This is a genomic window from Microbacterium sp. NPDC077184, from assembly GCF_040687055.1.
Taxonomy (GTDB): Bacteria; Actinomycetota; Actinomycetes; order Actinomycetales; family Microbacteriaceae; genus Microbacterium.
The window spans coordinates 111,953-226,375 of the sequence record NZ_JBFBMM010000006.1 but is presented as its reverse complement, the minus strand read 5'-3'; the positions used below and the strand labels follow the sequence as shown (position 1 = coordinate 226,375).

Sequence of the window (114,423 nt, the reverse complement as noted above, 5' to 3'; positions counted from 1 at the left end):
TCTCCCGCACGGTGAGCTCGGCGTCCAGGATCGACGCCTGGAACACCACACCGATCGCCTGCCGCGCGCGTCGGGACTCCGACCGCACGTCATGTCCCGCCACGACGACGGAGCCGCGGTCGAACGGCTTCAGCGTGGTCAGACACGCGATGGTCGTCGACTTTCCCGCTCCGTTGCTGCCGAGGAAGGCGAAGACCTCGCCCGCCCCGACGCTGAAGGAGATGTCGTCGACGGCGCGGACAGCGCGGTAGCTCTTGCTCAGCCCTTCGACGCGAATCGCCATGTACCCCTCCCGCGGGTCGGATCGAGTCTGGCACACCCCGCGGAGACCGGGCGCCTCCGCGTCAGCTCTCCAGGAAGCGCACCTTCCGCGGCGACGTGAGCTCGTCCAGTGCGGCGCGTGCCGCGGTACCGACGACGGCCCCGCTGAACCCGCGGCGTGCGAGCTGTCCCATGAGGCGGCGAAGCGCGGCGTCTCGTTCGACGTTCTGCAGCGACCGCGCTTTCGTGCGTGCGAACTCCTGCGCGCGCTCGAGCTCGTCGTCCTCGTCGAGAACCGTCATCGCCTCGTCGACCACGTCGCGCGGAAGACCACGGGCGGTCATCGCCTGGCTGATTGCGCGACGGCCCTGCTTCTTTCGATCCAGACCGACGTGCAGGATCTGCTCTGCCAGACGCATGTCGTCGAGATAGCCGCGCGCGACGCACACGTCCATGATCCGGTCGATCGCGTCCTCCGCGATCTCCTGTTCCGACAGGAACCCGCGTGCCTCGCGGCAGGAGAGCTGTCGCGTACGGAGCCGCTTGATCAACGCCCGCTCGGCGGTTTCCACCGCTTCGTCCTCCGCCCGTTCGAGGGGATCCACGACCCAGGCAGGGTGCCACGACGGGGTCTCCTGCGCGACGGCGACATCGTCCGCGGTCCGTTCGCGGTGTCCGAAGAGCGGGATCAGCGGTGCCAGGTCGGCGGATTCCGCCGCCGACCCGGCACCGCTGTGAGGTTGTTCCGTCATCGGACCCTCGCGACCGTCACGTGGGCGTGCGTCACGCGGGACGACGCGCGGCGAGTTCGTCGGAGACCGGCCCGTCCGTCCGCGCACCGCCGATTCCGAGCTTGTCCTTGATCTTCGCCTCGATGTCGGCGGCCGTCTCCGGGTTCTTGAGAAGGAAGTTGCGGGCGTTCTCCTTGCCCTGCCCCAACTGCTCCCCGTCGTACGTGTACCAGGCACCGGACTTCTTGACGATCGCATGCTCGACACCGAAGTCGATCAGGCTTCCCTCGCGCGAGATCCCGACGCCGTACAGGATGTCGAATTCCGCCTGCTTGAAGGGCGGCGCCATCTTGTTCTTCACGACCTTCACGCGCGTGCGGTTTCCCACCGCATCCGTGCCGTCCTTCAGCGTCTCGATGCGACGGATGTCGAGGCGGACAGAGGCGTAGAACTTCAGCGCCTTGCCACCGGCGGTGGTCTCGGGAGAGCCGAAGAAGACACCGATCTTCTCACGCAGCTGGTTGATGAAGATCATCGTGGTGTTGGTCTGGTTCAGACCACCGGTCAGCTTTCGCAACGCCTGCGACATCAGACGCGCCTGCAGACCGACGTGCGAGTCGCCCATCTCGCCTTCGATCTCGGCCTTGGGCACGAGCGCCGCGACGGAGTCGATGACGACGAGATCGATCGCTCCTGATCGGACGAGCATGTCGGCGATCTCGAGGGCCTGCTCACCGGTGTCCGGCTGGGAGACGAGAAGCGCGTCGATGTCGACGCCCAGCTTCTGGGCATAGTCGGGGTCGAGGGCGTGCTCGGCGTCGATGAAGGCGGCGATCCCGCCGGCGCGCTGGACGTTGGCGATCGCGTGGAGGGTCAGCGTCGTCTTACCGGAGGATTCCGGGCCGTAGATCTCGATGATGCGGCCGCGCGGGAGCCCGCCGATGCCGAGGGCGACATCCAGCGCGATCGATCCGGTCGGCACCACTTCGACCGGAGCACGCTCGTCGCTGCCCAGTCGCATGACCGAGCCCTTTCCGAACTGCCGGTCGATCTGGGCGAGGGCCGATTCAAGGGCCTTCTCGCGGTCAACGGGTGAGGGCATGACGTGCTCCTTCTGCTGGTGATCCGTCGCCTGTAGGCTGTCGCGCCCCCTCCCGACGGGAGGGATGCTGCGACAAGGCGGGGGTGTCCTTCGACGCTGTCCACGCTAGGGAGGGGTTCCGACATCCATCGCCGGCTCCGCTCGTTCGGTGGACAGACGGTCCCACGACACCCGCTGTGGAGGAGCATACGCCGACATCGAACACTTCTTCGATGACACGCCGGGAAACGGCGTTCGAACTCAGCGCTTCGGTTCGCGTCGCCCCACGCCGTGACGCCGTGCGTCGGGGACGTCCGCCTCGGCGCACAGCGCGAGCCACACAGCGCGCGGCGGTTCCCCGACCTTCAAGGCCTCCCGCGCGGTCATCTGCCACGGCGGCAGGATGAGGTCGTCGACGAGGACGCGCCCCTGCGGACCGAATTCGTCGTCGACCGCACGATCGAACTCGCTGCGACGCACGGAGGATCGTTCGGTTCAGCGGAGCGAGAGTTCGGCGTCGACCGAGGCGACGAGGTCGTCGGGAACGACGTCGGGGAAGGTCTGGAGACCCTCCAGCACCGAGATGCGGTCGCCCACCTGACGCATGATCGCCGAGATCGGCACATCGAGGGCTTCGGCGACCGCGGCGAGGATCTCGCTGGATGCTTCCTTCTGACCGCGCTCGACCTCGCTGAGGTATCCGAGCGCGACGCTCGCACGGCTGGCGACCTGACGAAGGGTGCGGCCCTTCTGCTGACGGAGATCGCGAAGGACTTCGCCGATCTCTTGACGTACCAGGATCATTTCGGGCCCCCTCCTCACTGCTGACTCCGCCGCCGTCCGGGTGGACAACGGTACATCACGAACGATGCCAATCTAATCCCCCGGGACTGGGGAATGGGTGGGAATCGCGGAATGTAACGCGTGCGCAACACGGCTATTCCCACGGATCCCGAGTCGCCGCCTCCGCGGCGAGGACGACGGCGGAGCGGACGGTCTCCGCGCGGATCTCCTCCCGCGTCCCGCCGAGGGCCAGGCGTCGGCGGACGATGCCGGCCGGGGTCGCCACGCTGACGTGGACCGTGCCGACGGGCTGCCCATCCTGAGGATCGGGACCGGCCACTCCCGTGGTCGCGATCCCGACCTCTGCGGCGAAGAGACGCCGCACCCCCTCGGCCATCTGGTCGGCGACAGCCGGGTCCACGGCGCCGACACGAGCCGTCAGCGCCGGGTCGACGCCGAGGACGGACACCTTGCAGTCCGTCGCATAGGCGACGACGCCACCCCGCACGGTGGCGGAGGCGCCCGGGACGGCGGTCAGCTCCGCGCAGACGAGTCCGCCCGTGAGGGACTCCGCGCACGCCACCGACCATCCGCGTCTTCTCAGCGCGGCGAGGAGCTCGGCGGCATCCGTCACGGTCAGCGGGTACGGCGACGTGCCCCGCGCACCTCGGTCACGATGTAGTCGATGCCGCTGGCGATCGTGAGGACGACCGCCGCCGCCATCGTGATGCCGTTGAGCCAGAAGATCCACTCGCCCACGATCGTCCACAGCGGGAGGAGCGCCAGGGAGAGCGCGACGGCCTGCGCCATCGTCTTCAGCTTGCCCATCCACGCCGCGGCGAGGACGTGGTCGCTGACGACGATGAACCGGTAGACCGTGATGCCGATCTCGCGGACCAGGACGACGATGGTGATCCACCAGGGGAGCTCTCCGAGGATCGACAGCCCCACGAACGCCGCGCCCGTCAACACCTTGTCGGCGATCGGATCGAGCAGCTTACCGAGATCCGTGACGATCTCGTACCGACGCGCGAGGTAGCCGTCGAGGCCGTCGGTCGCGATGGCGACGATGAACAGGATCGCAGCCCACCACCGCAGCGGCCCCGCGTCGCCGCCGTCCGCCAGCAGCATCCAGACGAACACCGGCGCACAGAGGATCCGCACGACGGTGATCACGTTCGGGAGCTGACGGGGTATGGTCACGCGCCGAGCCTATCGTCCGCGCCGCGCGCGGATCAGTCCCTGCCCGTGAGGCTCCATGCGTCCTCCGACCCCTCGTCCCCTTCGACCACCGGGATGCCGTCGTACTGCGCGTCGACCGCGTCCGGCCCGTAGGGGTCCGCGTCCGCGTCCGCGGGCACGTCGTCACCGCGAAGTCGGGCCAGCACCGACGGAAGCTGCTCGCCGGTGACGAGCACATCGCGGGCCTTGGAGCCCTCGGACGGACCGACGATCTCGCGGGATTCGAGCAGATCCATGAGGCGCCCGGCCTTGGCGAACCCGACCCGCAGCTTCCGCTGCAGCATCGAAGTCGAACCGAACTGCGTGGAGACGACGAGCTCGGCCGCCGCGAGGAGGAGCTCGAGATCGTCGCCGATGTCGGCGTCGATCTCCTTCTTCTCCGCTGCCGCCTGGACGTCGGCGCGGTACTCGGGGCGGGCCTGGGCCGTGACGTGGGCGACGACCGCCTCGATCTCCTTCTCGCTGACCCAGGCACCCTGGACGCGCAGCGCCTTGGACGTCCCCATCGGCAGGAAGAGGCCGTCGCCCTGCCCGATCAGACGGTCGGCGCCCGGCTGGTCGAGGATGACGCGGGAGTCGGTGACGCTGGTCACGGCGAAGGCGAGGCGCGAGGGAACGTTGGCCTTGATGAGTCCCGTCACCACGTCGACCGAGGGTCGCTGGGTGGCCAGGACCAGGTGGATGCCGCTCGCCCGGGCGAGCTGGGTGATGCGGACGATCGAGTCTTCGACGTCGCGCGGCGCGACCATCATCAGGTCGGCGAGCTCGTCGACGACGACGAGGAGGTACGGGTAGGGCTTCAGGACCCGCTCGCTCCCCGGCGGGAGGTTGACCTCGCCCGCCACGACCGCCTTGTTGAAGTCGTCGATGTGGCGGAACCCGAACGACGCGAGGTCGTCGTACCGCATGTCCATCTCCTTCACGACCCACTGGAGCGCCTCGGCGGCCTTCTTGGGGTTCGTGATGATCGGCGTGATGAGGTGCGGGACACCGGCGTAGGAGGTCAGTTCCACGCGCTTCGGGTCGATGAGGACCATGCGCACGTCGGCGGGCTTGGCGCGCATCAGCAGGCTCGTGATCATCGAGTTCACGAAGCTCGACTTGCCGGACCCGGTCGAGCCCGCCACGAGCAGGTGGGGCATCTTGGCGAGGTTGGCCACGATGTACCCGCCGCCGACGTCCTTGCCCACCCCGATCGTCATCGGGTGCATGGACTGCGTGGCAGCCTGCGACCGGAGCACGTCGCCGAGGGTCACGATCTCGCGGTCGGAGTTCGGGATCTCCACGCCGATGGCGCTCTTGCCCGGAATCGGGGCGAGGATGCGGACCTCGTTCGAGGCCACGGCGTAGGCGATGTTGTTCGTCAGCGCCGTGATGCGCTCGACCTTCACCCCGTGGCCGACTTCGATCTCGTACTGGGTGACGGTCGGACCGCGCGAGAAGCCCGTGACCCGCGCGTCGACCTGGAACTGCTCGAAGACGTTGGTGATGGCCCGCACGACGGCGTCGTTGGCCTCGGAGCGCGCCTTATGGGGCGTGCCCGCGGCCAGCGCGACGACCGAGGGGAGCCGGTAGGACGCGCCGCCGACGGGTTCGTCCTGCGTCGCGATGCCGTCGAGCCCGGGAAGCTCGCCGTCCTCCGCGGCTTCCGAGGCGGCGTCGTCGCGGAGCCCGGTCGCCGAGCGCTGCGCCGCGCGGGATGCACCGGCCATCACCGCCGGATCGATGACCTCGGTGACGGCGTCGGCGGAGGCGGCGGGAAGAGGCGGCACCGGCGGGGTGATGGCCTGCTCGAATCCGCCCTCACTGCCTCCGGGGTGCAGCAGAGCCGTCAGGTCGTGGGTGCCGAGGCCCTCGTCCGGATCCTTCTCGCGGCCGGTGCGGTTACGACGCCACCACGGCACAGAGGGATCGGCGTCCTCGTCGGTCTCGTCGTCGGCCGCGGACCGCGCGGAACGCCGGCGCTCCGCATCCTCTTCGGGGTCCGCGCCGAACATCCAGGCGTACAGCTCCCCCAGCCGTCGACCGATGCGGTTCGGCGGGGTCTTGGTGATGATCAGGAGGCTGAGCGTCGCGAGGATGCCGAGCACGATGTAGGCGCCCACGTCCGTGAGCACGATCGCCAGCGGTTCGGCGATCATCCAGCCGAAGAGACCGCCCGCCTCGCTGAGGGCGGGCAACCCCGCGCTCGGCTGGGGACGACCGCCGGCGACATGGCAGAATCCCGCGACGGCGAGGACGAACAGACCGAATCCGATCCCGATGCGCCCGTTGTCGTGCACCGAGGACGGATGCCGGAACATCCACCCGGCGAGGAGGAAGAGGAGGACCGGGAGGATGAACGCCTCGCGCCCGACGAGGGCGCCGACCGAGTAGGCGCTGATGAGGCGCGCAGCCTCGGTGCCGATGAGGAACCACTCGACCACGGCGCCGAGCACGGCGAGGAGGACCAGCAGCAGCGGGAACCCGTCACGGCGCTGGTCCTTCTCGAGCGTCTCGGGCCCGAAGGCGCGGAAGAGCCCGCCCACCGCGTGCGCGACACCGAGCCAGGCGCGAACGGCGAGTGGGGGACGATCGACGTCGTCGACGTAGCGCTTCGGCGCCGGCTCGGGCTTCGAAGCGCGCGAGGACGAGGAGCGGGAGGAGGCGCGTCCTCTCGTGGGCGCGGCGGAGCTCTTGGGCATCCCCCCACGGTAAGCCGCCGCGTCGACAACGGCGGGCAACCACGCGGCGCTTCGCGCGGGTCAGCGCAGGCGCTTGACCATCGTGTCCCGGCCGAGACCGCTCTGAGTGACCGCGAAGCCTTCGCTGCGGTAGAGGGTGACGGCGAAGTTGTCCCGCTCGACGCTGAGGCTCAACCGGGCGTATCCCTGCGCGCGGGCGGTCTCGCAGAGGCGCTGCAGCAGCGCTCGCCCGACGCCGTGGGCGCGCCAGATGGGCCGGACCCCGATGATGAGCTCCGGCACCCCGGTGCCGACCCACCCGAATCCCGGCTCGCTGCGCGGAAGCATCCGATACCAGGCGGCTCCGATCGCTTGGCCGCGGAGATCCTCCGCGACGAAGCCGGTGTCGCCCGGCCGCATCCAGCCGGTGAGGTAGCGGCTGTGCTCCGCAGACGAGATGACCTCATGCCGCGGCCGCGCTCCGCCGCCGCGCCAGTTCGCGGCCTCCACGACCATGTCGCCGAGGAATCCGCCGTCCGCCTGCACGGCGGGGCGGATGCGGAAGCTCTCGGCCATGGCGTGATCCCCCGGAGCTCAGGCCTCGATCACGAGGGGCACGATCATGGGCCGCCGGCGCAGGCTCTGGTTGACCCAGCGGCCGATGGTGCGACGGACGACCTGGGAGAGCGCGTGGCTGTCGCGCACTCCCGACTGCGCCGCCTCGGCGAGCGCCGCGGCGATCTTCGGCTTGACGCTGTCGAAGACCTTGTCGTCCTCGGCGAAGCCGCGCGCGTGGATCTCGGGCCCCGACACGACCTTGCCGGTGGCGGCGTCCACCACCACGATGACGGAGATGAATCCCTCCTCGCCGAGGATCCGGCGATCCTTGAGGTCGGCGTCCGTGATCTCTCCCACGGTGGACCCGTCGACGTAGACGAATCCGATGTCGAGCTGACCGACCACCTGCGCGTGACCGTCCTTGAGGTCCACGACCGTGCCGTTCTCGGCGAGGATCGTCCGCTCGGCCGGGATGCCGGTGTCCTGGGCGAGCCGCGCGTTGGCCATCAGATGCCGGTACTCGCCGTGGACGGGAAGGACGTTGCGGGGCTTGAGGATGTTGTAGCAGTAGAGCAGCTCCCCCGCCGCGGCGTGGCCGGAGACGTGCACCTTGGCGTTGCCCTTGTGCACGACGTTCGCCCCGAGCTTGGTGAGGCCGTCGATGACGCGGTAGATCGCGTTCTCGTTGCCGGGGATCTGGCTGGAGGCGAGGATGACGGTGTCACCCGGACCGGGTTCGATCTCATGATCCAGGTTCGCCATCCGCGACAGCACCGCCATCGGCTCGCCCTGCGAGCCGGTGGACATGTACACGATCCTGTCGTCGGGGAGGTCGCGCGCCTTCTTGTAATCGATGAGCACACCCTCGGGGACGCTGAGGTAGCCGAGGTCGGCCGCGATCCCCATGTTCCGGACCATGCTGCGCCCGAGGAGCGCCACGCGGCGGCCGTGGGCGTGAGCGGCGTCGAGGACCTGCTGGACGCGGTGGACGTGGCTGGAGAAGCTCGCCACGATGACGCGGCGCGGAGCGCGGGCGATCACCTGCTCGAGGACGGGACCGATCTCGCGCTCGAGCGGGGTGAAGCCCGGCACGTCGGCGTTGGTCGAGTCGACGAGGAAGAGGTCGACCCCCTCCTCGCCGAGGCGTGAGAAGGCGCGGAGATCCGTCAGGCGGCCGTCCAGCGGCAGCTGATCCATCTTGAAGTCGCCGGTGGCCAGGACCACGCCCGCGGGGGTGCGGACGGCGACGGCGAGCGCATCGGGGATCGAGTGGTTCACCGCGATGAACTCGAGCTCGAAGGGCCCGAGCTGCTCGATCTGCCCCTCCCGCACCGTGAGGCTGTAGGGCCGGACGCGGTGCTCTTTCAGCTTGGCCTCGGTGAGGGCGAGCGTGAGACCGGAGCCGACGATGGGGATGTCGTTCTTGATCTTCAACAGGTACGGGACGGCACCGATGTGGTCCTCGTGGCCGTGGGTCAGGACGACCCCGACGACGTCGTCCAACCGGTGCCGGATGGGCTCGAAGTCGGGGAGGATCAGGTCGACCCCGGGCTGGTGCTCCTCCGGGAACAGCACGCCGCAGTCGATGATGAGCAGCTTCCCGGCGTACTCGAAGACGGTCATGTTCCGGCCGACTTCGCCGAGGCCGCCGAGCGGGAACACCCGCAGGGTACCCTCGGCGAGCGCGGGCGGGTCGTAGACGGTGGTGGGCATGCGTTCGCCTCCTCGGGATGCCGCAGCATCCCCTCATTCACTCCGCGTCCGCCGGCGCGGAGGCTTTCATCTGGTGGTGCCCGACACCCTGGGGAGGGCGCCGCCGGCGGCGGCGTTGCGGTCGGGACGGAAGTTGGAGAAGTCGACCCCGGGGACGTCGCGGACGAGGGCGAGCTCGTCCTCGATGACGGCGGCCTCCCATTCCTCGGGTCCGACCAGGGGCAGGCGCACGCGGGGACTCCCGATGCGGCCGAGACCGTGGAGGATGTACTTCGCCGACACGGTGCCGGGCACGTGGGTCATGACCGCGCGCACCAGGGGCTCGAGTCCGCGATGCGCGGCGGTGGCCGCCTGCAGGTCGCCCCGGTTCACCGCGTCGACGATCTCGCGGTACGGCTGCGGAGCGATGTTCGCCGTCACGCCGATGAGGCCGGCCGCCCCGATCGACAGGTGCGGCAGCACGTTGGCGTCATCGCCGGAGAAGTACATCAGGTCGGTCTGGTTCAGCACGCGGCTGACCTCGCTGAAATCGCCCTTGGCATCCTTGATGGCGAGGATGTTGGGGTGCTTGGCCAGACGCAGGATCGTCTCGTAGCGGATGGGGACGCCGGTGCGACCGGGGATGTCGTAGAGGATGACCGGGAGGTCGGTGGCGTCGGCCACGAGACGGAAGTGGGTCAGGATCCCCGCCTGCGTCGGCTTGTTGTAGTAGGGCGTGACGATCATGATGCCGTCGGCTCCGGCGCGCTCGCTGGCCTTGTAGAGCTCGATGGCGTGGGCGGTCTCGTTCGAACCGCCGCCGGTGATGATCGCGGCCCGTCCCGCCGCGACGTCCTTGCCCACCTCGACGAGGCGCAGCTTCTCGGCATCCGTCAGTGTCGAGGTCTCACCCGTGGTGCCGGTGACGACGATGCCGTCGGCGCCGGCGCTGATGACGTCGTCGATGTGCTTCTCGACCGCGGGCCAGTCGACCTCGCCGTCGGCGGTCATCGGGGTGACCAGCGCGACGAGCACCTGTCCGAAGGGGTTGCCCGAATGCGTCATGCTCTCAGGGTATCGGGGTTCACCCGGCCCGCACGTCCCTCTCAGCGACCCTGCTCCCCGACGCGGGCCGCGATCGTCGGCGGGACGACCCGCGTCAGCGCGACCAGAAGCCGGTATCGCAGGGACGGGATGCTGACCGCCCGCCCGCGCGCGGCGTCGCGCAACGACGCGTCGACGACGAACGGGGCGTTCAGCCACAGTCCCGCGGGAACGCCCTCGGCCCCCGTCTCCAGCCCCATGCGGCGATGGAAGTTTGTGTGCGTGAACCCCGGGCACACCGCCGTGACGGTGACCCCGCGCGGGGTGTATCTCGCGTTCGCCCAGCGACTGAAGCTGACGAGCCACCCCTTGGCGGCGCCGTAGGTGGACCGCGGGATGAAGGCGGCGACCGAGGCGATGTTGAGGATGCGCCCCCGCCCGCGCGCGCACATGCCCTCGAGAGCGGCGTGCATCAGACGCATCGGAACCTCCACGTGCAGGGCCAGGTGGGCGGCCTCCGCCTCGATGTCGTTCCGCTCGAAGTCCAGGGGAAGACCGAACCCCGCGTTGTTGACGAGCACCTCGACGGGCGCCTCCGTCCCACGCAGGCGGTCCTCGACCGCCGCGCGCGCTCCCGCGTCGAGGAGGTCCGCGACGATGACCTCGACATGGACCCCGGACCGGGATCGGATGTCGGCCGCGAGCGCGTCGAGGGCGGCACCGTCGCGCGCGACGAGCACGACGTCGGCGCCGCGCGCCGCCAGCCGCCGGGCGTATTCGGCGCCCAGGCCCGAGCTCGCGCCGGTGATCAGTGCGGTCGGCATGTCAGCCCTCCCGTCGCAGGGTCAGGAAGCGGTAGCGGATTCCGCCCGACGAGGTGTGCCAGCCGGTGTCGGGGTCGGTGGCGACCGGCACCCACCCCGTCCGCTCGGGTGCCCGGGTGTCTCCGGTCACGGCGAGGTCGAGCTCGGTGACCTCGAGCAGATCGGCCCGCGCGATCGTGTCCCGGTACAACCGCCCCCCGCCGATGATCCAGACGAGATCAGACCCCGGCGCGGACGCCGCCGCGGTGAGCGCCGCATCGATCGACGAGACGACGGTGGCACCTTCGGCCGAGAACGCCCGGTCGCGGGTCAGGACGATGTTCGTCCGCGAGGGAAGGGGACGGAAGCGCTCCGGGAAGGACTCCCACGTGCGACGGCCCATGACGACGGGATGTCCGGTGGTCAGCCGGCGGAACCGGGCGAGATCCTCCGGGACGTGCCACGGCATCCCTCCTGCGTCGCCGATGACCCGGTCGTGCGCCTCCGCCCAGATCAGTCCCAGGCGCGGCCGCGGGGCGGACGGGTCGCTCACACGGCCACCGCACCGCGGATCGCCGGGTGGTGCCGGTAGCCCTCCACGACGAAGTCCTCGTAGCGGTAGTCGAGGATCGACGCGGGACGTCGGTCCAGGCGCAGCGTCGGCAGCGGATACGCCTCGCGGCTCAACTGCTCGCGCACCTGCGCGCGATGGTTGTCGTAGATGTGGCAGTCCCCGCCCGTCCAGACGAAGTCGCCGACCTCGAGGTCGGCCTGCTGGGCGATCATCGTGGTGAGCAGCGCATAGGAGGCGATGTTGAAGGGGACCCCGAGGAACATGTCCGCGCTGCGCTGGTACAGCTGACACGACAGCTTCCCGTCTGCGACGGCGAACTGGAACAGGGCGTGACAGGGCGCCAGCGCCATGTCGGGGATGTCGGCGGGGTTCCACGCCGACACCACCAGCCGGCGCGAGTCCGGATCGGCGCGGATCTTCTCGACGACGTCGGTGATCTGGTCGATCGATCCCCCGTCGCGGGTGGGCCACGAGCGCCACTGCACACCGTAGACGGGGCCCAGCTCGCCGTCGGCGTCCGCCCATTCGTCCCAGATCGTCACTCCGGCATCCTGCAGCCAACGGACGTTCGATTCCCCGCGGAGGAACCAGAGGAGCTCGTACGCGATCGAGCGGAAGTGCACGCGCTTGGTCGTGATGAGCGGGAAGCCCCGGGACAGGTCGAAACGGATCTGACGACCGAACACGCTGGTGGTGCCCGTCCCCGTCCGGTCGTCCTTGTGCGTGCCGTTGTCGAGGACGTCACGGAGGAGATCTTCATAGGGCGTCGGAATCGGCGTGGTCACATCGGTCACGATACCCCGGCGTCATCTCCCGCCACAGACGCCGGGACCCTCTCGAGCCGGGATACGATCTCCTGTCGTGGACACCCTCAGTGCGCTCATCGGTCTCGTCGTCCTGGTCGGGGCGACGGCGGGCATCGGCGTCTACGTCCAGCGGCGTCCGAAGCGCATCCAGCGGGACGTGTCGCACGAGGTCGTCGACCCTCGGCGCCTCGGCGCGGAGTCGCTCGGCGAATCCGCGACCCTGCTGCAGTTCTCCACCGAGATGTGCACGCGCTGCCCGGGTGTGCACCGGATGCTGGCCCAGACCGCCGCGGCCCACCCCGGCGTCCTCCACCTCGATGTCGACCTGACGCATCGGCCCGACATCGCGCGCCACTTCCACGTCCTGCAGACGCCGACGACATTGGTCCTGGACCGTGACGGCGTGATCCGCACCCGTCTCGGCGGCGTCCCCGGCCGCGACGTGCTCGATCTCGAGCTGACGCGTCTGACCGGAGCGACGACCCATGCCTGAGCGCTCGCCGGGGCACGGGATCGACCCGCGGGGTCCGCGCGTCGCCGCGGGGATCACCTCGCTCCTCCTCCTCGTGGACGTCTTCCTCGCGCTGACGGGACTCGCCTCGTCGACCGCGCTGGCCGTAGCGGGTGTGTCCGAGCGGGCGCAGGATCCGGCGTTCCTGCTCCTCGGCGGCATCGCCCTCCTCTTCCTGTGGGGCGTGGTCTCGCCGCGCACCGCTCCCTGGGGCGTCCTCTTCCGCTCGGTGATCGCGCCGCGCCTGTCGCCGCCGACGGAGCGGGAGGATCCGCGGCCTCCCCGGTTCGCCCAGGGCGTCGGTCTCGTCGTGAGTCTCATCGGTCTCCTCCTGCAGCTCGCCGGGGTTCCATGGGGCCTCACCGTCGCCGCTGCGGCCGCGTTCGTCGCCGCTTTCCTGAACGCCGTCTTCGGGCTGTGCCTGGGATGTCAGACGTATCTGGTCCTCCAGCGCACCGGCATTGTGGGACGATCGCGGCCCCGCCTTCCCTGATTCCCCGTCGGCGCGCAAGCCCGCCCACCGGGACGACCGCGACGTTAGGCTGACCGCACGACGCCCGATCCGCGGGCGCACAGAACAGGGAGGTCGCCATGACCGTCACCAGCGAAGCCACCACGTCATGGAAGGGCACGCTCGCCGAAGGCTCCGGCGAGGTCTCCTTCGTCTCGTCCGGATTGGGCGCCTATCCGGTCAACTGGAAGGCGCGCAGTGAGGGCTCCACGTCCGTCACCACGCCCGAGGAGCTCATCGCCGCGGCCCACGCGTCCTGCTTCTCGATGGCCCTCTCCCACGCCCTCGGCCAGAACGGCACCCCGCCGGAGTCGATCGAGACCACCGCGTCGGTGACCTTCGTTCCGGGCACCGGGATCTCCGGCAGCCACCTGAACGTCAACGCCGTGGTCCCCGGGCTCTCCGCGGAGGACTTCGACCGGATCGCCGAGGACGCGAAGTCCGGGTGCCCCGTCTCCCAGGCGCTCGCCGGGATCGAGATCACCCTCGAGGCAACGCTTGCCTGAGGACCGCCCGCTCTCCCACGTGGTCGTGGCCGGGGCTTCGGGACTGATCGGCCGGGCACTGCGCACCGCCCTGATCGCCCGTGGGGTCCGGGTGACCTCCCTCGTGCGGCGACCCGCTTCGGGCGCCGATGAGGTGTCCTGGCTCGTCGACGACGACTCCCTCGATCCCGATGTCCTCGCCGGTGCCGACGCCGTCATCGGCCTCAACGGCGCCAGCATCGGCCGCTTCCCCTGGACGCCGCGGTACAAGAACACCCTCCTGTTCTCCCGGGTCACGCCGACGCGGGCGATCGCGGGTGCCGTGAAGGCCCTCGGCGACGATGCGCCGGCCTTCGTCAGCGCCTCCGCCGTCGGGTACTACGGTTCCGCCCCCGGGGTGCGTCTGGAAGAGTCCTCCCCCCGGGGCGAGACCTTCCTCGCGGACGTCTGCGGCGAGTGGGAGTCGGCCGCGCAGAGCGCCGGTCCCCGCGCACGGGTCGCCCTGCTGCGCACCGCCCCCGTCGTCCATCGTGACGGTGTGCTCAAGCCCCTGATGCTGCTCACGCGGTTCGGACTCGGCGGCCCGATCGGGCGGGGCACCCAGGCGTGGCCGTGGATATCGCTGGACGATGAGATCGGAGCGATCCTCCACGTCCTCGACGCGCAGCTGAGCGGTCCCGTCAACCTCACTGGTCCGACGCGGGCCACCGCGAACGACCTGGGATTCGCCCTCGCCGTGCGGATGAATCGCCCGTTCGTGCTCCGCGCACCGGAGTGGGCGCTGCGTCTGGGACTGGGGCGGGACGCCACGGAGGCGCTCCTGACCTGCGACGCGGACGTCGCGCCCGCGGTTCTGTCGGACTCCGGCTACCGCTTCACCCATCCCACGGTGGAAGAGGCGGTCGCGGCCGCGGTCGGCTGATCAGGCGCGACGGTCGCCCCGCTCGAGCCGGATCGCTGCGCGGACTGCCTCGCGTGCGCGACGGCGATCGCCCGCGGCGTCGTAGGCGAGGCCGAGTCGGTACCAGGCGCGCCAGTCGTCCGGATGCGCGGTGACGTCGTCGCGGAACTGCGGGAACAGTTCCTCGCCCTCGCTGCGCACGATACGGCCGCTCGGCCGCACGGAGACGGTGGCGTCGGGCAGGCCGTCCTCGTCCTCCAGTCGGCGGCCGAGGCGCTGCGCCCGCACGCCGAACCAGAGTTCCCGGCCGAGCGCCCACACCGCCATGAGCGGGAGCACGACGAGCGCGACGCCCATGGCGACGCCCACCGGATCGCCACTGGCGAGGAAGATGACCGCGCGCTGGCCGACCAGCACGATGTACAGCCCCAAGGCGATGGCCATCACGGCCACGCCGATGCGAGCGCTCATGCTCCTGTGGCGCGGGCGACCTGACCGGGGGCGCCGCCGTCATCGACGCCGCCGTCGCCGCCGTCCGACGTGGGGCGACGGATGCCGATGTCGATGAGGCTGTCCAGGCCCACCGTCACTCCCCGTAAGTCCCGGATGGCGCTCAACGCGAGTCGGATGCCGGGGCCGTAGGCCTGAGCGGGGTCGACAGTGTCGTGGACGATCGACAGGGCCTCCCCGGGGCCGGACAGGATCGTCTCCTGACGGGCCACGACGCCCGGACGCCGGAGCGAATGCACCGGGACACTCGCGACCCGCTGACCGCGGGCGCGCTGGTCGACGTGCGGCGCGACCACCGGTCCGACCTCGCGACGGGCGGCTGCGATGAGTTCCGCCGTTCTCACCGCGGTGCCGCTGGGCGAGTCGATCTTGGTCTCGCGGTGCGCTTCGATGATCTCCACCGAGGGGAAGAACGGAGCCGCCGCCGCTGCCAGCGCCGATCCGAGCACGGACCCCAGCGAGAAGTTGGGGACGAAGAGCGCCCCGATCCCGGCCGACTGGATCGCCGGACGTACCAGGCCGATCCGCTCGGCGGACCATCCCGAGGTGCCGACGATGACGTCGATCCCCCGCTCGGCCGAGGCGCGCACGACGTCGATGGACACCGCCGGCACCGATGCGTCGATCACGAGGTCGGCCCCATCGAGATCGTCCAGGGGGGACCGGGAGGTCAGCACCGCCGAGATCTCGTAGTCCTTCTCCGCGTCGAGGACATCGCAGATGATGCGTCCGAGTTTGCCGGTGCCGCCCACGATGGCCACGCGCGTCGTCATGCGCTCCATCCTAGGCGCGGCTCAGAAGGCGTACGGCTCGGGGAGGCCGGTGCGCATCTCCACCGGCAGGTGCGCGGTGTCGTTGTGGGACAGCACTGTCCACGGGCGTCCCTGCTTCTGAGCGAGCACCGTCAGGCCGCAGTGGGCCTGATTGAGCGTCATCCATCGCCACTCGGGCGCTTGGAGGACCTCTCGCACGAACCACGCGATGACGAAGTTGTGGGTGATCAGCAGTTCGTGCACGTCCTCGGTACGGCGCACGAGGAAGGCGCTGACCGCGTCGTCCATCTGCGCGCGTCCGGCCTCGACCTCCGCCTCGGTGATGGATCCGAAGAACGGCTCGAACACCGCGGGCGTCTCGGGGGTCATCCCCGTCGGGATGCAGTCGAACAGCAGAGCGGACGGCTGCGGAGACACCGACGGCATGCGTTCGGCGACGGCATCCGCGGTCTGACTGGCGCGCATGAGCGGCGAGTGCCACACGGCGTCGAACGGGACTCCCGACAGGCGGTCGGCGAGGAGCGAGGCCTGACGGCGGCCGCGCGGAGAAAGAGGTCCGTCGATGAGTCCGTGCTCGGCGTCCTGGTGTTCGCCGTGCCGCACGAGGTAGATGTAGTGCGTCACGCTGCTCACTTCGTCGGGGATCCGGTGCCCGCGGGCACGTCTTCCCACCCTATGTCAGAGCGCGCGGATGCCGCACACCCCGGCCCCGCTACTGCGAGGCTCGTCCGATCTCTGCGAGCTGGGACCGGCTCAGTCGCACCCCGACACCCTGCACCAGCTCCTCGACATGGGCCGGGGCGTAGGCGTTGACGATCGGCGCCGTCACCAGTCTCTGGGACAGCAGCCACGCCACCGCCACCGCGGCATCGGGGACACCGAGTTCGACTCCGACCTCGTCGAGCGCGCGCAGCGTGCGCGAACCGCGCCGGTTCAGGTGCGCGGCCATCTGCGCGCCGCGCACCGACAGGCCGGTACGGACACGGGAGCGGTGGCGCCCCGAGAGGAAGCCGTGCTCCAGTGCATGGCTCGGAGTGACCGCCATCCCCTGGGCACCGGCGACGAGGCGGAGATCGGCGTCGAACTCGTGGCGGCGGAGCACGTTGAACGGTACGTCCAGGACGGTCAGACGCGGGTAGCCGGCCGACGAGAGGATGCGCGCCTCGACCAGCTGGGCGGCCGTGTAGCCGGCTGCCCCGATGGCCCGCACCTTTCCGGAGTCCACCAGCCATTCGACGGTCGCGAGGGTGTCCTCGAGCGCTGTCGCCGAGTCGGTCATCGCGTCGAGGGTGAGCACGTCGATGCGATCGGTGTCCAGACGCACGAGCGAGGCTTCCACGGCACGGACGAGACTGACCGGCCCGAGACCCGGGTTGTCGGGGTGCCCTCCGACCTTGACGGTGAGGACGATGTGGTCGCGCACGCCGCGCGAGTGCAGCCACTGGCCGATGATGTGCTCGCTGCGACCGGCAGAGTACGCATCCGATGTGTGCACGGCGTTCCCGCCGCGCAGGAGGTATGCATCGAGGATGTCGTGGCTCGATTCCAGATCGACGTTCCAGCCGAACTCGGCCCCGCCGAGGATGAGCGGGAAGACCGACAGTCCGCTCTCACCGAGGGCCGCCCGGACGGCGGATCCCACCGGCGGCCCCTGCACGGGGATCGGCGCGGACGGGTGCGAGGCCACGGCATCGGCCGATGCGCGCAGGTCGGGCTCCGTATGCGATTGCGTGTGCACTCGCTGCCACCCCCTCACGACGAGCCGCGACAGGTGCGCAGATACCGTGTCCGCAGCCCCCCGGCGCGTTCTTCGAGAGTAGGCCAGCCGTGCGACATCGGTGACCATTGCGGCAGACAGTCCGTGAACATCGCATAACGGTTCGGTCACGGCCACACGCACGGCGCCCGCCCCGCGCGAGCGGGACGGGCGCCGTACAGAGCAGGATCAGGCCTCTGCGGGGGCCTCCGCGCCGTCGGCGGCGGCCTCTTCGACCACCGGCTCGAGGGACAGCTTGCCGCGGTCGTCGATCTTGGTGATACGCACGAGCAGCTTCTGTCCGACACCGAGCACGTCTTCGACGTTCTCGACGCGCTTGCCGCCGGCGAGCTTGCGGACCTCGCTGACGTGCAGCAGACCGTCCTTGCCGGGCAGGAGCGAGATGAACGCGCCGAAGGTCGCGATCTTCACCACGGTTCCCAGGAACTGCTCGCCGACCTCGGGGTTGGTCGGGTTGGCGATGGCGTTGACCTGCGCACGGGCCGACTCCGCGGCGGGCCCGTCGGTGGCGCCGATGTAGACGGTGCCGTCCTCTTCGATCGAGATCTGCGCACCGGTCTCGTCCTGGATCGCGTTGATCGTCTTGCCCTTGGGGCCGATCAGCTCGCCGATCTTGTCGACGGGGATCTGCACGCTGATGACGCGGGGGGCCGTCGGCGCCATCTCGTCGGGTCCGTCGATCGCGGCGTTGAGGACGTCGAGGATCGTCATCCGGGCGTCCTTCGCCTGCGTCAGCGCCGCAGCCAGAACACTCGAGGGGATGCCGTCGAGCTTGGTGTCCAGCTGGATCGCCGTGACGAACTCGCTGGTGCCGGCAACCTTGAAGTCCATGTCCCCGAGGGCGTCTTCGGCACCGAGGATGTCGGTCAGCGCGGCGTAGCGCGTCTGTCCGTCGACCTCGTCGGTGACCAGACCCATCGCGATACCGGCCACGGGCGCGCGCAGCGGCACGCCGGAGTTCAGGAGCGACAGGGTGGACGCGCACACCGAGCCCATCGAGGTCGAGCCGTTCGACCCGAGGGCCTCGGAGACCTGGCGGATGGCGTACGGGAACTCCTCGCGGCTGGGCAGCACCGGCACGAGCGCGCGCTCGGCGAGGAAGCCGTGCCCGATCTCGCGACGCTTGGGGCTGCCCACGCGGCCGGTCTCACCGGTCGAGTAGGGCGGGAAGTTGTAGTGGTGCATGTACCGCTTGCTGGTCGTAGGCGACAGCGAGTCGATCTGCTGCTCCATCTTCAGCATGTTCAGCGTCGTGACCCCGAGGATCTGGGTCTCGCCGCGCTGGAAGATCGCGGAACCGTGCACGCGCGGGATCACCTGGACCTCGGCATCCAGCGGACGGATGTCGGCGAGACCGCGTCCGTCCATGCGGACGCCCTCGGAGAGGATGCGGCCGCGGACGATGGTCTTCGTCACCGACTTGTAGGCGGCGTTGAACTCGAGGGTCGCCACCGCCGGCAGCTCACCGGCCTCGACGGCGGCGAGAAGCTCGGCCTTGACGCGCTCCTTGACCTCGTCGTCGGCGTTCTGGCGCTCGACCTTGTCGGCGATCTGGTAGACCGGCACCAGCGCGTCGTAGGCGCGGTGGGCGACGAAGTCGTAGGTCTGCTGCGAGTACGGAAGGAAGACCGGGAACTCCTTGATCTCCTTCGCGGCGGCGCTCGCGACCGAGTTCTGAGCTTCCACGAGCTGCTTGATGAACGGCTTCGCGGCCTCCAGACCCTGCGCGACGACCTCTTCGCTCGGCTTGGTGGCGCCGGCCTTGATGAGGTCCCAGCTGTGCTCGGTGGCCTCGGCCTCGACCATCATGATGGCCACTTCACCGTCGGGCAGCACCCGGCCGGCGACGATCAGGTCGAACACCGCCTCCTGCAGCTGCTCGGCCTTGGGGAAGGCGATCCACTGATCCTCGGCGCCGCCCTGGCCCGGGATGAGCGCGAGACGGACTCCGGCGATGGGGCCGGAGAACGGCAGGCCCGAGATCTGGGTCGACAGGGATGCCGCGTTGATGGCGAGGGCGTCGTAGAACTCGCCCGGCGCGATCGAGAGCACCGTGACGACGATCTGCACCTCGTTGCGCAGACCCTCGACGAACGAGGGGCGCAGCGGGCGATCGATCAGACGGCAGACCAGGATCGCCTCCGTGGAGGGGCGACCCTCACGACGGAAGAACGAGCCGGGGATCTTGCCGGCGGCGTAGGAGCGCTCTTCGACATCCACCGTCAGCGGGAAGAAGTCGAAGCCCTCCCGCGGGTGCTTGCCCGCGCTGGTGGCGGACAGCAGCATCGTCTCTTCGTCGATGTAGGCCGCGACGGCGCCCTGCGCCTGCTGAGCCAGACGTCCGGTCTCGAACCGGACCGTACGGGTTCCGAAGCGCCCGTTGTCGAGGACTGCTTCGGCGAAAGTGATTTCCGGACCTTCCAAGAGGTCCCTCCTTCTTTGTTTAGACTCGCACGCGCGTTTCGCGCGCGAGATCGTGCGAAGGAGCAGGAACAGGCAGATCTCGGCGTGCGGGTCTCCCCCGCTGACTCGCCAGCGCTGGCCACCAGTAGAAATCCACCCGGCGCAGATGCGACGAGGAGACCACCACAGGGGACCAGCTTCCTGCCGGCCTGCTCCGTGAGCTCATATGGAATTGAGCGGCCGCCGGAGCGACCGGAGTCAGCGTACCAGGACGGACCTGACCGCGCCGTGCACGTCACCCGGAGTGCGTCGCCGCCGCCCGGCCGCGGCCCCCGACGAGGACGTAGTCGTCGTGCTTGGCGCGGACGCCGTCCCCCGCCGTACGCCCGCGCATGCGCCGCCAGACCCATGGGAGGGCGTGTACCATCATCCACGCCCCGGCTGTCGGAGGGTCGACGGCCTCGTGCAGGGCCGCGTCCAGCTCCCCCAGGGCCTCGGCATCGGGCACGCCGAGGACATCCGCGGCGCGATAGGCGAGGAAGCGGTGTCCCCGGGAGCGGAGGTGCACACGGTCGTCCGCCCACATGGCGGGGTCTCCGATCTCCGGGAGCGCCTCGAGATCCAGCAGCATCGCTCCCGTCTCGGCGGCGATGCTGCGCAGCTCCGAGGCGAACACCGCGAATCGCCGTCCGAAGATGCGCGCCGCCCGGCGCCGGGGCAGGAACGGAGTGACCAGGAGCACGTCGGCGCCCGACGCCCGCAACGTCTCCACGGATGCACGCAGCTCCCGGGCGAGGCGTACCGGATCCGCCGCGTGCCCCACGAGGTCGTTCGCGCCCATGAACACCGACACGAGGTCGGGACGAAGCGCCAGAGCACGAGGGACCTGGTCCGCGGCGAGGTCGCGGACGCGCCGACTGCGGACCGCCAGATTCGCGTACCTCAGTCCGGCTCCGTCGTCGCCGGCATGGGCGAGGAGCTGAGCGAGCCGGTCGGCCCACCCCCGGTAGCGGCCCCGCGGTTCCCGAGAGCTGTCGCACAGCCCCTCGGTCAGAGAGTCGCCGAGGGCGATGTAGCGGCGCCACGGCAACGGGGAGCGCACTGCGGAGCGGACCACGGGGGACGGCGCCGCGGGACGTGTGCCCGCTCGGCGCAGGAGCGCATCGTCGATCGGGCGGAGCGCCTGCGCGTCCCGGTAGTGCCCGAGGAGTTCCCCGACACGCGCCGCCCACGATCGTGATCGCACCGACTCCCTGGCGGCGAGGGCGAAGGCGCGACGCTTGCCGGCGTCACCGACCAGGTCCACGACCCGCGCGCGCAGATCGCCGAGGTCGCCCGGCCGATACAGCCATCCGTCGACGCTCGAGCGCACGAGGTCGACGGGCCCGCCGGTGCCGGTGGCAACGACCGGAACACCGGACGCGAGGGCTTCCTGGATCGTCTGGCCGAAGGTCTCGCTCTCTCCGGGGTGCACGAAGACGTCGAACGCCGCGAGGGTGCGCGCCAGCTCCTCTCCGGCGAGGTGCCCGGTGAACACCGCCGACGGCATCGCCCGCTCGAGAGCGGATCGCGACGGACCGTCGCCGACGACCACGACGCGCGCTCCAGGGAGGTCGCAGAGGACGCGGAGATCCTCGACCTGCTTCTCGGGTGCGAGGCGGCCGACGTAGCCGATCACGAGGTCGCCGCCCGCCAGGCGCGCGCGCACGCGCTCGTCGCGCCGATGCGGGGCGAAGAGGTCCGCATCGACGCCCCTCCCCCAGTGTCGAAGACGGTCGACGCCGAGGCCCTCGAGCTGCCGGAGCGACGCGGTGGAGGGCGCGAGTGTCAGAGTCGCCCGTCGGTGCAGACGCGCGGTGTGCTGTTCCACGAGGGAGGTCGCGTGCGGAAGTCCGTAGCGGCGGGCGTAGGCGACGACATCCGTCTGATAGATCGCGACCGTCGGCACGCGCAGGGCATCGGCGGCGGCGACACCCTGCCATCCGAGCACGAACGGCGAAGCGAGGTGGACCACGTCCGGCTCGAAAGCGCGGAGGATGGTCGCCAGACGCGCCGCCCGGGCGAACACCACGCGCACCTGCGGGTACCCGGGGAGCGGCACCGACCGCAGCAGTGCCGTCCGGGCCCCGTACAGCGGAGCCCCGGGCGGGTCGCCCGCGCCGACTTCGTCGGAGCGCGGCGCGATGACGAGGGTGTCGTGCCCGGCGTCGGACAGATGCCGCAGGACGTGGAGCACCGAACCGGTGACGCCGTTCATGTGCGGCAGGAAGGACTCGGCAAGGAGCGCGACTCTCACGCCTCCAGCGTGGCCGCATCGCACCGCCCCGGGTGAGCGTTCTCCGTGGGTTTCGCCGACTGTTCATCCTCTGCTCGCCCCGACGACACCCCACCTCGAGGACCTCGCGCTCGACGGGGCGGCGTTTCGGTCGTAACGGTCTCTCGCGCGGTCGTCCCCGGGTGTGATCGGATGGAAGGGACTCGCGACGACGCGCGGAGGGGATGACGATGACCGACCGTGCATTCGCGCGCGGCAGTGCCGCCTCCCGCGTCTTCGCGATCGTGATGATCGCCGTCATCGCCGTCGCCGGGCTGACCGTCGGCGCGCTCCTTTGGGAGGCTCAGCGCGCTGCGCGATCCGAGGCGGAGCGCGTCACCGCCGCCATCGCCTATACCCTGTCCGTCAATCCCATGGTGGTGGGCGCGGTCGCCGACGACGATCCCGCACGCGCGACGGAGACCCTGCAGCCGGTCGCGGTCGGCGTCGTGGAGAGCACCCCGGCGGACTTCGTCACGGTCATGGACGTGGGCGGGATCCGGATCACCCACCGTGATCCGACGCAGATCGGTCGGCCCTACATCGGGACCATCCCGACGTCGGACTCTCCCCTCACCGAGGAGTTCGCCGGAACCCTCGGTCCCTCGGTGCGCACGATCGCGCCGATCCGCACGTCCGGTGACATCGTGGGCTGGGTAGCGGTCGGGGTGACCGTCGGGTCGATCGGCGAGGCCGTCCTTCCCCGGGTCCTCGTGGCCGGCGGGATCGCTGCAGGGCTCGTCGCCGCGGGTCTCGGGGGAGCCGCGCTCGCCCGCCGCGCGACTCGGCGGGTCGCCGGCGACCTTCCGGCGCGAGCCGTGCGGGACACCCTCGCCGCCGCCGCGTCGATGCGCACCCTCGGGGAAGCGCTCCGCGCGCAGACTCACGAGCACGGCAACCGCATGCACACCGCCGTCGCCCTCCTGGAGCTCGGCAGGACGGAAGAGGCCGTCAGCCTGCTCACCGCGTCCGCCCGGCAGAGTCAGATGCTCGTGGACGATGTCGCCGCGCGCATCGACGGCGATCCGACGGTGGGCGCGCTGCTCCTCGGCAAGGCCTCGCAGGCTCAGGAACGTGGCATCCGATGGACGGCCGAGATCGCACCCGATGCCCCGCGATCGCTCCTCACCCCGGTCGACCAGGTCGCGCTCGTCGGCAACCTGGTCGACAATGCGCTGGACGCCGCGGCGGCGGGGCCGGAGCCGCGATGGGTTTCGCTCACGATGGCGCGCACCAGCGAGGACGAGCTCCTCCTCACCGTTGCCGACTCCGGCACCGGTGTCTCGCCGCACCTCCGGCAGCGCATCTTCGAGCGCGGCTTCTCCACCAAACCCGCCGGCGAGACCGGACGCGGCTTCGGCCTCGCACTCGTCCGCGCCGTCGTGGACGATGTCGGAGGATCGCTCGTGCTGGCCGAGGGCGCCCCGACGACCTTCCGCGTCGTCCTGCCGACGGAGGCCCCGCGATGATCCGCGTACTGCTGGTCGACGACGAGACCCTGACGCTGGAGCTGCATCGCGGATACATCGACCGCATCGAAGGGTTCGAGGTCGTCGCCGAATGCTCCGGAGCGCGCGCGGCCGTCGCCGCGGTGCTCGAGGAGGCACCGGGGGCCCGCGTCGACCTCATCCTCCTGGACATGACGATGCCGGACGGCTCCGGCCTGGACGTCCTGCGCCACCTCCGCGCCCACGGGGCGGAGGTCGACGTCATCGCCATCACGTCGGTGCGCGACGCGGACGTCGTTCGCCAGGCGATCAGCCTGGGGGCGACGCACTACCTCGTCAAGCCGTTCACCTTTGCGGCGCTCCACGAACGCCTCGAGCAGTACCGCCTCTTCCACCGGCGGGCGACGGATGCCGCGGGGCCCGCGACACAGGCCGAGATCGATGCGCTGCTCGGTGCGTCGCGCCCGGTGGCCGCGGTCACCCTCCCCAAAGGTCTCTCTGCGACCACGCTCGCCCGCGTCCGCGACGACGTGCGCGGACACGACGGGGCATGGTCATCGGCGACCGAGATCGCCGAGAGGCTGGGCATGTCGCGGGTCGCCGCACGACGGTATCTCGAGCACCTGGTCGAGGCCGGCCGCATCGAACGGGGTGCGCGGTACGGCACTCCGGGCAGACCGGAGTCGGAGTACCGCTGGCGCCGCTGAACGACGGGACCCGTCAGGAGCCGGTCCCTCCCCCGAGCAGGTCCGCGAAGGACCGTCCCTCGCCGAGATAGTGGGCGGGATCGAACGGATCCGCTACGGTCGCGGGCGCCCGACCGACGATCGCGTCGGCGAGCTCTCGCGCGCCCCGGTCGATGCGGTCGCCGAGCGGACTCACCGTGTCGGCATCCGCTCCCCAGTCGCTCGACGCCGCGAACACGCCCGTCGACACGGGCTCGGCATGCAGATAGGCGAACAGCGGCCGGATGGCGTAGTCGATGGCGAGCGAGTGCCGCGGCGTGCCTGCGTTCGCGCCCAGAAGGACAGGCTTCCCGGTGAGCGAGGTGGGCTCGAGGACGTCGATGAAGGACTTGAACAGTCCCGAGTAGCTCGTGGAGAAGATGGGCGTCACGGCGATGAGGGCGTCGGCTGCCACGACACGTGCGATGACGGCCGAGAGCGCCGGTGGAGCGAAACCCGTCAGAAGGTTGTCGGTGATCTCGTGCGCGAGATCGCGCAGCTCGATCACGTCGACCTCCGCCTCCACGCCGCGCTCCGCGAGCGCCGTCACCGTCGCCGCCGACAGGCGGTCGGCGAGCAGCCGGGTCGAGGACGGGCTGGAGAGTCCGGCGGAGACCACCGCGATCCGACGCGTCATCTCAGGCTCCCTTCCGCATCGCCGCGGCGCCGAACGCCGATCCGCCCGCGGTCTGCCGCGAGGCTCCGTCACGATAGGGGGAACCTGCCGTGAGGTTGTCCCCGCGGTTGCCGGCGGGAACAGCCTCGCGCGGAGCCGCGTCGCCGTAGGCGCGCGCGACCAGTCCCGCGTGCGTCGGCGCGTCCGGCACCTCGACCGGACGGTCCTTCGCCAGTTCGCGCCGGAGGACGGGGACCACCTCGTCCCCGAGGATGTCCAGCTGCTCCAGCACGGTCTTCAGCGGAAGCCCCGCGTGATCGATGAGGAACATCTGACGCTGGTAGTCGCCGAACGTCTCCCGCATGCCGGCGTAGCGATCGATGATCTGCTGCGGCGATCCGACGGTCAGCGGGGTCATCTCGCTGAAGTCCTCCAGGCTCGGCCCGTGCCCGTAGACGGGGGCGTTGTCGAAGTAGGGCCGGAACTCCCGGACGGCGTCCTGAGAGTTCTTCGCCATGAACACCTGACCACCCAGACCCACGATCGCCTGCTCGGGGGTGCCGTGGCCGTAGTGCGCGAAACGCTGGCGGTAGAGCGAGATCAGGCGCTGGTAGTGCTCCTTCGGCCAGAAGATGTTGTTGGCGAAGAAGCCGTCGCCGTAGTAGGCGGCCTGCTCGGCGATCTCGGGGGTGCGGATCGACCCGTGCCACACGAACGGCGGGACGCCGTCGAGGGGTCGGGGGGTCGAGGTGAACCCCTGGAGAGGCGTGCGGAACTGTCCTTCCCAGTCCACGACGTCCTCCCGCCACAGGCGGTGGAGCAGATCGTAGTTCTCGATCGCGAGCGCGAGGCCCTGACGGATGTCCTTCCCGAACCAGGGATAGACGGGTCCGGTGTTGCCCCGCCCGAGGATCAGATCGGTGCGGCCGCCGGACACGTGCTGGAGCATCGCGTAGTCCTCGGCGATCTTGACCGGATCGTTCGTCGTGATCAGCGTCGTCGCCGTCGACAGCAGAAGTCGCTCGGTCTGACCGGCGATGTACGCGAGCGTCGTGGTCGGCGAGGACGACCAGAACGGGGGGTTGTGGTGCTCGCCGAGCGCGAAGACGTCGAGCCCCACCGCTTCGGCGTGCCGGGCCACGGTGATGGTGTTGCGGATCTTCTCCGCTTCGCTGGGCGTGCGTCCGTCGGTGGGGTCTTCGGTGATGTCGCTCACCGTGAAGATGCCGAACTGCATCGCGGGCCACGGGGTGGTGTCGTTCACGATCTCTCCGCTCTGGGTCCTCGGGATCCTCCGAGGCCAATCTATGCAAATGAATGCATCCCCTGCAACGCCGACGCTCTCAGAGTATTCCCGGAGGTCCGCCAGGAGTAACGTGGCGGCGTCATGAGCGAAACCACGCCACCCCGGAAGACGCGAACGCCCTTCTGGGACAACGCGCGATTCGCGGCGATCATCCTCGTCGTCGCGGGTCACGCGATCCAGCGCCTCACCTACGACTCGGATGCCGCGTACGCGGTGTATCTGGCGATCTACGCCTTCCACATGCCCGCGTTCGCGATCATGGCCGGGTACTTCTCCAAGTCCGGGGCCCCGACGTCCCGACAGATGGCGCGCGTGCTCACCGACATCGTGATCCCCTACGTGATCTTCGAGACCGTCTGGTCCCTGCTGTCGTGGGTGATCGACGGCAACCCGGGAATCGACGTCACCCAGCCGTCGTGGACGCTCTGGTTCCTCCTCGCGCTGGCGATCTTCCGCGTCGCACTCCCCTACCTGGCCCTCCTCCGGTGGCCGCTGCTGTGGACGGTCGCGATCTCCGTCGGCGCGGGGTACCTCACCCACGTCGATGCGACCTTCTCGCTGTCGCGCGCGCTGGGCCTCCTCCCCTTCTTCACGCTGGGATGGTGGCTACACGAGCACGACATCGTCGAACGGCATCGGCTCCTCCGCCCGCGCCCGTGGCCGCTCGTCGTGTCCGCCGCGGCGATCCTCCTCGGCGCCCTGGCGATCGCGTGGCTCTTCTCGGACACCTGGCGCGATGTCGGCCTCGGCACGTGGATGTTCTATCGCGACGACTACTCCAGCCTCGGCGTCGCCGCATGGTGGGCGGGCGGCATCCGCCTGCTGCTGATCGCGGTCGCCCTCGTGCTGAGCGCCGCGTTCTTCGTCCTCATCCCCCGCGGACAGAAGCGCTGGACGACCCTCGGCCAATACACGATGTACGTCTATCTCCTGCATACCTTCGTCCTCTATCCGTTCCGCGAGACCGGCGTCCTCCGGGACGCGCGCCCGGACTGGGTCTGGCTTCCCGCGGTGCTGCTGGCATCGGTGGCCATCGCGGTGGTCCTGTCGTCCGGGGCCGTCCGTCGCGTCTTCCGGCCGCTGGTCGAACCGCGTCCGGCCTGGCTCTTCGCCGACCCCACGCTCGCCGGACGCGAAGGGCGCCGCACCGACCCGACGGGCGCCCGCCGGCCCGAGCGGTAACGCGAGGCAACACGCTCCGACCGCGGGCGGCCTTGGGCGTATCGTCGGGGGATGTCCGAGCTGTCCCTGCCGATCCTCGACCTGTCCGACCTCGACGCCGGCGCGGAGAACGCCGCACGCTTCCGCGCCGAGCTCCGCCGCGCCGCGCACGAGGTCGGCTTCTTCTACCTCACCGGAACCGGTATCCCATCGCAGCTCGAGGCGGATCTCCTGCGGGTCTCCCGCGCCTTCTTCGCCCTGCCGGAAGCGGACAAGCTCGCGATCGAGAACATCCGCAGTCCGCACTTCCGGGGCTACACCCGCGTCGGCGGCGAGCGCACCCAGGGACGGGTCGACTGGCGCGAGCAGATCGACGTCGGACCCGAGCTCCCCGCCATCGAGGATCCGACCGCGCCCGATCACGCCCGACTCGTCGGACCGAACCTGTGGCCGCCGGCACAGCCCGAGCTGCGCGTCGTCCTCGACGAGTGGCAGCGGCATCTCATCACGGTCTCCCGACGACTTCTCGGCGCGTGGGCACAGGCGCTCGGCGCCCCCGAGACGTTCTTCGACGCGTCCTTCGCCGAGCCCGCGACCCTGCTGAAGGTCGTGCGCTACCCCGGGACCACGGCGCCGGAGCCGCAGCAGGGTGTCGGAGCGCACAAGGATGCCGGCGTCCTCACCCTGCTCTGGGTGGAGCCGGGCCGCGGTGGACTGCAGGTCGAGAAGGCGGGGACCTGGGTGGACGCACCGCCGGTCGAGGGCGCCTTCGTGGTGAACATCGGCGAGATGCTGGAGTACGCCACGCAGGGGTATCTGGTGGCGACGAACCACCGGGTCGTCTCCCCGCGGTTCCCGGAGGATCGCATCTCGGTGCCGTTCTTCTTCAACCCCGCCCTCGACGCCCGCCTGCCGCTCATCGAGCTCCCGAAGGACCTCGCCGCGGCGGCACGCGGCGTCACGCAGGACCCCGCGAACCCGATCCACGCGGTCTTCGGCGACAACGCCCTGAAGTCACGACTGCGTGCGCATCCCGACGTCGCCGAGATCCACCACGCCGATCTCCTTGCCCGGCGTCGCGCGGACGACATCGCCTGAACGGCGACGCTCGGGCGGTGAGACCTCCGGGAACGACGAAGGCCGCCCCACACCTGGGGCGGCCTTCCAAGAAAGTTTTGCGCGATTGAACGCTGGTGCGTGCTCCGCGTCAGACGCGGTGCTCGACCTCCGGTCGCGTCAGCGACGCAGACCCAGGCGCTCGATCAGCGAGCGGTAGCGCTCGATGTCGATGTCCTGGAGGTAGCCGAGCAGACGACGGCGCTGGCCCACGAGCAGGAACAGCCCACGACGCGAGTGGTGGTCGTGCTTGTGCTGCTTCAGGTGCTCGGTCAGGTCCTTGATGCGCTGCGACAGCATCGCGACCTGCACCTCGGGGGATCCGGTGTCACCGGGGTGCGTCGCGTACTCTTCGATGATCGCCTTCTTGACATCTGCTTCAAGTGCCATAGATTCGATCCCCTCTCTGCTTGTTGCGCGGCGCCCGACGCAGGATGCGTGAGCTCTCTTTCTCCGCGGCCGATCCAACGGCAACTGCACGAGTCTACCAGGTGCCGCACGCGGGCGATGTCGCGGGGCGGCGCTAGAGTCGGGCGGTGACCGCCGATGCCCCCGCCCGCGACCTCGCGCGGGGTTCCCGCGCCTCCATCGCGATCCAGTTCATCCTCTGCGGGACCATCTGGGGATCGAGCTTCCTGTTCATGAAGATCGCACTCACCGGGATGTCGCCGGGACAGGTCGCGTGGTCCCGCCTGGTCCTGGGCGCCCTGACCCTCGGCGTCTTCGTCGCGCTGCGTCGCGATCGACTCCCCCGCAGCCTCGCGGTCTGGGGTCACATGACGGTCCTGGCGGTGTCGTTCTGTGTCGCACCGTTCCTCCTCTTCTCGTGGGCGCAGCAGTACGTCACGAGCGGACTCGCCAGTATCTTCAACGCGACCACGCCGATCATGACGGCGATCATGGCGTGGGCCGTGTTCCGCGTCGAGCGCCTCGGCGCCACGCAGATCCTCGGCATCCTCCTCGGGATCGCCGGCGTCGCCGTCATCATCGGACCGGGAGCCGCCGAGGGAGAGGGGCTCGTGCCCTCCTTCGCGATCCTCGGCGCGACCGCGTGCTACGGGTTCAGCCTGGCGTACATGCGGCGCTTCGTCTCCGCCTCGGGCATGACGGCGCTGACGTTCTCGTTCCTGAACATCGGGATCGCGGCGGCGATCATGATCGTCCTCACACCCGTGGTGGCCCTCTCCCCCCTGCAACCGGACGTCCCGGTCCTCATCAGCGCCCTCCTGCTCGGCTGCCTCGGCACCGGAATCGCCTACATCTGGAACCAGAACACCGTCCGCGCGTGGGGGCCGACGCGAGCCTCGACGGTCACCTACATCACCCCGGTCGTCGGGGTCGCCCTCGGCATCCTGATCCTCGGCGAACCGCTCCACTGGAACGAACCCGCCGGGGCCGTGATCGTCTTCCTCGGCATCCTCCTCGCACAGGACCGCCTGAGACGACGCCCGAGGACGACGGAGGGGGCGTCAGCCGCAGCCGCCGCCCCCTCCGCTCCGGGTGTCACGCCTGGTGAGCGCCCTGAAGGTCGAGCTCGATCGTGACGTCCTTGCCCACGAGGACACCGCCGGTCTCCAGCGCGGCATTCCACGTCAGGCCGAACTCCTCGCGGTTGATGACCGTCTTCGCGGTCGCACCGGCCTTGTAGTTGCCCCACGGGTCGGAGCCGAAGCCGCCGAAGTCGACGTCGAAGGTGACGGGCTTGGTGGTGCCGCGGATGGTCAGGTCGCCGTCGACGAGGAAGTCGCCGTTCTCGATGCGCACACCGGTGGATACGAAGTCGATGGCGGGGTGGTTCTCCACGTCGAAGAACTCGGCGGAGCGGAGGTGCTCATCACGCCCGGCGTCCTTCGTCGTGAGGGAGGCGGCGTCCACCTGAGCGGTGAGCGTGGCCTCGAGAGGGTTCTCGGGGGCGGTGAGGGTCGCGCGCTTGATGTCGAAGGCGCCGCGCACCTTGGAGATCATCATGTGGCGGACGACGAAGCTGACCTCGCTGTGCGCGGGGTCGAGCTCCCAGACGCCGGGACGGTAGCCGGGGATATCGGTGGCAGTGGTGGTCATAGAGGTCAATCCTTCAGGTCAGGCCGCTCGGCGGCGGTTCGATCTCCCCAACCGGGGCATCCCACGATTCTATTCCCATGAATGAATCGAACCTGACCGGAACGTGAACGGGCGGGACCGGGTGCACCCCGATCCCGCCCGTTCTCCGTCGGTCTGTCAGCCGACGGCGACGAGGTCGATGATGAAGATGAGGGTCTTGCCGCCGAGGAAGTGGCCGCCGCCGGTGCCGTAGGCGAGGTGCGGCGGGATGACCAGCTCGCGGCGACCGCCCACCTTCATGCCGGGGATGCCGTCCTGCCAGCCCTGGATCAGGCCGCGCAGCGGGAACTGGATGGTCTCGCCGCGGTTCCAGGAGGAGTCGAACTCCTCGCCGGAGGCGTACTCGACTCCGACGTAGTGGACGGTGACGTTGTCGCCGGGCTTCGCCTCGGCGCCGTCACCCGTGATGATGTCGCGGATGACGAGGTCGGCCGGTGCGGGTCCGGTGGGGGCGTCGATCTCGGGCTTGGTGCGGTCGTCAGTCATTCCTCCATCCAAGCACGTGCCACGGGACCCTTGACAGCGACGGCGCGCATTCGGCATCCTGAGGGAAGACCAACTCAGCGCTCGGGAGTCACGCAGGCATCGCCGCGGCACCGGGCGCTGAGTCTTTCCCGGAGCATCCTTCCCCGACGGATCAGGGTGCGAACAGGGCCGCGCGGGCCGCCGCAGTCTTCACCAGCAGTTCCTGCTCGTCGTGGGCAGCGTACGGGTCGCGACCGGTGATCGCGCGCTGCCGCGCTGCCGCGAGGCGGGTCGCGTCGGCGATGAACGCGCGCATGACGGCCGTCCGGTCGCCGCGCAGCGTCCGCGCCCACGCCATCCCCGCCCTCCGCCCGGGCGAGGTCGCGAGCATCTCGACCTCCTGCGGCGTGAACCAGCCCGCCGCCGCGTACTCGCCGAGGCGGGTGCGCGTGAGCCGGGCCTCCTCGCGGCGCAGCATCAGCACGCCCAGGACGAACACGACGAACAGGGGCACCTGCAGGACGACGTAGAGGGCGAAGAAATCGCCGAAGACCGCCGAGCCGTTCCACAGCGCGTGCAGGGCGATCGCGCCGGCGAGCCCGAGAAGCCAGGGGCCGAGGGCCGCCCCGAAGGACGCTCCGCGCCGCGCGGCGAGACCGAGGGCGAAACCGATGAGGCACGTGAACATCACGTGCGCGAAGGGCGACAGGATGCCGCGGACGAAGAAGGTCGCCGTGACGGTCTCGGCGCCGCCCTCGAGGAAGCTCACCGCGAAGTACTGGATGTTCTCGGTGAAGGCGAAGCCGGCACCGATCAGGGCGCCGTAGACGATGCCGTCCACGGGACCGTCGAACGCGCGCCGGGCGGTCGCGAACAGCAGGAGGAGCCCCAGACCCTTCCCCACCTCCTCGACGATCGGCGCCTGGACCACGGACTGGAGAGCCTCACGGAGCGGAGTGTCGGCGGGGCCGAAGAGGGTGGTGATCCCGAGATCGACGGCGAGCGCGATGCCCACAGCGGCGACCGCGCCCCACGCGACGGCGAACACGACCAGACCGCGCGGTTCCGGCTCCCACCGGTCCACCAGCCGGACCGCGACGAGCACCAGCGCGAGCGGCACGAGAGCCAGGACCATCCCGAGGAGCGACGCCCCCGCCCCGAGGAAGGTCAAGAAGTATCCGACGAGCCCGACCGTGACGAAGGCGAGGATGCCGACCGCCCAGATCGGCGCCGAACGTCCCTTCCGTGCGGGCACCGGAACCACGGCGTCGGTGACCACGGTCGAGGGGATCGCGGCGGCGCTCGCGTGCGGCGGCTGGGCCAGGGCAGAGGGGAACGGCGGCGGCGTCAGCGACGGTCTCCCGGGAGCGGGACCGGACGGATTCGTCATGGCTGACAGCCTACGGTCCGCGTTCGGCGGATCATGATCACAAAGACCACAACGCTCCCCCGCCCCACCCGCCCGCTAGGTTGGGAGGATGCGCTTCGCCCACGTCATCCCCCCGGGCTCGGAGTCAGCGCAGCTCGTCATCGCCGAGGGCGACGAGGCGATCTTCGTGTCCGAGCTGTTCGACGGCGCGCCCGGCGTGCTGGAAGATCTGATCGCCGGCGGGCAGGAGCTGCTCGACCGCGTGCGGGATGCGGCCGGGCGTGCGCCTCGGCATCCGCTGGCGGGGATGCCCTTCGCCTCCGCCGTGCTCGCGCCGCCGGTCATCCTCGCGGTGGGCCTCAACTACGCCGCGCACTCGAGCGAGCTGGGCCTGAAGACCGATTCCACCCCGACCGTCTTCGTGCTGTGGCCGAATTCCCTCGCTGCCCACCAGACCACCACCGCGTGGCCGCGCTCGTTGAGCGAAGCGGTCGACTACGAAGCCGAGCTCGGCGTGATCATCGGAAAGCCCGCGAAGGACGTCTCACCCGAGGACGCCCTCGACCACGTGTGGGGCTACACCGTCGTCAACGACATCACCGCGCGTGACATCCAGTATTCCGAAGCGCAGTGGTCGCGCTGCAAGTCCTTCGACGGGTTCACCCCGACCGGACCGTTCGTGGTCACCGCCGATGAGATCCCCGACCCGCAGAGGCTACACATCTGGACGGTCCTCGACGGCCGGACCCTGCAGGACGCCTCCACCGATCAGATGGTCCGTCCCGTCGCCACCCTGATCTCGCATCTGTCGTCGTCGGCGACGCTCCTGCCGGGAACCCTCATCTCCACCGGAAGCCCGGGGGGCGCCGGGTACTCCCGCGATCCTCAGGTGTTCCTCCGCGATCGCTCCACGGTCACCGTGGGCATCGACGGCATCGGGGCGCTGACCACGCACTGCCGCATCCTCGATTGAGGAGCGGCGCGGACAGCGCCCCGACGAGGACCGCTCAGCTGAGGATCTGGTCGCAGTCGACCATGACCCCGTTGATCTCGTAGACGCCGCCGCCGAGCTGCTGGCACTGGCGGACGACTTCTTCGGTCGCCTGCATGAGCGTCGGGAAGATCACGGCGAAGAACACGATCGCCGCGATGACCCCCACGACCAGCAGAATCGAGCTGATGATGATCGCGGCGACGGCCCAGGGGTTCTTCGCGCCGGCCTTGCGGCTCTGGATCAGCGCCACGATGCCGAGGATCAGTGCGATGACCTGCATGAAGAACGACAGGACGAAAGCGACGATCCCGAGGGTCTTGCCGGGAACGGGACCGGCCGCCGGACCCGACGGAGCGGCAGGCGGCGCGGCGGAGTAGGCGGGCGGCGGGGTGTGGTCCGCGGGGTTCTGGGGATCGGTCATGGGGTTCCTCTCACTCGGATTCTGCCTGACCGTATCGGCTGCGCACCGGCGCTGCAATCTCGCGCTCCCGCACCCCCCTCACGCCCCGGTGTCGTCGCCGTCGATGTCGCCGGCGGCGATGACGGGGATGGCCGCGGTGACCGCCTCGAGACCCGACAGTCGCGCCGGGGAGAGCTGCTTCGTGACGTCCTCGCGCGACATCAGCCCTGCCTCCACCACGAGATCGGCGACGTTGTGCCCGGTGAGCAGCGCCGTCTTGGCGAGGGCGGCCGCCGCGGCGTATCCGATGTGCGGCGTGAGCGCGGTGATGACCCCGACGGAGGACCCGACCATCGCGCCCAGACGCTCGCGGTTGACGGTGATGCCGTCGACGCAGTTCACCCGCAGCGTGTGCATCCCGCGCCGCATCCAGGTGATCGACTGGAAGATCGAGTGGGCGATGACGGGCTCGAACGCGTTGAGCTGGAGCTGACCGCCCTCCACCGCCATCGTGACGGTGAGGTCGGCGCCGGCGACGGCGAACGCGACCTGGTTCACGACCTCGGGGATGACGGGATTGACTTTCCCGGGCATGATGCTCGAACCCGCTTGGCGGGCGGGCAGGTTGATCTCGCCCAGACCCGCCTGCGGTCCGGAGGACAACAGCCGCAGGTCGTTGCAGATCTTGGACAGCTTGATCGCGTTGCGCTTGAGCGTCGAGGAGAACGACATGAAGGCGCCGGTGTCGCTCGTCGACTCCACGAGGTCGGTCGCCAGCTCGAGGTCGAGTCCGGAGATCTCCCGCAGATGACGCAGCACCGCCGCCCCGTAGTCGGGGTGCGTCGTGATGCCGGTTCCGATCGCCGTGGCACCCATGTTGATCTCGTACAGCAGGTACGCGTTCTCCGTGAGGCGCTTGTGGTCCTCCCCGAGCGTCGTGGCGAAGCCGTGGAACTCCTGCCCGAGGGTCATGGGCACGGCATCCTGCAGCTGGGTGCGCCCGACCTTCAGCACATCGTGGAACTCCACGGCCTTCGCCAGGAACGCCTTCCGCAGGAGATCGAGCTCCTCCATCAGCGTCAGCAGATCCAGGCTCAGGCCGACCTTGATCGCGGTCGGGTAGACGTCGTTGGTCGACTGGCTGCGGTTGGTGTCGTCGATCGGCGACAGGAACGCGTAGTCGCCCTTCTCGCGCCCGGCGAGTTCGAGGGCGATGTTGGTGATCACCTCGTTGGCGTTCATGTTGGTCGAGGTTCCGGCCCCGCCCTGGATCACCCCGACGACGAACTGGTCGTGGAACCGTCCCTCGATCACCAGCTGGGCGGCCCGGTCGATGAGGTCGGCCTTCTCGGCATCCAGGACGCCGATCTCCCTGTTGGCGCGCGCGGAGGCCTGCTTGACCATCGCCAGACCGCAGACGAGATCCTTGTAGACGGAGATCGGTCTCTTGGAGATCGGGAAGTTCTCCAGCGCGCGGGCGGTGTGGATGCCCCAGTACGCGTCGGCGGGGATCTCCAGGGATCCCAGGGAGTCGGTCTCGGTACGTGTGCGCGTCATCGCGTCCAGGGCCATGTGTGCAGTCCTCGTGGGTTGGTCACGGCGGTGTGAAGGGATGCCCCGACCCTACCCGCGTCACTCCACCGACACCCTGTACACCATGGCGTTCTCGAGACGCGAACTGTACACCGCGTCAGGTCAGCCGCGCTTCCGCGAGAACTCCTCCAGGCGCTCCTCCGGCGACATCCGCGCCATCCGTGCGACCCATTCCGCCGAGAAGAAGTCCGCGGACGGCGCGTCCACGACCGGGACCACCGAATGGGTGATGGTGTCCTCCCAGACGTGGACGAGCTGGAACGACTGACCGGCGTCCATGCCGTTGACCTCGACGGCGGGGCGGGAGATGTCCATCGTGTAGCAGCTGGCGGCGGCCACGCTCACCGGGATCCCCGCGAACGTCCCCGTGGTGGCGTAGTGCAGATGCCCGCCGAGGATCGCCCGGACATCACTCCCCCGCAGCACCTCGGCGAGACGGGTCTGCTCACGGAGCTCCAGGATGTCGAAGAGCGGAACGTGCGAGGGCAGGGGTGGGTGGTGGAGTGCGACGACCGTCCCGTGCGGCGCCGGAGTGGACAGCACGCCGGCCAGCCACTCCAGCTGAGCGGCGTCGAGCTCGCCGTGATGCCACCCGGGGACGCTGGTGTCGAGGGCCACCAGGCGCAGGCCGTTCAGGTCCCATACCCCCGTCAACGGCTCCTCCGTCGGGGCGGCGTCGAACAGCCCCCACCGCATCGCCGCGCGCTCGTCGTGGTTGCCCGCCACCCACACCACCGGAGCGCCCAGACGCTCCGCGACCGGCTCGACCACTGCGCGCAGGGCCCGATAGGCCTCGGGCTCGCCGAGGTCCGTGAGGTCTCCCGTGAAGACGAGCGCATCGGGTGCCAGCCCGGTCCGCTCGAGCGCCTCGAGCATGCGATCCAGATTCGCCGCCGTGTCGAAACGCCCCCCGAGGGGCGGGTTGCCCGCCAGAAGGTGGGTGTCGCTGAGGTGCACGAGGGTGTACCGGGGCGCGGCGTACTGACCGAACTGCGGGAGGGCGGCATCCATGCCCTCAGCCTGACACGACCCTCCCGCATCGACGAAGCACGGGTCGGGACCGCCGTGGCCGGGTGGAGCGCCGCTAGCGTGGACGGGTGAGTTCACACGACACCCTCCCGGCATCCGCCCCCGCTCCCGAACCCCGCCCCACGATCCGCAGCCATCACGGCGACGACGTCGAGGATCGCTACGAGTGGCTGCGCGCGAAGGACGACGCCGATGTCCTCGCGCACCTGGAGGCCGAGAACGCCTACACCGACGCGCGGACGGCGCACCTCGCGGATCTGCGGGAGCGGATCTTCACCGAGATCAAGGAGCGGACGCTCGAGACCGACCTCTCGGTACCGGTCCGCCGAGGGCAGTGGTGGTACTACTCCCGCACCGTGGAGGGGAGCCAGTACGGCATCCACTGCCGGGCACCGCTCGCCGCTCCCGAGGATTGGACCCCGCCGCGGCTGGACGCCGACACCGAGGTGCCGGGCGAGCAGATCCTGCTCGACGGCAACGTCGAGGCCGAGGGGCACGATTTCTTCTCACTGGGGAGCTTCGAGGTGTCGACCGACGGCACGCGCCTCCTCTACGGCGTGGACGTCGAGGGCGACGAGCGCTACACGCTGCGCGTCCGCGATCTCGTCACCGGGGAGAACCTGCCCGACGTCATCCCCGACACCTTCGCCGGAGCGACCTTCTCCCCCGACGGCGCGTTCATCGTCTACACGACCGTCGACGACGCGTGGCGCCCGGACACCGTGTGGCTGCACGAGATCGGCACGGCCGTCGACGCCGATCAGAAGCTCTTCCACGAGCCCGACGAACGGTACTGGGTCGGTGCCGGCTTCACCCGGAGCGACCGTTACCTGGTGATCGGGCTCGGATCCTCGATCACGTCGGAGGAGTGGATCCTGGATGCGGACGATCTGCGGGGCGAGCCCCGCGTGGTCTGGCCGCGCCGGGAGGGCGTGGAGTACGACAGCGAGCACGCGGTCGTCGACGGCGAGGACGTCCTGTTCATCCTGCACAACGACGACGCCCTGGACTTCGAGCTCGTCCGGGTGAGCGCCGAGGACCCGGCCGGCGCCCGCACCGTCGTCGTCCCCCACCTCCCGGGCCGACGCCTGCTCGGCCTCTCGACGTTCCGCGACTGGGGCGTCCTGGGCTACCGCCGCGAGGGGCTCGCGCGCCTCGGCCTGCTCGGCTACGCCGACGGCACCGTGGAGGAGATCGGCTTCGACGAGCCGCTCTACACCGTCGGTGGGAGCGGCAACCCGGAGTGGGCTCCCCCGGTCCTGCGGATCGGGTTCGGCTCGTTCGTCACTCCCGGCACGGTGTACGACCTCGACATCGCCACCGGTGAGCGGCACCTGCGTAAGCGCCAGCCGGTGCTCGGCGGGTACGACCCCGCCGACTACGCGCAGGCGCGTGTGTGGGCCCCGGCATCCGACGGCACCCGCATCCCGGTCTCCCTGGTGTGGAAGACCTCGTTCGGCGAGGCGGGAAGCGCACCCCGTGCCATGCACCTCTACGGCTACGGCTCCTACGAGCACTCGATCGACCCGGGCTTCTCGGTGTCGCGGCTGTCCGAGCTCGACCGCGGTGTGATCTTCGCAGTCGCGCATGTCCGCGGCGGCGGTGAGATGGGACGCCAGTGGTACGAGGACGGCAAGCTCCTCGCGAAGCGGAACACCTTCACCGACTTCGTCGACTGCGCCCGGCACCTGGTGGATTCCGGCTACACGACGCCGGAGACCCTCGTCGCGGAGGGCGGGTCGGCCGGCGGACTGCTCATGGGCGCGGTGGCGAACCTCGCCCCCGACCTGTTCGCCGGCATCCTCGCGGGTGTCCCTTTCGTGGATGCGCTGACGACCATTCTCGACCCCTCATTGCCGCTGACGGTCATCGAGTGGGACGAGTGGGGCGACCCCCTTCACGACCCGGACGTGTACGCCTACATGAAGTCGTACACCCCCTACGAGAACGTCCGCGAAGGCGTCCGCTACCCGCGGGTCCTCGCGGTCACCTCGCTCAACGACACGCGCGTCCTCTACGTCGAGCCGGCGAAATGGGTGGCACGTCTGCGCGAGGTGGGCGCGGATGCGCTCTTGAAGTGCGAGATGGTCGCCGGTCACGGCGGCGTCAGCGGCCGGTACAACAGCTGGCAGGAGCGCGCGTACGAGATCGCCTGGCTCCTGGACGTCGTCGGCGCCGCCTGACGGCGGCTTCACGTGGCACTCGTGGCCGCCTCACGTACGATGAGGCGGCCACGAAAGCCACATGAAGACCTGTTGCCGGGTCAGCCGAAGAGGGCAGCGGCCTCTTCATAGCGGTAGAGGGGCACGGAGTTCAGCTCGCCGAGCGCGTCGGCGAACGGCACGCGGACGATGTCGGTGCCGCGCAGCGCCACCATCTGCCCCCACGCCTCCTGCACGATCGCGTCGGCGGTGTGCAGGCCCAGGCGGGTGGCCAGGACCCGGTCGAAGCCCGACGGCGAGCCGCCGCGCTGGATGTGGCCGAGCACCGTGGCCCGGGTCTCGATGCCGGTGATCCGTTCGATCTCGGGGGCGAGGATCTCGCTGATGCCACCGAGGCGCGGGCGGTTGAACGCGTCCAGTCCCTTGTCGCTGTAGGCCTCGTCCATGTCCTTGAGCTTGAAGCCCTCCGACACCACGACCAGCGGCGCACGGCCGCGGTCGTGCGCCCGGGTGACCTGCTGGGTGATCTCCTCGATCGACAACGGCACCTCGGGGATGCAGATGACATGGGCGCCGGCGGCGATGCCGGCGTGCAGGGCGATCCAGCCGACGTGGCGCCCCATGACCTCGGCGACCATGCAGCGCTGGTGCGAATCGCCGGTCGTGCGGAGTCGGTCCATCGCGTCGGTGGCGATGTTGACCGCGGTGTCGAATCCGAACGAGTAGTCCGTGGCGCGCAGGTCGTTGTCGATCGTCTTCGGCACGCCGATGACGTTGATGCCGTCACCGGCGAGCCGGTTCGCCGCGGCGAGGGTGCCCTCGCCGCCGATCGCGACGATGCCGTCCAGGCGGTGGCCGTACATCGTCTTGGCGATGTTCTCGGCACCCCCGCGAGGGCCCTCGTAGGGGTTGGTGCGGCTGGTGCCGAGGATCGTCCCACCGATCTTGGACAGACCCTTCACCTCGTGCCGGGTCAGCGGGAAGAAATCGCCATCCACCACTCCGCGCCATCCGTCACGGATGCCGACGAACTCCAGGTCGTAGGTGGTCGTGCCCTTGAGCACGGCGCCGCGGATGACCGCGTTGAGTCCGGGGCAGTCACCGCCGCTGGTCAGGATGCCGATCTTCATTGCTGTGGTCCTCGCTGTCGGGAAATCGGGTCGGCCACGCTGCCTCACCCGACATTAGCGTCCGCGCGAGCGCGGTGCTACACGGCGGGCCGGAGGCCGGGACCGGGCGCGTGTCAGCCGCCGAGCGCCTGCCGCAGCAGGTGCATCAGCGCCGACAGCTGGACCGAATCGCTCGACTGCGGATCGACGGCGTCCCCGTCGAGAGCGCGTTGGGCGAGTCCCTGCTTGGAGTCGATGAGCTCGGCGATCTTCGTGTCGATCGTGTGCGCGGCGATGATCCGCCATGCCGTGACCGGCTCTTCCTGACCGATGCGGTGCACGCGGTCGATCGCCTGCGTCTGCTCAGCGGCCGTCCACGACAGCTCGGCGAGGACGACGTTCGACGAGGCCTGCATGTTCACCCCGACGCCCGCGGCCGTCAGTGAACAGACCGCCACCCCGACCTCGGGATCGTCGTTGAAGGCGTCGATCGCTTCCTGACGGGCCGCACTGGACTGGTCACCTCGAAGCGACACCGTCCGCAGACCCGCCGCGGCGAAATGCGCTTCCGCGGCATCCATGACGTCGATGTGCTTGGCGAAGAACACGACCTTGCCGACCGAGCGCTGCAGCTGCAGCGCGTAGTCCGCGGCGAGCACCGCCTTGGCCTGACCGATCTTCCGCACCATCGTGAAGACGTTGTCGCCCCCGGTGCCGGCGGCCTTGGACTCCTCGAGCTCGTTGTGCGCGACCAGGCGCACGATGTCGTCGTCGACCTCTCCGGGCGCCAGGCCCCGGTCGCCGCGCGCGTCGATGATCCGGCGGTACTTCGCCGCGAGTCGTGCACCCAGTTCGCGCTCGGCGGCGCGGATCGAGCGGCCGAAGTCGTCGTCGAGCTGCACGGGGAGGTCGGCGATGAGCTTGTCCGGGAGATCGGCGGCGACATCCTTCTTCTTGCGCCGTACGATGCCCATCGAGATCACCGCGTCGCGCGCCTCGGGGTAGAACGCCTTGTCGGCGGGGGTGAGGCCGGTGGCGTCGAGCTTGTCCATCAACAGCGGCCCCGGCTTCTCGCCGTTCGTCCAGCCGAGGAACCGCCAGATCGCGTCGAAATCCTCGACGTCGTTGATCAGCGGCGTACCCGTGAGGGCGAGGAGGAGGGGGTTGCCGGTCTGCTCACGGATGCGGCCCGCCAGCGCGAGCACGTTCCGCGAGCGCTGCGAGGTGAGGTTCTTGATGAAGTGCGCCTCGTCGACGACCATGCCCTTCAGACCCAGCGCGCTGAGCCACGACAGGTGCCGATCGAGGATCTCGTAGTTGACGATGAAGACGTCCGCGAAGGCGTCGATGTTCTCACCGTCGCCCTGGATCACCGTCGCGCGACGCTGCGGCGTCCATCGCTCGACCTCGCGCGCCCAGTTCATCTTCACGACGTTCGGCACGACCACCAGCAGCGGGTACGCGTCGGCGACGGATGCCGCGAGGACCGACTCGGCGGTCTTGCCGAGCCCGGGCTCATCGGCGAGGAGGAAAGAGCGATGCCCTTCGCGGACCGCCTCCAGGAAGCGCGACTGGTGGGGCATGATCTGCAGGCCCCGCGGCGAGAGCCGGTCGAACTCCGGAACGGGAGGGAGCTCCATCGACGCAGCCGCGCCGCCGGCGCCCGTCTCGAAGGCCTTGTAGAGCGGCCCCATCAGCTCCCACCCGTCCAGACGCCGTCGGGCGGTGGAGGCGGGGGCGCGGGCGGTGAGATCGGGGGCGAGGAACGGGTTGGCCATCTGCCGCGCCTCGACCTGCGGCGGGATGACCTGCCGCTCGGCAAGGGCCGCGGGGACGACGGCGGCCGCGGCGGGCGCGGCGTCGGTGATGATCAGCTCGTCCGGCGGCAACTCCGCCCCGGATTCCAGCAGCCAGTCCCGCCGCATCCTGCGGGCGACCGGCGACGTGGCCTGATCCACCTCGAGCAATTGGATGAGCGAGGTGTCGCGCGCGGCGGTCTTGGCAAGGATGGTTGCCACGCCGTCCAAGCGCTTGAGCAGCTCGGCGCGGGTGGCGTCGCTCGCCTCGGTGTCGGCCTTGACCCGCGCCCGCTCCTCGCGGACGAGGAAGGCGATGACCTGGAACTTCACGCGGTTGGTCGGTCCGAGCTTGCCGCGCTGGGCCTTGGCCTCGACCTCGCGCACCTTGCGGGCGAGGATCGGGATGATCGGCGACTCGTCGTCCCGACGGGCGGACGAGGGCCTGCGCCGTCGCGAAGAGGACGTCTGGGTGGGCGCCGTGGTCGGCATGCTCCTCCTGAGCGTGGATGCCGGAGAACCCGGCGTTGTCCGATCGATGATCGGCCTGGCAGCGTGCGTCCCGCGGGCGGCGCGGACGCCGTCGCGAACGCGGGAGGGGGTGTGTCGCCGGATGCCGCGGGCCCGCGCTTGGCGCGGTGCGGCGTCGCGTGGCAGCCCCCGGCGTAGAGTCTAGCGGACGCGACCCGTCCTCATCCCCACAGCTGCGCGGCGATGTCGGCGGAGTACCCCTCGGGGAGGACGTCGATCCAGCTGGTGGCGACCCACAGCCCGTCGGCGAAGAGGTGATCCTCGCCGCTGACGTACTCGACGTCGTCGAGGGTGATCCCCCGGCGCTCGATGCGGCACAGATCGGCGTCGCCGATGCTCTCGCAGCCGATCGCCGACTCGGCCATGACGGCGCGCGCGGCATCCGCCTGCGCCGGCTCGATCGACGCGACGGTCGTGGCGATGCCCGGCCCTTCGGCACCGCCCCACGTGCACCGCAGCACCGGGATGCCGGAGGCGAGGAGCTCCGCCAACTGGGCGTTCTGCGAGGACAGCATCGTCACCACGGGGTCGTTCGCCGGCGGCACGGCCGCCTCGAGCGATGCGCGCATCCCCTCGGAGTAGAGCGCTGCGCACTCTCCGGGAAGCGCCGCGGCGGGTGCGGTCTCCGTCGGCTCGGCGGTCGGCTCTGAGGTCTCCGCAGGAGGGGCGACGGATGCGGTCGGAGTGGGGGCGGGCGTGGCGGTGGCGCCGACCGGCTCCGGCTGGCACCCGGTGAGGACGGCGAGCAGGACGCCGGCCGCGATCAGCACGGGCGCGGCGCGGCGCCGACGACGGACCTGGATCATGAGACCTCCGAACACTCCGGAGGCGAGCCTACGTCCCGGAGCGCGTCGGCCCGCGGCGACGCCCCGCGTCAGCGGGAAAGCGCGACGCCCTCCTGCCAGTCCGAGAGGGTGAAGGGATCGTCGGTGATGATGCCGTCGACCCCGAGCGCGGTGACCTCGTCCCAGTCGCGATCGGTGTTGAGGGTGTAGACGACGATCCGGATGCCGGCATCGTGCAGCTCGTCGACGACGGCGGGCTGCTCGACGACCGCGGCCCGGTCCACGATCAGGGCTCGGACCCCCGCCTCGGCCGCAGCACGGGCCGCGTCATCCGGCAGACGGCGGAGGATCAGCATCCGGTGGACGGTGTCGGACTGCGCGGCGACGTGGGCGAGCGCGGTCGCGTCGAAGCTCGCCGTCGCGACGCGGTGCTCGAGGGCGCGGTCGCGGATCGCGCCGAGCACCCGCGTCACCCCCGCTTGGTCCCACTCCCCCTTCAGCTCGAGGAGCGCGCGGACGTCGGTTCCGACGAGGACGTCGAGGAACTCCTCGAGCGTCGGGACGCGGGCGCCGACGAACTCCGGCGCGTACCAGGATCCGGCGTCGAGGGAGCGCACCTCGGCGAGGTCGAGCGCGTCGAGCCGGCCGCTGCCGTCGGTCGTGCGGTCCACCGTGGCGTCGTGGAGGAGGACGGGATGCCCGTCGGCGGTGCGTCCGACGTCGACCTCGACGTAGGAGAACCCGGCATCCAGGGCGATCCGGACCGCCTCGAGGGTGTTCTCCGGCGCGACAGCCGCGCCGCCTCGATGACTGGCGATGAACGCCGCCTCCCCGGGATCGCGCGTGTCCCCGAGCAGCTCTCCGGCGCTCACCCGCGCAGGACTCGCCCCGACGACGGCGACGACGACCGCGACGGCGGCGAGGGCACAGGCGACGACGAGCGAGGCGAGTCGGTCGCGCGCAGGATCGTGCGGCATGGGCGTCCTTCGGGTCGTCCCATCGGCGTCGATGGGCCGGACGTGCGGGTGCGATCACCCTAGCCCAGGTCGTTACCTTTTCGTTACCTTTCGACGCGGATTTTCCGGATGCCGTCCCACAGTGCGTCGGCGACGGCACGCTTGTCCCCCCGAGCCTCGGCCACGAGCTCGCCGCGCCGATCGAGGAGGAGCACCGCGTTGGCGTCGACCTCGAACCCCTCGGTCCACCCGACGCGATTCACGGCCAGGAGATCGGCGCCCTTGCGGACGGCCTTGCGCCCACCGCGCTCGAGCAGCGTCTCGTCGGGCGCGGGGGTCTCGGCGGCGAAGCCGACGATCGTCTGTCCGGGAGCGCGGCCGGAAGCGAGACCGGCGAGGATGTCGTCGGTCTGGACGAGCCGAAGCGAGATGTCGGGACCGTCGGCCTGCTCCTTCGCGAGCTTGCGCGCGGACACCTCCGCGACGCGGTAGTCGGCCACCGCGGCGGCCATGACGATCACGTCCGCCCCCACCGCGGCCTCGCGGACCGCGTCTCCGAGCTCGGCCGCCGTCCCCGCCCGGACGATCCGGACCCGCGACGACGCGGATGCCGCAGCCAGAACGTCGGCGTCGATGTGGGCGGCGACGAGGGTGACCTCGGCTCCGCGATCGGCGGCCGCGCAGGCGACCGCGACGCCCTGGCGACCGCTCGAGCGATTGCCGAGGAATCGGACCGGGTCGATCGGCTCCCGCGTCCCGCCGGCGCTCACGACGACGCGGAGGCCCTGCAGGTCGCCTCCGCGCTCGACTGCCGCCCCGGACGCGCCGGCGTCGGCGGGGGAACCGACCGCCGCGAGCGCAGCCGCGACGATCACGTCGGGTTCCGACATCCGCCCGGGACCGCTGTCCCCGCCGGTCAGCGGGCCGTCCTCGGGCCCGATGACCTCGACACCGCGACCGCGCAGGATGCCGATGTTGTGCTGGGTGGCCGGATGCCGCCACATCTCGGTGTGCATCGCGGGGGCCACGACCACCGGTGCGGTGGTGGCCAGTAGGGTCGTCCCGAGGAGATCGTCCGCGAGGCCGGCCGTCATCTTCGCGAGCGAATTCGCCGTGGCCGGGGCGATCACGATCAGATCGGCCGACTGACCGAGGGACACATGACGCACACGCGCGACATCGTCGTGGACGGAGGTGGTCACGGGGTTCCGACTGATCGCCTCCCACGTCGCGGTGCCGACGAAGCGGAGCGCATCCGGCGTCGGGATGACATGGACGTCGTGCCCGTCCTGAACGAACGCGCGGACGACGGCGACGGCCTTGTAGGCGGCGATGCCGCCCGTCACTCCCACCACGACGAACACGTTCCGATCTTGGCACGTTCCGCCCCGGCCTCGGAGGTTTCCCCGTGTGCACGGTGGTGATCCGCGTTCCCGAGCCGGACGCGCCCGCACACGATCGCGCGGTCCGGCTGCTGGCGATCCGCGACGAGGATCCGCAGCGCCCGTGGAGACCGCTCGGACCGTGGTGGCCGCAGACGCACCCCGCGCTCGTCGGGGTGCAGGACGTCCGTGCCGGCGGGGCGTGGCTGGCCGCCGACGTCGACGCCGGGCGTGTGGCGGTCCTCCTGAACCGCGCCGAGACGCTCGCCGACCCCTCCCCCGCCTCTCGCGGCGGCCTCGTCCTCGCGCGCGCGGCCGGCGGGCGGTGGACGGACCCGCCCCGCACGCACGGGTTCAACCTCGTCGACGTCGCCGCCCGGGAGGCGCGCCTGCTCCAGTGGAACGGGATCGCCGAACGTGAGACAGCGATTCCCCCGGGGACCCACATGATCGCCCACGATGATCTCGACGACCCCGCCACACCGCGGATCGCCCGCTGGCTGGACGCCTTCCGCTCGGCACCACCCGCCGCGGGCGACGCGTGGTGGGAGCCGTGGCTGGACGTCCTCGACACCAGCGCCCGCCTCGCCCCTGCCGACGACGACGACGCGATCGTCCGCGACAACCGCCCCCACGGGTACCCGACGCAGTCACTGCTCGTCTGCGTCGCGTCGGTCGACGCGGACGGCGCGGACGTCCGCTACGGGGAGCTGCCGGCACCGGCGGCGTGGGGACGGGTGCGGCTGCTCCCGCCCGAACGTAGGCTTTGACCATGACGTATACGCATGACCAGATCGCCGCCGCAATCGACCACGCGATCCTCAAGCCCGATTTCACCCGCGCCGCCGTCGACGCCGAGCTCGACATCGCCGCGCAGTGGGGCGTGTTCAGCGTGTGCGTGCGCCCCTCCGACATCCCGCACGCCGTGGAGCGTCTCGCCGGGACCGGCGTGGCCGTCGGCACCGTCATCGGCTTCCCGCACGGCACGACCTCCACCGCGACGAAGGTCGCCGAGGTGCGCCAGGCGCTGGCCGACGGCGCGAGCGAGCTCGACATGGTCCTGAACATCGGCTGGCTCCTCTCGGGGATGGACGCCGAGGTCGAGGCGGACATCCGGGCGGTGGTCGCCGCCGCCGACGGGCACATCGTCAAGGTGATCTTCGAGACCTCGTACCTCGATGACGACGCGATCGTGCGGGCCTGCCGCGCGTCCGAAGCCGCCGGCGCCGACTTCGTCAAGACCTCCACCGGGTTCGCCGGTGGGGGCGCGACCGTGGAGCACATCCGTCTGATGCGCGCGAATGTCGGCGAGGCCGTACAGGTCAAGGCCTCCGGCGGCGTGCGGAGCCTCGACACGGCCGTCGCGATGCTGGATGCCGGTGCGACGCGCCTCGGCACGAGTGCCTCCGCGACGATCCTCGCGGAGGCGCGCGCCGTCGACGAGGGCGCCGTCGCGACCGGCGCGGTGGACGACTCCTCCTACTGAGGATCCCGGACCGGGCGGCGCGGACTCAGCCCAGCGCCGCCCGCACGTCTGCCACGTCCTGGCCCATCTGCGCGATGAGGGCGTCGATGCCGTCGAAGGCCTGCATGCCGCGGATGCGGGCGACGAACTGCACGTCGACCACGTGGCCGTACAGGTCGAGGTCGGTCTCGTCGAGGACGTAGGCCTCCACCTGCCGGACCGGGACATCGTCGAAGGTGGGGTTCGTCCCGACGCTGATCGCCGCGGGATAACGGATGCTGCTCCGCAGCCCGCCGGAACCCCCGCGCGCCCCGTGATCGACCAGCCATCCCGCGTAGACACCGTCGGCGGGGACGAACCCTTCGAGGTCGGCGGCGAGGTTCGCGGTGGGATAGCCGAGCGCGCGACCGCGCTTGAGTCCGTGGACGACCTCCGCGCGCACCGCGTGCGGACGGCCGAGGACCCGGGCGGCGTTCTCGACGGCTCCGTCGGCGAGGAGCTCGCGCACCCACGTGGACGAGACGCGTCGCCCGGCATCCGCCGCGCGCACATCGTCGACGATCTCGACGTCGAATCCGAGTTCGGCGCCGAGCTCGCGAAGGAGCTCCGGGTCACCGGAACCGCCGCGACCGAAGCGGAAGTCGCTGCCGACCATCACCAGGCGCACCGCGAGCGCACCGACGAGGACGTGCTCGACGAAGGCCCGTGCGGGAAGCGCCGCGAGCTTCTCGTCGAAGGTGAGCATGAGGGTCGCATCGACACCGGCCTCGGCGAGGAGACGCAGCTTCTGCTCCGGTCCGACGAGGGAGTCGGGGCAGAGGTCGGGGCGGAGGACGGCCAGCGGGTTCCGGTCGAACGTGACGGCCACCACGCGGGCTCCCGCGGCGGCGGCGTCCACACGCGCACGGTCGATCACGGCGCGGTGGCCGGTGTGCACGCCGTCGAACTTGCCGATGGCCACGACGGACGGACCGAAGTCGCGGGGCACCTCCGCTGGATCGCGGAAGACGATCACGCGGCGACCTCTGCGGCGTGCTGCACGCGGACGCCGGGGCGGTGCGTGATCAGCCACCACAGGCCCAGGAAGGGCAGCACGAGCGGGATGAAGAGGTAGCCGTACCCGAAGCCCGACCACACCGTCGGGTGCGCGAAGAGGGCGGGGAGGACAAGGCTCAGCGTGCCGATGACGAGCACACCCACCAGCTCGAAGACGATCGCGACCCACGCCACGACGTACCATCGCGCGGACCCGGCGAAGACGAGCGCGAGCGTGGCGAGGATGTAGACGAGCGCGGCGAGGGCCGACAGGGCGTACGCCAGCGGCGCCTCGTAGAAGCGCTCGACGATCTGGACGAACGAGCGACCGGTCGCGGCGAGGGCCATCACCGCGTAGACGATGACCAGGACGCGGCCGATGCCGCTCATGCGAGGACGGGAGGAGGCGCTCATGACCTTTCGATCCTAGGCGCGGCGGGCGCCGGGCGGACTCCGCTCACGCGACCTGGACGGTCCAGATCACCTGCATCCGCCACACCATGACGGCGACCGAGAGGGCGGCGACACCCATGATGACCGTGCTCCACCGGCTCCGCTCGAGCAGTGCCCAGGCCACGGCGGCCAGCGGAAGGAGCGCGGCCGAGACCAGGTAGACCCAGAACTCCAGGGCGCTCCCCGAGGGCGGGTTCCCGGCGAAGGGGGCGATGATCGCCGCGACGATCTGCACGATCAGCAGCAGCTCCACCAGGGCGAGGGACCCGACGCTCAGATCGCTCGGGCGACGACCGGCGAGGCCGGCGATGACGCAGAACAACCCCGCCGCGACGGCGAGCACCACCTGGGCGAGGGTGAACCACAGGATCATGCACTGTCTCCTTCGGGCATGTTCATCACGCTCTTCACATCGGCTCCGCGGCGCTCGACGATCCCCACCAGAGCCCCATCAGGGGCGACGGCGGCGATCGGAGATGACGGGAGACGCTCGGCGGCACCGGAGAGGCGCTTGCCGTGACGGAGGTCCCGGGCCTCCTCCCCGGTGACGTCGAATCGGCCCAGCACCTCGGCGGCGGTGGCCTCGGGAGGGTGGAGGCGGTCCCGGTCGATGTCGTCCACGCTCACCGCATCCGTCACGGAGAAGGGACCGATCCGCGTGCGGCGCAGGGCGGTGAGGTGCCCGCCGACCCCGAGGGCCGCTCCGAGATCGCGGGCGAGAGCACGGATGTAGGTGCCGCTGGAGCAGTCGACGACGACATCGAGGTCGACCACGGCACCGTGTCGGCGCTCTGCGATGACCTCGAGGCGCGACACGGTGACCTCGCGTGACTTCAGCTGCACGTCCTCACCGGCGCGCGCCAGATCGTAGGCGCGCCGCCCGTCGACCTTGATCGCGGAGAAGGTGCTCGGTACCTGCGAGATCGCACCCCGCAGGGGCGGCAGCGCAGCCTCGATCTGCGATGCGGTGAGGGACGCCGCATCCGTCTGCGCGGTCTGCTCTCCCTCCGCGTCGTCGGTGGTCGTCGCCTCTCCCAGCCGGATGGTGGCCTCGTATGTCTTGTCGAGGCCGACGACGTAGGTGAGCAGCCGCGTCGCCGCGTCGACGCCGACGACCAGCAGCCCCGTCGCCATCGGGTCGAGCGTCCCGGCGTGACCGACCTTGCGTGTGCCCAGCGCGCGGCGGGCGTAGGCGACCACATCGTGGCTGGTGATGCCGCCGGGCTTGTCCACCAGCAGGATTCCGCCGGCCGTCATCGCTCGTCCCCGGGATCCACTGGCATGCTCTCCAGCTTAGGCTCGTGGGGATGTCCGCACTCGCACCTCCCCTCATCGCCTGGTACCGCGAGAACGCCCGCGACCTGCCGTGGCGTCGCGACGGCTTCGGAGCCTGGGGCATCCTGGTGAGCGAGTTCATGCTCCAGCAGACACCGGTCGCGCGCGTCATCCCGCACCTGGAGGCCTGGCTGTCCCGATGGCCGGATGCCGCCGCGCTCGCCGCGGCCGCGCCGGGGGACGCCGTCGCACAGTGGGCGAACCTCGGCTACCCCCGTCGGGCGCTGTGGCTGCACCGCGCGGCGGTACAGGTCCGCGACCGGCACGACGGCGTCGTGCCCCGGGACGTCGACGCGCTCCTCGCCCTCAGCGGCATCGGCGACTACACGGCACGGGCGGTGGCGGTTTTCGCCTACGGAGACCGGCATCCGGTGGTCGACACGAACACCCGTCGCGTGCTCGCCCGTGTCCTCGAGGGGCGGGCGCAGCCCGGTCCTCCGGCACGGGGAGACCTGGCCCGTATGGAGGGGATCCTTCCGGAGGACCGCGCGGAAGCCGCGATCGTCAACGCCGCGGCGATGGAGCTCGGCGCGACCGTCTGCACGGCGCGGTCTCCGCGGTGCGACGCGTGCCCGCTCGCGGAGAGCTGTCGATGGCGCGCCGACGGCTTCCCCGCGTCGCCCGATCTGCGTCGCCGACAGGCGCGCTACGAGGGCAGCGACCGCCACGCGCGGGGCGCGGTGCTCGGTATCCTGCGGGGCGCAGCCCCGGAAGAGGTCGAGCTCGCCGCGCTGCTGGCGGAGTGGCCCGATGCCCGGCAACGCGACCGCGCGATCGATTCGCTCATCGCCGACGGCCTCGTGGAGGTCGTGGCGGACCGGGCGCGGCTGCCCCGATGAGACAGCCGCGCAGTCGGATCAGTCCTCGTCGTCGACGCGGGGCTTGATGTACGGGTCCGCCTCACCCGCCGGCGTTGCGGACGCCGCGAGTCCGGCGACGGCCTGATCCCGTTCCCGCGCCGCGCGCAGGAGGTCCTCGATGTGACCGGCGTTCTCGGGGATGCCGTCGAGGATGAACTCCAGCGACGGCGTCAGCCGCGTGTTCAGGTGCTTGCCGACCTCGGATCGGAGCATTCCGGTCGCCGCCTTCAGCGCCGCCGCGGAGCCTTCCCGATCCTCCTCGGAGCCGAGGACGGTGTAGAAGACGGAGGCGTGCTGGAGATCTCCGGTCACCCGGACATCCGTGATCGTGACGAAGCCGAGCCGCGGGTCGCGCAGCCCCTTCTCGAGACGTTCGGCGAGGATGACGCGGATGCGGTCTCCGAGGCGTGCCTGACGTTCGCCGGCCATGTGTGTTCCTTTCGAACGGAGCAGGGGCGCCCGCCCCTTACGGATACGCGGGCGCCCCTGTGGGGAGAGGATCAGCCTCGCGGCTTCTCCACCATCTCGGTGGTCTCGATCTCGTCGCCGATCTGGATGTCGTTGTACTTGCCCAGTCCGATTCCGGCCTCGAAGTCCGTGCGGACCTCAGTGACGTCGTCCTTGAAGCGGCGCAGCGACTCGATGGCGAGCCCGTCGGCGATCACGACGCCGTCGCGGATGACGCGCGCCTTGGCGTTGCGCGTGATCGTGCCGGAGCGGACGATGACACCGGCGATGTTGCCGAACTTGGAGGAGCGGAACACCTCGCGGATCTCGGCCACGCCCGACTGGACTTCTTCGAACTCCGGCTTGAGCATGCCCGTGAGCGACTGCTCGACGTCGTCGATCGCGTTGTAGATGACCGAGTAGAACCGGACGTCCACGCCCTCGCGGGCCGCGCGCTCGCGCGCCTTGGTGTCGGGACGGACGTTGAAGCCGATCACGATCGCGTTGTCGATCGTGGCCAGGTTGATGTCCGACTCGGTGATCGCGCCGACGCCGCGGTGGATGATGCGGAGCTGGACCGAATCGTCCACCTCGATCTTCAGCAGCGACTCCTCCAGCGCCTCGACGGCACCCGAGACGTCACCCTTGATGATGAGGTTGAGCGACTCGACCTTGCCCTCTTCCAGCGCACGGGTGAAGTCCTCGAGCGAGATGCGCTTGCGGGCCTTGGCCAGCTGCGCGTTGCGCTCGGCGGCCTCGCGCTTCTCGGCGATCTGACGCGCGGTGCGGTCCTCCTCGGTGACGATGAAGGTGTCGCCGGCGCGGGGCACGGAGTTCAGTCCCTGCACCTGGACCGGACGCGACGGGTACGCCTCGTCCACCGGGTCGCCGTTCTCGTCGATCATCGCGCGGACGCGGCCGTAGGCCGTTCCGGCGACGATCGCGTCGCCGACGCGGAGTGTTCCCGACTGGATCAGCACCGTCGCGACGGAACCGCGGCCCTTGTCGAGCTTCGCCTCGATCGCGACACCGCGGGCTGCCTTGTTCGGGTTGGCCGTGAGGTCGAGCCCGGCGTCCGCCGTGAGGAGCACGGCGTCCAGGAGGTCCTGGATGCCCGTCCCCTGACGCGCCGAGACGTCGACGAACATGACGTCGCCGCCGTACTCCTCGGCGACCAGACCGTACTCGGTGAGCTGCTGGCGGACCTTCGCCGGGTTGGCGTCGGGCTTGTCGACCTTGTTGACCGCGACCACGATCGGCACGTTCGCCGCCTGGGCGTGGTTCAGCGCCTCCACCGTCTGGGGCATGATGCCGTCGTCGGCGGCGACCACGAGGATCGCAAGGTCCGTCACCTGCGCACCACGGGCACGCATGGCGGTGAACGCCTCGTGACCCGGGGTGTCGATGAAGGTGATGGCGCGCTCGATCTCCTCGTGCTCGGTCCACACCTGGTAGGCACCGATGTGCTGGGTGATGCCGCCGGCCTCGCCGGCCACGACGTTGGTCTGGCGGATGGCGTCGAGCAGTCGCGTCTTTCCGTGGTCGACGTGACCCATGACGGTGACGACCGGGGGACGGATCTCGAGGTCGTCCTCGCTCTCAGCCTCCAGCTCGGCCTCGAGGTCGAGGCCGAAGCCCTCCAGGAGCTCCTTGTCCTCGTCCTCGGGCGAGACCATCTGGATCTTGTAGCCGAGCTCCTCACCGAGGACCTCGAACGTCGCCTCGTCCAGCGACTCGGTGGCCGTGGCCATCTCGCCGAGGTTGAAGAGGATCGTCACGAGCGTGCCGGGCTGCACGGTGTAGCCGCGGATCGCCTCGAGCTTGTCGGCGAAGTCCGAGATCGAGGCACCGCGACGCAGGCGGATGATCTCGCCGTTGCCCTTCTGGACATTGACGCCGCCGACCTGCGGGGCATCCCTCATCTCGAATTCTTGACGCTTCGCCCGACGCGACTTGCGCTGCTTGGACTTGCCGCCGCCCTTACCGAAGGCACCGGCGGTGCCCCCGCCGGGGCCACGGCCACGACCGCCGCCGCCACCGGGACGACCGGCGAAACCGCCGCCCGGTGCGCCACCGGGACGCTGGAAGCCGCCGCCGGCACCGCCGGGGCGACCCGGGCCGCCCGGACGCTGCTGGAACGGCGCACCGGGACGCCCGCCGCCGCCTCCGGGGCGACCGGGACGCCCGCCGGGAGCACCCGGACGCGGAGCACCCGGACGCGGAGCCTGCGGGCGGGGGATGTTCCCGGGGCTCGGGCGCTGGCCCATGCCCTGCTGGGACGAGAACGGGTTGTTGCCCGGACGGGGGCCGGCCGGACGCTGGCCCATCCCCTGCTGCGAGGAGAAGGGGTTGTTGCCCGGGCGGGGCGTGCCGCCGGGGCGGGGAGCCGCCGGTGCGGCGGGCGCGCCGGGACCGGGCTTGGGACCGGCCGTGGGGGCCGGGGTCGCGTCGGCGGCCGGCTTCGCGGGAGCCGACGGAGTCGCGTCGGGTGCCGCCGGAGCGGGCGCGGCCGGCGTCGCGGCAGCGGGCTTGGGCGCCGGGGTCGCCGCCGGAGCGGCCTCGGCGGGCTTCGGGGCGGCCGGGCCGGGGCGCGCGGCGGGACGGGCGGGGCCGGGGCGTCCGGCGGGCTTCGCCGCCGGGGCCGGAGCGGCGGACGAGCCACCCGCTCCATCGGCTTCGAGGGCGGCGCGGAGCTTCCGGGCCACCGGGGGTTCGATGGTGGACGACGGACTCTTCACGAACTCGCCGAGCTCCTTGAGCTTGGCGAGGGCGACCTTGCTGTCGACGCCGAGTTCGGAAGCGATCTCGTGCACGCGTGGTTTGGCGTTTGCCACAATTCTCCTGTCTGGGGTCCACCCCACACAGGGCAGACCATTAGTCGCGGACGGGACTCATTTCGAGCCGTTCACTTTGTTTCCATAGCCGTTCAGCCTTTGTCTTGCTGTAGGTGCTCTTCGATGGTCTGCGTGTCAAGTGGCCCTGACACACGGAGCGCACGCACGAACGCCCGCCGTTTCACGGCGACACCCATGCACGCACTCGACGCGTGGACCCATGCGCCCCGGCCCGGCAGCACCGCACGCTCATCGATGACGAGGACGGATTCGTGGGCGACCACCCGAAGGAGGGCGGTCCGAGGGACGCGTGCGCGACACGCGACGCACATTCGTACGGGCTCCATGGTACACCTCGCTCCCTGACCCCGCGCCGGGTGCGGAGCGCGTCCGGCGCGGAAGAAGGTCACGACTCCAGGATGGAGTCGGGTTGGATGTCGATCTTGGCGCCGGTGAGCTTGGCGGCCAGACGCGCGTTCTGACCCTCCTTGCCGATGGCGAGGGACAACTGGTAGTCGGGCACGAGCGCGCGAACCGCCTTGGTCGAGGCGTCCAGCACGAAGCTGGAGGTGACCTTCGCGGGCGACAGCGCGTTCGCGACGAACGTCGGGAGGTCGGCGGCGTAGTCGACGATGTCGATCTTCTCCCCGCCGAGCTCCTCCGTCACCGCGCGCACGCGGCGTCCGAGCTCGCCGATGCACGCGCCCTTCGCGTTGATCGTGGAGTCGTTCGCCTTGACCGCGATCTTCGTGCGGTGTCCCGCCTCCCGCGCGAGGGAGACGATCTCGACCAGACCCGCGGGGATCTCGGGGACCTCGAGGGCGAACAGCTTGCGCACGAGACCGGGGTGCGTGCGCGAGACCGTGATCTGCGGCCCCTTGTTCCCCTTGGACACCGAGGTGACGTAGACGCGCAGACGCGAACCGTGGGCGTAGTCCTCGCCCGGCACCTGCTCCTCGGGCGGGAGGATCGCCTCTACCGTGCCGAGATCGACGTGGACCATGCGGGGATTGGGGCCCTGCTGGACGGTGCCGGCGACGATGTCGCCCTCCTTGCCGCGGAACTCCCCCAGCACAGCGTCGTCGGCGATGTCGCGCAGACGCTGGCTGATGACCTGCTTCGCGGCGAAAGCAGCGATACGACCGAAGTTCTCCGGTGTGGACTCCTCTTCGCCGACGACGGCGTCGTCCTCGTCGAGGACCGGGACGAACACGGCGACGTGGCCGGTCTTGCGATTCAGTTCAGCCCGGGCGCCCGCGGGCAGCTCTCCATCGGGCGAGGTGTGCTTGGCGTAGGCGGTGAGGATCGCCTGCTCGATGATCCTGACGAGCTCGTCGAAGGGGATCTCCTTCTCACGCTCGACCGTTCGCAGCAGTCCGAGATCGATGTCCACAGGGGGCCTCCGTATTCAGCTCTCACCGACCCGAGATAGCGGCCGGAACCCCATTACGTTACCGGATGCCGGGGTGGAAGGCATCGGGGGCCGGTCGACGGGCCGCGGTCAGGGAGCGGCGTCGGCGTAGCGCGCGCAGTCGTCCGTGGGCGCGTCCCGCCCCGTGAACAGCGCGTCGGTCCACGAGATCAGGACGGGCAGGAAGCGCGAGCGGGGCAGGACCGTGGCGAGGTGGTCGTATCCGGCGTAGACGGCCCAGCGCACCTCGTCACCCTGCGCGCACGCCCGCTCCACGAATCCCTCCTGGAGACGCGCGGGGATGACCTCGTCCGCATCGCCCCACGCGACCAGGATCGGCACGTCCCACGGTCCCGTGGCCGCGTTCTCGGCCAGCCGCGCCCCGAGGGGGCCCGTGGTGAGGTCGGCGGGGAACAGAGGACTGTCCTCCGAGACGCCGAGCGCGGTGGCCACCGAGACGATCACGCCCGGCTCGGTGGGGCACCGCTGCGTCATCTCGCGCACGAGCGTCTGCGCGCCGGGCGCGACGTATCGGGACAGGTCGACGTCGTCGTACGTGTCGGCGTAGGGCACGAGGACCCACGAGCTGATGATCGACAACTCGGCCGTGGCGACATTGCGCGTCACCTCGTCGGCGAGTTCCAGCGGGTCGGTGACGGGGGCGAGGACCGCGGCGCCGAGGAGGTCGATGTCGGGGGCGTAGTCGGCGGCGATCTCCGCCATCCACAGGGCTGCGTGTCCCCCCTGCGAGTGCCCCCAGGCCACCGTGGAGCGCGACAGCGCCACACCGTCCAGTTCCCTCGCGGCCTGCACCGCGTCGAGGGACGACCGGGCCTCGCCACGCCCGATGAGGTAGGGGAAGACGCCCGGTGCTCCCTGGCCGGAGTAGTCGGAGGCCACCACGACCCATCCCCGCTCGAGGGCGTCGTTGAGCCCCGGAATCGCCCAGTGGGTCGCGGAGGCGTCCCGGAGGCTCGGCGCGCAGCCCCGGGCGACGCCCGTCGTGCCGTGGTTCCAGACCACCACCGGGCGTGCTCCCGGACGCGACTCGGTGGGGGTGATCACGAGCGCGCTCGCCACCGCCGGACGGCCCAGGGCGTCCCGGGTCGTGTAGAGGATCCGCTGCACGTCTCCCCCGGGCGGGGACTGTCCGGCGAAGGCATCCGAGCGGATCAATCGGCCGTTGTCGTAGGGGACGACCGCGGGAGGATCGTAGAAGGCGTCGACCACGGGCGCGCCGCTCTGGATCCAGCTGCCGAGATACCAGCTGCCGGAGGCGAGGATCACCAGCACAGCCGAGAGCGCGAACCGACCGGTCGCCCGCCACCGGCGCGCCGAGCGCGAGGGGGCGTCGCGATGCGCCGGCGGCGCGGTGAACGCGTCCGACACCGCCCGCCGCCCGCCGGAGCCCGGGCCGAAGCCGCGCAGCCCCCGAACGATCAGGGTCACACCGAACACCGCTGAGCGCACGCCGAAGACGATCGCGACCACGAGCAGGGTCACGTCCGGCCACGTGAGGGCGAGGATGCCGAAGACGATCTGCGCGCCGCCCCACGCGGTGGCGAGGACCCGTTCGCTGACGGATCCCTGCGTGATCGCGTCGAAGAGGGAGGCGAGACCGGCCAGAACGAGGAGGACGGCGAGGATGCCGGGCAGCTCCTCCAGCGTCCGTCCGAGTCCGATCAGGAGGGCCAGCCCCACCACGATCCAGGCGCCGCCGAAGAGACGCCGCGGCAGCGCCCCGGCATCCGTCGACCGGACGACCTCGCTGATGCCGGAGAGGACGACGCTCACACCGACGTACACCGTGAGGAGGACCAGCGAGGTCAGCGGCCGGGTGATGATCAGCAGCGCCAGGATCAGCACGACCGCACCGACGACGAGGGTGACCGCGGGCGGGGCATCGGCGACGAGTCGCGGGAGGACACTCCACCTCGACGCGGGACGATCCTTGCGTTCGCGTCTCACCGGTCCATGCTACGTGCGCGGGACGCCGCGGATCGCTGCGCGGAAAGGTGTTGCGCGCACGCGCCGGAGCGCCATACTGGGCCGATGGATCAGCTGATCGACGTGGACGCCCTCACCGACTGGATGGCGACGTGGGGCGACAACCTCTGGACCTGGATCGTTCTGCCGGTCGTCGTCCTCCTCGGGCTCTACTTCACGTTCCGGTCGGGCGTCGTGCAGTTCCGGCTCATCCCGGAGATGTTCCGGACGCTGACCGACAAGACGCCCCGGACCGAATCGGGCGAGCCGCAGTCGGTGTCGGCGTTCCAGGCGTTCACGATCTCCGCCGCCTCCCGTGTCGGCGTCGGCAACATCGCCGGCGTCGGGACGGCGATCGCGCTCGGCGGACCGGGCGCGATCTTCTGGATGTGGCTGATGGCGTTCGTCGGCGGCGCGTCGGCCTTCATCGAGTCGTCGCTCGCGCAGCTGTACAAGACCCGCGACAAGGACGGCTTCCGCGGCGGCCCGGCGTACTACATGCAGCGCGGCCTCCGCGCACGGTGGATGGGCATCGTCTTCGCCGTCATCCTCATCATCTGCTTCCCCCTCGCCTTCTCGTCCCTGCAGGCGAACACGATCCAGGCGACGCTCGCGGGCAGCTTCGACGAGTCCGCCTCGACGTGGCTGCCGTGGGCCACCGGCATCGGCCTCGCGGTCCTCATGGCCCTGGTCGTCTTCGGCGGCGTCCGCCGCATCGCCTCCGTCACCCAGACGCTGGTCCCCGCCATGGCGATCCTCTACCTCGTCCTCGGCATCGTCATCGTCGTCATCCACGCGGACCGGATCCCGGCGGTCATCGCCGAGATCTTCACCTCCGCCTTCGGCTACAACGAGGTCGTAGCCGCCACCCTCGGGTACATCATCCTCACCGGTGTGCGCCGCGGCATGTTCTCCAACGAGGCCGGTCTCGGATCCGCCCCGAACGCCGGGGCCTCCGCCGCCGTCACCCACCCCGTCAAGCAGGGCCTCGTGCAGACCCTGGGGGTCTACTTCGACACCTTCCTCGTCTGCTCGATCACCGCGTTCATCATCCTGGTCTCCGTCCCCGACCTCGCCGGGGCCACGCAGGGGATCGGGCTGACCCAGGGTGCCGTGGTCGGCACCCTGGGCGAGTGGTCGAACGTGGTGCTGAGCATCATCATCTTCCTCCTCGCCTTCAGCTCCATCCTCGGCAACTACTACTACGGAGAGTCGAACATCGAGTTCATCACCGGCAGCCGTGCGGTGCTGACCGGCTATCGGGTCGTGGCGGTCCTCGCCGTCCTCGTGGGCGCCCTGGTCTCCACGGGTGCGATCTGGACCTTCGCCGACGGCGCCATGGGCTTCATGGCGCTCGTCAACCTCGTCGCCATCGGTCTGCTCTCGGGGATCGCGTTCCGGCTCCTGAAGGACTACACGCGGCAACGGCGTGAGGGACGCGACCCCGTGTTCACCCGCGACCTGATGCCGGATGTGAAGAACATCGAGGTATGGGAGGACGAGCTCTCCGTCACGGGACCCATCGACCTGCCGACCCGTCGCCGACAGTCGGCGAAGCACCGGGACCACCTGCACGGGGCGGCGGGACGCGCGGGCTCCTGAGCCGAAGGGCCTAGCGTCTATGAGATGAGACGTGAGGCCAAGCGCGCTGCCCGGTCCGTGGAGGAATCCACTCCGGTGCGGTGGGCGGCGCGCGCCGGCTTCGCCGGAAACGGTCTCGTCCACCTGCTGATGGGTGCGATCATCCTGGTCGTCGTCTTCGGCGGCGAGGGGGAATCCGACCAGGCCGGGGCCTTCAAGGCCCTCGCCGCCGCACCCTTCGGACTCTTCGCGCTGTGGGCGCTCGTCGTCGCCGTCACCGCCCTCGGGGTCTACTACGTCGTGGAGGGCCTGCTCATCCGCGACCGCAGCTCGGTGGCGAAATGGCGGCGGCGCGCGGTCGAGTGGGGAAAGGCGGTCATCTACCTCGCTCTCGGGTTCATCGCCGGCGCGATCGCGCTCGGCGCGCGCCCGCAGGGAGACCGGTCGCTGCAGCAGGCCAGTACGGCACTGCTGCAGATGCCCGGGGGGCCGTGGCTGCTCGGGGTGATCGGCCTCACGGTCTTCGGCAGCGGCGTCGCGTTCGCGGTGATGGGTGTCCTCACCCGCTTCCGACCGTTCATGGTCATCCCCGACGGCGTCCTCGGTGGGGCGGTGATCGGCCTCGGTGTCGTCGGGTACATCGCCAAGGGGATCGCCCTCGGCATCGTCGGGGTGCTGCTGACGATGGCCGCCGTCACCGTCGACGGATCCTACGCGGGCGGGTTCGACGGTGCCGTGGAGGCCCTTATCGCCCTGCCGTTCGGCTCGTGGCTGGGAGGCGCCGTCGGAGCGGGCTTCCTCGCTTACGCACTGTTCCTCTTCGCCCGCACGCGGTACGCCGACATCTGATCGGTGCGGGGTCCGGGCTCGATCAGCCCGCCAGCACCCGCAGGGCCTCGGCCGCCGCGACGACCTCGCGCTCGCCCGTGCGCCGATCCCACAGCTCGACCTGTCCGTCGGCGGCACCGCGACCGACGATGACGATCCGCGGGACGCCGATGAGCTCGGCGTCGGCGAACTTCACCCCGGGCGACACCTTGGGTCGGTCGTCGTAGAGGACGTCGCGTCCGGCGGCCTCGAGGTCGGCGGCGAGCCTCGTGGCCAGATCGAAGGCCGCGGCATCCTTCCCCGTGGCGATGACGTGCACGTCGAACGGCGCGACCGACTCCGGCCACACCAGGCCCTTCGCGTCGTTGTTCAGCTCGGCGAGGATCGCGAGGATGCGGGTCACGCCGATGCCGTAGGAGCCCATCGTGACGGTGACGAGCTTGCCGTTCTCGTCGAGGACCTTCAGCCCGAGCGTCTCGGCGAAGAACCGACCGAGGGCGAAGACGTGACCGATCTCCATGCCGCGGGCGAGTTCGACGGGCCCGGATCCGTCGGGTGCCGGGTCGCCCGGCAGAACGTCGGCGACCTCGACGACACCGTCGGCGACGAAGTCGCGGCCGAACACGAGGGAGTGCACGTGCTTCTGGTCGATGTTCGCGCCCGTGATCCAGGACGTCCCGTCGACCACGCGCGGGTCGAGCAGGTAGCGGATGCCGGTGGCCGACTCCTCGCCCAGGACGGGTCCGGTCGGCGACCACGGGCCGATGTAGCCCTTGACCAGGAGCGGATGCCGCTCGAAGTCCTCCGGGGTGGCAGGCTCGACCGCCGCCGGTGCGAAGGCGACCTCGGCGCGCTTGTCGTCCACGCCCCGGTCACCCGGGAGGCCGACCACCACGAGTTCGCGCGTGCCGTCGAGATGGGTGAGGGCCAGCACGACGTTCTTCAGCGTGTCGGCGGCGGTGTACTCGCCGTCGAGGTGGGCGTTGACGTGCGCGACGAGCGTGTCGATCGTGGGGGTGTCGGGTGAATCGAAGATCTGCGGCTCGGGAAGACCGTCGATCGGGAGCGCGTCGGGGACGACCGTCGTGAAAGCCTCCACGTTGGCGGCGTACCCGCCGGCGGAACGGACGAAGGTGTCCTCGCCCACGGGAGTGGGGTGGAGGAATTCCTCGCTGCGCGCACCGCCCATGAGTCCGTTGTCGGCGGCGACGATGACGTACTCCAGGCCCAGGCGCTGGAAGATGCGTTCGTAGGCGTCGCGCTGCGCCTGGTACGAGGCATCCTGTCCCGCGTCGGTGTAGTCGAACGAGTAGGCGTCCTTCATCGTGAACTCGCGACCGCGCAGGAGTCCGGCGCGCGGTCGGGCCTCGTCGCGGTACTTGTCCTGGATCTGGAAGATCGTCAGCGGCAGGTCCTTGTACGACGCATAGAGGTCCTTCACCAGGAGGGTGAACATCTCCTCGTGGGTCGGGGCGAGCAGATAGTCGGCGCCCTTGCGGTCCTGCAGGCGGAAGATGCCGTCGCCGTAGGAGGTCCAGCGTCCCGACTGCTCGTACGGCTCCCGCGGCAGCAGCGCCGGGAAGTGCACTTCGAACGCGCCTGCCGCCGCCATCTCGTCGCGGATGACGGCCTCGATCTTGGCCTTGACCTTCAGGCCCAGCGGCAGCCAGGTGAAGATGCCGGGCGCGGCACGGCGGATGTATCCGGCGCGCACGAGCAGCCGATGACTGGTGACCTCGGCATCGGCCGGGTCTTCACGGAGGGTGCGGAGGAAGAAGTTCGACAGACGGGTGACCACGAGCGACGAGTCTACGCGCGCAGCCGACCGCCCCGCGCGGAAGCGCTACGCTGACGCCGTGCGTGCGCGTGTGGTGCTGATCTCGGCGGTCGCCGCGCTGCTCGCAGCGGTGATCGTCGTCGCGGTCGCCGTCCTCGTCCTGCTCCGCCCGGCCGGTGACGCCGCTCCGCTCGAGGCGGACGAGGACTTCGGCGACGTGCGGGTGTACGAGATCTCCCTCGACGGCGCACCCGTGCCCGAGCCGGGCACCGACGCGCAGCGGGTGTGGGACCTGTTCGTCCGCGTCGCAACCCCCGCGTTCGCGGCGGAGGCCATGTCGGAGTATCGCGTCGGCGATGCGCCCGACAGCGACACGATGGCCTACGTCCACCGCGACGACGACCCGAACCTCTGGACCCTCGCGGCCAACATCGCCTACGCCGACGACGAGGACCTGCTGGTCTCGACCCTCATCCACGAGTACGGCCACATCCTGAGCCTCGGAGTGGCGGACGCGGATCCGGATGCCGACGACTGCGCGACGTTCTGGATCGACGAGGGGTGCGTCGCCGCATCCTCCGCCCTCTTCGCCTTCGACGAGGCGTTCTGGGTCGCCTACGGAGATCTCGCGCCGGGCCCCGACGACACCGACGCCGAGAGCGGCGAGGCTCTCTTCGAGGCGTATCCCGACGACTTCGTCTCGGACTACGCGGCCACGAACGTCGTGGAGGACTTCGCCGAGACCTTCCAGGCGTTCGTCCTCGAGGACGAGCCCGCTGCGGATTCGCCGGTCGCGGAGAAGATCCTGTTCTTCTGGGATCTGCCCGACTACGTCGACGTCCGCGAGCGCATCCGCACCGACCTCGACTGGCGCTGAGGCGCGCGTACGCTGAGGTGATGACCCGCGCGCTCGTCACCGGATTCGTCCCTTTCGCCGGTGACGCGGCCAACCCGTCCGGTGACGCGGTCCGGCTGCTGGCGGCATCCTGGAGCGGCCCTGCCGAGCTCGTCACCGCGATCCTCCCGGTCTCGTTCGGCGGTGCCGCCGCCGCTCTCCGCTCCCTGATCGACGAGCAACGCCCCGACGTCGTCATCGCCACGGGCCTCGCCGGCGACCGCGACACCATCACCCCCGAGCGGATCGCCGTGAACCTCGCGGATGCGCGCATCCCGGACAACGACGGGGCGCAGCCGATCGACGCCGCGAGCGTGCCCGGAGCCCCCGCGGCGTTCTTCGCGACCCTGCCGGTGAAGGCGATCGTCGCCGACCTCCGGGCGGCGGGGGTGCCGGCATCCGTCTCTCATTCGGCGGGAACGTTCGTCTGCAATCACGTGATGTTCCATGCGCTCCACGCCACAGCCGGGGTGGCGGGCGCGCGCGCCGGGTTCGTGCACGTCCCGTGGACGACCGATCATCGTGCGGACGCCGTGGTCTCGACGGCCGACGTCGCCCACGCGCTGGCGCTCGCACTCGAGACGACGCTCCGCGCCCCCGTCGACCCGCCCCTCGTCGGCGGCGCCCTCAGCTGACCCTCCGCTCTCCCCCGGGCTCGCCGTACCGAACTCCTCCGATCCGGCCCGAACCGGCCCGGATCCACCGGATCCCCGCCCGAACCCGCCGAATCTGAGGAGTTCGACCCGCCCCTCGCCTGCCCCCGAGGCTCCGCACCGCCTGCCCCCGCCGCTCGGCACCCCGGCCACCGCCGCGCCGCCGCTCGACAGGGGTGCTGCCGCTCCCCGTACCGAACTCCTCCGATCCGGCCCGATTCGGCCCGGATCGGCCGGATCCCTGCCCGACGCCGCCGAATCTGCGGAGTTCGGCGCGCCGATAGGCAGGTACGTGAGCCGCGGGTTTGACACCCGCACCCCACGCAGTATGCAATATATTGCATGCCATTTCCCGCGATCCCGCTCCCCCCTCGCGCGCTCCTGCGCGACGACGTCTACGCCCGTGTGCGCGACGCGATCGTCGACGGAACCCTCGCGCCCGAGGAGCAGCTACGCGACGCCGACATCGCGGCGTGGCTCGGGGTGAGCCGGACCCCGGTGCGCGAGGCGCTGCTCGCGCTCTCCCGCGCCGGTCTCGTGCAGGCGACACCGGGACGCTCCACCGTGGTCGCCCCGCTTGATGCCGCAGCCGTCCGCGACGCACAGGAAGTTGTGGGCGCGCTTCACCGGCAGGCCCTCGAGAGCGCGATTCCGCGCATCACACCGGAAGACATCGACCGGATGCGCAGCGCCAACGCCGCCTTCGCCGATGCTCAGCTCCGCGGCGACGTCGACGCGGCTCTCACGGCGGATGCCGAATTCCACGCCGTCGCCGTCGAGCGGTGCGGAAACGCCGCACTCTCCGCGGTCCTGGCGACCTATGAACCGGTCCTCGAGCGCGCGGAGCGTCTGCGCTTCGCATCGCACGAAGGACGGAGCTCCGTCGAGCGCCACGCCGAACTCATCGACCTCTGCGAGCGAGGCGACGTCGAGCTCGCAGGCCGCTGCGCCGCCGCGATCTGGCAGACCCTCGCGCCCACCGCTTCGTCCCTCAGCTCCGCCGCCCACACAGCCACCACCACCCCGACCCCCACCGGAGGAGACACCCCGTGAACATCGAGCAGCACCCGCGCTACCCCCTGACCTTCGGACCGAGTCCCCTTCAGCACCTCAAGCGCCTCACGCAGCATCTCGGCGGCGCGGAGATCTGGGCCAAACGCGAGGATGTCTCCAGCGGGCTCGCCTACGGCGGCAACAAGATCCGAAAGCTCGAGTACATCGTCCCCGACATCCTCGCCTCCGGCGCCGACACGCTGGTCTCGATCGGCGGCTACCAGTCCAACCACACCCGTCAGGTCGCCGCGGTCGCCGCGCACCTGGGACTGAAGGCCCGTCTCGTGCAGGAGAAGTGGGTCCCGTGGGATGACCCCACCAACGATCGCGTGGGCAACATCCTCCTCTCGCGCATGATGGGCGCGGACTCCCGACTGGACGATGCGGGCTTCGACATCGGCATCCGGGATTCCTGGAAAGAGGCTCTCGCCGACGTGGAGGATGCCGGCGGCACGCCCTACCCGATTCCCGCCGGCGCCTCGGAGCACCGACTCGGGGGCCTCGGATTCGCCAACTGGGCCTTCGAAGTGGCCGCGCAGGAGACGGAGCTCGGGCTGACCTTCGACACGATCGTGGTGTGCACCGTGACCGGGTCGACCCACGCGGGCATGATCGCGGGATTCGCCGCGCTCGAGGACCTCACCGGCATCCGCCGCCGCATCCTCGGGATCGACGCCTCGGCGACGCTGGAGAAGACCCGCGACCAGGTGGCCCGGATCGCCCGCAACACCGCCGCGCTCATCGAGCTCGGCCGGGACCTGCGCGACGACGAGATCCAGGTGCTCGAGGGCTGGGCGGGAGAGCTCTACGGGCTCCCGGTCGATTCGACGATGGAGGCCATGGCCCTCGGCGCGCAGCTGGAGGCGATGATCACCGACCCGGTCTACGAGGGCAAGTCCCTCGCGGGCCTGATCGACCTCGTCTCCTCGGGAGACATCCCGAAGGACTCCACCGTCCTCTACGCGCACCTCGGCGGACAGCCCGCGATCAACGCGTACCACTCGCTCTGGCCGTGAGCCCCCTCGAGGGCTGAGAGCCCGCGGCCGCCCGGGTCAGGAGGTGACGACCTGGGCGGTCCCGAGAGGAGCGTCCGGCCCCATCTCCGCGGCGATCCGGTTGGCCTCTTCGATCAGGGTCTGCACGATCTCGGCCTCGGGCACGGTCTTGATGACCTCGCCCTTGACGAAGATCTGGCCCTTGCCGTTGCCGCTGGCGACACCGAGATCGGCCTCGCGGGCCTCTCCCGGGCCGTTGACGACGCACCCCATGACGGCCACGCGCAGGGGCACGGTCATGTCTTTGAGCCCCTCGGTGACGTTGTCGGCCAGGGTGTAGACATCGACCTGGGCGCGCCCGCAGGAGGGGCACGACACGATCTCGAGCTTGCGTTCGCGGAGGTTCAGCGACTGCAGGATCTGATGGCCGACCTTGACCTCCTCGGCCGGCGGCGCCGACAGCGAAACGCGGATGGTGTCGCCGATGCCCTCGGAGAGCAGGATGCCGAAGGCCGTGGCGCTCTTGATGGTGCCCTGGAACGCAGGTCCGGCCTCGGTGACGCCCAGGTGGAGCGGCCAGTCGCCGCGCTCGGCGAGCTGCCGGTAGGCCTTGACCATGACGATCGGGTCGTTGTGCTTGACGGAGATCTTGAAGTCGTGGAAGTCGTGCTCCTCGAACAGCGACGCCTCCCACACGGCACTCTCCACGAGGGCCTCTGGCGTGGCCTTGCCGTACTTCTCGAGAAGGCGGCGGTCGAGCGACCCGGCGTTCACACCGATGCGCAGCGAGACGTTCGCGGCCTTCGCCGCCGCGGCGATGGCGCCGACCTGATCGTCGAACTTCCGGATGTTGCCCGGGTTGACACGCACGGCGCCGCATCCGGCGTCGATCGCCTGGAAGACGTACTTCGGCTGGAAGTGGATGTCGGCGATGACCGGGATCTGGCTCTTCTTCGCGATGATGTGCAGCACATCGGCGTCGTCCTGCGACGGCACGGCGACGCGCACGATCTCGCAGCCGGATGCCGTCAGCTCGGCGATCTGCTGCAGGGTCGCATTGATGTCGGTGGTGGGCGTCGTGGTCATCGACTGGACACTGACGGGGGCGTCGCCTCCGACGAGCACCTTGCCGACCTTGATCTGTCGGGTCTTGCGACGCGGGGCGAGGGTTTCAGGAGCCTTCGGCATCCCCAGATTCACAGCGGGCACGACCACAGCCTACGCGGCGGACCGCCCGAAGGCGCGGCGGATCGCCAACGCCCAGGCCCCTCCCACCCTCCGCACCCCGGATCGCGCGCACGCGCTGTGGTAGTTTCGGCGCATGTTCGCGCGCTCCGCCTGGTGGCCCACCGTATAGGCGGTGGCTGCGCGTGAGGACAGACCGCCCCCGGGGCGGTCTTTCTTCTTCGTAGGGCGACCGCCCCCACGACGAAAGATCGACATGAACGCCCCCGCCGCATCGCTCCTGCTCGAACTCGCCGCATCCGGCGCGCCCTTCGCGCTGATCTCGCGCGACGTCGAGACCATCGAGGTCCTCACCGGCGACGTCCACGACGTCGACCTCCTCGCCGACATCCCGCTGCACGATTCCGCGGGCGTGCCGCGCGAGGTGCTGGCGCTCGTGCCGTTCCGGCAGGTGCGCGAGCGCGGCTTCGCGTGCCACGACGACGGTGCGCCGCTTCGGTGTCTGGTCGTCGCCGAGCACATCGCGCTACCGCGCGCGGAGGTGCTGGCGGGACTTCCCTCCGCTCCGATCGCCCTGCGCGACGCCGGCTTCGACATCGACGACGAGTCCTACGCCGACATCGTCCGGCGCGTCATCGCCGACGAGATCGGTCGCGGCGAGGGCGCGAACTTCGTCATCCGTCGGGACTTCACCGCCGAGGTCGACGCCGACCCCGCCGTCGCCGCCCTGACCTGGTTCCGCGCGCTCCTCGAGCACGAGCGCGGCGCCTACTGGACGTTCGCGATCGTCACGGACGGTCATGTCGCCGTGGGGGCGAGCCCCGAGGCGCACGTGAGCGCGCGGGAGGGCGTGGTCACGATGAATCCGATCTCGGGCACCTTCCGCCACCCCGCCGGCGGAGCCACCGCCGAGACGCTGACCGAGTTCCTGGCCTCCACCAAGGAGACCGAGGAGCTGTTCATGGTGGTCGACGAAGAGCTGAAGATGATGAGCGCGGTGTGCTCGGACGGCGGTCGCATCACCGGGCCGCACCTGAAGGAGATGTCCCGGCTCACTCACACCGAGTACGTCCTGCGCGGCCGCAGCCGCCTGGACCCCCGCGACATCCTCCGCGAGACGATGTTCGCACCCACGGTCACCGGCTCCCCGATGCAGAACGCCTGCACCGTCATCACGCGACACGAACGCGCCCCTCGCGGCTATTACTCCGGCGTCGCCGCCCTGTTCACCCCCCGCGCGGATGCCGGCGGGCCAGGGAACGCGGACGCCGGTACCGCCTCCGCCGCGGATGCCGCGCCGACGCACGATCTCGACGCCCCGATCCTCATCCGCACGGCGTATCTCGCGGACGGGCGCCTGCGCGTGCCGGTCGGGGCGACGCTGGTGCGTCACTCGGACCCGTACGGCGAGGTCGGTGAGACACACGGCAAGGCGGCGGGAGTCCTCGGCGCGATCGGCGCGATCCCCCGCGATCGCGTCGCCGAGGAGGCGGCGCTCGCCGCCCGCGCGGACGCCGTCGACGAGGACGAGCCCGCCGCCGAGCCCCGGCGCCTGGCGGACGATCCCGAGATCGCCGCGCTCCTGGCGTCGCGCAACTCCCGCCTCGCGGCGTTCTGGCTGAACCCGCAGGCTTCCGCTCCCGACGGCCCGCTGCGTGGTCGCGAGGCGGTCGTCGTGGACGCCGAGGACCGGTTCACCACGATGCTCGCCCATCAGCTGCGTCACCTCGGCCTCGACGTCCGCATCGTGCCGTGGCACCGCGTCACCGCCGACGACGTCCGCGACGCGGAGCTGGTCGTCTGCGGCCCCGGCCCCGGCGACCCGCGCGACCCCGCGTCGGAGCGCATGCGTCGCATGCGCGAGATCGTGACCGAGCGTCGCGCCTCGGGGCGCCCCCTCCTCGCGGTGTGCCTCAGCCACCAGATCCTGAGCGACGACGTCGGCCTGGATCTCGCGCCTCTGGCGACCCCGCACCAGGGCCTGCAGAAGACCGTGGACGTGTTCGGGATGCCGGCATCCATCGGCTTCTACAACACCTTCACCGCGCGTGTGGCGCCGGGCACCCGGGAAGTGGGCGATGCGGAGGTGGCCGCCGATGCGAGCGGAGACGTCTACGCGCTCCGCGGACCCGGCTTCGCCTCGGTGCAGGGTCACCTCGAGTCGATCCTCTCGCGCGACGGCATGGTGACCCTCGAGCGCCTCGTGACCCACGCCCTCTCGACGGCGCCCTGACCCGGGACGCCCGCGCTCAGAAGAGCGAGAGCGGGTTGACGATGTCGGTGAGGATCAGCACGCCGCCCATCACGACCAGGGCGATGAAGACGACGAAGGTGACCGGCACCAGCTTGGTGGCGTCCACCGGCTTCGGCGGCGGACGGTTCGTGATCTTCGCCCAGGCGCGCTTGATGCCGTCCCACAGGGCCACCACGACGTGTCCGCCGTCGAGCGGCAGGAGGGGCAGCAGATTGAAGACGAACAGGGCGATGTTCAGCGACGCCAGGAGCGACAGCAGCCCCGCCACACGGTTCAGCACCGGCGCTTCGGCGGAGGCGACCTCGCCCGCGAGCACTCCCGCGCCGACGACGCTCAACGGTCCGTTCGGGTCGCGCTCCTCGCCGGTGATGAGGGTCGCTCCGGTCTCCCACACCTTCACCGGCAGCTGCCAGATGATCCCGGCGACCGCGCCGACGTTCTCGACGGCGGTCTGCGGGCCCGTCCAGATCGGCTGGCGGACGTAGGCGGACTCCTGACGGATGCCGGCGATCCCCACCTTCTCGGTCACGACGTCGCCGTCCGCGTCGGTCACCGCGTCACCCAGGTCGTCGACGACCGGCTGCTCCACGGACGCCGGAGTGAGTCGGACGCTCCGCTGCTCCCCGTCGCGTTCGACGACGAGCGTCAGCGGCTCACCCGGGGACGAGCGGATGAGGGACGTCATCTCGGCGAACGTCTCCACCGGCTGCCCGGCGACCTCGACGACGACGTCCCCGGGCTCGATGCCGGCGGCGGCCGCGGGGGCGGCGGGATCGGACGCCGCGCACGTGGTGCGCTCCTCCCCGGCGGGGATGACGCACTCGCTGACGCTCGCGACGGTCGTCGTGGCGGTCTGCACGCCGATGCCGGAGAAGAGGAGCGCGAACAGGAACACCGCGAAGAGGAGGTTCATCACGGGTCCGCCGAGCATGATCACGACGCGTTTCCAGACGGGAAGGCGGTAGAACACCCGGGAGTCGCCGTCACCGTCGAGGGTCTCGTCGTTGGCGGCGCGGGCGTCCTGGACCATGGTGGCGAAGAAACCGCCGCCGGCGCGTCCCGTGCGCTCCCCCGCGGCGCGCGCGGCCTGCTCCTTCGGCGACGGCGGGTACATCCCCGCCATCGAGATGTAACCGCCGAGCGGGATGGCCTTGACGCCGTACTCGGTCTCCCCGCGACGGCGGGAGAAGAGCGTCGGCCCGAAACCGATCATGTACTGGCCGACGCGCACGCCGAACGCCTTCGCCGGCCACAGGTGGCCGAGCTCGTGCAGGGCGATCGAGACGGCGAGGCCCACGACCAGCAGCACGACTCCCACGACGAACGCGATCACTTCCACGCGCTCACGCTACCCCCGTCCGCCTTTGAATCGGCCGTGACCGTCGGCGGGATCCTCCGCGACGCACCGATCCCGTCGCACCCGGGCCGGGTGAGAAGATGGGAGCGCCATGCCCAGCGACGCTTCCTCGAACCTGCCTCCCGTGCTCCGACCGAGCACCGCCCCCGCCGTGAGCCTGCGCGCTCTCGCGGACGCCTTCGCCGCCGACGTCGACGGGAAGGCGGACGGCGTGACGATCCACGGGCTGACCCTCGCCACCGGTGACCTGCGGCCCGGCGACCTGTTCGTCGCGACCCGAGGGGTCAATCGCCACGGCGCGGAGTTCGTCGAGGACGCGGCTGCGCGCGGAGCGGTCGCGGTGATGACGGATGCCGCGGGCGCGGCCCTCGCATCGCCATCCGCATTGCCGGTCCTCGTCGTCGACGACCCGCGGGCCGTGCTCGGGGCGCTCTCGGCCTGGGTGTACGGCACCGGTCGGGACGACGACCTGCCGCTCCTGTTCGGCACGACCGGGACGAACGGCAAGACCAGCGTGTCGCACCTGCTGGAGGGCATCCTGGAACAGCTCGGCGCCGTCACCGGTCTGTCGTCCACCGCGGAGCGTCACATCGCGGGCGAGATCATCGTGTCGCGCCTGACCACCCCCGAGGCGTACGAGATGCACGCGCTCCTGGCGCTCATGCGCGAGCGCGGCGTCGAGGCCGTCGCCGTCGAGGTCAGCGCGCAGGCTCTCAGCCGCCGACGCGTCGACGGCATCGTGTTCGATGTCGCCGGCTTCACCAACCTCACCCACGATCACCTCGACGACTACGCCGACATGCGCGAGTACTTCGAGGCGAAGATGCCGCTGTTCCGCGCCGACCGCGCGCGTCGTGCCGTGATCTGCATGGACGCCGCCACCGGAGCCGAGGTCCGGGAGCGCTGCGAGGTGCCCGCGGTCACCGTGGGGACCCCGGCGATCGCCGACGACCCGGATGCCGCGGCCGCGGCGGACTGGACCGTCGAGATCCTCGAGGAGCGCAAGGACGGCACCCGCTTCCGTCTCGCGGCGAAGGACGGCCGTGCGCTCACGACGGTGGTCCCCGTCATCGGACGCCACATGGCCGCCAACGCGGGGCTCGCGATCGTGATGATCCTCGAGGGCGGCTACCCGTGGGAGCGCCTCGTGGAGGCCCTCGACGGCGACCGTATCCGGGCGTTCCTGCCGGGGCGCACGCAGCTGGTCTCGGGCGATCGGGGCCCGGCGGTCTTCGTCGACTTCGGACACTCCCCGGATGCTTTCGAGAAGACGCTCGCGGCCGTGCGCCGGGTGACCCCCGGCCGGGTCGTCATGCTCTTCGGCGCGGACGGCGACCGCGACAAGACCAAGCGTCACGACATGGGGCGCACCGCCGTGCTCGGCAGCGACATCCTGGTGGTCACCGATCACCACCCCCGGCACGAGGATCCTGACGGCATCCGCGCGACGCTCATCGAGGGGGCGCGGCGCGCGCGACCCGATGCCGAGATCCACGAGTCGTCACCGCCGGAGCGCGCGATCCGCGAGGCGATCGCCCTCGTCGGTGACGGCGACGCGATCCTGTGGGCCGGTCCCGGACATCAGGACTACCGCGACATCCGAGGCGTGCGGACGCCGTACTCCGCGCGGGAGCTCGCCCGCCGCGCGCTGCGGGATGCCGGGTGGCCGGTGCCGGAACCGGCGTGGCCGGTGCCGTACCCGGACGACTCCACTCCCGCCTCGGATCCGCTCCGACCGGCCTGAGCCGACCGGCACCGGCGGGGATCAGGCCTTCGCGATCATCCGGTCGGCGGTCTCGCGAGCCCACCGCTCCGCCTCGGCGAGCGTGTCACGGGTGAGCTCGTCGGGCGCCGCATGCGCGTCGAGCACGCGCTCGATCGTCTCCACGATCCCGGGGAAGCCGATCCGGCCCTCGTGGAACGCGTCGACGGCCTGCTCGTTCGCGGCGTTGAACACCGCGGGATGGGTGCCGCCGGCCCGACCGACGTGCTTCGCGAGGCGCACCGCGGGGAAGGCGTCCTCGTCGAGGGGCTCGAACGTCCACGCGGTGGCGGCGGTGAGATCGAGCGGCCGACCCACACCGGCCACCCGGTGCGGCCAGTCGAGGCCCAGCGAGATCGGCAGCCGCATGTCCGGAGGCGACGCCTGAGCGATGGTGGACCCGTCGACGAACTCGACCATCGAGTGGACGATCGACTGGGGGTGGACGACGACGTCGATGTCGGCGTAGTCGACGTCGAAGAGCAGGTGCGCCTCGATGACCTCGAGCCCCTTGTTCACCAGCGTCGCGGAATTCGTCGTGACCACGCGTCCCATGTCCCAGGTGGGGTGCGCGAGCGCCTCGGCGGGGGTCACCGTCGCGAGCGACGCGCGATCGCGCCCGCGGAACGGACCGCCGGATGCCGTCAGGATGAGCCGGCGCACCTCGACGGGAGTACCGCTGCGGAGCGCCTGCGCGATCGCGGAGTGCTCCGAATCGACCGGTACGATCTGACCGGGCGCGGCGACCCGGGTGACGAGTTCTCCCCCGACGATCAGGGATTCCTTGTTCGCCAGCGCCAGTGTCCGACCTGCCGACAGGGCCGCCAGGGTCGGGCCGAGTCCGACCGACCCGGTGATGCCGTTGAGGACGACATCCGCCTCGACATCGGCGACGAGCTGCTCCGCCTCCGCGGCGCCGACGGCGATGTGCTCCACGTCGAACTCCGCGGCCTGCGCGCGCATCTCCTCCGCGCGCGAGAAAGCGGACAGGCCGACCACCTCGAAACGCTCGGGGTTCGCCCGGATCACGTCCAGAGCCTGGGTGCCGATGGAACCGGTGGAGCCGAGGACGATGACGCGTCGCATCGGGCCAGCCTAGCGCCGCGCCGATGCCCCGCTCGAGGCCGACACCGTGCTCGAGCGCGCCTTACTGCTGCGCGCGGGCGGCGTCGATGATGTCGACGACGAAGACCAGGGTCTCCCCGGCAAGCTCGTGGGTGCTGGATCCGGTGTCGCCGTAGCCGCACGCGGGCGGCATGGCGACCACGACGGTCGATCCCACGGTCTGCCCCTCCAGCGCGCGCTGGAAGCCGCTCACGACACCGAGGGTGGAGAAGGTCGCGGGCTCGCCGCGCTCCCAGCTCGAGTCGAAGACGGTTCCGTCGCTCCACTTCACGCCGGTGTAGTCCACTGTGACGTTGTCACCGGGCTCCACCACGGCGCCGTCACCCTCCTCGAGAACCTCGAGCTGGACCTCGGTCGGCGGCTCGGCATCCGCGATGGTGATCGTCGGGACGCCCTCGCCGTCGAACTCCACGGTCGGGAAGTCGGGGCCGGGCTCGGCCACCGCGCACCACTCGTCGGCGGGGGTCACGCCCAGCACGTCGATGACGTAGACCTGACCGGCGGAGGCGCCGGTCGTGTCGGGCACCGTCACCACGACGCGCGAGCCTTCGGTGGCGCATCCGAAGTAGAAGTCCGCGCCGGAACCGAGGGTGATCGGCATGGCGGGGAGGGCCGCACCGCCGAAGCCGCCTTCCTGCAGGCTCTCTCCGGTCGCGGCGTCGAAGACGGCGAGCGCGTACGAGACGTAGTCGCCGTCGGAGATCGCGGCGCCGTCGCCCTCCACCAGCACCTCGCGCTCCGCGCTGGTGAACTCCAGCGGTGCCTCGAACGTCGCGGTCGCGCTCTCGCCGACCTCGCCGTCCACCGTGATCGAGCTGACGACGTCGCCCGTCGGTGCCGCGACGGCGCATAGGTCACCGGCTGCGGCCTCGGTGGCCGTCGGAGTCGCCTCGGGTGCGCCGCCGGCGCATCCCGTGAGGACGAGGGCCGTCAGAGCGGCGAAGGACAGAGCGGCAAGCGGGCGGAAGCGCACGGAGAAGACCTCGGAAGTTGAGAACGGGAGTGTTCATCTTCCCGCACTTTTTCTTTGTCTGTGCTGGGAGTACGGGCATTCCCCCGTGAGAATGCGATCCGGAGTACCCTCGTCGGGTGACATCGGACCCGGCAGCCACTCCCGAGGACGACTCTCAGACCTCCGCGTCCACCGCGGACGCGACGCCGGACTCGGCGCGGAAGATGGGGGCGACGTACGCGATCGGCCGGTTCGCGATCTCCACCCTCGGTCGCCTGGTCTACCGTCCGCGGGTGGAGGGTGGAGACCTGGTGCCCCGCCACGGTCCCGTGATCTTCGCGAGCAACCACCTGTCGTTCCTCGACTCGATCGCCATCCCCGTCGCCGCCCCGCGCCCGGTGCACTTCCTCGCCAAGTCGAGCTACTTCGAAAGCGCCGGATCCCGCTGGTTCTTCACCTCGATCGGGGCGATCCCCGTCCAGCGCGGCGCGGGCCAGGCGGCCCTCGACGCCCTCGACCAGCAGCGCCGCATCCTTCAGGAGGGACGCGCCGTGGCGCTGTACCCCGAGGGCACGCGGTCCCTGGACGGCCGGCTGTACAAGGGGCGCACCGGCGTCGCCTTCCTCGCACTCCAGACCGGTGCTCCCGTCGTCCCGGTGGGTCTCATCGGAACGGATGCGGTCATGCCGGTGGGCGCGAAGATGCCCTCTCTGCGCCACCGCGTGACGGTGAAGTTCGGCGCACCGCTGGACCTGTCCCACCACGGTCCCGCGACGTCGGGTCGTGCGCGACGGGGTGCGACCGACGAGATCATGGCCGCGATCCACGCGCTCTCCGGACAGGAGCTCGCCGGCGCCTACAACGAGGTGCCCGCACAGAACCCGATCGAGCGCATCAAGCAGGTGCTGCCGCACGAGCGGCTCTGACGGCGTCAGTCCGCGCGGACGATGACGGTCGGCTCGTGCCGCACCGGGAAGTTCACCGAGTTGGCGATGAAGCACCAGGCGTGCGCCTGGTCGTGGAGGGATTGCGCAGCCTCGCGCATGGACTCCGCCGCCACCGTCACGCGTGGCCGGAGGACGACCTCGCGGAACGCGCCTCCCCCGCGTCCGTCCTCGACCATGAGCCCGCTCGCGTCGTCCTCGTACCCGAGGACGACGACGCCTCCGCCGACGCACGCGTGGAGGTACGACAGCAGGTGGCACTCGCTGAGCGCCGCCAGCAGCAGGTCTTCGGGGTTCCAGCGGGTGGGATCGCCTCGGAACGGCTTGTCGGCGGATGCCGGCAGGTCTGGCTTGCCGGGGGCCATCAGCGTCACCGAGCGGTCGTAATCGCGGTATCCGGACGTGCCCGAGCCGCGATCTCCGGTCCAGATCGCCCGGACGGAGTATCGATGCTCGCCGAACATGAGCACAGTCTGTCATGGGGGTGCCGAACGTCCCGGCGGTAGGCTGGTGCGGTGCCGCAGACCTTCTCCGCAGCCGACGCCGTCGAGCTCGCCCTCGTGGAACGTAGCGGCTTCGTCGAGTCCCGCCATGTGGGTGTCGCCGTGATGCTCGCCCCCGATGGCACGGTCCGCGACCGTCTCGGCGACGTCGATGCGCCGATCCTCCCCCGGTCGAGCCTCAAGCCCCTCCAGGCTCTGGCCTTCCTCGCGGCGGGCGCACCGCTGGACGGCGAGCGCCTGGGACTCGCGACGGCCAGCCACTCCGGCACCGATCGGCACGTGGCGGTCGTCCGCGACATCCTCGACGCCGCGGGCCTCGGCGAAGACGCCCTCCAGTGCCCCCCGGCCTGGCCCGGCGACACCGCCACGCGCGACGAACTCGTGCGCGAGCGGCTCGCACCGGCCCGCATCCGGATGAACTGCTCCGGGAAGCACGCCGCGATGCTGCTCACGTGCGCCGTCAACGGGTGGGACACCGCCACCTACCTCGACCCGGCTCATCCGCTGCAGGCTCAGATCCGCGAGACGGCGGAGAGGCTTCTCGGTGAGAAGGTCGGCGGCGTCGCCGTCGACGGCTGCGGCGCGCCGGTGTACCCCGTCTCGCTGACGGCGCTCGCGCGTGCGATCCACCGCATCGGCACGGCGTCACCGTCGTCGCCGTTCGCCCTGCACCGCAGCGCCGGGGCGCTGGTCGCGGCGGTCCGCAGCCATCCCTGGACGATCGACGGCCCCGACCGGCCCGACACCGTCGCCATCGAGCGCCTCGGCGTGTTCGCCAAGACGGGCGCCGAAGGGGTTCTCGTGATGGTCGCCCCCGACGGGACGACGGTGGCGTTGAAGATCCTCGACGGGAACGGTCGCGCGGCGACCGCCGTCGCGCTCCGCCTCCTCGAACGCGCCGGGGCCCTCGCGCCCGCGGACGTCGCCGAGACGATGACCAGACTCTCGCTGTCGCTCAGCGGCGGCGATCGCACCGTCGGGGCCATCCGCCCCGCGTTCTAGAGGCGCTCCGATCCGGAGCCCGAGCGCTCCAACGGCGGAGCGGAAAGGATCGCACGATGAGGATCAGCGTCCCCACCGAGGTCAAGAACAACGAGTATCGGGTGGCTCTCACCCCGTCGGGCGTGCACGATCTCGTCGCCGCCGGCCACGAGGTCATCGTGCAGACCGGCGCCGGCGCCGGCTCCTCGATGCCGGATGCCGAGTACCGCGAGGCCGGTGGCACGCTCCTCGACGATGCCGCCGAGGTCTGGGCCCGCGCGGAGCTGCTGCTGAAGGTGAAGGAGCCGATCGCGAGCGAGTACGGCTACTTCCGTGACGACCTCGTGCTCTTCACCTATCTGCACCTCGCCGCGGACCGTCCTCTCACCGAACGACTGGTCGCGGACGGTGTGACGGCCATCGCCTACGAGACGGTCCAGGTCGCCGGCGGGGGTCTGCCCCTCCTCGCACCCATGAGCGAGGTCGCCGGGAGGCTCGCGCCCATGGTGGGCGCGTCGACGCTGATGCGCTCCGCCGGGGGCCGCGGCCTGCTCATGTCGGGTGTGCCCGGAACGCGCCCGGCCACGGTGACGGTCATCGGCGGCGGTGTCGCGGGAGCGAACGCCGCGGTGATCGCGGCCGGCATGGGCGCCGATGTGACCGTCTTCGACACCAACATCCCGCGTCTGCGGCATCTCGACGACCACTTCCAGGGGCGTGTGAAGACCGCGGCCTCGAATCCGCTGGACCTCGATCGCGCCGTCGTCGCGTCCGACCTCGTGATCGGCTCCGTCCTCATCCCGGGCGCGAAAGCGCCGAAGCTCGTCACCAACGAGATGGTGTCGCGGATGCGCCCCGGCTCGGTGCTCGTGGACATCGCCGTCGATCAGGGCGGCTGTTTCGAGGACACGCGCCCGACGACCCACGCCGACCCGACCTTCGCGGTCCACGACACGGTGTTCTACTGCGTCGCGAACATGCCCGGTGCGGTGCCGAACACCTCCACCTCCGCCCTCACCAACGCCACGCTCCCCTACATCCGCCAGATCGCCCGTCGCGGCTGGCGCGAGGCGCTGCGCGCCGACACCGCGCTGGCGTCGGGGCTCAACACCCACGGCGGGCACGTGGTCAATCCCGGTGTCGCCGCCGCGCACGACCTGCCCGCGGGCGACCTCGCCGACGCCCTCGCCTGAGTCACGCCGGCCCGCGCCCACACCCCGGGCGCGGGCCGAACTCCTCCGATCCGGCCCCCACCGCCCCGAACCCGGGGCCACCCCCGGCGTGCCGCCGCGAAACGGAGGAGTTACGCACGCCGCGTCGCCCCGACCGCCGGACGCGCGGGTGTCAGGCGAGTCCGCCGTCGACGGAGCGCGCCGCGGCGGCGGTGTCGTCCGGCACCATCACCGGGGTCTCCCGGTTCAGGCTCTCGCCGCGGAAGAACCGCTTCGAGCGCGGGAAGAGGAACCACAGCACCATCAGCACCACACCGAGGGCGAGCGACCCCACCCCGAGCACGAAGGTCCCCCCGATGCCGAAGAGCACCGTGTAGCCGTAATCCACATCGAACATGTCGATCGCGGACTGGACGAACGCGTACGTGAGCATGAGCGCGCCGAGGAGCGGCAGCACGAGCCGGTAGACGATGTTGCGTCCCGAGGTGAAGAGTTCGCGGCGGAAGTACCAGACGCACGCATAGCCGGTGATGGCGTAGTAGAAGGCGATCGCGAGCCCCAGCGACAGGATCGAATCCTGCAGGATGTTGTCGCTGATCAGGGTCATGCCGATGTAGTAGACCGACGCGACCACGCCCATCACGAGGGTGGAGAACGACGGCGTCTTGTACCGCGGATGCACGGTCTTGAACCGCTCCGGAAGCGCCCGGTAGACGCCCATCGCAAGTGTGCCGCGCGCCGTGGGAAGGATGGTGGTCTGCGTCGAGGAGACGGCGGAGATCAGAACGGCGACCACGAGCACCCACCCGACCGGGCCGAGCAGTCCGTCCTTGATGGCGAGGAAGAAGTCATCGGCGTTCGCCTCGTTCCCCAGTCCCGTCCCGGTGTCGCCGAGCCCGGCGTACATCATCGCCGCGACGGTGACCGAGACGTAGGTGAACAGCAGCAGGACGCACGTGAGGAGGGCGGCGAGACCAGGGATGCGCTTCGGGTCCTTCGTCTCCTCGTTGAGGGCGAGGCAGGTGTCCCACCCCCAGTAGATGAACAGCGCCAGCAGGATCGCCTCGGTGAAGCCGGACCACTCCTCGAAGGCGAAGGGGTTGAACCAGTCCCAGGCGAACGGTGTGGCTCCCGGGGCGGAGCCCGCGAAGTACTGCCACAGGGCGGCGACGACGAAGATCGCCAGCGCCAGGTACTGGATGGCGAGAAGGATGTTCTGCACGCGCTCCCCGATCTCCACACCTCGCCAGCTGATCCAGGTCATGAGGGCGATGAACACGACACCGGTGGCGGTGACGAGCGGGACGTTGTCGGAGAGGAGGGCGTCGTCGCCCGAGCCGATGATGCCGTCGACGAGCGCCCAGAAGTAGATGCCGCCGATCTGCGCGAGATTGGCGAGCACCACCATTCCGGCCACGGCCACACCCCACCCGCCCATCCAACCCACCCAGGGACCGAAGGCCTTGGTGCCCCAGGTGAAGGTGGTCCCGCAATCGGGGACGGCGTTGTTCAGCTCGCGGTAGGCGAAGGCGATGAAGAGCATCGGGACGAACGCGACGACGAAGGCGATCGGCGCCTGCGCGCCCACCGCGAGGACGACGAACCCGAGGGTCGCCACCAGGGAGTACACCGGCGCCGTGGAGGCGAGGCCGATGACGGTGGATCCCCACAGACCGAGCGTTCCCGCGGCCAGTCCCTTGCCGTCCGGCCGTTCGAGTCTGATCGGGGTGGTGGACATGACTGCGACGCTAGGGGCCGGGCGGACGGGGGTCAAGCATCGCGAGCGACACGATCCGCCCGGGAATCCGCGGCCGGGAGGACGATACGCACGGGATCGGCGCCCGAGCGCATCAGCCAGCCCCGCGGAGCGCCCGCGCGGCAGAACGGCGGGGGCTCGCGGAAGCCGGTGAGCAGGCGCACCTCCGCCGCGCACGACGCGTCGATCACGAGGTCGTTCTCGACGCGCGCGCGGGTGAGCAGCGGCCACTTCCGCTGCCACTCGTCCGGCTCGCCGATCGCGACGAGCCGCTCCCCGGGCGCGAGGACGGGTTCGGCATCCGCCACCCCCACGATGATCGCGCCCGCGCGTTCCCAGCACTCCAGCGCGGCGCGGACCGCCGGCGTGCGCCGGGCGACGAGGCCCGTGAAAGGGGCCTCCGGGAACCAGGCCTCGGCGGCGGTCACGAGACCGACGGCCCCCGGCGCGGCCCGAGGCAGCGCGATCTGGACCCGCACGTCGTCGAGTCGCCCTCGGCCCGCCGGCGCCCGTGCGACATGATGCGCGGGGTCGCCGCCCGCGGCGACGTGATCCGCGCGCGAGGGCAGGCTCAGCAGCAGTCGCCGGTGGAAGAGCTCGGCGGTCCGCGCCGCAGCACCGGTGACCCGCTGCATACTCGCCACGATCAGGATGCCGCGCTCCCGTGCCGCGCGGATGGCGTCCTCCACGGCCTCGACGAAGGCGCGGGCATAGTCGCCCGGGAAGCGGCCGACAAGACCGTCGAGGTCGTCGACGACGACGACCGTCCCGCGCGGCGGCGGCGCCCATCGCCACGTCGCGAACAGGTCCCACGCGGCCTCGGTGTCCGCCGGAACGACCACGGGCGGCTCCGGGGCGCTGTCCCGTGCCCGATCCGCGACGAGGTGCAGCGCGGTGCTCTTCCCCGCGCGCGGGCCGCCGACGACGAGAAGGCTGCCGTCGGCCACCGATACGGATGCCGGTCCCTGGTGCTGCCGGTCCGGTTCGTCGGCAAGTCCGAGCACGACGGTTCCCGGATCGTCCCCATCGGGGAGATCCTGCGCTCGGAGGTCGCTCGGGAGGTCCGGTAGCCACGGCCGGCGCGGCCGCGTCTCGCCCCGCGCGACGATGGCGGTGGCGTCGTCCGGTTGGGACAGCGCGATCCGCACCCGCTGCGGTTCGGCGTCGGCGGCCCTGCGGATCAGGGCCAGCCCCGCCGCCGCGCGGTCTCCGGGAAGCTCCGCAGCGTCGGGGGTGCCCAGGAGGAGGCGGCTGTCGGCGGCATCGGTGACCCGGAGGCTCATCCGCAGCGGGCAGTTCGCGAGGAGGCTGTCACGGATGACCCCGGATGCTCGCTGCGTGCCGAGGATCAGGTGGATCCCGAGCGCACGCCCGCGGGCGGCGAGATCCGAGAAGAGGGCGTTCAGCTCGGGGTGTTCGGCCAGGACGGCGGCGAACTCATCGATCACCACGACGAGACGCGGCAGCTGCACCCGCGCGTCGGCGATGTCCCGCGCACCGGACTGCGCGAGCGCGCCTTCCCGCCACCGGACTTCCGCACGCAGGCTCTCGAACGCCCGCCGCGCTCCGTCGCCGTCGAGGTCCGTGATGACCCCGGTCACGTGCGGCACATCGGCGAGCGCATCGAAGGCGGTCCCGCCTTTGAAATCCGCCAGGAGGAAACTGACCTGCGCGGTGGTGTGCGCGGACGCGAGCGCGAGGACCCAGGTGATCAGCAGCTCGCTCTTGCCGGCACCGGTGACACCGGTGACCACCGCGTGCGGTCCGTCGCGGACGAGGTCGATCGTCACCGTCCCCTGCGCGTCGCGTCCGATCGCGGCGGGGAGCGTGCCGGGGGCAGGCTGCGGAGCGTCGGACACGAGCTCCGCGAGGGCCACCGGCCCGGCCCCGGCCAGGACGTCCCGGAGGGAGACGCGCGCCCGCTCGGACAGGGCATCCCCGACGGCCCTTGCCTGTGCGGCGGACAGCGCCTCGATCGCGAGGGCCCCCACGGCGCCGGCGTGATCCACCCGGGCGCGGGTCGGTGCCTCCACGTCCACGGTGACCGCGCATCCGAGCGGAGCGGGCTCTCCCGCTCCCCGGCGTGCGAGGACGATGTCGGCGGTGCCGTCCGCGCGTTCGCCCGGCGCGAGGAGCATGAGCCGCACACCCGAGGTGGCCCGACGGTGCGGGAGGTGTTCCGCCCAGGCGAGATCGGCGTCGAGGGCTCCCACGATCCGGAGTTCTCCGGGCGGGAGCGCGAGGCACAGCTGCAGGGCCAGCGCGCGCTGGACACCGCGCGCGAGGACAGGCGCCCCGGAGACCACGACACCCGCCCGGGCCGGGACGACCAGCGGAGCGTCGCTGAGCCGTGCCGCCCGCGCGCGGAGGGCGAGGGAGTCCGGATCTCCCTCGCCTCCGCTCATGCGCACCCCCGACTCCACGTCACCCGATCCGAGCACGAGCAGCTCGCCCCGCTCCGTCCGCGATCGCCACACCTCGCCGTCCCGGTCGAGGTAGGACGCGACATCCGGATGCTGCGACCGGCGGTGCCGGCGCTCGATCTCGTGCCGCCGCGCGACGCGTTCGGCGAGGGCGACGCGCTGCGCGTCGGCCTCGATCCGATGGCGCCGCCGATCCCGTCGCGCCGTGCGCGCCGCGTCCCCCGCGGTGGCGAGGGCCACCAGCGGCCCGAGAGCCGCCAGCCACAGGGAGAGGATGGATCCGGTGACCAGCCACAGCGCCACCGCCCCGATGACCGGCACCGTCGCGGCGACGATCGGGATCGGGGGGCGCGGCGGGGCCGCCCATGCCGCCGGCAGGACGAGCGCATCGTCGTGCGGCGGGTCCTGCGACTCGCGTGGGTCGGATGTCGGCGCGGAGGAAGGGCGTCTCACACCGGCGAGTCAACTCCGGCGCAGCCTCGGTGGCGCACCGGAATATCCGATCTGTGGACGAGCGGGGTCAGTCCGCGGCTGGGGAGGAGGGGGCGACGTCGAGGACGACGATGGTGATGTTGTCGCGTCCGCCGTTCTCGAGCGCGGCGTCCATCATCGCCGACACCGCGGCCGCGGGATCGGCGTTCTCGGTGAGGAAATGCCGGATCCCGTAGTCGGTCAGTTCCTTCGTGAGACCGTCCGAGCAGATCACGAATCGGTCCCCGGACACGACGTCCAGACGCACGTAATCGGGCACGACCCCGTCGCTCGGACCCACGGCGCGCGTGATGACATTGCCGTAGGGGTGGTTCTCCGCCTCCTCGGGGCTCAATCGCCCGGCGGCGATGAGCTCCTGGACCACGGAGTGGTCGGTGGTGATCTGCACGATCGCGTCATCGCGGAGGAGGTAGACCCGGGAATCCCCGATGTTCAGGGTCACCCAGTGCGCTTCGTCCCCGCTGGTCTCGAGGTAGACGCCGGTCACCGTCGTCCCGGTGCCCTCGTCGGTGGCCTCGGGGTGGGAGGCGATGTCCTTGACGGCGCGGGCGAGGGCCTTCTCGATGGTCTTCGGCGAGACCGTCCCCGCGTCGACCGTCTCGTGCAGGCGGGTGATGGCGCTGGCGCTGGCGATCTCGCCGCCGACGTGACCGCCCATCCCGTCCGCGACGACGAAGAGCGGGAACTCCGCGAAGACGGCGTCCTGGTTCACCTCGCGGCGGCGCCCGGTGTGGGTCATCGCCGCCCACGACAGGTGAAGTTCTCCACCCGGGACACGCACGGTCCGCGAGCGGGTCGAGACATCGAGCACGCTCAGTTCCTCTCCGCGAGCCGGTTCGCCGCGATCCGGCGTTCACGGCGTTCTCACATCCTAAGGGGTCAGGGCCGATCCGCTTCCGTCGGGGCGGCGGCGAGTGCCGCCTCCTCGACCGCGTCCACCCCCGCGCCGGCATCCGGCGCCGCCTCGAACTGCGCGTCGTAGAGGCGCCGGTAGGCGCCACCGGCACGCAGAAGCGTCTCGTGCGTACCCTGTTCGACGATCGCGCCCGCTTCCATCACCAGGATGAGGTCGGCGTCGCGGATCGTCGACAGACGGTGGGCGATCACGAACGACGTGCGATCCGCGCGCAGCCGGGACATCGCACGCTGGATGAGGAGTTCCGTGCGCGTGTCGACCGAGGAGGTCGCCTCGTCGAGGATCAGCAGACGCGGATCGGCGAGGAACGCACGGGCGATCGTGACGAGCTGCCGCTCCCCCGCCGAGAGGTTGGTCGCGTCGTCGTCGAGGACGGTGTCGTACCCCTCGGGCAGCGCGTGGACGAAGCGGTCGACGTAGGCGGCGCGGGCGGCCGCCAGGATCTCCTCCTCGGTCGCGTCCGGTCGACCGTAGGCGATGTTCTCGCGGATGGTCCCGGCGAACAGCCACGTGTCCTGCAGCACCATGCCGGTGCGCCGACGAAGGTCCGCCCGCGACATTCGTCTGATGTCCACCGCATCCCCGGATGCCGCGTCCAGGGTGATCCGACCGGTGTCGACGTCGTAGAAGCGCATGACGAGGTTGACCAGGGTGGTCTTCCCCGCTCCGGTCGGTCCCACGATCGCGACCGTCCCCCCGCTCTCGGCGACGAGCGAGAGCCCGTGGATGAGGGGCGTGTCCGCGACGTAACGGAAGGAAACGTCCTCGAAGGCGAGCCGGCCGGCATCCGGCGGCAGGGTCGGGGCCGCGTCGTCGTCGGGGGTCTCCTCCTCCTCGTCCAGGAACTCGAACACCCGCTCCGCGCTCGCGACCCCGGACTGCAGCAGATTCGCCATCGAACCGAGCTGGCTGAGGGGCTGGGTGAACTGCCGCGAGTACTGGATGAACGCCTGCACCGCGCCGATCGACAGCATTCCGCCCGCGACCTGGAGGCCGCCGACCACCGCGATGGCGACGTAGACGAGGTTCCCGATGAACATCATCGAGGGCATGATGATGCCCGAGACGAACTGCGCTCCGAAGCTCGCCCGGTAGAGCTCCTCGTTCTCCGCGCGGAAGTCCGCCTCGACGGCCTTCTGACGCCCGAACACCTTCACCACCGCGTGGCCGGAGAAGGTCTCCTCGACCCGCGCGTTCAGGATGCCGGTGTTCTTCCACTGCGCCGCGAACAGACGCTGCGAGCGCCGCGCCACGAGGACGGTGATGCCGATGGTGAGGGGGATCGTCACGAGGGCGATCAGCGCCAGAAGGGGCGAGATGACGAACATCATCACCATCACGCCGACGACGGTGAGCAGCGACGTCACGACCTGGGACACCGTCTGCTGCATGCTCTGCCCGATGTTGTCCACGTCGTTCGTCACGCGGCTGAGCAGCTCACCGCGCTGCATCCGATCGAAGGTGCGCAGCGGCAGCCGGTGCACCTTGTGCTCCACCTGCATCCGGAGCCGGTGCATGGCGCGCTGGACGATGCCGTTGAGCAGCCGAGCCTGGAGCCACGCGAACACGCTGCCGAGGACGTAGACGGTCAGGACCATCAGGAGGATGGCCCCGAGGGCGGCGAAGTCGACTCCCGCGCCGGGGGTGAAGCTCATCGCGGAGATCATGTCGGCCTGCTCCTGCTGCCCCGCGGCGACGAGGGAGTCCACGACCTCCTGTTCGCTCGTACCCGCGGGGAACTGCAGGGAGATGAAGCCGGCGAAGACGATGTTCGTGCCGTCACCGAGCATCTTCGGTCCCAGCACCGTCAGCCCCACCGACAGGATGCCGAACAGGACGACCGCGATGAGTCCGGCCCGCTCGGGGCGGAGCGTGCCCAGGAGACGCCGCGCACTCGGGCCGAAGCTGCGGGCCTTCTCGATCGGCGCCGCACCGCGCCCCATCGGACCGCCGAACGGCCCCCGGGCGGGTGCGCGGCCGGGCTGTGCGCCGCTCATGCCGAGGCCTCCGCCGACAGCTGGGAGTCGACGATCTCGCGATACGTGTCGTTGTCCGCCACGAGCTCGTCGTGGGTTCCGATCCCGACGACGACGCCGTGGTCGAGGACGACGATCTGGTCGGCGCCGCGGATGGTCGACACGCGCTGTGCGACGACCAGGCGAGTCGCGCCCGGCAGGTGCGCGTCGAGGGCGGCGCGGAGGGCGGCATCCGTCCGCAGATCGAGGGCGGAGAACGAGTCGTCGAAGATGTAGATCGGCGGCCGCTTCACCAGCGCCCGGGCGATCGCGAGTCGCTGGCGCTGACCGCCGGACACATTCGACCCGCCCTGCGCGATGGGGGCGTCCAGACCCTCGGGAAGCGCCTCGACGAAGTCGCGCGCCTGAGCGATCTCCAACGCACGCCACAGCTCGCCGTCATCGGCGGTCGCGTCGCCGTAGAGGAGGTTGGAGCGCACGGTGCCCGAGAACAGGAACGCGCGCTGCTGGACGAGGCCGATGCGCTCCCACAGGGCGTCGGGATCGACGTCGCGGACATCCACCCCGTCCACCCGCACGCTCCCCGCCGTCGCGTCGAACAGACGCGGCACCAACCCGATCAGGGTCGTCTTGCCCGCCCCCGTCGATCCGACGACGGCCGTCGTGGTCCCGGGCTCCACACGGAACGAGATCCCCCGCAGCACCGGGTCCTCCGCACCGGGGTAGGAGAAGTCCATGCCGTCGAACTCGATGAGACCCCGAGCGGCGGGCATCGGGACCGGTCGCTCGGCGACCACCACGGAGGGCGGCGTGTCCAGGACCTCGCCGATGCGCGAGCCGGAGACCGCCGCGCGCGGGATCATGACCAACATGAAAGTCGCCATCATGACGCCCATCAGGATCTGCATGAGATAGGTGAGGAATGCGAACAGCGTTCCGATCTCCGTCTCCCCCTGCTGGATCTGGAACGCCCCGAACCAGATCACCGCGACGCTGGAGACGTTCATCACGAGCATGACCACCGGGAACATCAGCGCCATGAGATTGCCCGCGCGCAACGCGGCCTCCTGCACCGCGTCGCTCGCCGTGGTGAAGCGCGCGGTCTCCTCGCGTTCGCGGACGAAGGCGCGGACGACGCGGATGCCGGTCAGCTGTTCGCGCATGATCTGGTTGATCCGGTCGATGCGCTTCTGCATCACGGTGAAGGCGGGGACCATCCGCACCACGATGAGGACGACGGCGAGGACGAGGACGGGGATGGACACCGCCATCAGCCAGGAGAGCCCGGGATCGAGTCGGATCGCCATGATCACGCCGCCGATGGCGAGCATCGGGGCCGAGACCATGAGGGTGGAGGCCGTCTGCACGAGCATCTGGACCTGCTGGACGTCGTTGGTGTTGCGGGTGATCAGCGAGGCGGGGCCGAATCTGCCCACCTCGCGCTGCGAGAAGGCGACCACCCGGTGGAAGAGGTCCGCGCGGAGATCCCGGCCGAGGCCCATGGCCAGCCGGGAGCCGAAATACACCGCGATGATCGCGCAGACGATCTGCACGCCCGTCACTCCGAGCATCACCAGGCCGGTGGACCAGATCACGGGGATGTCGCCCACGACCACACCGCGATCGATGATCTCGGCGTTGAGGGTGGGCAGCAGCAGCGCCGCGATGGACTGCGCCAGTTGGAACACCACGACCGCCACGATGAGCGGCCAGGCGGGGCGGAGGTACCGCACCAGGAGGGTGCCGAGCATTCTGTCTCCTTCGACGGCGCGTCAGACCCGCGCACCGGGGTCTTCGGGAAGCGGGAAGAGCGCGTCGATCGTCGCGAGGTCCGCCGGGGTCGGCGTCCACGCGGTCCCGGCCGCCGCGTTCGCGCGCACCTGCTCCGGTCGCGTGGCCCCCGCGATCACGCTGGAGAGCGCGGGGCGCGCGAGCAGCCATCCGAAGGTCGCCTCGAGCATCGAGATGTCCCGTTCGCGGCAGAACGCGTCCAGGGCCTCGAGCGCCTCCCACGGCGCGTCCCGCCAGATGTGCGGTCGCTGACGCATGATCCGCGAATCCTCCGGGGCGTGGTCGCGCGTGAAGCCGCCCGCGAGGAGGCCGTTGTGCAGGGGGAAGTAGGGCAGGAAGCCCAGACCGTAGCGCTCGACGGCGGGGAGCACCTCGCGCTCTGCGGCGCGGGCGAGGAGACTGTAGTGGTTCTGCGCCGAGATGAAGGGCACGTCTCCGCGGCGCTCGGCGATGTGGGCCGCATCCGCGATCTGCCACCCGGCGAGGTTGGAATGGCCGGTGTAGCGGATCTTCCCCTCGCGCACGAGATCGTCGAGGGCGTCGAGGGTCTCCTCGACGGGCGTCAGGGGATCCGGGGTGTGCAGCTGGTAGAGATCGATCCACTCCGTCTGAAGCCGGATGAGCGAGGCCTCGACCGCGCGTCGGATATAGGAGCGGGATGCCTTCCCCGCCGACACCCCGTAGCCCATGTCGCGCCCGCTGTGGCCGAACTTCGTCGCGAGGACGACCTGGTCGCGGCGTCCCCGCAGGGCGTGACCCATGAGCGTCTCGGACTGCCCGGGCTCTCCCCCGTACATGTCGGCTGTGTCGAGGAAGGTGACCCCTGATTCGAGCGCGGCGTCGAGGACTGCGCGGGTGCCCTCGAGCGTCTCGGTGGGCGTCCCGGGGCGGCCGAAGTTGTTGCAGCCGAGCCCGACGACCGAGACGAGGAGGCCGGAGGCGCCCAGGCGCCGGTGCGGGAGCGGAGAGGTCATCCCCTCACGCTAGACCTCCGCGCGGACACCCGAGGACGAAGCCCCCGGATCCGCGCGGATTCGGGGGCTTCGTCGGCGATCAGGCCTGGGGCGGCTGACCGGGCGCAGGAGGCTGCGTCGTCGGCGGCTGACCGCCCGCGGGCGGCCCGGCCGGCGGGGCGGCCGGCGGGGCGGCCGGCGGAGCCGCGGGCGGCGTGTAGCCGGCGGGCGGACCCTGCGGGGCGGGCGGCGGTGCGTAGCCGGTCGTCGCGGGGTTCGCGGGGTACCCCCCGGCGGGCGCCTGGGCGGGGATGCCGGCCCACGTGGTCTTGTCGGACAGGAAGCCGTTATTCGCCCAGGGCGCGGCGGGGATCGCCGTGTTCCAGCGCGACTTGTCGAAGGCGTTGATGCCGAGCCACACGATGCTGAGGAAGAAGAAGAGGATCAGCCAGACCGCTTCCTTCTGCAGCTTCAGCCCCACGCGCCAGGCCGCCATGAGGATGACCAGCGCCGGAAGGATCAGCACGAGCTGACCGATCACCGGAATCCAGCCGAGGAGCACCGACGCGCCGATGGCGATCAGGAACAGCCACGGGCTGAGGTCACCGAGCTTGGAGAACACCATCCAGTTGTAGACCGGGATCCAGGCGCGCCACTTCCCCTGCACGCCCGCTTTGTCGAAGATCTTCATGAGGAAGATCGAGCCGATGATGTAGCCCGCGATCGCGAAGATGAAGGCGATGAACACGAACGCGGCATAGAAGGCGAGGATGCCTCCGTCACTGCCATATGGATCCATGAGCGTCCTCCCAAGAACGACTATCGGCGTTCTACGCCGTCGGGGCCCCCGGCCCCGCACGCCACATGCTAGCGGTGCGGACGCGCCCGCTACAGGACATGACGCGCGCGAACGCGCGGATCAGGGCGTCGGATGCCGGGCGACGAGCAGGATCTCCCCGCCGACGTCCTCGCGCGCGTCCCAGCCGGCCTCCTCGGCCCAGGCGAGGAAGTCCCCGCGTGAACGCACCCGCGGGCGCGACTGAGCGAGGTCGCGCACCAGCTCGCCCTTCGTCCGCTTGTTGAAGTGGTTCAACGCCCGGACGACGCCGTCGGGGCCCGCGGAGACGACACGGACGTACGCGGAGGGCACCTCGGCGGGGACGGGACCGAGCCCGACGTACGCCTGCGACCGCAGGTCGAGGAGGAAGCGGGGAGCCGACATCGCGATCGCGGTGGAAACGGCATCCGCCCACACGCGCTTCAGCGGCGCGAGCCCGGGAAGGGCCGCTGAAGCACCGAGCCGGTACGCCGGGATCGGGTCGAGAGCACCGACGGGTCCGAACGGTGCGGAATGGATCTGCACGTGCACGCCGAGCCACCGACGTGCCGCGACGGGCAGTGACGCGGCGTCGAGCGCGTCGAAGAGGACACCGGTGTAACGGTCGACGGCCGGCATCGTCGGCGCCGAGCCGAGCTCCGCGTTCCGCGGGATGTCATCCAGCTGGCGCGGGCCGAGGCCGAGGACCGCGGCGGCGCGCTCGGCATCCGCGGACAGCGCGATGAGGGCCTCCGCGACGGCGGTGCGCTGCGGCAGAAGCCCCGGGTGCGCCCAGTCCGCGGGCCGCATGGATGCACCCCGCCCGCCGGATCGCTTGGTCTCGGACGGGGGCAAAAGGATCAGCATGGCATCCGTGGGGTCGAGGGTGAATGACGAACCGGCCGAGCACCCGGGTGGGGCTCGGCCGGTTCGGCGCGATGTGTGCGCGGGTCGATCAGGAGATCAGCGCGGCGTTTCCGGCGACGATGGTGAGCTGGTTGCCCTCCATCGAGAGGAAGCCGTCCTGCGCGTTGGCGATGATCTTCGATCCCGAGCTCTGCGTGATGCGCACCTGGCCTTCGGCGAGGATCGCCAGGACGGGCTCGTGACCGGGCATGAAGCCGATCTCTCCCTCGACGGTCTTGGCCACGACGAGCGAGGCCTCCCCCGTCCAGACCTCCGCGTCGGCGGAGACGAGACTCACCTTCAGCGGCATGATCAGCCGTTCTCCTTCTGGATCTGCGCCCACTTGGCCTCGACGTCGCCGATGCCGCCGACGTTGAAGAAGGCCTGCTCGGCGACGTGGTCGAAGTCGCCCTTGACGATCGCGTCGAACGACTCGATGGTCTCCTTGATCGGGACCGTGGAGCCCTCCACGCCGGTGAACTTCTTCGCCATGTAGGTGTTCTGAGAGAGGAACTGCTGGATGCGACGCGCACGCGACACGACGATCTTGTCCTCTTCGGAAAGCTCGTCGACACCCAGGATCGCGATGATCTCCTGCAGCTCCTTGTTCTTCTGCAGGATCTGCTTCACGGCGGTGGCCACGCGGTAGTGGTCCTCGCCGATGTAGCGCGGGTCGAGGATGCGGCTGGTCGAGGTGAGCGGGTCGATCGCGGGGTACAGACCCTTCGATGCGATCTCACGCGAGAGCTCGGTGGTCGCGTCGAGGTGCGCGAACGTGGTCGCCGGGGCGGGGTCGGTGTAGTCGTCCGCGGGGACATAGATCGCCTGCAGCGAGGTGATCGAGTGACCGCGCGTGGACGTGATGCGCTCCTGGAGCACACCCATCTCGTCCGCGAGGTTCGGCTGGTAACCCACCGCGGAGGGCATGCGGCCGAGGAGCGTGGAGACCTCGGAACCGGCCTGCGTGAAGCGGAAGATGTTGTCGATGAACAACAGCACGTCCTGCTTCTGCACGTCACGGAAGTACTCCGCCATCGTCAGGGCCGACAGGGCGACGCGCAGACGCGTTCCCGGCGGCTCGTCCATCTGGCCGAACACGAGGGCGGTCTTGTCGAAGACACCCGCTTCCTCCATCTCGCCGATGAGGTCGTTGCCCTCACGGGTGCGCTCGCCGACGCCGGCGAACACCGAGACACCACCGTGGTCCTGCGCCACGCGCTGGATCATCTCCTGGATGAGGACGGTCTTGCCGACACCGGCACCGCCGAAGAGGCCGATCTTCCCACCCTGGACGTACGGGGTGAGGAGGTCGATCGACTTGATGCCGGTCTCGAACATCTCGGTCTTCGACTCGAGCTGGTCGAAGTTCGGCGCCTGGCGGTGGATCGGCCAGCGCTCGGTGATCTCGACGGTCTCTCCGGGTGCGGCGTTGAGGATCTCGCCGGTGACGTTGAAGACCTTGCCCTTGGTGACGTCTCCCACGGGAACCGTGATCTGCTCGCCGGTGTCGCGCACCTCCTGGCCGCGGACGATGCCGTCGGTCGGCTTCAGGGCGATGGCACGCACGAGGTCGTCGCCGAGGTGCTGCGCGACCTCGAGGGTGATCTCCGAGGAGGTGTCCCCGATGACGATGGTGGTCTTGAGGGCGTTGTAGATCTCGGGGATCCCGTCGTGCGGGAACTCGATGTCCACGACGGGACCGGTGACACGGGCGACGCGGCCGACGACCGGGGCTTCCGTCTTCTCAGCGGTGAGGCTCATGGCTTCTTCTCTTTCGGTGTGGTCTGTGTGCGCGGAGGTCACTTGCCGGAGCCCAGGGCGTCGGCGCCGCCGACGATCTCGGCGATCTGCTGGGTGATCTCGGCCTGACGGGCGTTGTTGCGGAGGCGCGTGTAATCGGTGATGAGCTTGTCGGCGTTGTCGCTGGCCGACTTCATCGCCTTCTGCGTCGCGGCGTGCTTCGCCGCCGACGACTGGAGGAGGGCGTTGAACACGCGGCTCTGGATGTAGACCGGGAGCAGGGCGTCCAGGACGACCTCGGCATCGGGCTCGAACTCGTACAGCGGGTAGACCTGGGACGGCGCGCTGTCGTCGGCATCGACCACTTCCAGCGGCAGCAGGCGGACCTGCTCCGGCGACTGGGTCATCATGCTGACGAAACGGTTGTACACGAGGTGGATCTCGTCCACCCCACCGTCGTCGCCGCCGCGGGTGTACCCGTCCAGCAGGCTCGCCGCGATCTCCTCGGCGGTGTGGAAGTGCGGGGTGTCGGTGTCACCCGTCCACTCGGCCACGGCGGCCATCCGACGGAACTGGAAGTACCCGACCGCCTTCCGGCCGACGAGGTAGAACACCGGCTCCTTGCCCTGCTGACGCAGGAGTTCGGCCAGTTCGAGCCCTTCGCGGAGGATCTGCGAGTTGAACGCGCCGGCCAGACCCCGATCGGAGGTGAAGATCACCACGGCCGAACGCCGGATATTCTCCCGCTCCACCGTCAGCGGGTGGTCGACGTCGGAGTACGTCGCGACCGCCGAGACGGCGCGGGTCACCGCCGTCGCGAACGGCGAGGACGCGCGCACTCGCGCCATCGCCTTCTGGATGCGCGAGGCGGCGATGAGCTCCATCGCCTTGGTGATCTTCTTGGTCGTCTGAGCAGAAGCGATCTTCTGCTTGTAGACCCGCAGTTGTGCGCCCATGTCTGTGTCCTCGTCCGCCTCAGCGGCGGCCCTTGACGATCTTCTCCTGGTTGACGTCGGCTGCCTCGGCGGCGGCGACCTCCTCGCGACCCGGCTTGCCGATGGCCTGGCCCTTGCCGGAGCGGAATTCGAGGATGAACTCGTCGGTCTTGCGCTCGAGTTCGGCGAGGATCGCGTCGTCGAGCACGTTGGAGGCGCGGAGGTCGTCGAGCACCGTGGTGTTGCGACGGAGGTAGTCCAGCAGCTCGCGCTCGAACGACAGCACGTCCTCGACCTCGATCGAGTCGAGCTTGCCGTTGGTGCCGGCCCAGATCGAGACGACCTGCTCCTCCACCGGGTACGGCGAGTACTGCGGCTGCTTGAGCAGCTCCGTCAGGCGCGCTCCGCGGGCCAGCTGACGACGCGACGCGGCGTCCAGGTCGCTCGCGAACATCGCGAACGCCTCGAGCGACCGGTACTGCGCCAGCTCCAGCTTCAACGTTCCGGAGACCTTCTTGATGGACTTCACCTGGGCGTCACCACCGACACGCGACACCGAGATACCCACGTCGACCGCGGGGCGCTGGTTGGCGTTGAAGAGGTCGGACTGCAGGAAGATCTGGCCGTCGGTGATCGAGATCACGTTGGTGGGGATGTAGGCCGAGACGTCGTTCGCCTTGGTCTCGATGATGGGGAGACCCGTCATCGATCCCGCGCCGAGCTCGTCTGAGAGCTTCGCGCAACGCTCGAGCAGACGGGAGTGCAGGTAGAAGACGTCACCCGGGTAGGCCTCACGGCCCGGCGGGCGGCGCAGCAGCAGCGACACGGCACGGTAGGCCTCGGCCTGCTTGGAGAGGTCGTCGAAGATGATGAGGACGTGCTTGCCGTCGTACATCCAGTGCTGACCGATGGCGGAGCCGGTGTAGGGAGCGAGGTACTTGAAGCCCGCCGGGTCGGATGCCGGGGCGGCGACGATGGTGGTGTACTCCATGGCGCCGGCATCCTCGAGCGCGCCCTTGACGGCCGCGATCGTCGAGCCCTTCTGGCCGATGGCGACGTAGACGCAGCGCACCTGCTTGGTGGCGTCGCCCGAGTCCCAGTTGGCCTTCTGGTTGATGATCGTGTCGATCGCGATGGCGGTCTTGCCGGTCTGACGGTCGCCGATGATCAGCTGGCGCTGACCGCGGCCGATCGGGATCATCGCGTCGATGGCCTTGATGCCGGTCTGCATCGGCTCGTGCACGCTCTTGCGCTGCATGACGCCGGGCGCCTGCAGTTCGAGGGCGCGGCGGCCGGTGGAGGCGACCTCGCCGAGACCGTCGATGGGGTTTCCCAGCGGGTCGACGACACGGCCCAGGTAGCCGTCGCCGACCGGGACGGACAGGACCTCACCGGTGCGCGTGACCTGCTGGCCGGCCTCGATGCCGGAGAAGTCGCCGAGGACGACGACACCGATCTCGTGCTCGTCGAGGTTCAGCGCGAGGCCCTGGGTGCCGTCGGCGAAGAGCACCAGCTCGTTCGCCATGACGCCGGGGAGACCCTCGACGTGGGCGATGCCGTCGGCGGCGTCGATGACGGTGCCGACCTCGTTGGCCGCGGCGCCCGTGGGCTCGTAGGCGGCGACGAAGTCCTTCAGCGCGTCACGGATGACGTCGGGGCTGATAGAGAGTTCTGCCATTGTCTTCCTTCGTTCGTGGGGCCTCAGCCCCGAAATCTCCGCCTGATGCGGGAAGTCTTGTCTCAGCCGGCCAGTCGCTGACGGAGGTCGGCCAGGCGCGATGCCACGCTGGCGTCGATGACGTCGTCGGCGATCTGCACGCGCAGACCTCCGACGACGTTCGGGTCCACGACCGCGTTGACGGACACCTGCGTGCCGTAGCGCGTCGACAGGGTCGTGGCCAGGCGGCTGCGCTGGGCCTCGCTGAGCGGGACGGCGGTGAACACCGTCGCGACGGTGCGCCCGCGCTGGTCGGCGACCAGGCGCATGGCCCACGAGAGGAGGCGGCGCACGCGGCGTTCGCGCGGCTGCTGCACGAGCGAGGACGCGATGAGCACCGTGGCGGCGCTCGCGCGGCCGTTCAACAGGGACGACACCAGCGTGCCCTTGGCCGCGTCGTCGCCACGGCGGCTGCCGAGCGCGAGCTCCAGCTCCGGGTTGGCGGCGACGGTGCGGGAGAAGCGGAACAGCTCATCCTCGATGTCGGCGGCGCCGTCGGCGCGGGCGGCGGCACGGATCGCCAGCTCCTCGATCCCCTCCACCATGTCGGCCGAGGAGGACCAGCGCTGATCAACCGCAGCGCCCAGGAGCCCGATCGTCGCCGGCGACACCGCGCGACCGAAGACGTCCTGGACGACCCTCCGGCGAGCGGCCGGGTCGGCGGCGGAGTCGGCCAGCGCGCCGCTCAGCTGCGACGAGTCGCCCACGGCGCGGGCGACGGCGAAGAGCTCACCGGCCACGCCGAGGTCGATGTCCGACGCGGTGTCCAGCGCCCGCGTCGTCGCCGCGAGGGCCTGAGTGGTCGCGCTGCCCATTACGCCTTCGCCCCTTCGGATGCCTCGAGGTCGGCGAGGAAGCGGTCGACCACGGCCTGCGCCTTCGCGTCGTCGGAGAGGGTCTCGCCGATGACACCGCCGGCGAGGTCGAGGGCGAGTGTGCCCACCTCGCTGCGCAGCGACACCAGAGCGGTCTGGCGCTCGGCCTCGATCTGCGCGTGCGCGGACGCGGTCAGGCGCGCGGCCTCGGTGGACGCGGCGTCCTTCGCCTCGGCGAGGATCTTCTTGCCGTCTTCGCGAGCGGCGTCGCGGATCTCACCGGCTTCCTTGCGGGCGGCGGCCAGCTGCGCGGTGTACTCCTCCAGCGCGGCCTCGGCCTGTCGCTGGGCCTCATCGGCCTTGGCGATGTTGCCCTCGATGGCGGCGCTGCGGGCGTCGAGCACCTTGTTCAGCCGCGGGAGGGCGACGAACATCACCACGAGGAGGATGATGACGAAGCACACCCCCGACCAGATGATGTCGTACACCGCGGGCAGCAGGGGGTTTCCCCCTCCGTACTCGTCGGCGGCGATCGCGACAAGAGGCTTCAGCATCCTGTCTCCTTACTCCTACGGGCGAACCGGGATCAAAGTGCGTTGAAGATGAACGGCGTCGCGATGCCGATGAGCGCGAGGATCTCGATGAAGGCGACACCGATGAACATCGTGGTCTGGAGGCGACCGGCGAGCTCGGGCTGGCGAGCGGTGGATTCGATCGTCTTGCCGATCATGATGCCGAGGCCGATGGCCGGGCCGATGGCGGCGAGGCCGTAGCCCACGGTCGCGATGTTGCCGGTGATCTGCGCGAGAACAGTCGTTGCGTCCACTGAGGGTTTCCTTTCGTAGGTCGAGTAGCCGGACAGCTACTCGTCAGTGCTCTTCCGCCACCGCGAGCTGGATGTACACGGCGGTGAGGATGGTGAAGACGTAGGCCTGCAGCAGCGAGACGAAGATCTCGAACAGCGTGAAGGCGAAGCCGAGGGCGAGCGTGCCGCCGGCGAGCGGCATGAGCCAGCCGCCGCTGAGGAGGAAGAACTGCGTCGCCGAGAAGAACAGCACGAGCATGAGGTGCCCGACCATCATGTTCAGCAGCAGTCGGAGGAACAGCGAGACCGGACGCGCGATGAAGGTCGAGATCAGCTCGACCACCGCGATGATCGGCAGCAGGTAGATCGGCACGCCCGAGGGGACGAGCGAGTTCTTCAGGAACCGGGGCAGCCCGTGACGCCGGATACCGGCGTAGATGAACAGCACGTACGCCGTCAGCGCCAGCACCAGCGGTGCACCGGCGACGGACGTTCCCGGGATGTTCGCGAACGGGATCACGCCGGTGAGGTTGAAGAACAGGATGCCGAAGAACATCGCCGTCAGGATCGGGAGGAAGCGCCGCCCGTCCTTCTCGCCGAGGACCTGGAAGGCCACCTGCTCGCGGACGAACCCGAACGCGAACTCGATCACGCTCTGGAAGCGACCGGGCACGACGCTCATGCGCCGCGTCCCGAGCACCAGGATGAGGACCAGCACCGCCGTGGCGATGAGCTGGATCATGCTGATGCGCGTGAACGCGAAGGGGGTTCCTTCGAACAGCAGCGCCGGCGGGAAGAAGTCGGAGATCGAGGGCGGGGAGAATTGGTTATCTGCCGCAGACACGATCGTGCTCGCTTGAGTCAACGGATTGGCTCCAGCTTCTCGCGCTGAGCATGCCAACGCGGTGGAATGAGAAGAGATCATCTCGCGGGGCCTCAGCGTCACCGCTGCACACCAGCCGCAGGAATGCTTAGAGCCTACCAGGGACGGGGGGCTCCTGTGTGCACGGGCTACTCCCCGGGCAGGGCGATGTCGGAAACACCGGGGAGCCGCATGCGGCTCATGACCACCAGATCCACGACGAGCGAGGCCACGGCTGCCACGACGAGCGAGATGTAGAAGACGATGTCCACGAGCCACTCCACCTGCGCCAGCACCAGGAACGCGACGATGACGAGGACGAACTTCAGCAGCCATCCGCCGAGCACCACACCGAAGAAGATCTGCAGATAGGCCGGGCTGCCGAACCAGCGGTTGGCCACGAGGATGCTCACCGCCGTCAGCGCCGGGAAGATCATCCCCACGGCCGCGCCGATCGCGCCGCTCGCCGCCCCCTCGCCTCCGGCCGCCCACCATCCGATGAGCGTCGCCAGGACGATGACGATGAGACCGACCGCGCCTCCGGCGAGAAGGGTGACCCGGAGGATCGGGTTGCTGGATACGGGGCTGGCGCTCATCGGGCGTCCTCCAGGTGGGTACCGCTGTCGCGGGGGTCGGGTTCGAAGGGGTCGACGGGCCTGCCCCCGCGTCGCGAGGGCAGGAAGGTCAGGAACAGGCAGGCGGCGATGCCGACCACGCCGAAAAGGACGCCCAGCAGGTAATCGCCCGGCCACTCAGCGGAGGTGCCGACGTACATCAACAGGACGGCGAAACTCACCACCGCGGTCCATGCGTAGAAGATCAGCACCGCGTCGCGGTCGGTGTGGCCCATGTCCAGCATCCGGTGGTGGAGGTGCTTGCGGTCGGGCGAGAACGGCGATTTCCCCGCCCGCATCCGTCGGACCACGGCGAGTCCGAAGTCCAGGAGGGGAAGGAGCACCACGACGATGGGCAGCAGGATCGGGATGAAGGCACCGAGAAGCTGGGAGCGGCCGAACTCGTCGTTGTCGCCGACGATGGCGGGGTCAAGGCTGCCCGTGATGGCGATCGCCGAGCACGCCATCAGCAGCCCCAGCATCAGCGCACCCGAGTCGCCCATGAACAGGCGCGCGGGACTCCAGTTCATCGGGAGGAATCCGATGCAGGCCCCGATGAGCACGGCCGCGATGAAGGAGGCGAGGTTGAAGTAGGTGCTGGCTCCGGTGTCGCGCACCAGCATGTACGAATAGGCGAAGAAGACGCCGTTGGCGATGAGGGCGACGCCGGCCACAAGACCGTCGAGGCCGTCGATGAAGTTCACCGCGTTCATCACGATCACGATCGACAGCACGGTGAGGGTGAAGCTCACCCAACTGGAGCCGACGGCGAGACCGCCGATCGGCAGCGAGTAGATCTGCAGCTCGCCGAACCACGCGATCACCCCGGCGGCCAGGAACTGGGCGCCAAGCTTGATCATCCAGTCCAGGTCCCACAGGTCATCGGCGACGCCGACGACGACGATGAGCGCCGTGGCGCCGAGGATCGCCCACACCGGGCCGGGGTTCACCCAGAAGAGCGAGAAGAACGGATGCTGCGACGACACCAGGAACGCCGCGACCACGCCGAGGAACATCGCCACTCCCCCGAGCCGCGGGGTCGGGGTGGTGTGCACGTCCCGTTCCCGGATGCCGGGATAGAGCTTGTACTTGAGACTGAGTCGCCAGACCCCCCACGAGAGGGCGAAGGTCACCGCTGCCGTGAAGAGGATCGTGAAGACGTACTGCTTCACGCGGAGTCCGCGTCCTCGACGTCGGGATCGGGCTCCAGCAGGTCTCCGAGCACGCCGCGCAGCTGCTCGCGCGACACGGCGCCCTCGCGGAGGACCCGCACCATCGGCTCGCCGTCGTACCCGGTCGCCAGCGACGTCGCGTCCACGATCGTCGAGGCCACACCGTCCTTCGACGATCCGTCGTCGAGGTAGACCCGGACGCTCTCGCCGAGCATCGCCTCGGCGTCGCCCGCGGTGACGGCGGCCGCCTTGCCGGTGAGGTTGGCGCTCGACACCGCGAGCGGACCGACGTCCTCGAGGACCTCGAGGGCGATCCGGTGGGCGGGCATCCGCACCGCGACCGTGCCGCGGGTCTCGCCGAGATCCCACGACAGCGACGGCTGGGCCGGGAGGACGATGGTCAGTCCGCCGGGCCAGAACTCCTCCACGAGACGTTCGACCGCCTCCGGGATCTCCGACACCAGGGCGCGGAGGGTGGCGACGCCCGCGACGAGCACGGGCGGGGGCGATTGACGGCCGCGACCCTTGGCCTCGAGCAGACGTGTGACGGCCTGGGGCGAGAAGGCGTCGGCGGCGACGCCGTAGACCGTGTCGGTGGGGAGCACCACGAGCTCTCCCCGCCCGAGGGCGCGGCGGGCTTCACGGAGTCCGGCGAGGAGGTCGGCCTCGCTCCGGCAGTCGTAGATCGGGGACATAACCCGCACATTCTACGGCGCGCGGGCGCAGGAGCCGTGTCGGAGCCGTCCCGGCGGATGCCGCGCCCCGGGGCGTCCGGCGCGTCAGGGACGGACCGCGGTGGTGGCCCGATCGCGCAGGGTGAGGTCGGGGTGCGTGGCGGCGGAGCGCCAGCCCGCGGCGGTGAGCAGGTCGCGGATCGGTGCACCCTGCCACTCGCCGTGCTCGATCACGAGCGTCCCCCCGGGGTGGAGCAGGCGCAGCGCCGTGTCGCTCAGCACCCGCACGACATCGAGGCCGTCGGCTCCGCCGTACAGGGCCGCGGGCGGATCGTAGAGGCGGACCTCCGGATCGCGCGGTACGGCGCCGTCGGGAACGTAGGGAGGGTTGGAGACGACGACCGACACGACGCCGTCGAGCTCGGGGAACGCCTGGGCGAGATCGATGAAGGCCAGACGCGCGTTCGGGGCGCCGACCCGGTCGAAGTTCTCCCTTGTCCAGAGGAAGGCGTCGACCGAGTTCTCGGCGGCGTGCACGCGCGCGTGCGGCACCTCTGTCGCCAGGGCGAGAGCGATCGCGCCGCTTCCCGTGCCGAGGTCCACGGCGATCGGCTCCGGCGTCGCGGCGGCGACGAGGGCGTCGATGGCGATCTGGGCGACGATCTCGGTCTCCGGGCGCGGCACGAAGACCCCGGGCCCCACTCGGAGCTCGAGGTGCCGGAACGCGGCGACACCCGTGATGTGCTGAAGAGGTTCGCGGGTCGCTCGCCGCTCGATCGCCCGTCGGAGTGCGTCGCGCTGATCATCGCCCAGCGTCCCGCCGGTCACCAGTCGCGCCTGCAGCTCGCCGCGGCCGATGCCGAGCACGTGGGCGGCGAGGAGCTCGGCGTCCACCCGGGGGTCCTCGACGCCCGACCGGGAGAGGACTGCGGCGGCGGCATCCAGCTCGGTGGTGAGCGAGGCGGGCGGGGGGACGGGCGCGGCGGCGGGGTCGGTCATGGCGGGTTCCACGATAGACCGCGCGGCACGTCACAATGCGACCGGGCAGATCCCCCTCCCAGGCCCGTCGCCTACGCTGGAACAGTTGTCACGACCGACTCTGAAGGGCCCGAAGATGACCGGCATCCACTCCGATATCACCAGCGCGTTCGGGAACACCCCCTTGGTGCGCCTGAACCGGGTCGCCGAGGGCCTGCCCGGCACGATCCTCGCCAAGCTCGAGTTCTACAACCCCGCCTCCAGCGTGAAGGACCGCCTCGGTGTTGCGATCGTCGACGCCGCAGAAGCCTCCGGCGCGCTCCAGCCCGGCGGAACCATCGTCGAGGCCACCAGTGGCAACACCGGAATCGCCCTGGCCATGGTCGGCGCCGCTCGCGGCTACCGCGTCGTGCTGGCGATGCCCGCGTCGATGTCGATGGAGCGCCGCCTCCTCCTCAAGGGGTACGGCGCCGAGCTGGTCCTGACCGAGCCCGCGCAGGGCATGAAGGGCGCCGTCGCCAAGGCGGAGGAGCTCGTCGCCGACATCCCCGGGGCCGTTCTCGCACGTCAGTTCGAGAACGAGGCCAACCCCGAGATCCACCGCCGCACCACCGCCGAGGAGATCCTGCGCGACACCGAGGGCAAGGTGGACTACTTCGTCGCCGGCATCGGCACCGGTGGCACGATCACGGGCGTCGGCCAGGTCCTGAAGGAGCGCGTCCCCGGCGCGAAGGTCGTCGCCGTCGAGCCGGCCGACTCGCCGCTGCTGACCACCGGCACTCCCGGACCGCACAAGATCCAGGGCATCGGCCCCAACTTCGTCCCCGCGATCCTCGACCGCGACATCATCGACGAGGTCTTCGACGTCGCGTTCGACGATGCCATCTCCACCGCCCGCGCGGTCGGCACCAAGGACGGCATCCTCGTCGGCATCTCCTCCGGCGCAGCCGTCTGGGCGGCTCTGCAGATCGCCGCCCGCCCCGAGGCCGCCGGCAAGAACATCGTCGTCATCATCCCCTCCTTCGGCGAGCGGTACCTCTCGACGGCGCTGTTCGAAGACCTCCGCGAGGGATGACCGCGCCGGCAGCGCCGGTCGACACTCCCCCGCGCATCCACGATGACATCACCACCGCGTTCGGGGGCACTCCCCTCGTCCGACTCAACCGGCTCACGGAGGGCCTGGACGCCGAGGTCGTGACGAAGCTGGAGTTCTACAACCCCGGTCGGAGCGTGAAGTGCCGCCTGGGAATCGCGCTGCTCGACGCGGCCGAGGCCTCCGGCGAGCTCCGTCCCGGGGGGACGGTCGTGGAGTCCACCAGCGGCAACACCGGGATCGCCCTGGCTCTCGCCGGCGCCGCGCGCGGATACCGCGTGATCCTCACCATGCCCGCATCGATGTCGAAGGAGCGGCGGACGCTCCTGAAGGCCTACGGGGCGGAACTCGTCCTGACCAACCCGCACAAGGGGATGACCGAGGCGGTGGAGACCGCCCGGCGCATCGTCGCGGAGACCCCGGGGGCGATCCTCGCTCGCCAGTTCGAGAGCCCGGCCAATCCGGAGATCCACCGACGGACGACCGCGGAGGAGATCTGGCGCGACACCGACGGCCGCGTGGACTGGTTCGTCGCCGGCTCCGGAACCGGCGGGACCCTCACCGGTGTCGGGCAGGCGCTCAAGGAGCGCTCCCCGGCGCTCAAGGTCGTCGCGGTCGAACCGGCCGACTCCCCGATGCTGAGCGAGGGGCGCGCGGGCGGTCATCGGATCCAGGGCATCGGTCCGAACTTCGTCCCCGAGGTGCTGGACCGGTCGGTCATCGACGAGGTCGTGACGGTCGGCTTCGACGAGGCGATGGACGTTGCTCGTGAACTCGGCACCCGGGAGGGGATCCTCGCCGGGATGTCCGCGGGCGCCGCGGTGTGGGCGGCTCTGCAGATCGCCGCCCGTCCGGAAGCCCGCGGATCCCGCATCGTCGTCATCGTCCCCGACAGCGGCGAACGCTACCTCTCGACCGCGCTGTACGCGCACCTGCGCGAGCCGGAGGAGTCCGCGTGAGCGCCGCACGGCCCGGTGGTCGCCGCCCCGTCCTCGTCCGCGCCCTCGCCGGCATCCGGGAGGATCTGGCCGCGGCCAAGCTCCGCGATCCCGCCGCGCGCGGCGCGCTCGAGATCGCCCTGCTCTACCCCGGTCTGCACGCGATCTGGGCCCACCGCGTGTGGCACGCGCTGTGGCGCCGGCGGGCGCGCTTCCTCGCCCGCGCCGGATCGCAGGTGACGCGCTGGCTGACCGGGATCGAGATCCACCCCGGTGCACGCATCGGTCGCCGGTTCTTCATCGACCACGGAATGGGCATCGTCATCGGCGAGACCGCCGAAGTGGGAGACGACGTCATGCTGTACCACGGTGTGACGCTCGGCGGCCGCACCCGCGACAGCGGCAAGCGGCATCCCACCCTCGGCGACGGGGTCGCCGTCGGCGCGGGAGCGAAGATCCTCGGGCCCATCGTCATCGGGGCCGGCAGCGCGGTGGGCGCCAATGCCGTCGTGACGCGCGACGCGCCGGCGGACAGCGTCCTGGTCGGGGTGCCCGCGAAGGCGCGGCCGCGGAAGGCCGGCGAGGACACCCGCGCCCTCCTCGCCGCTCCGGAGTACATCATCTGACCGGGCGGCGGGGTTTCCGCCTCAGGCGCCGGTGGCGCCGGCCTTCTTGTCCCGCCGCTCGTCGAGGCGCTTCTTCAGGAGAAGCATCGGCAGGAACAGCGTCGCCAGAGCCGTGACGAGCCACACGATCACGGGCGCGAGGACCCAGGTGAGCAGGAAGGGCTGGCCGATGGTGAGGCCGGCGCCCGGGATCAGGACCACGATGATCAGCGCGATGAGCGTCGAGAAGATGCCGATCCCGCCGAGCAGGGCGGGGGCGTTCCGCCGCGCGACCGTCGCGATCCAGGGACTCAGTACGCTCTGCAGCGTCGCGAAGATCACGATCGCGAGGACGAAGCCCCACCAGTTCGACCAGTCGATCCGGAAGCCCGGAAGGAGGAGGTCGGCGACGAGGAGGCCGAGCGCTGCCGACGCCAGGAAGATGAAGGCGCGGATGAGGAACGTGATCACGGGCTCAGGATAGCCCGTGCCGTCCGTCAGGCGTCGGCGCCGAGGGCGGCGAGGCGCGCCTCTTCGTCGGCCGCGATCGCCGAGTCGATGAGCGGACCGAGGGCGCCGTCCATCACCTGGTCGAGGTTGTAGGCCTTGTAGCCGGTCCGATGATCGGCGATGCGGTTCTCGGGGAAGTTGTACGTGCGGATGCGCTCGGAGCGGTCCATGCCGCGGATCTGCGACTTGCGTGCGTCGGCGGCCAGCGCGTCGCGCTCCTCCTGCTGTCGGGCGAGCAGACGCGCGCGGAGGACGCGCATGCCCGCCTCGCGGTTCTGCAGCTGCGACTTCTCGTTCTGCATCGACACGACGATTCCCGTCGGGACGTGGGTGATCCGTACCGCCGAGTCGGTCGTGTTCACCGACTGTCCGCCAGGGCCGGAGGAGCGGAAGACGTCGATCTTCAGATCGTTCTGGTCGATCTGGACCTCCTCGGGCTCGTCGACCTCGGGGAAGACGAGGACTCCCGTGGTGGAGGTGTGGATCCGCCCCTGCGACTCGGTGGCCGGCACCCGCTGGACGCGGTGCACGCCGCCCTCGTACTTCAGGTGGGCCCAGACTCCCTGGGCGGGGTCGCTGGAGGATCCCTTGATCGCCACCTGGACGTCCTTGTACCCGCCGAGGTCGGATTCGTTGCGTTCGAGCAGCTCGGTCTTCCACCCCTGCGCGGTGGCGTACTGGATGTACATCCGCAACAGGTCCGCGGCGAACAGGGCGCTCTCGGCGCCCCCCTCCCCCTGCTTGATCTCCATGATCACGTCGCGGGCGTCGTCCGGATCGCGCGGGATCAGCAGTCGGCGGAGCTTCTCCTGCGCCTCGGCGACGCGCGCCTGCATGCCGGGGACCTCCTCGGCGAAGACGGCGTCCTCCTTGGCCAGCTCCTGCGCGGCGGCGAGGTCATCGGACGCCGCGACCCACGCGTCGTGGGCCGCGACGATCCGCGACAGTTCGGCGTAGCGCCGGTTGACCCGTTTGGCCCGCGCAGCATCCGCGTGCACCGCGGGATCCGAGAGCTCGACCTGGACGGCCTGGTGCTCCTGGATCAGCGCGGCGACGGAATCGAACACGGCGGGGACGACTCAGCGGATGCTGTTGTCGTGACCGTGGCTGTGACCGCCGGCGTGGGAGCCGGTGGGAGCCGGGATCGACTTCTGCATCTGCACGAGGAACTCGACGTTGGACTGCGTCTCCTTCAGCTTGCCGAGCACGACCTCCAGCGCCTGCTGGGGGTCCAGGCCCGCCAGCGCGCGGCGGAGCTTCCAGGTGATCTTGACCTCGTCCGCCGAGAGCAGCATCTCTTCGCGACGCGTGCTGGAGGCGTTGACATCGACGGCGGGGAAGATCCGCTTGTCGGCGAGCTGACGGGACAGCCGCAGCTCGCTGTTGCCGGTTCCCTTGAACTCCTCGAAGATGACCTCGTCCATCTTGGACCCGGTCTCCACGAGCGCCGTCGCGAGGATCGTGAGCGATCCCCCGTTCTCGATGTTGCGCGCCGCGCCGAAGAAGCGCTTCGGCGGGTAGAGCGCCGAAGCATCGACACCGCCGGTGAGCACGCGACCCGAGGTCGGCGCCGAGATGTTGTAGGCGCGCCCGAGGCGGGTGATCGAGTCGAGCAGCACGACGACGTCGCGGCCGAGCTCCACGAGGCGCTTCGCGCGTTCGATGGCGAGTTCGGCGACGGTCGTGTGGTCCTCGGCGGGACGGTCGAAGGTCGAGGCGATGACCTCGCCCTTCACGGTCCGCTGCATGTCGGTGACCTCTTCGGGACGCTCGTCCACGAGGACGACCATCAGGTGCACCTCGGGGTTGTTCGTCGCGATCGCGTTGGCGATCTGCTGAAGCACGATGGTCTTCCCGGCCTTGGGCGGCGCGACGATGAGACCGCGCTGGCCCTTCCCGATCGGGGCGACCAGATCGATGATCCGCTGGGTCAGCTTCTCGGGCGCCGTCTCCAGGCGCAGGCGGTCCTGCGGGTACAGCGGCGTCAGGTTGCCGAACTCCACGCGCCCGGCGGCGTCGTCCACGGACAGACCGTTGACGGCGTCGACCTTGACCAGCGCGTTGTACTTCTGACGGCCGGACTGCTCACCCTCGCGCGGCTGCTTGATCGCACCCACGACAGCGTCACCCTTGCGCAGGTGGTACTTCTTGACCTGACCGAGCGAGACGTAGACGTCCTGCGGGCCGGGCAGGTACCCCGTGGTGCGGACGAAGGCGTAGTTGTCGAGGACGTCGAGGATGCCGGCGATGGGGATGAGGACGTCGTCCTCGCCGATCTCCGTGTCGAACTCATCGGCGTTCTGCGCACCGCGACGCTTGTTGCGCTGACGGCCTCGGCCGTTCCCGCCGGGCTCGCCGTCGTCGTCGGAGGCGCTCTGCGCAGCCGGGCCGCTGTTGCCGGCGGGGGCGTTGCCGCCCTGGTTCTGGCCGTTCTGACCGCCGGAGTTGCGGTTGCGGTTCCGGCTGCGGCTGCGCCCGCGGCCGCGGCCTGAGGTCTCGTCGCCGTCGGAGCGGTCGCCCTCCGAGCGGTCTCTGTCGGAGCGGTCGCCCTCGGCGGCCCCGTCCGTCGTGTCTGCGGCGGGCGTGGAGTCCGGAGCGTCGGATGCCGGTGCGGCGGAGTCCGCCGCCGGTTCGACGGCCTCAGCGGCGGGCGCCTCCTCGACGGCGGGCTTCTTGGCGCGCGAGCCGCGACCGCGGCCCCGCGGGGCCTTGGCGGGGGGCTCTTCGGCCTCCGCGACGGGCTGAGGCTCGGCGGACTCGGTCTCGGAGGGCGCATCGCTCGCTGCGGGCGCCGCATCGTCTGTCGACGCGACCTCGGTGGCGGCGTCGGCGGGGGCGGCGTCCGCGGCGGGGGCGGCGTCCGCCGGCGCGTCCGCGGCGGGCGTCTCGGCGGAGGCGTCCGCCGCATCGGAGGCCGCCTTCTTGGCCGTCGTCTTGCGGACCGGGGCGTCGCCGGTCTTCGCCCGACGCGGTGCGCGCTTGCGCGGCGCCTTGGCGGGCGCGGGGTCCTCGGCGAGCGCGGCGTCCTCGGCGGGCGCGGCGTCCTCGGCGGCCGCAGGGGCCTCTTCGACCGGAGCGGCAGCTTCGGCGTCGGCGGACGCCTCCGCCGGCGCCTCGGCGTCGGTCTCCGGCGCCTCGTCGGCGGCGGGCGCCTCGGCGGTGTCGTCGACGGATGCCGCCGCAGCGGTCTCGTCGGTGGTCTCGACGGTCTCGGCGTTCTCGGGCGCCTCAGCGCGCTCGTCGGCCGGGGCGTCGGTGTGGATCTCGGAGATGGACTCCACGAGTTCTCCCTTGTGAAACGAATGGAATATGCACGAACGCGCGGCGATGATGGGCGCCGAACCCGAAGCGTGCTCAGAGAGCCGTTACGACCTCGCAGGTCGCGATGGCGTACAGAGACCGTCAGCGGGAAGGGGCTGTGCGGGTTTCGCAGATTGCGACGGAGGCCAGATCACGTGTTTACGTGGCACTCTCCGCGTACTCGCCCACTGTACCACCCTTGACGTCGACGGCGAGCATGTGCGCCTCCCACGGGGTGTCCGCCGTCTTCGCGGCCAGAGCAGCCGCTTCGAGACGTCGGCCGGGGCCGTCGGCGAGCACCAGGACGCTCGGTCCCGCTCCCGACACGACGGCGGCGAACCCCTCGGCGCGCAAGGCCCGGACCAGCTGATCGGTGCCCGGCATCGCCTGCGCACGATAGCTCTGATGGAGCTTGTCCTCGGTCGCGGCGAGCAGGAGCTCGGGGCTCTGGGTGAGTGCGGCTATCAGGAGCGCGGAGCGGGAGACGTTGAAGACGGCGTCCTCGCGCGGCACCTGCAGGGGCTGCAGGCTCCGCGCGACGCTCGTGGACATCGTGAAGTCCGGCACGAACACGAGCGGCGAGACGCCGCGGTGCACGATGAGCTTCTTGTGCTGCGGCCCCGTCTCGTCGACCCAGGCGATCGTGAGACCGCCGAAGAGTCCGGGCGCGACGTTGTCGGGGTGGCCCTCGAGTTCGGTCGCGAGGCGCAGGAGCGTCTCGTCGCCGATCTCCACGTCGCCGCGGAGGAGTCCCTTCGCGGCGAGGAGCCCGGAGACCACCGCGGCGCCGGAGGAGCCCAGGCCGCGGCCGTGCGGGATCACGTTCCGCGCGCGGAGGCGCAGGCCCGGCATCCGGCGTCCGACCGCCTCGTACGCGTAGGCGATCGCGCGCACGACGAGGTGGGAGGCGTCCCGCGGGACGTCCCCCATCCCCTCCCCCTCGACGTCGATCTCGAGCTCGCCCTCGGGGAGGGCGGTGACGTCGAGCTCGTCGTAGATGCTCAGCGCGAGTCCGAGGGTGTCGAAGCCCGGTCCGAGGTTCGCGCTGGTCGCGGGGACCCGCACGAGGACACGTCGCCCCGGTTCCGGCGCGACGGGTGCGGTCACGCCGGCGCCTCGACCGGGACGAGGTCGAGCACCGACGCCACTTCGGACGTCGCCGCGTCGACCACGGTGGGCTCGACCTGCGAACCGTCCGCGTTGCGGAGGGCCCACTGCGGGTCCTTCAGGCCGTGGCCCGTCACGGTCAGCACGACGCGGGAGCCGGCGGGGATGATCCCCTTCTCGGCACGGTCGAGCAGGCCCGCGACACTGATGGCCGACGCCGGCTCGACGAAGATGCCCACCTCGCCCGCGAGGAGCTTCTGCGCCGCGAGGATCCGCTCGTCGTCGATCGCGCCGAACCAGCCGTCGGTGGCGTCGCGAGCCTCCAGCGCCAGCTCCCACGAGGCGGGGTTGCCGATGCGGATCGCGCTGGCGATCGTCTCGGGCTGGCGCACGACCTCGCCGCGGACGAGCGGCGCGGAGCCCTCGGCCTGGAATCCGAACATGCGCGGGACACGCGTGGCGGCGCCGCGCGCGGCCTCCTCGCGGTATCCGCGCGAGTAGGCGGTGTAGTTGCCGGCGTTGCCGACCGGGATGAAGTGGAAGTCCGGCGCGTCACCGAGGACCTCGACGACCTCGTAGGCCGCGGTCTTCTGCCCCTCGATGCGATCGGGGTTGACGGAGTTGACCAGGTGCACCGGGTAGTGGTCGGCGAGCTCGCGGGCGATCTCGAGGCAGTCGTCGAAGTTGCCGCGGATCTGGATGAGGCGGCCGTTGTGGGCGACGGCCTGGCTGAGCTTGCCCATCGCGATCTTGCCCTCGGGCACCAGGACCGCCGCGGTGATCCCCGCGTGCGCGGCGTACGCGGCCGCCGAGGCGGAGGTGTTGCCCGTCGAGGCGCAGATGACCGCCTTGGCGCCGTGCTCGACCGCCCGGGAGAGGGCCACGGTCATGCCGCGGTCCTTGAACGACCCGGTGGGGTTCATCCCCTCGAACTTCACCCACACGTCCGCACCGGTGCGGTGCGACAGCGCCGGAGCGGGCAGCAGCGGCGTGCCGCCCTCCCCCAGGGTGACGACGGTCGAGGCGTCGGTGACGCCCAGCCGGTCTGCGTACTCGCGGAGGACTCCGCGCCAGAGATGTGCCATGTCAGTCTCCTTCCACGCGCAGGACCGACACGACCCGCTCGACGACCCCGCTGGCGGCGAGACGGTCGACGGTGTCGCTGAGATCCTGCTCGCGAGCTGTGTGGGTGCCGATGACGATGCGGGCCGTGCCACCGGAGGCGGCATCCGCAACCACCGTCTGCTCGAGGGTCGCGATCGACACGCGTCCTTCGCTCAGGATGCCGGCGACGGTGGCGAGGACGCCGGGTTCGTCGTCGACCTCGAGGGTGATCTGGTAGCTGGTGATGACGCGTCCGATCGGGACGACGGGGAGGTTCGCGCGGGTGGATTCGCCCACGCCGACGCCGCCGGCGATGTGGCGGCGGGCGGCGGAGACCACGTCGCCGAGCACGGCGGAGGCGGTCTGCACGCCGCCGGCGCCGGCGCCGTAGAACATGAGGTCGCCCGCGGCCTCGGCCTGGACGAACACGGCGTTGTTGGCGCCGTGGACCGTGGCGAGCGGGTGCTCACGGGAGACCAGGGCCGGGTAGACGCGGACCGAGATCGATTCGCCCGCGGCCCCGTCGGCCGACTCCGGCAGACGCTCGCAGATCGCGAGGAGCTTGATGACCTGCCCGGCGCGGCGGGCGGCATCCATCATCGCCTTGTCGATGTGGGTGATGCCCTCGCGGTGGACGGCGTCCAACGGCACGGCGGTGTGGAAGGCGAGGCTCGCGAGGATCGCCGCCTTCTGCGCCGCGTCGTACCCCTCGACGTCCGCGGTAGGGTCGGCCTCGGCGTAGCCGAGCGCCTGCGCGTCGGCGAGGACGCCGGCGAACTCCGCCCCCTCGGTGTCCATGCGGTCGAGGATGTAGTTCGTGGTGCCGTTGACGATGCCCATGATCCGCACGACCCGGTCGCCGGCGAGCGAGTCGCGCAGCGGACGGATGATGGGGATCGCCCCCGCCGCGGCGGCCTCGTAATAGACCTGCGCGCCGACGCGGTCGGCGGCGTCGAAGATCTCGGGGCCGTGGGTGGCGAGGAGGGCCTTGTTGGCGGTGACGACGTCCGCGCCCGCACCGATGGCCTGCAGCAGGTACTCGCGCGCCGGCTCGATCCCGCCCATCAGCTCGATGACGATGTCGGCGCCGAGGATCAGCTGTTCCGCGTCGGTGGTCAGGAGCTCACGGGGGAACTCCGTCTCGCGCGGCGCGTCCAGGTCGCGGACGGCGATGCCGACCAGTTCCAGGCGTGCGCCGGCCCGGTCGGCGAGCTCGTCGGCGTGCTGTCGCAGCAGCGAGGCGACCTGGGAGCCGACGGCTCCCGCGCCGAGCAGAGCCACGCGCAGGCGGCGGTAGTCGGTCGTCATGCGGTCCCTTCCATCGGGGATTCGGGTGCGGAGGTCAGGAGTGCACGGGCGGCGCCGGTGTACCCGGCATCACGCGCGAGGAGGTCGTCCACCGTTTCGCCGCGGACGATCACGCGCGCCTCACCGCCACGGAGGGCGACGACGGGCGGACGCGGCACGTAGTTGTAGGTGCTGGCGAGGGAGAAGCAGTAGGCGCCGGTCGCGGGAACGGCGAGGAGATCACCGGGGGCGACGTCGCCGGGAAGGTGGTCGGCGTCGACGACGATGTCTCCGGACTCGCAGTGCTTGCCGACCACGCGCACGAGTGCCGGGTCGGCGTCGCTGACCCGCGAGGCGATGCGCACCGAGTACTGGGCGCCGTACAGCGCGGGCCGGGCGTTGTCGCTCATGCCGCCGTCGACGCTGACATACAGACGCGTCAGCCCCTCGTCGAGAGTGACCGGCTTGGTCGTGCCGACCGAGTACAGCGTCACGCCCGCGCGGCCGACGATGGATCGGCCCGGCTCGAAGGCGAGGTCCGGCATCGGGATGCCGCGGGCGGCGCACTCGGCCGCGACCGCGTCGACGATCCCCCGGGCGAGATCCTCGATCGGGGTCGGGTCATCCGCCGCAGTGTAGGCGATCCCGAAGCCCCCGCCGAGGTTCAGCACCGGCAGTGGCGCCTCCGCCGACAGCGCGGCGTGGAGGTCGACGAGACGCGCGGCCGACTCCACGAACCCGGCGGTGCCGAAGATCTGCGAGCCGATGTGGCCGTGCAGACCCACCAGCTCGAGCCCCGAGACCTCGCGGATCCGCGCGGCGGCGGCGACGGCATCCGTCAGGGTGAAGCCGAACTTCTGGTCCTCGTGCGCGGTGGCGAGGAAGTCGTGGGTCTCGGCGTGCACGCCGCTGTTGACGCGGACCATCACGCGGGCGGGTGCCGTACGCCCGGCGATGAGGGTAGCGAGACGCTCGATCTCGACGAAGCTGTCGATCACGATCGTCCCGACCCCGGCGTCGAGGGCGGCGCGCAGCTCGAGCTCGCTCTTGTTGTTGCCGTGGAAGCCGAGTCGAGCGGGATCCACACCCGCGGCGAGGGCCACGGCGAGCTCGCCGCCGGTGCAGACGTCGAGGGCGAGCCCCTCCTCCGTCACCCAGCGCGCGACCTCGATGCTCAGGAACGCCTTCCCCGCGTAGTAGACGCGCGCCGCTGCGCCGTGCGCCGCGGCGGCGGCCTCGAACGCGGATCGGGCTCGACGCGCCTGCGCGCGGACCTCGTCCTCGTCGAGCACCCACAGGGGCGTTCCGAAGCGGTCGCGGAGATCGGTGGCGGGGATGCCGCCGATCGTGAGGACGCCGCGGTCGTCGCGCGTCGCGCGGCTCGGCCAGACCGCCGCCACCAGGGCGTTGGCGTCACCGGGCGCGGCCGGCGATGCCGAGGCGGGCGAGGCGGAGTGCGGGGCGGCGGACACGGGTGAGACCAATCGATGGATGCTTCGGCGCGGCCCGCCGGGATCCGAAAGGTGCGGGCGTCCCGGCCGGTGCGATCACGCGCCGAGGCGTCCCTGCGGACAGTGCCTGAAGTCTACGGCACACGCCCGCGGCACCCCGCGCGCTGCGCACTCTGCGACATCCGCGATGCCGAAGCCGTGCGCTACGCGCAGACACCCTCCGCCTGGAGTGCGGAATCGGAGAGGATCGCGCCGTCGATGTCGAGCTCGGCGACGACGGCGCCCTCCTGCACCGAGATCTCCCGCAGGGTGACGCCGGCCGGGATCTGATCGGCCACGCACACCGTCCAGTCGCGCAGGATGACATCGGCGACGAGCCCGAACTGCTGCCGGATGCGCTCTGCCGACAGGGCCGTCCCGGCGACCTCGATCTCGGACGGGGTCAGGACGATGTCGCCGTCGTCGGCGACCGGGGTCAGCGCGACGCCGACCGGGATCTCCGCGGCGAAGACCGGGACGTCGATCGACACCGTCACGTCGGGGGCGGCGAGATCGACCGTGTCGACGGGGAAGGAGTCGATCGTCGCGAGGAGAGCACGGAGCTGATCGGCGTCCATCGTCACCGTCGCCGAGCCGGCGTCCATCGCTCCTCCGCTGATCGGAACGCCCTCCGCGACCACGCGGATGTCGCCGGTGAAGGCGTCACCGAGCGCGACGTCCTCGGAGGACAGGGTCAGCTCGTCCAGCCGCCCCGCGATGAGCTGCGGCAGCACGGTGCCGGCGACCTCGACCTCCAGAGGCTGATCGGCGGGGAGATCGAGGGCCGTGATCACCTGCTCGCGCACCGTCGCGGTCACGATCGAGCGGGCGATGGCCTCACCGGCGAACCAGGCGCCGATCGCGAGAGCGACGACCACGAGGACCGCGACGATCCAGGGCCACGCGCGGCGGCGCCGACGCTCGGGTGCCGCCGCGGGAACGGCCCAGTCGGGCAGCGGCTCGGTCGGTCGGGTCTGTCCCTGATCTGCCATCTCCACCCGTTCCTCAGCCGGTCACATGCGTTCGGGAGCACCCACGCCGAGCAGGCGCAGTCCGTTGCGCAGCACCTGGCCGGTCGCGTCGTTCAGCCACAGTCGCGTGCGGTGCACGGGCTCGATGGGGTCGTCGCCCTGCGGGATCACACGGCAGTTGTCGTACCACCGGTGGTACAGACCCGCGAGCTCCTCGAGGTAGCGCGCGACCCGGTGCGGCTCGCGCACTTCGCCGGCGTAGGCGAGCACGCGCGGGAACTCCTGCAGCGCGCCCAGGAGCGCGGCCTCGGTCTCGTGCGTGAGCGTCTCGGGGGCGAATTCGCTCCGGTCCACTCCCGACGCCGCGGCGTTGCGCCCGACGTTGTGCGTGCGGGCATGGGCGTACTGCACGTAGAAGACCGGGTTGTCGTTGGTGCGCCGCTGCAGGACGTCGAGGTCGACGTCCAGGTTCGAGTCGGCGGAGCTGCGCGTCAGGGCGTACCGCGCGGCATCCACCCCGACGATCTCGACGAGGTCCTCGAGCGTGACGACGGTGCCGGCGCGCTTGGACATGCGGACCGGCTGTCCGTCCTTGACGAGATTGACCATCTGGCCGATGAGGATCTGCAGGTTCACGCCCGGCTCGTCGCCGAACGCCGCGCACATCGCCATGAGCCGCTGCACGTACCCGTGGTGGTCGGCGCCGAGCATGATGATGCAGCGGTTGAACCCGCGTTCGCGCTTGTCGAGGTAGTAGGCCAGGTCGCCGGAGATGTAGGCGGGGTTGCCGTCGGACTTGATGACGACGCGGTCCTTGTCGTCGCCGAAGTCGGTCGAGCGCAGCCACGTGGCCCCGTCCGATTCGAAGATGTGGCCGAGCTCGCGCAGACGCGCCACGGCCCGCTCCACGGCCCCGGAGTCGTGCAGGTCGTTCTCGTGGAAGTAGACGTCGAAGTCGACGCCGAACTCGTGCAGCGACTGCTTGATCTCGGCGAACATGATGTTCACGCCGAGCTCGCGGAACGCCTCCTGCGTGGCGGCCGGGTCGAGGGCGTCGATGTCGCCGTCATAGGCCAGGACCACGCGCCGGGCGATGTCGCCGATGTACGCGCCGCCGTAGCCGTCCTCCGGCGTGGGCGCGCCCTCATGTGCGGCGATGAGGCTGCGCGCGAAGCGGTCGATCTGCGCACCGTGGTCGTTGAAGTAGTACTCGCGGGTGACGCGGGCCCCCTGCGAGCCGAGGATGCGGGCCAGGGCATCGCCGACGGCAGCCCAGCGGGTGCCGCCGAGGTGGATGGGGCCGGTCGGGTTGGCGCTGACGAACTCGAGGTTGATGATCTCGTCGGCGCGTGCGTCGGTGCGGCCGAAGCCGTCCCCCGCGTCGACGATCGTCTTCGCGAGCGCCCCGGCGGCCGCGGCATCCAGTCGGATGTTGATGAATCCGGGGCCGGCGACCTCGACCGAGTCGATGCCGTCGACCGCTTCGAGACCGGCGGCGATCTCCGCGGCGAGCTCACGCGGGTTGGCGCCGGCGACCTTGGCGAGCTTCAGCGCGGCGTTGGAGGCCCAGTCGCCGTGGTCGCGGTTCTTCGGCCGCTCGAGCGGAAGGTCGGCGGTGGTGAGACCCTCCGCCGCGCCGGGTCGTCGCGCCTCGACGAGGGGCGTGATGACGGCGAGCAGAGCAGCGGAGAGGACGTCGGGATTCATAGACCGCTCAGTCTAGTTCGCCCGCCTCGGCGCGCCGGATGCGTCCGGGCACTCCCGCGCGAGGATCAGCCGATCTGCACGAGGGCCGTGAAGTCGTCCGGTTCCGTGACGGATGCCGCGGCGTCGGCATCCGTCACCTCGTCGGAGGCGACCCACGCGTCCACGCGCAGGTGACGGAGTCCGACGTTGCCGCCGTGGTAGCTGAGGAACGCGCAGTCCGCGGCGTCGCGCCCCGTGGCGATGCGCACGAGCGAGCGCCGGTCGGCCAGGCGCGTGGCGTCGATGACGTACCAGGCGCCGTCGAGGTAGGCCTCGGCGACGGCGTGGAAATCCATCGGCTGGAGGCCGGGGGCGAAGCACGCCGCGTAGCGCGCGGGCATGTCCATGGCGCGCAGGAGCGCGATGACGACGTGCGCGTAGTCGCGGCAGACGCCCTGCCCGGTCATGAGCGTCGTGACCGCGCTGTCGGTGCCGTGGCTGAGGCCCGGGGTGTAGGTGGTGCTGGTGGCGACGAAGTCCGACACCGCGGCGATGAGGTCGTACCCGCTGAGACCGCGGAACTGGCGGCGGGCCTGGAGGAAGACCTCGTCGGACTGGCAGTACCGGCTCGGGCGGAGATACGTGATCGCCTCGAGGTCGCTCGTCCGGCTGGCGGTGGCG

The 114,423-nt window shown here is 70.6% G+C and carries 107 protein-coding genes (2 of these 107 only partly in view); 28 read left to right on the top strand and 79 right to left on the bottom strand.

Annotated elements, in window-relative coordinates:
• The 14 genes from AB0O93_RS12495 to AB0O93_RS12430 all read right to left on the bottom strand — a co-directional run.
• Positions 1-283 carry the beginning of an ABC transporter ATP-binding protein gene (locus AB0O93_RS12495; RefSeq protein ID WP_363343785.1) on the bottom strand. The gene continues 644 nt to the left of window position 1, outside the view, so only the first 283 of its 927 coding nucleotides appear in the window; it begins with the start codon at positions 281-283; its stop codon lies beyond the left edge, outside the window.
• Between the two features lie 61 nt (positions 284-344).
• A complete protein-coding gene (locus AB0O93_RS12490; RefSeq protein ID WP_363343783.1) occupies positions 345-1,013 on the bottom strand; it encodes a regulatory protein RecX in 669 nt (222 codons plus the stop codon).
• Positions 1,014-1,044: 31 nt separating this feature from the next.
• Positions 1,045-2,094 carry a recombinase RecA gene (recA, locus tag AB0O93_RS12485; protein ID WP_363343781.1) on the bottom strand — a complete coding sequence of 350 codons (1,050 nt, stop codon included), beginning with the start codon at positions 2,092-2,094 and terminating at the stop codon, positions 1,045-1,047.
• Positions 2,095-2,334: 240 nt separating this feature from the next.
• The gene (locus AB0O93_RS12480; protein WP_301132726.1) at positions 2,335-2,553 is read right to left on the bottom strand and encodes a DUF3046 domain-containing protein; all 219 of its coding nucleotides are present in this window, start codon (positions 2,551-2,553) and stop codon (positions 2,335-2,337) included.
• A gap of 15 nt (positions 2,554-2,568) precedes the next feature.
• Positions 2,569-2,877 carry a helix-turn-helix transcriptional regulator gene (locus AB0O93_RS12475; RefSeq protein ID WP_236968395.1) on the bottom strand — a complete coding sequence of 103 codons (309 nt, stop codon included), beginning with the start codon at positions 2,875-2,877 and terminating at the stop codon, positions 2,569-2,571.
• Between the two features lie 133 nt (positions 2,878-3,010).
• A complete protein-coding gene (locus tag AB0O93_RS12470; protein ID WP_363343778.1) occupies positions 3,011-3,490 on the bottom strand; it encodes a nicotinamide-nucleotide amidohydrolase family protein in 480 nt (159 codons plus the stop codon).
• A gap of 2 nt (positions 3,491-3,492) precedes the next feature.
• Positions 3,493-4,059 carry a CDP-diacylglycerol--glycerol-3-phosphate 3-phosphatidyltransferase gene (gene pgsA / locus AB0O93_RS12465; protein ID WP_363343776.1) on the bottom strand — a complete coding sequence of 189 codons (567 nt, stop codon included), beginning with the start codon at positions 4,057-4,059 and terminating at the stop codon, positions 3,493-3,495.
• 32 nt (positions 4,060-4,091) lie between these two features.
• Positions 4,092-6,782, bottom strand: a complete 2,691-nt coding sequence (locus AB0O93_RS12460) for a DNA translocase FtsK 4TM domain-containing protein (RefSeq protein WP_363343774.1) — start codon at positions 6,780-6,782, stop codon at positions 4,092-4,094.
• Positions 6,783-6,842: 60 nt separating this feature from the next.
• The gene (locus AB0O93_RS12455; RefSeq protein ID WP_363343772.1) at positions 6,843-7,337 is read right to left on the bottom strand and encodes a GNAT family N-acetyltransferase; all 495 of its coding nucleotides are present in this window, start codon (positions 7,335-7,337) and stop codon (positions 6,843-6,845) included.
• A gap of 18 nt (positions 7,338-7,355) precedes the next feature.
• Positions 7,356-9,032 (bottom strand): ribonuclease J, encoded by a 1,677-nt coding sequence (locus AB0O93_RS12450; protein ID WP_363343770.1) that lies wholly within the window; start codon positions 9,030-9,032, stop codon positions 7,356-7,358.
• 66 nt (positions 9,033-9,098) lie between these two features.
• Positions 9,099-10,076, bottom strand: a complete 978-nt coding sequence (gene dapA / locus AB0O93_RS12445; protein WP_363343768.1) for a 4-hydroxy-tetrahydrodipicolinate synthase — start codon at positions 10,074-10,076, stop codon at positions 9,099-9,101.
• Between the two features lie 41 nt (positions 10,077-10,117).
• Entirely contained in the window at positions 10,118-10,879 is a 762-nt protein-coding gene (locus AB0O93_RS12440; protein ID WP_363343766.1) for an SDR family NAD(P)-dependent oxidoreductase, read from the bottom strand.
• Between the two features lies 1 nt (position 10,880).
• Positions 10,881-11,411 (bottom strand): dihydrofolate reductase, encoded by a 531-nt coding sequence (locus tag AB0O93_RS12435; RefSeq protein WP_363343764.1) that lies wholly within the window; start codon positions 11,409-11,411, stop codon positions 10,881-10,883.
• The gene (locus AB0O93_RS12430; RefSeq protein ID WP_363343762.1) at positions 11,408-12,217 is read right to left on the bottom strand and encodes a thymidylate synthase; all 810 of its coding nucleotides are present in this window, start codon (positions 12,215-12,217) and stop codon (positions 11,408-11,410) included. Before AB0O93_RS12430 ends, AB0O93_RS12435 begins: the two co-directional genes overlap by 4 nt.
• A 76-nt stretch (positions 12,218-12,293) precedes the next feature.
• On the opposite strand from AB0O93_RS12430, the gene AB0O93_RS12425 reads away from it, so the two are divergent.
• The 4 genes from AB0O93_RS12425 to AB0O93_RS12410 all read left to right on the top strand — a co-directional run bounded on the left by AB0O93_RS12425 (position 12,294) and on the right by AB0O93_RS12410 (position 14,667).
• Positions 12,294-12,731 (top strand): thioredoxin family protein, encoded by a 438-nt coding sequence (locus AB0O93_RS12425; RefSeq protein ID WP_363343760.1) that lies wholly within the window; start codon positions 12,294-12,296, stop codon positions 12,729-12,731.
• Positions 12,724-13,242, top strand: a complete 519-nt coding sequence (locus AB0O93_RS12420) for a DUF4395 domain-containing protein (protein WP_363343758.1) — start codon at positions 12,724-12,726, stop codon at positions 13,240-13,242. The genes AB0O93_RS12425 and AB0O93_RS12420 overlap by 8 nt, the downstream gene beginning before the upstream one ends.
• 98 nt (positions 13,243-13,340) lie before the next feature.
• On the top strand, positions 13,341-13,766 hold the full coding sequence (locus AB0O93_RS12415) for an OsmC family protein (protein ID WP_053547561.1): 426 nt from the start codon (positions 13,341-13,343) through the stop codon (positions 13,764-13,766).
• Positions 13,759-14,667, top strand: a complete 909-nt coding sequence (locus tag AB0O93_RS12410; RefSeq protein WP_363343756.1) for a TIGR01777 family oxidoreductase — start codon at positions 13,759-13,761, stop codon at positions 14,665-14,667. Before AB0O93_RS12415 ends, AB0O93_RS12410 begins: the two co-directional genes overlap by 8 nt.
• Here the strand turns inward: AB0O93_RS12410 and AB0O93_RS12405 are convergent, their stop codons facing one another.
• The 6 genes from AB0O93_RS12405 to AB0O93_RS12380 all read right to left on the bottom strand — a co-directional run bounded on the left by AB0O93_RS12405 (position 14,668) and on the right by AB0O93_RS12380 (position 22,405).
• Complete coding sequence (locus tag AB0O93_RS12405; RefSeq protein WP_363343754.1) at positions 14,668-15,117, bottom strand: hypothetical protein; 450 nt, start codon at positions 15,115-15,117, stop codon at positions 14,668-14,670. It lies immediately after the preceding gene.
• Positions 15,114-15,929 carry a 4-hydroxy-tetrahydrodipicolinate reductase gene (gene dapB, locus AB0O93_RS12400; protein WP_363343752.1) on the bottom strand — a complete coding sequence of 272 codons (816 nt, stop codon included), beginning with the start codon at positions 15,927-15,929 and terminating at the stop codon, positions 15,114-15,116. The genes AB0O93_RS12405 and dapB overlap by 4 nt, the downstream gene beginning before the upstream one ends.
• Positions 15,930-15,950: 21 nt before the next feature.
• The gene (locus tag AB0O93_RS12395) at positions 15,951-16,553 is read right to left on the bottom strand and encodes a histidine phosphatase family protein (protein ID WP_301132784.1); all 603 of its coding nucleotides are present in this window, start codon (positions 16,551-16,553) and stop codon (positions 15,951-15,953) included.
• 88 nt (positions 16,554-16,641) lie between these two features.
• Positions 16,642-17,571, bottom strand: coding sequence for an aldo/keto reductase (locus AB0O93_RS12390; protein WP_363343750.1), 930 nt, complete (start codon positions 17,569-17,571; stop codon positions 16,642-16,644).
• A gap of 303 nt (positions 17,572-17,874) precedes the next feature.
• The gene (locus tag AB0O93_RS12385; RefSeq protein WP_363343748.1) at positions 17,875-20,130 is read right to left on the bottom strand and encodes a polyribonucleotide nucleotidyltransferase; all 2,256 of its coding nucleotides are present in this window, start codon (positions 20,128-20,130) and stop codon (positions 17,875-17,877) included.
• A 274-nt stretch (positions 20,131-20,404) separates the two neighbouring features.
• Entirely contained in the window at positions 20,405-22,405 is a 2,001-nt protein-coding gene (locus tag AB0O93_RS12380; RefSeq protein ID WP_363343746.1) for a GDSL-type esterase/lipase family protein, read from the bottom strand.
• A gap of 209 nt (positions 22,406-22,614) precedes the next feature.
• Here AB0O93_RS12380 and AB0O93_RS12375 point away from each other — a divergent pair, with 209 nt between their 5' ends.
• A complete protein-coding gene (locus AB0O93_RS12375) occupies positions 22,615-23,892 on the top strand; it encodes an ATP-binding protein (protein ID WP_363343744.1) in 1,278 nt (425 codons plus the stop codon).
• The gene (locus AB0O93_RS12370) at positions 23,889-24,578 is read left to right on the top strand and encodes a response regulator (protein WP_363343742.1); all 690 of its coding nucleotides are present in this window, start codon (positions 23,889-23,891) and stop codon (positions 24,576-24,578) included. The genes AB0O93_RS12375 and AB0O93_RS12370 overlap by 4 nt, the downstream gene beginning before the upstream one ends.
• 13 nt (positions 24,579-24,591) lie before the next feature.
• Here AB0O93_RS12370 and AB0O93_RS12365 read toward each other — a convergent pair whose 3' ends face one another.
• Both AB0O93_RS12365 and AB0O93_RS12360 read right to left on the bottom strand, forming a co-directional pair.
• Positions 24,592-25,233: an FMN reductase gene (locus tag AB0O93_RS12365; protein ID WP_363343740.1), complete on the bottom strand. Its 642-nt coding sequence runs from the start codon at positions 25,231-25,233 to the stop codon at positions 24,592-24,594.
• A gap of 1 nt (position 25,234) precedes the next feature.
• Complete coding sequence (locus AB0O93_RS12360) at positions 25,235-26,476, bottom strand: LLM class flavin-dependent oxidoreductase (RefSeq protein ID WP_363343738.1); 1,242 nt, start codon at positions 26,474-26,476, stop codon at positions 25,235-25,237.
• A gap of 123 nt (positions 26,477-26,599) precedes the next feature.
• Here AB0O93_RS12360 and AB0O93_RS12355 point away from each other — a divergent pair, with 123 nt between their 5' ends.
• Both AB0O93_RS12355 and AB0O93_RS12350 read left to right on the top strand, forming a co-directional pair.
• The gene (locus AB0O93_RS12355) at positions 26,600-27,700 is read left to right on the top strand and encodes an acyltransferase family protein (RefSeq protein WP_363343736.1); all 1,101 of its coding nucleotides are present in this window, start codon (positions 26,600-26,602) and stop codon (positions 27,698-27,700) included.
• A 51-nt stretch (positions 27,701-27,751) separates the two neighbouring features.
• A complete protein-coding gene (locus tag AB0O93_RS12350; protein WP_363343734.1) occupies positions 27,752-28,777 on the top strand; it encodes a 2-oxoglutarate and iron-dependent oxygenase domain-containing protein in 1,026 nt (341 codons plus the stop codon).
• Between the two features lie 138 nt (positions 28,778-28,915).
• On the opposite strand, the gene rpsO is transcribed toward AB0O93_RS12350, so the two are convergent.
• Positions 28,916-29,185: a 30S ribosomal protein S15 gene (rpsO, locus tag AB0O93_RS12345; RefSeq protein ID WP_053547576.1), complete on the bottom strand. Its 270-nt coding sequence runs from the start codon at positions 29,183-29,185 to the stop codon at positions 28,916-28,918.
• Between the two features lie 146 nt (positions 29,186-29,331).
• Here rpsO and AB0O93_RS12340 point away from each other — a divergent pair, with 146 nt between their 5' ends.
• Positions 29,332-30,339, top strand: coding sequence for a DMT family transporter (locus tag AB0O93_RS12340; protein WP_363343732.1), 1,008 nt, complete (start codon positions 29,332-29,334; stop codon positions 30,337-30,339).
• Here AB0O93_RS12340 and AB0O93_RS12335 read toward each other — a convergent pair.
• The 3 genes from AB0O93_RS12335 to AB0O93_RS12325 all read right to left on the bottom strand — a co-directional run bounded on the left by AB0O93_RS12335 (position 30,299) and on the right by AB0O93_RS12325 (position 32,750).
• Positions 30,299-30,856 (bottom strand): YceI family protein, encoded by a 558-nt coding sequence (locus AB0O93_RS12335; protein WP_363343730.1) that lies wholly within the window; start codon positions 30,854-30,856, stop codon positions 30,299-30,301. The genes AB0O93_RS12340 and AB0O93_RS12335 overlap by 41 nt on opposite strands.
• A 156-nt stretch (positions 30,857-31,012) precedes the next feature.
• Positions 31,013-31,381, bottom strand: a complete 369-nt coding sequence (locus tag AB0O93_RS12330; RefSeq protein WP_363343728.1) for an FKBP-type peptidyl-prolyl cis-trans isomerase — start codon at positions 31,379-31,381, stop codon at positions 31,013-31,015.
• A 151-nt stretch (positions 31,382-31,532) separates the two neighbouring features.
• The gene (locus AB0O93_RS12325; protein WP_363343726.1) at positions 31,533-32,750 is read right to left on the bottom strand and encodes a PrsW family glutamic-type intramembrane protease; all 1,218 of its coding nucleotides are present in this window, start codon (positions 32,748-32,750) and stop codon (positions 31,533-31,535) included.
• An 88-nt stretch (positions 32,751-32,838) separates the two neighbouring features.
• On the opposite strand from AB0O93_RS12325, the gene AB0O93_RS12320 reads away from it, so the two are divergent.
• On the top strand, positions 32,839-33,702 hold the full coding sequence (locus AB0O93_RS12320; protein ID WP_363343724.1) for a fumarylacetoacetate hydrolase family protein: 864 nt from the start codon (positions 32,839-32,841) through the stop codon (positions 33,700-33,702).
• Positions 33,703-33,736: 34 nt separating this feature from the next.
• Here the strand turns inward: AB0O93_RS12320 and AB0O93_RS12315 are convergent, their stop codons facing one another.
• The 3 genes from AB0O93_RS12315 to AB0O93_RS12305 all read right to left on the bottom strand — a co-directional run bounded on the left by AB0O93_RS12315 (position 33,737) and on the right by AB0O93_RS12305 (position 36,727).
• Entirely contained in the window at positions 33,737-34,144 is a 408-nt protein-coding gene (locus tag AB0O93_RS12315) for a DUF4190 domain-containing protein (protein ID WP_363343722.1), read from the bottom strand.
• 78 nt (positions 34,145-34,222) lie between these two features.
• Positions 34,223-35,695 (bottom strand): aspartate ammonia-lyase, encoded by a 1,473-nt coding sequence (locus AB0O93_RS12310; RefSeq protein ID WP_363343720.1) that lies wholly within the window; start codon positions 35,693-35,695, stop codon positions 34,223-34,225.
• 123 nt (positions 35,696-35,818) lie between these two features.
• Positions 35,819-36,727 carry a phosphodiesterase gene (locus AB0O93_RS12305; protein WP_363343718.1) on the bottom strand — a complete coding sequence of 303 codons (909 nt, stop codon included), beginning with the start codon at positions 36,725-36,727 and terminating at the stop codon, positions 35,819-35,821.
• Between the two features lie 86 nt (positions 36,728-36,813).
• Between AB0O93_RS12305 and AB0O93_RS12300 the strand changes: the two genes are divergently transcribed.
• Positions 36,814-38,928 (top strand): S9 family peptidase, encoded by a 2,115-nt coding sequence (locus AB0O93_RS12300; RefSeq protein ID WP_363343716.1) that lies wholly within the window; start codon positions 36,814-36,816, stop codon positions 38,926-38,928.
• 80 nt (positions 38,929-39,008) lie between these two features.
• Here AB0O93_RS12300 and AB0O93_RS12295 read toward each other — a convergent pair whose 3' ends face one another.
• The 5 genes from AB0O93_RS12295 to coaBC form a co-directional block, all read right to left on the bottom strand.
• Positions 39,009-40,037 carry a 6-phosphofructokinase gene (locus AB0O93_RS12295; protein WP_363343714.1) on the bottom strand — a complete coding sequence of 343 codons (1,029 nt, stop codon included), beginning with the start codon at positions 40,035-40,037 and terminating at the stop codon, positions 39,009-39,011.
• 113 nt (positions 40,038-40,150) lie between these two features.
• A complete protein-coding gene (locus AB0O93_RS12290) occupies positions 40,151-42,304 on the bottom strand; it encodes a DEAD/DEAH box helicase (protein ID WP_363343712.1) in 2,154 nt (717 codons plus the stop codon).
• A gap of 200 nt (positions 42,305-42,504) precedes the next feature.
• Complete coding sequence (locus AB0O93_RS12285; RefSeq protein WP_363343710.1) at positions 42,505-43,149, bottom strand: hypothetical protein; 645 nt, start codon at positions 43,147-43,149, stop codon at positions 42,505-42,507.
• Between the two features lie 68 nt (positions 43,150-43,217).
• Positions 43,218-44,105 (bottom strand): glycerophosphodiester phosphodiesterase family protein, encoded by an 888-nt coding sequence (locus AB0O93_RS12280; protein WP_363343708.1) that lies wholly within the window; start codon positions 44,103-44,105, stop codon positions 43,218-43,220.
• A gap of 83 nt (positions 44,106-44,188) precedes the next feature.
• A complete protein-coding gene (gene coaBC, locus AB0O93_RS12275; RefSeq protein WP_363343706.1) occupies positions 44,189-45,448 on the bottom strand; it encodes a bifunctional phosphopantothenoylcysteine decarboxylase/phosphopantothenate--cysteine ligase CoaBC in 1,260 nt (419 codons plus the stop codon).
• A 44-nt stretch (positions 45,449-45,492) separates the two neighbouring features.
• On the opposite strand from coaBC, the gene AB0O93_RS12270 reads away from it, so the two are divergent.
• Together AB0O93_RS12270 and deoC are read left to right on the top strand one after the other, a co-directional pair.
• On the top strand, positions 45,493-46,236 hold the full coding sequence (locus tag AB0O93_RS12270) for an NRDE family protein (RefSeq protein WP_363343704.1): 744 nt from the start codon (positions 45,493-45,495) through the stop codon (positions 46,234-46,236).
• A 2-nt stretch (positions 46,237-46,238) separates the two neighbouring features.
• Positions 46,239-46,952: a deoxyribose-phosphate aldolase gene (deoC, locus tag AB0O93_RS12265; protein WP_363343702.1), complete on the top strand. Its 714-nt coding sequence runs from the start codon at positions 46,239-46,241 to the stop codon at positions 46,950-46,952.
• Between the two features lie 25 nt (positions 46,953-46,977).
• On the opposite strand, the gene AB0O93_RS12260 is transcribed toward deoC, so the two are convergent.
• The 4 genes from AB0O93_RS12260 to truB are packed head-to-tail and all read right to left on the bottom strand — an operon-like array spanning position 46,978 to position 49,676.
• The gene (locus AB0O93_RS12260) at positions 46,978-47,946 is read right to left on the bottom strand and encodes a bifunctional riboflavin kinase/FAD synthetase (protein ID WP_363343700.1); all 969 of its coding nucleotides are present in this window, start codon (positions 47,944-47,946) and stop codon (positions 46,978-46,980) included.
• Positions 47,943-48,380 (bottom strand): hypothetical protein, encoded by a 438-nt coding sequence (locus AB0O93_RS12255; protein WP_363343698.1) that lies wholly within the window; start codon positions 48,378-48,380, stop codon positions 47,943-47,945. Before AB0O93_RS12255 ends, AB0O93_RS12260 begins: the two co-directional genes overlap by 4 nt.
• 43 nt (positions 48,381-48,423) lie before the next feature.
• Positions 48,424-48,792, bottom strand: coding sequence for a hypothetical protein (locus AB0O93_RS12250; RefSeq protein WP_363343696.1), 369 nt, complete (start codon positions 48,790-48,792; stop codon positions 48,424-48,426).
• Complete coding sequence (gene truB, locus AB0O93_RS12245) at positions 48,789-49,676, bottom strand: tRNA pseudouridine(55) synthase TruB (RefSeq protein ID WP_363343694.1); 888 nt, start codon at positions 49,674-49,676, stop codon at positions 48,789-48,791. The genes AB0O93_RS12250 and truB overlap by 4 nt, the downstream gene beginning before the upstream one ends.
• Before the next feature lie 50 nt (positions 49,677-49,726).
• On the opposite strand from truB, the gene AB0O93_RS12240 reads away from it, so the two are divergent.
• Entirely contained in the window at positions 49,727-50,593 is an 867-nt protein-coding gene (locus AB0O93_RS12240; RefSeq protein WP_363343692.1) for an A/G-specific adenine glycosylase, read from the top strand.
• A gap of 18 nt (positions 50,594-50,611) precedes the next feature.
• Here the strand turns inward: AB0O93_RS12240 and rbfA are convergent, their stop codons facing one another.
• The 5 genes from rbfA to AB0O93_RS12215 form a co-directional block, all read right to left on the bottom strand.
• Positions 50,612-51,043: a 30S ribosome-binding factor RbfA gene (gene rbfA, locus AB0O93_RS12235; RefSeq protein WP_363343690.1), complete on the bottom strand. Its 432-nt coding sequence runs from the start codon at positions 51,041-51,043 to the stop codon at positions 50,612-50,614.
• A 71-nt stretch (positions 51,044-51,114) separates the two neighbouring features.
• A complete protein-coding gene (gene infB, locus AB0O93_RS12230; protein ID WP_363343868.1) occupies positions 51,115-53,874 on the bottom strand; it encodes a translation initiation factor IF-2 in 2,760 nt (919 codons plus the stop codon).
• 113 nt (positions 53,875-53,987) lie between these two features.
• On the bottom strand, positions 53,988-54,227 hold the full coding sequence (locus AB0O93_RS12225; protein WP_363343866.1) for a YlxR family protein: 240 nt from the start codon (positions 54,225-54,227) through the stop codon (positions 53,988-53,990).
• Between the two features lie 74 nt (positions 54,228-54,301).
• The gene (nusA, locus tag AB0O93_RS12220; RefSeq protein ID WP_363343688.1) at positions 54,302-55,288 is read right to left on the bottom strand and encodes a transcription termination factor NusA; all 987 of its coding nucleotides are present in this window, start codon (positions 55,286-55,288) and stop codon (positions 54,302-54,304) included.
• Between the two features lie 108 nt (positions 55,289-55,396).
• Positions 55,397-57,274, bottom strand: a complete 1,878-nt coding sequence (locus AB0O93_RS12215) for a lipase family protein (RefSeq protein ID WP_363343686.1) — start codon at positions 57,272-57,274, stop codon at positions 55,397-55,399.
• 84 nt (positions 57,275-57,358) lie between these two features.
• Between AB0O93_RS12215 and AB0O93_RS12210 the strand changes: the two genes are divergently transcribed.
• Both AB0O93_RS12210 and AB0O93_RS12205 read left to right on the top strand, forming a co-directional pair.
• Positions 57,359-58,894: an alanine/glycine:cation symporter family protein gene (locus tag AB0O93_RS12210; protein WP_363343685.1), complete on the top strand. Its 1,536-nt coding sequence runs from the start codon at positions 57,359-57,361 to the stop codon at positions 58,892-58,894.
• A gap of 24 nt (positions 58,895-58,918) precedes the next feature.
• Positions 58,919-59,722: a DUF1206 domain-containing protein gene (locus AB0O93_RS12205; protein ID WP_363343683.1), complete on the top strand. Its 804-nt coding sequence runs from the start codon at positions 58,919-58,921 to the stop codon at positions 59,720-59,722.
• Between the two features lie 22 nt (positions 59,723-59,744).
• On the opposite strand, the gene AB0O93_RS12200 is transcribed toward AB0O93_RS12205, so the two are convergent.
• Complete coding sequence (locus AB0O93_RS12200; RefSeq protein WP_363343681.1) at positions 59,745-61,499, bottom strand: proline--tRNA ligase; 1,755 nt, start codon at positions 61,497-61,499, stop codon at positions 59,745-59,747.
• Between the two features lie 58 nt (positions 61,500-61,557).
• Here AB0O93_RS12200 and AB0O93_RS12195 point away from each other — a divergent pair, with 58 nt between their 5' ends.
• From AB0O93_RS12195 to AB0O93_RS12180, 4 genes are all read left to right on the top strand, one after another.
• Positions 61,558-62,355: an NADH:ubiquinone oxidoreductase subunit 4 (chain M) gene (locus AB0O93_RS12195; RefSeq protein ID WP_363343679.1), complete on the top strand. Its 798-nt coding sequence runs from the start codon at positions 61,558-61,560 to the stop codon at positions 62,353-62,355.
• A gap of 20 nt (positions 62,356-62,375) precedes the next feature.
• Positions 62,376-63,008 carry a pyroglutamyl-peptidase I gene (pcp, locus tag AB0O93_RS12190; protein ID WP_363343677.1) on the top strand — a complete coding sequence of 211 codons (633 nt, stop codon included), beginning with the start codon at positions 62,376-62,378 and terminating at the stop codon, positions 63,006-63,008.
• Positions 63,009-63,368: 360 nt separating this feature from the next.
• Positions 63,369-64,079, top strand: coding sequence for a GntR family transcriptional regulator (locus AB0O93_RS12185; protein WP_363343676.1), 711 nt, complete (start codon positions 63,369-63,371; stop codon positions 64,077-64,079).
• Entirely contained in the window at positions 64,076-65,095 is a 1,020-nt protein-coding gene (locus tag AB0O93_RS12180; protein WP_363343674.1) for a 1-aminocyclopropane-1-carboxylate deaminase, read from the top strand. Before AB0O93_RS12185 ends, AB0O93_RS12180 begins: the two co-directional genes overlap by 4 nt.
• A gap of 36 nt (positions 65,096-65,131) precedes the next feature.
• Here AB0O93_RS12180 and ispG read toward each other — a convergent pair whose 3' ends face one another.
• A complete protein-coding gene (ispG, locus tag AB0O93_RS12175; RefSeq protein ID WP_197272961.1) occupies positions 65,132-66,283 on the bottom strand; it encodes a flavodoxin-dependent (E)-4-hydroxy-3-methylbut-2-enyl-diphosphate synthase in 1,152 nt (383 codons plus the stop codon).
• Positions 66,284-66,515: 232 nt separating this feature from the next.
• Here ispG and AB0O93_RS12170 point away from each other — a divergent pair, with 232 nt between their 5' ends.
• Positions 66,516-68,492, top strand: a complete 1,977-nt coding sequence (locus AB0O93_RS12170) for a chorismate-binding protein (protein ID WP_363343672.1) — start codon at positions 66,516-66,518, stop codon at positions 68,490-68,492.
• Between the two features lie 16 nt (positions 68,493-68,508).
• On the opposite strand, the gene AB0O93_RS12165 is transcribed toward AB0O93_RS12170, so the two are convergent.
• The gene (locus AB0O93_RS12165) at positions 68,509-69,852 is read right to left on the bottom strand and encodes a site-2 protease family protein (protein WP_363343670.1); all 1,344 of its coding nucleotides are present in this window, start codon (positions 69,850-69,852) and stop codon (positions 68,509-68,511) included.
• Positions 69,853-69,961: 109 nt separating this feature from the next.
• Here AB0O93_RS12165 and AB0O93_RS12160 point away from each other — a divergent pair, with 109 nt between their 5' ends.
• Positions 69,962-71,614, top strand: coding sequence for a UDP-N-acetylmuramoyl-L-alanyl-D-glutamate--2,6-diaminopimelate ligase (locus tag AB0O93_RS12160; protein ID WP_363343668.1), 1,653 nt, complete (start codon positions 69,962-69,964; stop codon positions 71,612-71,614).
• 21 nt (positions 71,615-71,635) lie between these two features.
• On the opposite strand, the gene dxr is transcribed toward AB0O93_RS12160, so the two are convergent.
• Positions 71,636-72,718 carry a 1-deoxy-D-xylulose-5-phosphate reductoisomerase gene (gene dxr, locus AB0O93_RS12155; protein WP_363343666.1) on the bottom strand — a complete coding sequence of 361 codons (1,083 nt, stop codon included), beginning with the start codon at positions 72,716-72,718 and terminating at the stop codon, positions 71,636-71,638.
• Between the two features lie 61 nt (positions 72,719-72,779).
• Positions 72,780-73,730, bottom strand: a complete 951-nt coding sequence (locus tag AB0O93_RS12150) for an FKBP-type peptidyl-prolyl cis-trans isomerase (RefSeq protein WP_363343664.1) — start codon at positions 73,728-73,730, stop codon at positions 72,780-72,782.
• Between the two features lie 203 nt (positions 73,731-73,933).
• Here AB0O93_RS12150 and AB0O93_RS12145 point away from each other — a divergent pair, with 203 nt between their 5' ends.
• Entirely contained in the window at positions 73,934-74,635 is a 702-nt protein-coding gene (locus AB0O93_RS12145; RefSeq protein ID WP_363343864.1) for a lysophospholipid acyltransferase family protein, read from the top strand.
• A 5-nt stretch (positions 74,636-74,640) separates the two neighbouring features.
• On the opposite strand, the gene AB0O93_RS12140 is transcribed toward AB0O93_RS12145, so the two are convergent.
• Entirely contained in the window at positions 74,641-75,117 is a 477-nt protein-coding gene (locus AB0O93_RS12140; RefSeq protein ID WP_363343662.1) for an OsmC family protein, read from the bottom strand.
• Between the two features lie 51 nt (positions 75,118-75,168).
• On the opposite strand from AB0O93_RS12140, the gene AB0O93_RS12135 reads away from it, so the two are divergent.
• On the top strand, positions 75,169-76,158 hold the full coding sequence (locus AB0O93_RS12135) for an asparaginase (RefSeq protein ID WP_363343661.1): 990 nt from the start codon (positions 75,169-75,171) through the stop codon (positions 76,156-76,158).
• Positions 76,159-76,214: 56 nt separating this feature from the next.
• Positions 76,215-77,330: an alanine dehydrogenase gene (gene ald, locus AB0O93_RS12130; protein ID WP_363343660.1), complete on the top strand. Its 1,116-nt coding sequence runs from the start codon at positions 76,215-76,217 to the stop codon at positions 77,328-77,330.
• A gap of 151 nt (positions 77,331-77,481) precedes the next feature.
• Here ald and AB0O93_RS12125 read toward each other — a convergent pair whose 3' ends face one another.
• From AB0O93_RS12125 to prmC, 20 genes are all read right to left on the bottom strand, one after another.
• Complete coding sequence (locus tag AB0O93_RS12125) at positions 77,482-79,047, bottom strand: APC family permease (protein WP_363343658.1); 1,566 nt, start codon at positions 79,045-79,047, stop codon at positions 77,482-77,484.
• Between the two features lie 32 nt (positions 79,048-79,079).
• Complete coding sequence (locus AB0O93_RS12120; protein ID WP_363343656.1) at positions 79,080-81,941, bottom strand: FtsK/SpoIIIE domain-containing protein; 2,862 nt, start codon at positions 81,939-81,941, stop codon at positions 79,080-79,082.
• 67 nt (positions 81,942-82,008) lie between these two features.
• Positions 82,009-82,791 (bottom strand): PP2C family serine/threonine-protein phosphatase, encoded by a 783-nt coding sequence (locus AB0O93_RS12115; protein WP_053547615.1) that lies wholly within the window; start codon positions 82,789-82,791, stop codon positions 82,009-82,011.
• A gap of 68 nt (positions 82,792-82,859) precedes the next feature.
• Positions 82,860-84,839 carry an ABC transporter ATP-binding protein gene (locus AB0O93_RS12110; protein WP_363343862.1) on the bottom strand — a complete coding sequence of 660 codons (1,980 nt, stop codon included), beginning with the start codon at positions 84,837-84,839 and terminating at the stop codon, positions 82,860-82,862.
• A gap of 50 nt (positions 84,840-84,889) precedes the next feature.
• Positions 84,890-86,623, bottom strand: a complete 1,734-nt coding sequence (locus AB0O93_RS12105) for an ABC transporter ATP-binding protein (RefSeq protein WP_363343654.1) — start codon at positions 86,621-86,623, stop codon at positions 84,890-84,892.
• A 21-nt stretch (positions 86,624-86,644) separates the two neighbouring features.
• Positions 86,645-87,637: an aldo/keto reductase gene (locus AB0O93_RS12100; protein WP_363343652.1), complete on the bottom strand. Its 993-nt coding sequence runs from the start codon at positions 87,635-87,637 to the stop codon at positions 86,645-86,647.
• A 79-nt stretch (positions 87,638-87,716) separates the two neighbouring features.
• Positions 87,717-88,415, bottom strand: a complete 699-nt coding sequence (locus AB0O93_RS12095; RefSeq protein ID WP_363343650.1) for a large exoprotein — start codon at positions 88,413-88,415, stop codon at positions 87,717-87,719.
• Between the two features lie 120 nt (positions 88,416-88,535).
• On the bottom strand, positions 88,536-89,300 hold the full coding sequence (gene yaaA / locus AB0O93_RS12090; protein WP_363343648.1) for a peroxide stress protein YaaA: 765 nt from the start codon (positions 89,298-89,300) through the stop codon (positions 88,536-88,538).
• 88 nt (positions 89,301-89,388) lie between these two features.
• On the bottom strand, positions 89,389-89,649 hold the full coding sequence (locus AB0O93_RS12085) for a F0F1 ATP synthase subunit epsilon (protein WP_363343646.1): 261 nt from the start codon (positions 89,647-89,649) through the stop codon (positions 89,389-89,391).
• 2 nt (positions 89,650-89,651) lie between these two features.
• Positions 89,652-91,100 carry a F0F1 ATP synthase subunit beta gene (atpD, locus tag AB0O93_RS12080; RefSeq protein ID WP_363343644.1) on the bottom strand — a complete coding sequence of 483 codons (1,449 nt, stop codon included), beginning with the start codon at positions 91,098-91,100 and terminating at the stop codon, positions 89,652-89,654.
• Between the two features lie 38 nt (positions 91,101-91,138).
• The gene (locus AB0O93_RS12075) at positions 91,139-92,035 is read right to left on the bottom strand and encodes a F0F1 ATP synthase subunit gamma (protein ID WP_363343642.1); all 897 of its coding nucleotides are present in this window, start codon (positions 92,033-92,035) and stop codon (positions 91,139-91,141) included.
• A 19-nt stretch (positions 92,036-92,054) separates the two neighbouring features.
• Positions 92,055-93,692 carry a F0F1 ATP synthase subunit alpha gene (gene atpA, locus AB0O93_RS12070; RefSeq protein ID WP_363343640.1) on the bottom strand — a complete coding sequence of 546 codons (1,638 nt, stop codon included), beginning with the start codon at positions 93,690-93,692 and terminating at the stop codon, positions 92,055-92,057.
• A gap of 62 nt (positions 93,693-93,754) precedes the next feature.
• Positions 93,755-94,546 (bottom strand): F0F1 ATP synthase subunit delta, encoded by a 792-nt coding sequence (locus tag AB0O93_RS12065; RefSeq protein WP_363343638.1) that lies wholly within the window; start codon positions 94,544-94,546, stop codon positions 93,755-93,757.
• Entirely contained in the window at positions 94,546-95,100 is a 555-nt protein-coding gene (locus tag AB0O93_RS12060; RefSeq protein WP_053547625.1) for a F0F1 ATP synthase subunit B, read from the bottom strand. The genes AB0O93_RS12065 and AB0O93_RS12060 overlap by 1 nt, the downstream gene beginning before the upstream one ends.
• A 32-nt stretch (positions 95,101-95,132) precedes the next feature.
• Complete coding sequence (gene atpE, locus AB0O93_RS12055; protein ID WP_053547626.1) at positions 95,133-95,372, bottom strand: F0F1 ATP synthase subunit C; 240 nt, start codon at positions 95,370-95,372, stop codon at positions 95,133-95,135.
• 43 nt (positions 95,373-95,415) lie between these two features.
• Entirely contained in the window at positions 95,416-96,195 is a 780-nt protein-coding gene (gene atpB / locus AB0O93_RS12050) for a F0F1 ATP synthase subunit A (protein ID WP_363343636.1), read from the bottom strand.
• 167 nt (positions 96,196-96,362) lie between these two features.
• Positions 96,363-96,809: a hypothetical protein gene (locus tag AB0O93_RS12045; protein ID WP_363343634.1), complete on the bottom strand. Its 447-nt coding sequence runs from the start codon at positions 96,807-96,809 to the stop codon at positions 96,363-96,365.
• On the bottom strand, positions 96,806-97,999 hold the full coding sequence (locus AB0O93_RS12040) for an MraY family glycosyltransferase (RefSeq protein WP_363343632.1): 1,194 nt from the start codon (positions 97,997-97,999) through the stop codon (positions 96,806-96,808). Before AB0O93_RS12040 ends, AB0O93_RS12045 begins: the two co-directional genes overlap by 4 nt.
• Positions 97,996-98,694, bottom strand: a complete 699-nt coding sequence (locus tag AB0O93_RS12035; protein WP_363343630.1) for an L-threonylcarbamoyladenylate synthase — start codon at positions 98,692-98,694, stop codon at positions 97,996-97,998. Before AB0O93_RS12035 ends, AB0O93_RS12040 begins: the two co-directional genes overlap by 4 nt.
• Before the next feature lie 84 nt (positions 98,695-98,778).
• Complete coding sequence (prmC, locus tag AB0O93_RS12030) at positions 98,779-99,672, bottom strand: peptide chain release factor N(5)-glutamine methyltransferase (protein WP_363343628.1); 894 nt, start codon at positions 99,670-99,672, stop codon at positions 98,779-98,781.
• A gap of 115 nt (positions 99,673-99,787) precedes the next feature.
• Between prmC and cysK (AB0O93_RS12025) the strand changes: the two genes are divergently transcribed.
• Genes cysK (AB0O93_RS12025) through epsC form a run of 3 tightly spaced genes read left to right on the top strand, consistent with a single transcriptional unit; the run spans position 99,788 to position 102,308 of the window.
• The gene (gene cysK, locus AB0O93_RS12025; protein WP_363343860.1) at positions 99,788-100,726 is read left to right on the top strand and encodes a cysteine synthase A; all 939 of its coding nucleotides are present in this window, start codon (positions 99,788-99,790) and stop codon (positions 100,724-100,726) included.
• On the top strand, positions 100,723-101,703 hold the full coding sequence (gene cysK / locus AB0O93_RS12020) for a cysteine synthase A (protein ID WP_363343626.1): 981 nt from the start codon (positions 100,723-100,725) through the stop codon (positions 101,701-101,703). The genes cysK (AB0O93_RS12025) and cysK (AB0O93_RS12020) overlap by 4 nt, the downstream gene beginning before the upstream one ends.
• On the top strand, positions 101,700-102,308 hold the full coding sequence (epsC, locus tag AB0O93_RS12015) for a serine O-acetyltransferase EpsC (protein WP_363343624.1): 609 nt from the start codon (positions 101,700-101,702) through the stop codon (positions 102,306-102,308). Before cysK (AB0O93_RS12020) ends, epsC begins: the two co-directional genes overlap by 4 nt.
• A gap of 21 nt (positions 102,309-102,329) precedes the next feature.
• On the opposite strand, the gene AB0O93_RS12010 is transcribed toward epsC, so the two are convergent.
• From AB0O93_RS12010 to AB0O93_RS11965, 10 genes are all read right to left on the bottom strand, one after another.
• Positions 102,330-102,758 (bottom strand): hypothetical protein, encoded by a 429-nt coding sequence (locus tag AB0O93_RS12010; protein WP_363343622.1) that lies wholly within the window; start codon positions 102,756-102,758, stop codon positions 102,330-102,332.
• Positions 102,759-102,784: 26 nt separating this feature from the next.
• Positions 102,785-103,864 (bottom strand): peptide chain release factor 1, encoded by a 1,080-nt coding sequence (gene prfA / locus AB0O93_RS12005; protein WP_363343620.1) that lies wholly within the window; start codon positions 103,862-103,864, stop codon positions 102,785-102,787.
• A 12-nt stretch (positions 103,865-103,876) separates the two neighbouring features.
• On the bottom strand, positions 103,877-106,078 hold the full coding sequence (gene rho, locus AB0O93_RS12000; RefSeq protein WP_363343618.1) for a transcription termination factor Rho: 2,202 nt from the start codon (positions 106,076-106,078) through the stop codon (positions 103,877-103,879).
• Positions 106,079-106,256: 178 nt separating this feature from the next.
• Positions 106,257-107,204 (bottom strand): homoserine kinase, encoded by a 948-nt coding sequence (gene thrB / locus AB0O93_RS11995; RefSeq protein WP_053547638.1) that lies wholly within the window; start codon positions 107,202-107,204, stop codon positions 106,257-106,259.
• Positions 107,201-108,289 carry a threonine synthase gene (gene thrC, locus AB0O93_RS11990; protein WP_053547639.1) on the bottom strand — a complete coding sequence of 363 codons (1,089 nt, stop codon included), beginning with the start codon at positions 108,287-108,289 and terminating at the stop codon, positions 107,201-107,203. The genes thrB and thrC overlap by 4 nt, the downstream gene beginning before the upstream one ends.
• A gap of 1 nt (position 108,290) precedes the next feature.
• The gene (locus AB0O93_RS11985; RefSeq protein ID WP_363343616.1) at positions 108,291-109,616 is read right to left on the bottom strand and encodes a homoserine dehydrogenase; all 1,326 of its coding nucleotides are present in this window, start codon (positions 109,614-109,616) and stop codon (positions 108,291-108,293) included.
• On the bottom strand, positions 109,613-111,067 hold the full coding sequence (lysA, locus tag AB0O93_RS11980) for a diaminopimelate decarboxylase (RefSeq protein ID WP_363343858.1): 1,455 nt from the start codon (positions 111,065-111,067) through the stop codon (positions 109,613-109,615). The genes AB0O93_RS11985 and lysA overlap by 4 nt, the downstream gene beginning before the upstream one ends.
• Positions 111,068-111,249: 182 nt before the next feature.
• Positions 111,250-112,077 carry a DUF2993 domain-containing protein gene (locus AB0O93_RS11975; protein ID WP_363343614.1) on the bottom strand — a complete coding sequence of 276 codons (828 nt, stop codon included), beginning with the start codon at positions 112,075-112,077 and terminating at the stop codon, positions 111,250-111,252.
• Between the two features lie 21 nt (positions 112,078-112,098).
• A complete protein-coding gene (argS, locus tag AB0O93_RS11970) occupies positions 112,099-113,763 on the bottom strand; it encodes an arginine--tRNA ligase (RefSeq protein WP_363343612.1) in 1,665 nt (554 codons plus the stop codon).
• 65 nt (positions 113,764-113,828) lie between these two features.
• Positions 113,829-114,423, bottom strand: partial view of a transglutaminase family protein gene (locus AB0O93_RS11965; protein ID WP_363343610.1) — the 3' portion only. The gene runs 236 nt beyond the window's last position; 595 of the gene's 831 nt are visible here — the last part of the coding sequence; the start codon falls outside the window, past its right edge; it ends in the stop codon at positions 113,829-113,831.

What these genes read in the sequence shown, in the direction of transcription:
- recA (WP_363343781.1), bottom strand. Translation starts at nt 2,094, where the DNA reads ATGCCCTCACCCGTTGACCGCGAGAAGGCCCTTGAATCGGCCCTCGCC.
- AB0O93_RS12205 (WP_363343683.1), top strand. Translation starts at nt 58,919, where the DNA reads ATGAGACGTGAGGCCAAGCGCGCTGCCCGGTCCGTGGAGGAATCCACT.
- rpsO (WP_053547576.1), bottom strand. Translation starts at nt 29,185, where the DNA reads ATGGCACTTGAAGCAGATGTCAAGAAGGCGATCATCGAAGAGTACGCG.
- AB0O93_RS12185 (WP_363343676.1), top strand. Translation starts at nt 63,369, where the DNA reads ATGCCATTTCCCGCGATCCCGCTCCCCCCTCGCGCGCTCCTGCGCGAC.
- AB0O93_RS12250 (WP_363343696.1), bottom strand. Translation starts at nt 48,792, where the DNA reads ATGATCCTGTGGTTCACCCTCGCCCAGGTGGTGCTCGCCGTCGCGGCG.
- cysK (WP_363343860.1), top strand. Translation starts at nt 99,788, where the DNA reads ATGACCGGCATCCACTCCGATATCACCAGCGCGTTCGGGAACACCCCC.
- AB0O93_RS12125 (WP_363343658.1), bottom strand. Translation starts at nt 79,047, where the DNA reads ATGTCCACCACCCCGATCAGACTCGAACGGCCGGACGGCAAGGGACTG.
- AB0O93_RS12280 (WP_363343708.1), bottom strand. Translation starts at nt 44,105, where the DNA reads ATGCCGCACGATCCTGCGCGCGACCGACTCGCCTCGCTCGTCGTCGCC.
- AB0O93_RS12295 (WP_363343714.1), bottom strand. Translation starts at nt 40,037, where the DNA reads ATGAAGATCGGCATCCTGACCAGCGGCGGTGACTGCCCCGGACTCAAC.
- AB0O93_RS12095 (WP_363343650.1), bottom strand. Translation starts at nt 88,415, where the DNA reads ATGGATCCATATGGCAGTGACGGAGGCATCCTCGCCTTCTATGCCGCG.
- cysK (WP_363343626.1), top strand. Translation starts at nt 100,723, where the DNA reads ATGACCGCGCCGGCAGCGCCGGTCGACACTCCCCCGCGCATCCACGAT.
- AB0O93_RS12255 (WP_363343698.1), bottom strand. Translation starts at nt 48,380, where the DNA reads ATGAGCGCCTCCTCCCGTCCTCGCATGAGCGGCATCGGCCGCGTCCTG.
- AB0O93_RS12460 (WP_363343774.1), bottom strand. Translation starts at nt 6,782, where the DNA reads ATGCCCAAGAGCTCCGCCGCGCCCACGAGAGGACGCGCCTCCTCCCGC.
- AB0O93_RS12035 (WP_363343630.1), bottom strand. Translation starts at nt 98,694, where the DNA reads ATGTCCCCGATCTACGACTGCCGGAGCGAGGCCGACCTCCTCGCCGGA.
- AB0O93_RS12475 (WP_236968395.1), bottom strand. Translation starts at nt 2,877, where the DNA reads ATGATCCTGGTACGTCAAGAGATCGGCGAAGTCCTTCGCGATCTCCGT.
- AB0O93_RS12160 (WP_363343668.1), top strand. Translation starts at nt 69,962, where the DNA reads ATGCCCAGCGACGCTTCCTCGAACCTGCCTCCCGTGCTCCGACCGAGC.
- deoC (WP_363343702.1), top strand. Translation starts at nt 46,239, where the DNA reads ATGACGTATACGCATGACCAGATCGCCGCCGCAATCGACCACGCGATC.
- AB0O93_RS12405 (WP_363343754.1), bottom strand. Translation starts at nt 15,117, where the DNA reads ATGAGCGCTCGCATCGGCGTGGCCGTGATGGCCATCGCCTTGGGGCTG.
- AB0O93_RS12355 (WP_363343736.1), top strand. Translation starts at nt 26,600, where the DNA reads ATGAGCGAAACCACGCCACCCCGGAAGACGCGAACGCCCTTCTGGGAC.
- AB0O93_RS12285 (WP_363343710.1), bottom strand. Translation starts at nt 43,149, where the DNA reads ATGATCCAGGTCCGTCGTCGGCGCCGCGCCGCGCCCGTGCTGATCGCG.
- dxr (WP_363343666.1), bottom strand. Translation starts at nt 72,718, where the DNA reads ATGCGACGCGTCATCGTCCTCGGCTCCACCGGTTCCATCGGCACCCAG.
- AB0O93_RS12375 (WP_363343744.1), top strand. Translation starts at nt 22,615, where the DNA reads ATGACCGACCGTGCATTCGCGCGCGGCAGTGCCGCCTCCCGCGTCTTC.
- AB0O93_RS12100 (WP_363343652.1), bottom strand. Translation starts at nt 87,637, where the DNA reads ATGACCTCTCCGCTCCCGCACCGGCGCCTGGGCGCCTCCGGCCTCCTC.
- AB0O93_RS12110 (WP_363343862.1), bottom strand. Translation starts at nt 84,839, where the DNA reads ATGGGGCGCGGTGCGGCGCCGATCGAGAAGGCCCGCAGCTTCGGCCCG.
- AB0O93_RS12140 (WP_363343662.1), bottom strand. Translation starts at nt 75,117, where the DNA reads ATGTTCGGCGAGCATCGATACTCCGTCCGGGCGATCTGGACCGGAGAT.
- rbfA (WP_363343690.1), bottom strand. Translation starts at nt 51,043, where the DNA reads ATGGCCGGCGAACGTCAGGCACGCCTCGGAGACCGCATCCGCGTCATC.
- AB0O93_RS12085 (WP_363343646.1), bottom strand. Translation starts at nt 89,649, where the DNA reads ATGCCGCTGAAGGTGAGTCTCGTCTCCGCCGACGCGGAGGTCTGGACG.
- AB0O93_RS12325 (WP_363343726.1), bottom strand. Translation starts at nt 32,750, where the DNA reads ATGACGAATCCGTCCGGTCCCGCTCCCGGGAGACCGTCGCTGACGCCG.
- yaaA (WP_363343648.1), bottom strand. Translation starts at nt 89,300, where the DNA reads ATGCTGATCCTTTTGCCCCCGTCCGAGACCAAGCGATCCGGCGGGCGG.
- AB0O93_RS12415 (WP_053547561.1), top strand. Translation starts at nt 13,341, where the DNA reads ATGACCGTCACCAGCGAAGCCACCACGTCATGGAAGGGCACGCTCGCC.
- dapA (WP_363343768.1), bottom strand. Translation starts at nt 10,076, where the DNA reads ATGACGCATTCGGGCAACCCCTTCGGACAGGTGCTCGTCGCGCTGGTC.
- thrC (WP_053547639.1), bottom strand. Translation starts at nt 108,289, where the DNA reads ATGGCACATCTCTGGCGCGGAGTCCTCCGCGAGTACGCAGACCGGCTG.
- AB0O93_RS12065 (WP_363343638.1), bottom strand. Translation starts at nt 94,546, where the DNA reads ATGGGCAGCGCGACCACTCAGGCCCTCGCGGCGACGACGCGGGCGCTG.
- AB0O93_RS12075 (WP_363343642.1), bottom strand. Translation starts at nt 92,035, where the DNA reads ATGGGCGCACAACTGCGGGTCTACAAGCAGAAGATCGCTTCTGCTCAG.
- AB0O93_RS12330 (WP_363343728.1), bottom strand. Translation starts at nt 31,381, where the DNA reads ATGACTGACGACCGCACCAAGCCCGAGATCGACGCCCCCACCGGACCC.
- AB0O93_RS12335 (WP_363343730.1), bottom strand. Translation starts at nt 30,856, where the DNA reads ATGACCACCACTGCCACCGATATCCCCGGCTACCGTCCCGGCGTCTGG.
- AB0O93_RS12315 (WP_363343722.1), bottom strand. Translation starts at nt 34,144, where the DNA reads ATGACCGATCCCCAGAACCCCGCGGACCACACCCCGCCGCCCGCCTAC.
- prmC (WP_363343628.1), bottom strand. Translation starts at nt 99,672, where the DNA reads ATGACCGACCCCGCCGCCGCGCCCGTCCCCCCGCCCGCCTCGCTCACC.
- AB0O93_RS12290 (WP_363343712.1), bottom strand. Translation starts at nt 42,304, where the DNA reads ATGCCGACCACGGCGCCCACCCAGACGTCCTCTTCGCGACGGCGCAGG.
- AB0O93_RS12455 (WP_363343772.1), bottom strand. Translation starts at nt 7,337, where the DNA reads ATGGCCGAGAGCTTCCGCATCCGCCCCGCCGTGCAGGCGGACGGCGGA.
- AB0O93_RS12105 (WP_363343654.1), bottom strand. Translation starts at nt 86,623, where the DNA reads ATGCTCGGCACCCTCCTGGTGCGGTACCTCCGCCCCGCCTGGCCGCTC.
- AB0O93_RS12370 (WP_363343742.1), top strand. Translation starts at nt 23,889, where the DNA reads ATGATCCGCGTACTGCTGGTCGACGACGAGACCCTGACGCTGGAGCTG.
- dapB (WP_363343752.1), bottom strand. Translation starts at nt 15,929, where the DNA reads ATGACGACGCGCGTGGCCATCGTGGGCGGCACCGGCAAACTCGGACGC.
- AB0O93_RS12350 (WP_363343734.1), top strand. Translation starts at nt 27,752, where the DNA reads ATGTCCGAGCTGTCCCTGCCGATCCTCGACCTGTCCGACCTCGACGCC.
- AB0O93_RS12365 (WP_363343740.1), bottom strand. Translation starts at nt 25,233, where the DNA reads ATGACGCGTCGGATCGCGGTGGTCTCCGCCGGACTCTCCAGCCCGTCC.
- AB0O93_RS12310 (WP_363343720.1), bottom strand. Translation starts at nt 35,695, where the DNA reads ATGGCCCTGGACGCGATGACGCGCACACGTACCGAGACCGACTCCCTG.
- argS (WP_363343612.1), bottom strand. Translation starts at nt 113,763, where the DNA reads ATGAATCCCGACGTCCTCTCCGCTGCTCTGCTCGCCGTCATCACGCCC.
- AB0O93_RS12060 (WP_053547625.1), bottom strand. Translation starts at nt 95,100, where the DNA reads ATGCTGAAGCCTCTTGTCGCGATCGCCGCCGACGAGTACGGAGGGGGA.
- AB0O93_RS12210 (WP_363343685.1), top strand. Translation starts at nt 57,359, where the DNA reads ATGGATCAGCTGATCGACGTGGACGCCCTCACCGACTGGATGGCGACG.
- AB0O93_RS12305 (WP_363343718.1), bottom strand. Translation starts at nt 36,727, where the DNA reads ATGGATGCCGCCCTCCCGCAGTTCGGTCAGTACGCCGCGCCCCGGTAC.
- ald (WP_363343660.1), top strand. Translation starts at nt 76,215, where the DNA reads ATGAGGATCAGCGTCCCCACCGAGGTCAAGAACAACGAGTATCGGGTG.
- AB0O93_RS12420 (WP_363343758.1), top strand. Translation starts at nt 12,724, where the DNA reads ATGCCTGAGCGCTCGCCGGGGCACGGGATCGACCCGCGGGGTCCGCGC.
- AB0O93_RS12450 (WP_363343770.1), bottom strand. Translation starts at nt 9,032, where the DNA reads ATGCCCACCACCGTCTACGACCCGCCCGCGCTCGCCGAGGGTACCCTG.
- AB0O93_RS12490 (WP_363343783.1), bottom strand. Translation starts at nt 1,013, where the DNA reads ATGACGGAACAACCTCACAGCGGTGCCGGGTCGGCGGCGGAATCCGCC.
- AB0O93_RS12170 (WP_363343672.1), top strand. Translation starts at nt 66,516, where the DNA reads ATGAACGCCCCCGCCGCATCGCTCCTGCTCGAACTCGCCGCATCCGGC.
- AB0O93_RS12045 (WP_363343634.1), bottom strand. Translation starts at nt 96,809, where the DNA reads ATGAGCGCCAGCCCCGTATCCAGCAACCCGATCCTCCGGGTCACCCTT.
- AB0O93_RS11975 (WP_363343614.1), bottom strand. Translation starts at nt 112,077, where the DNA reads ATGGCAGATCAGGGACAGACCCGACCGACCGAGCCGCTGCCCGACTGG.
- atpA (WP_363343640.1), bottom strand. Translation starts at nt 93,692, where the DNA reads ATGGCAGAACTCTCTATCAGCCCCGACGTCATCCGTGACGCGCTGAAG.
- AB0O93_RS12240 (WP_363343692.1), top strand. Translation starts at nt 49,727, where the DNA reads ATGTCCGCACTCGCACCTCCCCTCATCGCCTGGTACCGCGAGAACGCC.
- pcp (WP_363343677.1), top strand. Translation starts at nt 62,376, where the DNA reads ATGACCCGCGCGCTCGTCACCGGATTCGTCCCTTTCGCCGGTGACGCG.
- AB0O93_RS12145 (WP_363343864.1), top strand. Translation starts at nt 73,934, where the DNA reads ATGGGGGCGACGTACGCGATCGGCCGGTTCGCGATCTCCACCCTCGGT.
- AB0O93_RS12320 (WP_363343724.1), top strand. Translation starts at nt 32,839, where the DNA reads ATGCGCTTCGCCCACGTCATCCCCCCGGGCTCGGAGTCAGCGCAGCTC.
- AB0O93_RS12225 (WP_363343866.1), bottom strand. Translation starts at nt 54,227, where the DNA reads ATGTGCGTCGCGTGTCGCGCACGCGTCCCTCGGACCGCCCTCCTTCGG.
- AB0O93_RS12440 (WP_363343766.1), bottom strand. Translation starts at nt 10,879, where the DNA reads ATGCCGACCGCACTGATCACCGGCGCGAGCTCGGGCCTGGGCGCCGAA.
- AB0O93_RS11985 (WP_363343616.1), bottom strand. Translation starts at nt 109,616, where the DNA reads ATGACGACCGACTACCGCCGCCTGCGCGTGGCTCTGCTCGGCGCGGGA.
- atpD (WP_363343644.1), bottom strand. Translation starts at nt 91,100, where the DNA reads ATGAGCCTCACCGCTGAGAAGACGGAAGCCCCGGTCGTCGGCCGCGTC.
- truB (WP_363343694.1), bottom strand. Translation starts at nt 49,676, where the DNA reads ATGACGGCCGGCGGAATCCTGCTGGTGGACAAGCCCGGCGGCATCACC.